This is a genomic window from Sphingobium sp. BHU LFT2 (assembly GCF_018604485.1).
Classification (GTDB): Bacteria; Pseudomonadota; Alphaproteobacteria; order Sphingomonadales; family Sphingomonadaceae; genus Sphingobium; species Sphingobium yanoikuyae_A.
Genome location: NZ_JAFCGW010000005.1, coordinates 167,129 through 277,197 on the forward strand (window position 1 = coordinate 167,129; position 110,069 = coordinate 277,197).

111 protein-coding genes and 1 pseudogene (2 of these 112 running past the window's edge) are annotated in these 110,069 nt (G+C 65.6%); 69 read left to right on the top strand and 43 right to left on the bottom strand.

Annotated elements, in window-relative coordinates; genetic code table 11:
- The 5 genes and pseudogenes from JQK15_RS12400 to JQK15_RS12420 all read left to right on the top strand — a co-directional run.
- Window positions 1-453, top strand: the end of a protein-coding gene (locus JQK15_RS12400) for a PepSY-associated TM helix domain-containing protein (protein ID WP_214865819.1). Its footprint begins 1,143 nt before the window's first position; 453 of the gene's 1,596 nt are visible here — the last part of the coding sequence; the start codon falls outside the window, past its left edge; the stop codon is at window positions 451-453.
- A complete protein-coding gene (locus JQK15_RS12405) occupies window positions 450-854 on the top strand; it encodes a hypothetical protein (RefSeq protein ID WP_214865821.1) in 405 nt (134 codons plus the stop codon). The genes JQK15_RS12400 and JQK15_RS12405 overlap by 4 nt, the downstream gene beginning before the upstream one ends.
- The gene (locus JQK15_RS12410; RefSeq protein WP_214865823.1) at window positions 851-1,711 is read left to right on the top strand and encodes a siderophore-interacting protein; all 861 of its coding nucleotides are present in this window, start codon (window positions 851-853) and stop codon (window positions 1,709-1,711) included. The genes JQK15_RS12405 and JQK15_RS12410 overlap by 4 nt, the downstream gene beginning before the upstream one ends.
- Window positions 1,712-2,736: 1,025 nt before the next feature.
- A complete protein-coding gene (locus tag JQK15_RS12415; protein ID WP_125988541.1) occupies window positions 2,737-3,054 on the top strand; it encodes a reverse transcriptase-like protein in 318 nt (105 codons plus the stop codon).
- A 109-nt stretch (window positions 3,055-3,163) separates the two neighbouring features.
- Window positions 3,164-3,517 (top strand): annotated as a pseudogene (locus tag JQK15_RS12420) (tyrosine-type recombinase/integrase); the annotation flags it as partial.
- 620 nt (window positions 3,518-4,137) lie between these two features.
- Here the strand turns inward: JQK15_RS12420 and JQK15_RS12425 are convergent.
- Entirely contained in the window at window positions 4,138-4,812 is a 675-nt protein-coding gene (locus JQK15_RS12425; protein WP_214865824.1) for a DUF2490 domain-containing protein, read from the bottom strand.
- 273 nt (window positions 4,813-5,085) lie between these two features.
- On the opposite strand from JQK15_RS12425, the gene JQK15_RS12430 reads away from it, so the two are divergent.
- Complete coding sequence (locus JQK15_RS12430) at window positions 5,086-7,200, top strand: TonB-dependent siderophore receptor (RefSeq protein ID WP_214865827.1); 2,115 nt, start codon at window positions 5,086-5,088, stop codon at window positions 7,198-7,200.
- 19 nt (window positions 7,201-7,219) lie between these two features.
- On the opposite strand, the gene JQK15_RS12435 is transcribed toward JQK15_RS12430, so the two are convergent.
- The 8 genes from JQK15_RS12435 to mnmA form a co-directional block, all read right to left on the bottom strand.
- Entirely contained in the window at window positions 7,220-9,211 is a 1,992-nt protein-coding gene (locus JQK15_RS12435) for an alpha/beta hydrolase family protein (protein ID WP_214865829.1), read from the bottom strand.
- Window positions 9,212-9,265: 54 nt separating this feature from the next.
- Window positions 9,266-11,389, bottom strand: coding sequence for a sodium-translocating pyrophosphatase (locus tag JQK15_RS12440; protein ID WP_214865831.1), 2,124 nt, complete (start codon window positions 11,387-11,389; stop codon window positions 9,266-9,268).
- Window positions 11,390-11,616: 227 nt separating this feature from the next.
- Window positions 11,617-12,534 (bottom strand): thiamine-phosphate kinase, encoded by a 918-nt coding sequence (thiL, locus tag JQK15_RS12445; RefSeq protein ID WP_214865833.1) that lies wholly within the window; start codon window positions 12,532-12,534, stop codon window positions 11,617-11,619.
- Between the two features lie 155 nt (window positions 12,535-12,689).
- Window positions 12,690-13,136 (bottom strand): transcription antitermination factor NusB, encoded by a 447-nt coding sequence (gene nusB, locus JQK15_RS12450; RefSeq protein ID WP_004208836.1) that lies wholly within the window; start codon window positions 13,134-13,136, stop codon window positions 12,690-12,692.
- Between the two features lie 84 nt (window positions 13,137-13,220).
- Window positions 13,221-14,507: a histidinol dehydrogenase gene (gene hisD / locus JQK15_RS12455; protein ID WP_214865836.1), complete on the bottom strand. Its 1,287-nt coding sequence runs from the start codon at window positions 14,505-14,507 to the stop codon at window positions 13,221-13,223.
- A complete protein-coding gene (gene hisG, locus JQK15_RS12460; protein ID WP_004208839.1) occupies window positions 14,497-15,159 on the bottom strand; it encodes an ATP phosphoribosyltransferase in 663 nt (220 codons plus the stop codon). Before hisG ends, hisD begins: the two co-directional genes overlap by 11 nt.
- A gap of 66 nt (window positions 15,160-15,225) precedes the next feature.
- Complete coding sequence (locus JQK15_RS12465; RefSeq protein ID WP_214865838.1) at window positions 15,226-16,689, bottom strand: CYTH and CHAD domain-containing protein; 1,464 nt, start codon at window positions 16,687-16,689, stop codon at window positions 15,226-15,228.
- A gap of 101 nt (window positions 16,690-16,790) precedes the next feature.
- Window positions 16,791-17,897: a tRNA 2-thiouridine(34) synthase MnmA gene (gene mnmA / locus JQK15_RS12470; protein ID WP_010336936.1), complete on the bottom strand. Its 1,107-nt coding sequence runs from the start codon at window positions 17,895-17,897 to the stop codon at window positions 16,791-16,793.
- Window positions 17,898-18,191: 294 nt separating this feature from the next.
- Here mnmA and JQK15_RS27280 point away from each other — a divergent pair, with 294 nt between their 5' ends.
- From JQK15_RS27280 to JQK15_RS12485, 3 genes are all read left to right on the top strand, one after another.
- Complete coding sequence (locus JQK15_RS27280) at window positions 18,192-18,320, top strand: hypothetical protein (RefSeq protein ID WP_268801522.1); 129 nt, start codon at window positions 18,192-18,194, stop codon at window positions 18,318-18,320.
- A 107-nt stretch (window positions 18,321-18,427) separates the two neighbouring features.
- Window positions 18,428-18,727 (top strand): CtrA inhibitor SciP, encoded by a 300-nt coding sequence (gene sciP, locus JQK15_RS12480; RefSeq protein ID WP_004208844.1) that lies wholly within the window; start codon window positions 18,428-18,430, stop codon window positions 18,725-18,727.
- Between the two features lie 195 nt (window positions 18,728-18,922).
- A complete protein-coding gene (locus tag JQK15_RS12485) occupies window positions 18,923-19,180 on the top strand; it encodes a GlsB/YeaQ/YmgE family stress response membrane protein (RefSeq protein WP_004208845.1) in 258 nt (85 codons plus the stop codon).
- 60 nt (window positions 19,181-19,240) lie between these two features.
- Here the strand turns inward: JQK15_RS12485 and JQK15_RS12490 are convergent, their stop codons facing one another.
- A complete protein-coding gene (locus JQK15_RS12490; protein ID WP_069336366.1) occupies window positions 19,241-19,489 on the bottom strand; it encodes a GlsB/YeaQ/YmgE family stress response membrane protein in 249 nt (82 codons plus the stop codon).
- Between the two features lie 232 nt (window positions 19,490-19,721).
- Here JQK15_RS12490 and JQK15_RS12495 point away from each other — a divergent pair, with 232 nt between their 5' ends.
- From JQK15_RS12495 to JQK15_RS12505, 3 genes are all read left to right on the top strand, one after another.
- On the top strand, window positions 19,722-20,894 hold the full coding sequence (locus JQK15_RS12495; protein WP_214865840.1) for an efflux RND transporter periplasmic adaptor subunit: 1,173 nt from the start codon (window positions 19,722-19,724) through the stop codon (window positions 20,892-20,894).
- A 92-nt stretch (window positions 20,895-20,986) separates the two neighbouring features.
- Window positions 20,987-24,151, top strand: a complete 3,165-nt coding sequence (locus JQK15_RS12500; protein ID WP_214865842.1) for an efflux RND transporter permease subunit — start codon at window positions 20,987-20,989, stop codon at window positions 24,149-24,151.
- Window positions 24,152-24,231: 80 nt separating this feature from the next.
- Window positions 24,232-25,497, top strand: coding sequence for a DUF445 domain-containing protein (locus tag JQK15_RS12505; RefSeq protein ID WP_214865844.1), 1,266 nt, complete (start codon window positions 24,232-24,234; stop codon window positions 25,495-25,497).
- 90 nt (window positions 25,498-25,587) lie between these two features.
- Here the strand turns inward: JQK15_RS12505 and JQK15_RS12510 are convergent, their stop codons facing one another.
- Window positions 25,588-26,196: a hypothetical protein gene (locus tag JQK15_RS12510; RefSeq protein ID WP_214865846.1), complete on the bottom strand. Its 609-nt coding sequence runs from the start codon at window positions 26,194-26,196 to the stop codon at window positions 25,588-25,590.
- Window positions 26,197-26,383: 187 nt separating this feature from the next.
- Here JQK15_RS12510 and JQK15_RS12515 point away from each other — a divergent pair, with 187 nt between their 5' ends.
- The 6 genes from JQK15_RS12515 to ribH all read left to right on the top strand — a co-directional run bounded on the left by JQK15_RS12515 (window position 26,384) and on the right by ribH (window position 31,046).
- Window positions 26,384-27,073: an energy transducer TonB gene (locus JQK15_RS12515; protein WP_214865848.1), complete on the top strand. Its 690-nt coding sequence runs from the start codon at window positions 26,384-26,386 to the stop codon at window positions 27,071-27,073.
- A gap of 50 nt (window positions 27,074-27,123) precedes the next feature.
- Window positions 27,124-27,624 (top strand): hypothetical protein, encoded by a 501-nt coding sequence (locus tag JQK15_RS12520; protein WP_037510071.1) that lies wholly within the window; start codon window positions 27,124-27,126, stop codon window positions 27,622-27,624.
- Between the two features lie 35 nt (window positions 27,625-27,659).
- Window positions 27,660-28,613 carry a bifunctional diaminohydroxyphosphoribosylaminopyrimidine deaminase/5-amino-6-(5-phosphoribosylamino)uracil reductase RibD gene (gene ribD, locus JQK15_RS12525; RefSeq protein ID WP_214865999.1) on the top strand — a complete coding sequence of 318 codons (954 nt, stop codon included), beginning with the start codon at window positions 27,660-27,662 and terminating at the stop codon, window positions 28,611-28,613.
- Window positions 28,614-28,649: 36 nt separating this feature from the next.
- Window positions 28,650-29,258, top strand: coding sequence for a riboflavin synthase (locus tag JQK15_RS12530; protein WP_069336372.1), 609 nt, complete (start codon window positions 28,650-28,652; stop codon window positions 29,256-29,258).
- A gap of 73 nt (window positions 29,259-29,331) precedes the next feature.
- A complete protein-coding gene (gene ribB, locus JQK15_RS12535) occupies window positions 29,332-30,612 on the top strand; it encodes a 3,4-dihydroxy-2-butanone-4-phosphate synthase (protein WP_069336373.1) in 1,281 nt (426 codons plus the stop codon).
- An 11-nt stretch (window positions 30,613-30,623) separates the two neighbouring features.
- Window positions 30,624-31,046 carry a 6,7-dimethyl-8-ribityllumazine synthase gene (ribH, locus tag JQK15_RS12540; RefSeq protein WP_017501105.1) on the top strand — a complete coding sequence of 141 codons (423 nt, stop codon included), beginning with the start codon at window positions 30,624-30,626 and terminating at the stop codon, window positions 31,044-31,046.
- A 75-nt stretch (window positions 31,047-31,121) separates the two neighbouring features.
- On the opposite strand, the gene JQK15_RS12545 is transcribed toward ribH, so the two are convergent.
- Window positions 31,122-32,213, bottom strand: a complete 1,092-nt coding sequence (locus JQK15_RS12545; RefSeq protein WP_214865850.1) for an alkene reductase — start codon at window positions 32,211-32,213, stop codon at window positions 31,122-31,124.
- A gap of 68 nt (window positions 32,214-32,281) precedes the next feature.
- On the opposite strand from JQK15_RS12545, the gene JQK15_RS12550 reads away from it, so the two are divergent.
- The 7 genes from JQK15_RS12550 (at window position 32,282) to JQK15_RS27285 (ending at window position 38,017) form a co-directional block, all read left to right on the top strand.
- Entirely contained in the window at window positions 32,282-33,163 is an 882-nt protein-coding gene (locus JQK15_RS12550; RefSeq protein WP_214865852.1) for a DMT family transporter, read from the top strand.
- A gap of 9 nt (window positions 33,164-33,172) precedes the next feature.
- Entirely contained in the window at window positions 33,173-33,838 is a 666-nt protein-coding gene (locus JQK15_RS12555; RefSeq protein ID WP_214865854.1) for a COQ9 family protein, read from the top strand.
- A gap of 75 nt (window positions 33,839-33,913) precedes the next feature.
- The gene (locus tag JQK15_RS12560; RefSeq protein WP_037521316.1) at window positions 33,914-34,171 is read left to right on the top strand and encodes a FeoA family protein; all 258 of its coding nucleotides are present in this window, start codon (window positions 33,914-33,916) and stop codon (window positions 34,169-34,171) included.
- Window positions 34,168-36,024, top strand: a complete 1,857-nt coding sequence (gene feoB / locus JQK15_RS12565; RefSeq protein ID WP_214865856.1) for a ferrous iron transporter B — start codon at window positions 34,168-34,170, stop codon at window positions 36,022-36,024. The genes JQK15_RS12560 and feoB overlap by 4 nt, the downstream gene beginning before the upstream one ends.
- Window positions 36,025-36,113: 89 nt before the next feature.
- Entirely contained in the window at window positions 36,114-36,740 is a 627-nt protein-coding gene (gene ssb, locus JQK15_RS12570; protein WP_069336378.1) for a single-stranded DNA-binding protein, read from the top strand.
- Window positions 36,741-36,769: 29 nt separating this feature from the next.
- Complete coding sequence (locus JQK15_RS12575; RefSeq protein WP_214865859.1) at window positions 36,770-37,723, top strand: NAD-dependent epimerase/dehydratase family protein; 954 nt, start codon at window positions 36,770-36,772, stop codon at window positions 37,721-37,723.
- A gap of 162 nt (window positions 37,724-37,885) precedes the next feature.
- Window positions 37,886-38,017 (top strand): hypothetical protein, encoded by a 132-nt coding sequence (locus JQK15_RS27285; RefSeq protein WP_257010957.1) that lies wholly within the window; start codon window positions 37,886-37,888, stop codon window positions 38,015-38,017.
- Window positions 38,018-38,060: 43 nt separating this feature from the next.
- Here JQK15_RS27285 and JQK15_RS12580 read toward each other — a convergent pair whose 3' ends face one another.
- From JQK15_RS12580 to JQK15_RS12590, 3 genes are all read right to left on the bottom strand, one after another.
- Complete coding sequence (locus JQK15_RS12580) at window positions 38,061-38,939, bottom strand: UTP--glucose-1-phosphate uridylyltransferase (RefSeq protein WP_010338699.1); 879 nt, start codon at window positions 38,937-38,939, stop codon at window positions 38,061-38,063.
- Window positions 38,940-39,029: 90 nt separating this feature from the next.
- Window positions 39,030-39,509, bottom strand: a complete 480-nt coding sequence (locus JQK15_RS12585; RefSeq protein WP_069336381.1) for a hypothetical protein — start codon at window positions 39,507-39,509, stop codon at window positions 39,030-39,032.
- 158 nt (window positions 39,510-39,667) lie between these two features.
- Window positions 39,668-39,841 (bottom strand): DUF1674 domain-containing protein, encoded by a 174-nt coding sequence (locus tag JQK15_RS12590; protein ID WP_010338697.1) that lies wholly within the window; start codon window positions 39,839-39,841, stop codon window positions 39,668-39,670.
- Window positions 39,842-39,949: 108 nt separating this feature from the next.
- On the opposite strand from JQK15_RS12590, the gene htpX reads away from it, so the two are divergent.
- From htpX to JQK15_RS12625, 7 genes are all read left to right on the top strand, one after another.
- Window positions 39,950-40,888, top strand: a complete 939-nt coding sequence (gene htpX, locus JQK15_RS12595) for a zinc metalloprotease HtpX (protein ID WP_251007732.1) — start codon at window positions 39,950-39,952, stop codon at window positions 40,886-40,888.
- Complete coding sequence (locus tag JQK15_RS12600; RefSeq protein WP_214865863.1) at window positions 40,888-41,205, top strand: hypothetical protein; 318 nt, start codon at window positions 40,888-40,890, stop codon at window positions 41,203-41,205. The genes htpX and JQK15_RS12600 overlap by 1 nt, the downstream gene beginning before the upstream one ends.
- Window positions 41,206-41,242: 37 nt before the next feature.
- Window positions 41,243-42,553, top strand: a complete 1,311-nt coding sequence (locus tag JQK15_RS12605; RefSeq protein ID WP_214865865.1) for an RsmB/NOP family class I SAM-dependent RNA methyltransferase — start codon at window positions 41,243-41,245, stop codon at window positions 42,551-42,553.
- Between the two features lie 51 nt (window positions 42,554-42,604).
- Entirely contained in the window at window positions 42,605-43,090 is a 486-nt protein-coding gene (locus JQK15_RS12610; protein ID WP_214865867.1) for a diguanylate cyclase, read from the top strand.
- 72 nt (window positions 43,091-43,162) lie between these two features.
- The gene (gene rpe, locus JQK15_RS12615; RefSeq protein WP_017501091.1) at window positions 43,163-43,825 is read left to right on the top strand and encodes a ribulose-phosphate 3-epimerase; all 663 of its coding nucleotides are present in this window, start codon (window positions 43,163-43,165) and stop codon (window positions 43,823-43,825) included.
- Window positions 43,822-45,588 carry a heparinase II/III family protein gene (locus JQK15_RS12620; protein WP_214865869.1) on the top strand — a complete coding sequence of 589 codons (1,767 nt, stop codon included), beginning with the start codon at window positions 43,822-43,824 and terminating at the stop codon, window positions 45,586-45,588. Before rpe ends, JQK15_RS12620 begins: the two co-directional genes overlap by 4 nt.
- 232 nt (window positions 45,589-45,820) lie before the next feature.
- Complete coding sequence (locus JQK15_RS12625) at window positions 45,821-47,008, top strand: glycosyltransferase family 87 protein (RefSeq protein WP_214865871.1); 1,188 nt, start codon at window positions 45,821-45,823, stop codon at window positions 47,006-47,008.
- Here the strand turns inward: JQK15_RS12625 and JQK15_RS12630 are convergent.
- Window positions 46,981-48,927, bottom strand: coding sequence for a S9 family peptidase (locus JQK15_RS12630; RefSeq protein WP_214865873.1), 1,947 nt, complete (start codon window positions 48,925-48,927; stop codon window positions 46,981-46,983). The genes JQK15_RS12625 and JQK15_RS12630 overlap by 28 nt on opposite strands.
- A 159-nt stretch (window positions 48,928-49,086) precedes the next feature.
- On the opposite strand from JQK15_RS12630, the gene purH reads away from it, so the two are divergent.
- The 5 genes from purH to JQK15_RS12655 all read left to right on the top strand — a co-directional run bounded on the left by purH (window position 49,087) and on the right by JQK15_RS12655 (window position 55,119).
- A complete protein-coding gene (gene purH / locus JQK15_RS12635; protein WP_214865875.1) occupies window positions 49,087-50,679 on the top strand; it encodes a bifunctional phosphoribosylaminoimidazolecarboxamide formyltransferase/IMP cyclohydrolase in 1,593 nt (530 codons plus the stop codon).
- 228 nt (window positions 50,680-50,907) lie between these two features.
- A complete protein-coding gene (locus tag JQK15_RS12640; protein ID WP_037522099.1) occupies window positions 50,908-51,240 on the top strand; it encodes a UrcA family protein in 333 nt (110 codons plus the stop codon).
- A 181-nt stretch (window positions 51,241-51,421) separates the two neighbouring features.
- Complete coding sequence (locus tag JQK15_RS12645; RefSeq protein ID WP_214865877.1) at window positions 51,422-52,948, top strand: NAD(P)/FAD-dependent oxidoreductase; 1,527 nt, start codon at window positions 51,422-51,424, stop codon at window positions 52,946-52,948.
- 4 nt (window positions 52,949-52,952) lie between these two features.
- Window positions 52,953-53,372 carry a GtrA family protein gene (locus JQK15_RS12650; RefSeq protein ID WP_214865879.1) on the top strand — a complete coding sequence of 140 codons (420 nt, stop codon included), beginning with the start codon at window positions 52,953-52,955 and terminating at the stop codon, window positions 53,370-53,372.
- On the top strand, window positions 53,350-55,119 hold the full coding sequence (locus tag JQK15_RS12655) for a hypothetical protein (RefSeq protein WP_214865881.1): 1,770 nt from the start codon (window positions 53,350-53,352) through the stop codon (window positions 55,117-55,119). Before JQK15_RS12650 ends, JQK15_RS12655 begins: the two co-directional genes overlap by 23 nt.
- Here JQK15_RS12655 and msrB read toward each other — a convergent pair.
- The 3 genes from msrB to JQK15_RS12670 are packed head-to-tail and all read right to left on the bottom strand — an operon-like array spanning window position 55,106 to window position 57,753.
- Entirely contained in the window at window positions 55,106-55,582 is a 477-nt protein-coding gene (gene msrB, locus JQK15_RS12660) for a peptide-methionine (R)-S-oxide reductase MsrB (RefSeq protein WP_214865883.1), read from the bottom strand. The two genes, JQK15_RS12655 and msrB, sit on opposite strands and share 14 nt — an antisense overlap.
- A gap of 18 nt (window positions 55,583-55,600) precedes the next feature.
- Window positions 55,601-56,791 (bottom strand): ABC transporter permease, encoded by a 1,191-nt coding sequence (locus JQK15_RS12665; RefSeq protein WP_214865885.1) that lies wholly within the window; start codon window positions 56,789-56,791, stop codon window positions 55,601-55,603.
- A complete protein-coding gene (locus JQK15_RS12670; protein ID WP_214865887.1) occupies window positions 56,788-57,753 on the bottom strand; it encodes an ABC transporter ATP-binding protein in 966 nt (321 codons plus the stop codon). The genes JQK15_RS12665 and JQK15_RS12670 overlap by 4 nt, the downstream gene beginning before the upstream one ends.
- A 22-nt stretch (window positions 57,754-57,775) precedes the next feature.
- Here JQK15_RS12670 and queG point away from each other — a divergent pair, with 22 nt between their 5' ends.
- Window positions 57,776-58,834, top strand: coding sequence for a tRNA epoxyqueuosine(34) reductase QueG (gene queG, locus JQK15_RS12675; RefSeq protein WP_214865889.1), 1,059 nt, complete (start codon window positions 57,776-57,778; stop codon window positions 58,832-58,834).
- On the opposite strand, the gene JQK15_RS12680 is transcribed toward queG, so the two are convergent.
- Both JQK15_RS12680 and JQK15_RS12685 read right to left on the bottom strand, forming a co-directional pair.
- Window positions 58,815-59,183, bottom strand: coding sequence for a hypothetical protein (locus JQK15_RS12680; RefSeq protein WP_004208885.1), 369 nt, complete (start codon window positions 59,181-59,183; stop codon window positions 58,815-58,817). The two genes, queG and JQK15_RS12680, sit on opposite strands and share 20 nt — an antisense overlap.
- Window positions 59,183-59,857 carry an EI24 domain-containing protein gene (locus JQK15_RS12685; RefSeq protein WP_214865891.1) on the bottom strand — a complete coding sequence of 225 codons (675 nt, stop codon included), beginning with the start codon at window positions 59,855-59,857 and terminating at the stop codon, window positions 59,183-59,185. Before JQK15_RS12685 ends, JQK15_RS12680 begins: the two co-directional genes overlap by 1 nt.
- A 119-nt stretch (window positions 59,858-59,976) precedes the next feature.
- On the opposite strand from JQK15_RS12685, the gene JQK15_RS12690 reads away from it, so the two are divergent.
- The gene (locus JQK15_RS12690) at window positions 59,977-60,975 is read left to right on the top strand and encodes an adenosine kinase (protein WP_214865894.1); all 999 of its coding nucleotides are present in this window, start codon (window positions 59,977-59,979) and stop codon (window positions 60,973-60,975) included.
- 66 nt (window positions 60,976-61,041) lie between these two features.
- On the opposite strand, the gene JQK15_RS12695 is transcribed toward JQK15_RS12690, so the two are convergent.
- From JQK15_RS12695 to tsaD, 3 genes are read right to left on the bottom strand one after another with little or no spacing between them, the layout of a single operon-like run.
- A complete protein-coding gene (locus JQK15_RS12695; protein ID WP_010338681.1) occupies window positions 61,042-62,574 on the bottom strand; it encodes a lipopolysaccharide biosynthesis protein in 1,533 nt (510 codons plus the stop codon).
- Window positions 62,575-62,607: 33 nt separating this feature from the next.
- The gene (locus JQK15_RS12700; RefSeq protein ID WP_214865896.1) at window positions 62,608-63,579 is read right to left on the bottom strand and encodes an NAD(P)H-dependent glycerol-3-phosphate dehydrogenase; all 972 of its coding nucleotides are present in this window, start codon (window positions 63,577-63,579) and stop codon (window positions 62,608-62,610) included.
- Complete coding sequence (gene tsaD, locus JQK15_RS12705; RefSeq protein WP_214865898.1) at window positions 63,576-64,610, bottom strand: tRNA (adenosine(37)-N6)-threonylcarbamoyltransferase complex transferase subunit TsaD; 1,035 nt, start codon at window positions 64,608-64,610, stop codon at window positions 63,576-63,578. Before tsaD ends, JQK15_RS12700 begins: the two co-directional genes overlap by 4 nt.
- A 44-nt stretch (window positions 64,611-64,654) precedes the next feature.
- Between tsaD and hemC the strand changes: the two genes are divergently transcribed.
- The 4 genes from hemC to JQK15_RS12725 all read left to right on the top strand — a co-directional run bounded on the left by hemC (window position 64,655) and on the right by JQK15_RS12725 (window position 67,999).
- Entirely contained in the window at window positions 64,655-65,581 is a 927-nt protein-coding gene (gene hemC / locus JQK15_RS12710; protein WP_125988614.1) for a hydroxymethylbilane synthase, read from the top strand.
- On the top strand, window positions 65,578-66,237 hold the full coding sequence (locus tag JQK15_RS12715) for a uroporphyrinogen-III synthase (RefSeq protein ID WP_214865900.1): 660 nt from the start codon (window positions 65,578-65,580) through the stop codon (window positions 66,235-66,237). The genes hemC and JQK15_RS12715 overlap by 4 nt, the downstream gene beginning before the upstream one ends.
- Window positions 66,238-66,265: 28 nt before the next feature.
- Entirely contained in the window at window positions 66,266-67,138 is an 873-nt protein-coding gene (locus JQK15_RS12720; protein ID WP_037510104.1) for a hypothetical protein, read from the top strand.
- Window positions 67,139-67,249: 111 nt separating this feature from the next.
- Window positions 67,250-67,999, top strand: a complete 750-nt coding sequence (locus JQK15_RS12725; RefSeq protein ID WP_214865902.1) for an esterase/lipase family protein — start codon at window positions 67,250-67,252, stop codon at window positions 67,997-67,999.
- Between the two features lie 4 nt (window positions 68,000-68,003).
- Here the strand turns inward: JQK15_RS12725 and JQK15_RS12730 are convergent, their stop codons facing one another.
- From JQK15_RS12730 to JQK15_RS12740, 3 genes are all read right to left on the bottom strand, one after another.
- On the bottom strand, window positions 68,004-68,534 hold the full coding sequence (locus JQK15_RS12730) for a YcxB family protein (protein WP_214865905.1): 531 nt from the start codon (window positions 68,532-68,534) through the stop codon (window positions 68,004-68,006).
- Window positions 68,535-68,549: 15 nt separating this feature from the next.
- Window positions 68,550-69,872 carry a glutamate--tRNA ligase gene (gene gltX / locus JQK15_RS12735; protein ID WP_214865906.1) on the bottom strand — a complete coding sequence of 441 codons (1,323 nt, stop codon included), beginning with the start codon at window positions 69,870-69,872 and terminating at the stop codon, window positions 68,550-68,552.
- A 95-nt stretch (window positions 69,873-69,967) separates the two neighbouring features.
- Window positions 69,968-71,629, bottom strand: coding sequence for an NAD+ synthase (locus JQK15_RS12740; protein WP_214865908.1), 1,662 nt, complete (start codon window positions 71,627-71,629; stop codon window positions 69,968-69,970).
- Between the two features lie 222 nt (window positions 71,630-71,851).
- Between JQK15_RS12740 and JQK15_RS12745 the strand changes: the two genes are divergently transcribed.
- Genes JQK15_RS12745 through JQK15_RS12755 form a run of 3 tightly spaced genes read left to right on the top strand, consistent with a single transcriptional unit; the run spans window position 71,852 to window position 74,560 of the window.
- Complete coding sequence (locus JQK15_RS12745) at window positions 71,852-72,787, top strand: ribose-phosphate pyrophosphokinase (RefSeq protein WP_010338670.1); 936 nt, start codon at window positions 71,852-71,854, stop codon at window positions 72,785-72,787.
- A gap of 7 nt (window positions 72,788-72,794) precedes the next feature.
- A complete protein-coding gene (locus JQK15_RS12750; RefSeq protein WP_048938147.1) occupies window positions 72,795-74,087 on the top strand; it encodes an SDR family oxidoreductase in 1,293 nt (430 codons plus the stop codon).
- Window positions 74,084-74,560 (top strand): DUF2269 family protein, encoded by a 477-nt coding sequence (locus JQK15_RS12755; protein WP_048938148.1) that lies wholly within the window; start codon window positions 74,084-74,086, stop codon window positions 74,558-74,560. The genes JQK15_RS12750 and JQK15_RS12755 overlap by 4 nt, the downstream gene beginning before the upstream one ends.
- Here JQK15_RS12755 and JQK15_RS12760 read toward each other — a convergent pair.
- Together JQK15_RS12760 and JQK15_RS12765 are read right to left on the bottom strand one after the other, a co-directional pair.
- Window positions 74,557-74,793, bottom strand: coding sequence for a hypothetical protein (locus tag JQK15_RS12760; protein ID WP_037509997.1), 237 nt, complete (start codon window positions 74,791-74,793; stop codon window positions 74,557-74,559). The genes JQK15_RS12755 and JQK15_RS12760 overlap by 4 nt on opposite strands.
- Window positions 74,794-74,842: 49 nt before the next feature.
- On the bottom strand, window positions 74,843-75,283 hold the full coding sequence (locus JQK15_RS12765; protein WP_214865910.1) for a VOC family protein: 441 nt from the start codon (window positions 75,281-75,283) through the stop codon (window positions 74,843-74,845).
- Window positions 75,284-75,357: 74 nt separating this feature from the next.
- Here JQK15_RS12765 and JQK15_RS12770 point away from each other — a divergent pair, with 74 nt between their 5' ends.
- Window positions 75,358-76,185 (top strand): inositol monophosphatase family protein, encoded by an 828-nt coding sequence (locus JQK15_RS12770; RefSeq protein WP_037522084.1) that lies wholly within the window; start codon window positions 75,358-75,360, stop codon window positions 76,183-76,185.
- Between the two features lie 607 nt (window positions 76,186-76,792).
- On the opposite strand, the gene JQK15_RS12775 is transcribed toward JQK15_RS12770, so the two are convergent.
- From JQK15_RS12775 to JQK15_RS12785, 3 genes are all read right to left on the bottom strand, one after another.
- On the bottom strand, window positions 76,793-77,329 hold the full coding sequence (locus JQK15_RS12775; protein ID WP_214865912.1) for an O-acetyl-ADP-ribose deacetylase: 537 nt from the start codon (window positions 77,327-77,329) through the stop codon (window positions 76,793-76,795).
- 4 nt (window positions 77,330-77,333) lie between these two features.
- Entirely contained in the window at window positions 77,334-77,747 is a 414-nt protein-coding gene (locus JQK15_RS12780) for a VOC family protein (protein ID WP_214865914.1), read from the bottom strand.
- Between the two features lie 68 nt (window positions 77,748-77,815).
- Window positions 77,816-79,978, bottom strand: a complete 2,163-nt coding sequence (locus JQK15_RS12785) for an AsmA family protein (RefSeq protein ID WP_214865916.1) — start codon at window positions 79,976-79,978, stop codon at window positions 77,816-77,818.
- Between the two features lie 159 nt (window positions 79,979-80,137).
- On the opposite strand from JQK15_RS12785, the gene rpmI reads away from it, so the two are divergent.
- The 7 genes from rpmI to JQK15_RS12820 all read left to right on the top strand — a co-directional run bounded on the left by rpmI (window position 80,138) and on the right by JQK15_RS12820 (window position 86,191).
- Window positions 80,138-80,341, top strand: a complete 204-nt coding sequence (gene rpmI / locus JQK15_RS12790) for a 50S ribosomal protein L35 (protein ID WP_004208916.1) — start codon at window positions 80,138-80,140, stop codon at window positions 80,339-80,341.
- A 13-nt stretch (window positions 80,342-80,354) separates the two neighbouring features.
- Window positions 80,355-80,717, top strand: a complete 363-nt coding sequence (gene rplT, locus JQK15_RS12795) for a 50S ribosomal protein L20 (RefSeq protein ID WP_004208917.1) — start codon at window positions 80,355-80,357, stop codon at window positions 80,715-80,717.
- Between the two features lie 188 nt (window positions 80,718-80,905).
- On the top strand, window positions 80,906-81,526 hold the full coding sequence (locus JQK15_RS12800) for a LysE family translocator (protein WP_048938155.1): 621 nt from the start codon (window positions 80,906-80,908) through the stop codon (window positions 81,524-81,526).
- Window positions 81,527-81,574: 48 nt separating this feature from the next.
- Window positions 81,575-81,901 carry a GIY-YIG nuclease family protein gene (locus JQK15_RS12805; protein WP_097384759.1) on the top strand — a complete coding sequence of 109 codons (327 nt, stop codon included), beginning with the start codon at window positions 81,575-81,577 and terminating at the stop codon, window positions 81,899-81,901.
- Window positions 81,902-81,963: 62 nt separating this feature from the next.
- Complete coding sequence (gene pheS / locus JQK15_RS12810; RefSeq protein WP_214865918.1) at window positions 81,964-83,055, top strand: phenylalanine--tRNA ligase subunit alpha; 1,092 nt, start codon at window positions 81,964-81,966, stop codon at window positions 83,053-83,055.
- Window positions 83,052-85,469 (top strand): phenylalanine--tRNA ligase subunit beta, encoded by a 2,418-nt coding sequence (gene pheT / locus JQK15_RS12815; protein ID WP_214865920.1) that lies wholly within the window; start codon window positions 83,052-83,054, stop codon window positions 85,467-85,469. The genes pheS and pheT overlap by 4 nt, the downstream gene beginning before the upstream one ends.
- A gap of 17 nt (window positions 85,470-85,486) precedes the next feature.
- The gene (locus JQK15_RS12820; protein WP_214865923.1) at window positions 85,487-86,191 is read left to right on the top strand and encodes a DUF4386 domain-containing protein; all 705 of its coding nucleotides are present in this window, start codon (window positions 85,487-85,489) and stop codon (window positions 86,189-86,191) included.
- On the opposite strand, the gene JQK15_RS12825 is transcribed toward JQK15_RS12820, so the two are convergent.
- Window positions 86,181-86,675, bottom strand: coding sequence for a hypothetical protein (locus JQK15_RS12825; protein WP_004208924.1), 495 nt, complete (start codon window positions 86,673-86,675; stop codon window positions 86,181-86,183). The two genes, JQK15_RS12820 and JQK15_RS12825, sit on opposite strands and share 11 nt — an antisense overlap.
- A gap of 197 nt (window positions 86,676-86,872) precedes the next feature.
- On the opposite strand from JQK15_RS12825, the gene JQK15_RS12830 reads away from it, so the two are divergent.
- Window positions 86,873-87,754 carry an aldose 1-epimerase family protein gene (locus JQK15_RS12830; protein WP_214865925.1) on the top strand — a complete coding sequence of 294 codons (882 nt, stop codon included), beginning with the start codon at window positions 86,873-86,875 and terminating at the stop codon, window positions 87,752-87,754.
- A 145-nt stretch (window positions 87,755-87,899) separates the two neighbouring features.
- Window positions 87,900-89,477, top strand: a complete 1,578-nt coding sequence (locus JQK15_RS12835) for a peptide chain release factor 3 (protein ID WP_017502740.1) — start codon at window positions 87,900-87,902, stop codon at window positions 89,475-89,477.
- A 44-nt stretch (window positions 89,478-89,521) separates the two neighbouring features.
- Here the strand turns inward: JQK15_RS12835 and JQK15_RS12840 are convergent, their stop codons facing one another.
- Window positions 89,522-90,772, bottom strand: coding sequence for a spinster family MFS transporter (locus JQK15_RS12840; RefSeq protein ID WP_214865927.1), 1,251 nt, complete (start codon window positions 90,770-90,772; stop codon window positions 89,522-89,524).
- Between the two features lie 102 nt (window positions 90,773-90,874).
- Window positions 90,875-93,232 carry a TonB-dependent receptor gene (locus JQK15_RS12845; protein ID WP_214865930.1) on the bottom strand — a complete coding sequence of 786 codons (2,358 nt, stop codon included), beginning with the start codon at window positions 93,230-93,232 and terminating at the stop codon, window positions 90,875-90,877.
- Window positions 93,233-93,406: 174 nt separating this feature from the next.
- On the opposite strand from JQK15_RS12845, the gene JQK15_RS12850 reads away from it, so the two are divergent.
- The 4 genes from JQK15_RS12850 to JQK15_RS12865 all read left to right on the top strand — a co-directional run bounded on the left by JQK15_RS12850 (window position 93,407) and on the right by JQK15_RS12865 (window position 96,993).
- A complete protein-coding gene (locus tag JQK15_RS12850; RefSeq protein WP_125988648.1) occupies window positions 93,407-94,033 on the top strand; it encodes a TetR/AcrR family transcriptional regulator in 627 nt (208 codons plus the stop codon).
- 102 nt (window positions 94,034-94,135) lie between these two features.
- Window positions 94,136-94,927, top strand: a complete 792-nt coding sequence (locus JQK15_RS12855; RefSeq protein WP_048938559.1) for an acid phosphatase — start codon at window positions 94,136-94,138, stop codon at window positions 94,925-94,927.
- 46 nt (window positions 94,928-94,973) lie between these two features.
- Window positions 94,974-96,083: a histidinol-phosphate transaminase gene (gene hisC, locus JQK15_RS12860; RefSeq protein WP_214865932.1), complete on the top strand. Its 1,110-nt coding sequence runs from the start codon at window positions 94,974-94,976 to the stop codon at window positions 96,081-96,083.
- A gap of 4 nt (window positions 96,084-96,087) precedes the next feature.
- A complete protein-coding gene (locus tag JQK15_RS12865) occupies window positions 96,088-96,993 on the top strand; it encodes a prephenate/arogenate dehydrogenase family protein (RefSeq protein ID WP_214865934.1) in 906 nt (301 codons plus the stop codon).
- Window positions 96,994-97,087: 94 nt separating this feature from the next.
- Here JQK15_RS12865 and JQK15_RS12870 read toward each other — a convergent pair whose 3' ends face one another.
- From JQK15_RS12870 to ftsE, 4 genes are read right to left on the bottom strand one after another with little or no spacing between them, the layout of a single operon-like run.
- Window positions 97,088-97,780: a lysophospholipid acyltransferase family protein gene (locus JQK15_RS12870; protein WP_251007723.1), complete on the bottom strand. Its 693-nt coding sequence runs from the start codon at window positions 97,778-97,780 to the stop codon at window positions 97,088-97,090.
- A 3-nt stretch (window positions 97,781-97,783) separates the two neighbouring features.
- On the bottom strand, window positions 97,784-98,314 hold the full coding sequence (locus JQK15_RS12875; protein WP_004208935.1) for a YdcF family protein: 531 nt from the start codon (window positions 98,312-98,314) through the stop codon (window positions 97,784-97,786).
- The gene (locus JQK15_RS12880; protein ID WP_214865936.1) at window positions 98,311-99,213 is read right to left on the bottom strand and encodes a cell division protein FtsX; all 903 of its coding nucleotides are present in this window, start codon (window positions 99,211-99,213) and stop codon (window positions 98,311-98,313) included. The genes JQK15_RS12875 and JQK15_RS12880 overlap by 4 nt, the downstream gene beginning before the upstream one ends.
- Complete coding sequence (ftsE, locus tag JQK15_RS12885; protein ID WP_004208937.1) at window positions 99,213-99,923, bottom strand: cell division ATP-binding protein FtsE; 711 nt, start codon at window positions 99,921-99,923, stop codon at window positions 99,213-99,215. Before ftsE ends, JQK15_RS12880 begins: the two co-directional genes overlap by 1 nt.
- A 180-nt stretch (window positions 99,924-100,103) precedes the next feature.
- Between ftsE and JQK15_RS12890 the strand changes: the two genes are divergently transcribed.
- Entirely contained in the window at window positions 100,104-100,955 is an 852-nt protein-coding gene (locus tag JQK15_RS12890; protein ID WP_214865938.1) for an MJ0042-type zinc finger domain-containing protein, read from the top strand.
- 24 nt (window positions 100,956-100,979) lie between these two features.
- Here the strand turns inward: JQK15_RS12890 and JQK15_RS12895 are convergent, their stop codons facing one another.
- Entirely contained in the window at window positions 100,980-101,885 is a 906-nt protein-coding gene (locus JQK15_RS12895) for a pirin family protein (RefSeq protein ID WP_214865940.1), read from the bottom strand.
- Between the two features lie 22 nt (window positions 101,886-101,907).
- A complete protein-coding gene (locus tag JQK15_RS12900) occupies window positions 101,908-102,195 on the bottom strand; it encodes a BolA family protein (RefSeq protein WP_214865942.1) in 288 nt (95 codons plus the stop codon).
- A gap of 45 nt (window positions 102,196-102,240) precedes the next feature.
- Here JQK15_RS12900 and JQK15_RS12905 point away from each other — a divergent pair, with 45 nt between their 5' ends.
- The 8 genes from JQK15_RS12905 to JQK15_RS12940 all read left to right on the top strand — a co-directional run bounded on the left by JQK15_RS12905 (window position 102,241) and on the right by JQK15_RS12940 (window position 108,845).
- Window positions 102,241-102,858: a J domain-containing protein gene (locus JQK15_RS12905; RefSeq protein ID WP_010338638.1), complete on the top strand. Its 618-nt coding sequence runs from the start codon at window positions 102,241-102,243 to the stop codon at window positions 102,856-102,858.
- Between the two features lie 121 nt (window positions 102,859-102,979).
- The gene (locus JQK15_RS12910; RefSeq protein WP_214865944.1) at window positions 102,980-104,272 is read left to right on the top strand and encodes an Hsp70 family protein; all 1,293 of its coding nucleotides are present in this window, start codon (window positions 102,980-102,982) and stop codon (window positions 104,270-104,272) included.
- 86 nt (window positions 104,273-104,358) lie between these two features.
- A complete protein-coding gene (gene cobS, locus JQK15_RS12915; RefSeq protein WP_004208944.1) occupies window positions 104,359-105,366 on the top strand; it encodes a cobaltochelatase subunit CobS in 1,008 nt (335 codons plus the stop codon).
- Between the two features lie 37 nt (window positions 105,367-105,403).
- Window positions 105,404-105,826 carry an OsmC family protein gene (locus tag JQK15_RS12920; RefSeq protein ID WP_214865946.1) on the top strand — a complete coding sequence of 141 codons (423 nt, stop codon included), beginning with the start codon at window positions 105,404-105,406 and terminating at the stop codon, window positions 105,824-105,826.
- Window positions 105,827-105,865: 39 nt separating this feature from the next.
- Complete coding sequence (locus JQK15_RS12925; protein WP_004208946.1) at window positions 105,866-106,162, top strand: nucleotidyltransferase family protein; 297 nt, start codon at window positions 105,866-105,868, stop codon at window positions 106,160-106,162.
- The gene (locus JQK15_RS12930) at window positions 106,152-106,499 is read left to right on the top strand and encodes a HepT-like ribonuclease domain-containing protein (protein WP_026109340.1); all 348 of its coding nucleotides are present in this window, start codon (window positions 106,152-106,154) and stop codon (window positions 106,497-106,499) included. Before JQK15_RS12925 ends, JQK15_RS12930 begins: the two co-directional genes overlap by 11 nt.
- The gene (gene cobT, locus JQK15_RS12935; protein WP_214865948.1) at window positions 106,496-108,322 is read left to right on the top strand and encodes a cobaltochelatase subunit CobT; all 1,827 of its coding nucleotides are present in this window, start codon (window positions 106,496-106,498) and stop codon (window positions 108,320-108,322) included. Before JQK15_RS12930 ends, cobT begins: the two co-directional genes overlap by 4 nt.
- A 52-nt stretch (window positions 108,323-108,374) precedes the next feature.
- Complete coding sequence (locus JQK15_RS12940; protein WP_037522165.1) at window positions 108,375-108,845, top strand: GreA/GreB family elongation factor; 471 nt, start codon at window positions 108,375-108,377, stop codon at window positions 108,843-108,845.
- A 96-nt stretch (window positions 108,846-108,941) separates the two neighbouring features.
- Here the strand turns inward: JQK15_RS12940 and JQK15_RS12945 are convergent, their stop codons facing one another.
- Complete coding sequence (locus JQK15_RS12945; protein WP_004208950.1) at window positions 108,942-109,433, bottom strand: Dps family protein; 492 nt, start codon at window positions 109,431-109,433, stop codon at window positions 108,942-108,944.
- Between the two features lie 122 nt (window positions 109,434-109,555).
- Window positions 109,556-110,069, bottom strand: the 3' portion of a protein-coding gene (locus JQK15_RS12950) for a TMEM165/GDT1 family protein (protein ID WP_214865950.1). The gene runs 53 nt beyond the window's last position; only the last 514 of its 567 coding nucleotides appear in the window; its start codon lies beyond the right edge, outside the window; the stop codon is at window positions 109,556-109,558.

A 110,069-nucleotide genomic window follows, 5' to 3' on the forward strand; every position in this document is an offset into this window, starting at 1 on the left:
AGGTCCGGTGCCGTTCAGCAGACACGCGCCACACGGTTTCTCGGCGCACTGACCGCAGGTGTGCCGCTCGGCTGTGTGGCGGGGATTGCAGTGACACTGGCTGCAGCGAAATTGCTTGGTCCCGTTGCCACATATGGTCTGCACAGCGCGGTCTATTATAGCGTCTTCGCGGTCTTCACCATCTGGGCATTGGTACGCGGTGCGGCCAGGGCAGGTCAGGAACTTTGCGCCCTTGGGGCCCTGGCCATGCTCAGCGTTCCGGCGGCCAGCATCTGGGGCGGCAAAGGTCTCTACGATCATCCTGAATTGGTGCTGGTCGACATGGTGGCAACGTTGATGGCATTTGCGCTCCTCCTAATGGCGTCTGCGGCACGATCGCGTGCGTTGGCAGGCGCGTCAGACAGCGTCTGGTCGGCATTGCCCTCCCAACCCGTGCCCGAACTTGCGCGATGATGAACACCCGTTCCCTCAGTCGTCGTCCACATGTTGAACGGCAGGTGCTTGCCATTCTTCGAGGGCGGGAAGGCGCGGCGGGAAACAGCCGGATTGCCGGCGACTTTGCCCGCCTTCGCGACCTGGCGCAGGCGGGAGGCCATCCGGTGCTGCCGGTAGGTACATTGTACCTTGGCAACAGCGAACTGCTGCTTCTGTCCTGGCTCGCCGTTGCTCAACGCATCATCGCGCCCAAATGCGAAGGACCATCCCAAACCGACCTTGCATCGGCGATCGCGGCATGTGCCGATACGCTGATTTCCATGGGTTTGCGGCTTTATCCGATCAGCTTCTATGCGCACCGGCTGCGCCAATCCCGTAAAGCTTCGATTGCCCCGGTTCACAGGGACTCTGAAAAATGACTTCCATATCCAGATCTGCGACTGCGAACGTAAATCTTCCATCGCGTCCTTCCAGCGCGCTTCGCGGTGAGGATCATGACAAGGGGCTGCACGATGTGCGTGCTGTAGTGGAGACCATCGCGCATCCTGGCATCTCCATTCAGCGCATCGGGGCGCGGCTGCTGGCCACTGCGCAGGATCCGAACTGGGCTGTGCCCAACGTGGCCTTCCGGCTGCACCTGCGGCACGGCGGAGAGGATATCTCGCGGATATACACAGTCCGCGATAGCGATGGCGCAGGGCGGTTTTGCTTTGACGTCGTTCTGCATGAGGGAGCGAGTCCGATGATGCAGTGGGTCCAGGACGTGAAGGTTGGGGACAGCTTTGGCCTGACCGGACCGCGTCCGCATATGGGCCTGCCAGAGGCGAAGGGCCGCAAGTTGGCCCTGTTTCTCGATGAAACCGCGATCCCGGCGCTATATTCCTTGCTGCGGTGCTGGCCCGGCGACGTGAGCGGCGCAGGCTGGGTCGTGACGCGTGACCCGGAAGCGTTTGGCGAACTGCCGCACATCGAAGGGTTGCACCTGGAACATCTCTACCCGGTAGAGGGCGAGGAAAGTCTTCTGCGCTGCGCACGGGCATTGCCCAATGGCGCGGATTGGATGGTGTGGGCAGCGGGTGAGCGCCGCGAAATGCGAGCAATCCGCCAATATTTCTCTGCGCTGGGTGTTCCTGGAAAGGATCTTGCGATCACCGGATATTGGGGTCGGGGCCTTAGCAATACTCAGATCGATGAGCGGCGGAAGGCGGATTATGAAGCCGTGCTGGCCCGTGGCGGTACGCTTTCCGACTACGACGATCTCGCTGTAGGAATCTGACTATGCTGGAATGCTCATATTGCGTCAGCATGCGAACTATTTCTAGCTCCAGAGGTGCTAAGCCTGGATCGCTGGAGCGCCGTAGATAATGCGCCTAACTCTGCCTGTCGGTTGAAAGCGACCAGTCCGGCCAAGGGCGGATTTTGGTCTCTAAAATCAGGAACCGGTCGGTCTGCACTGGGGAAACAATATCTGGCGGCTGAACGGCAAGAATGGGTCGACTGACGCCCAAAAAGGACGCTAACACCAAGCAAATGGGAACCTAACCCGCGTAAAAAACCCGAGGATTTCTCAATGTTTGGACACAGATGGCTAAAAGTGGACAACCCTTGCAAATTTCTTCAATAATGTCATAAGCTTAGTGATGCGATAGGCTCATCATTTGAAGTTCGTGGTATATTTTGCGGTATCTCGCTGCGCCTGACGAACAATCAACAATTTGAAATCAAATCTTTATTTCACCTCTTGGATTCCGTCCCCGGCACCATTTGTTCCCCTCAGATGACCGGACCCACTAAGTCGCGCCGCTGACCCGCTAAGTGGCTTCCTGCGACCCATATAAACGCTTCAAGCTCTGTATTTGAGCAGAATCCGGAATTGCGCCCACTGGACGGCTCAAGTCGCCTCTGGCGCCAGCCGCGGCAAATTACGTCGGCGGCCAGATCATAGCGGCGACATATTCTAGATCATGACACTGCGAGCAAAGGGATCAGGTCCAAAGGACGAACCGGGGAATCTGGTACCGAAGCGTAAATCCCTCTCTGAAACTGAAGCTGGCCTCCGAACCGAATCGGAGGTTTCGCTCATTTCGACAGGTGGTGACCCCGCCTATATTATGGATTTTCGAGGTGGAAGCGCATCTTAACTATTTGTTAGGATGTTGCGTTGCATGCGTAGACGCATCAGGATGGCATACCTGTGCAAACTATTCATAGTTAATTTTCAATTAGTGCTGAATATCTATTCACGTAGCTGAATTTTCGTGTGCATTCCAATCCTGCTCAACCGAGAATGAAAGGATTTGCATGAAAATTACTCCGCATGGCACCCTACATCGCCTGTCCAACGGACAAAATCTGATGACGGCTTTCGTCGATGGCGTGGCTTTTGATCAAGTCATTTGCTCGAACGGATCATCGACCGAAGCTGCCTATATCGCTACCGAATGCGCGTTGCGATTTGCTCGGGCGATTGGCGCGCGCAGCGTGACAATCTTCACGTCCAGCCGTCATGTCGTTCATCAGATGAATGGCTACTGGCGAGCGCGAAAGCGAGCGACCCGTCGGATGCGCGATAGGTGCCGCAGCTTGTGTGATGGAATGAAAGTCACTTTCCAATTCTGATATAAAAAAGGAGGCCAGGGCCTCCTTTTTTATATGCTTAGTCGATGTCGTACTTTGCCAATGGCACAGCTCTCGGCTCAAACCTTAGCGCGAGATCCAGAACGCCCTTCACAAGGTTCCGCTCTCCCGTCAGGTTCTTGGCCTGCTGGAAAAGCTGGAGGGCATGACCGGGAGCGGTCAGCTCCTGTTTCCCAGCCCCCGATCCGACAAACGCGCCATATCCGATAACACGCTCAATGCAGCGCTTCGCCGGATGGGCTTCAAGCAGGACGAGATGACTGCGCATGGCTTCCGGGCCATGGCGGCGACCTTGCTCAACGAATGCGGCAAATGGCATCCGGATGCCATTGAACAACAGCTGGGCCACATCGAAGGCAATGATGTCCGGCGCGCCTATGTGCGCGGCGAGCATTGGAGCGAACGCGTGCAGATGATGCAATATTGGTCGGATCGGCCCCGATGATGTCGTAGGCGCAGCGGACTCGAAGCTGACAGGGATATGCCCAATTCTTTGCACCTGCGCCGGCAACGAGGGAAAAACCGCCCTCGCGACCCTGGATGACGAGTGATTTGGGCCGTGGCTCGATCGCAGGGCGCGGTCGGACCGACTTTCGCCTGCGTTTTGCCTTTGGTTCAGCATTCTCATCGATGAGCGAGAAGAAGTCCACCAGGGCATCGGGATCCTTCTGCTCGATCCTGCCGCCGATCATCTGCTGAAGCTGCCGGGGCGCGTGAGGGCTCGGCCGCTTGCTCGCGCATCTAGTTCAGGCAAAGTCGAGCTAGCCAATGGAATGTCATACGAATTGTTAGAATTCCCCGGATTTCCTTAGATAATTTATAGATTATTTAAGAAAATAATTGACCGTGAGATCTAACCTAAATTATAATTTTCGGTTACTGGTAGTATAACTGGTATGAAATTGTTGCTTTTGTGAAATTTGATCGTAAGATCGGAAAGATTTGTCATGGCAAATGCTCCGTACACGGCACCATTTCCCAAATCATCGCAATTTCTTTCCTGCCAAGGGGCGGCGTTGATTATTTCAGCAGTCGCCGCGGGATTCCCTCGACCCAGTCCAGCGATCAGAAACTGAAGCTGAGCGAGAGCGAGGCGACATTGTCGTTGCTGTCGTCGGCGTCGGGGCGGAAGCCATGCTGGTGGAGATAGCCGATCTCCGCATTCATATTCTTCGCCAGCGGCGTGGTGATCGCGATCATGTTGCGCATCCGCTCCTCGCCCTGGACACGCTGGAAATTGGTCTTGTTGAGATCGATGAAGCTTTCATGGCTGAGGATCAGCGCGGTCTTGCCGCCTTCCTTGAAGGGCATGGTCAGCTTCACATAGGGCCGCAGGCGCCAGGCCGTGCCGTCAATCCCTTCGCGCCAGCGCTGTTCCATGCGCATCCGAGCGCTGACCGACACCGGGCCGAGCTTGAGGATATTGTCGACCGTCACCTGCTCGCGGACGCGATGCTCCATCACGGTGAAATCACCGCCATCATATTGCGGGTCATGGGTGTAGCCCGCCCAGACCGTCACCTGCTTGTTGAGCTTGTAGCCGACCAGCGTATTGCTCTCGATCTCGTACAGGCCGTCGCTATCATTGCTGAAGCGGGCAACAATCTCCTGCTGGAGGCGCCAATGATCGGACAGCTTCACCGTCGCGCTGGTGGTAGTCCAGAGTTGCTCATCCTCGCTGGCATGGGCGGTCGCGGGCAGCGCCATCAGGGCAAAAAGGCAGAGGGACAGGCGGCGCATCGGGCATTACTCTCCAACAGGGTTTGCGCGCCTCTATGACGATTCGATTACATGACAGCGTCAGTTTGATTGCCATTTTGTGACAATGTCAGTCTGGAATATTGCTGATGCGCAAACCCTCCGGCCGGCGCGAGCAGGTTGGAACATATCGCGCCAAATCAACCTGTTACATATTGCAATATAGTCGCAATATCATTAGCCGGACGACGTTGGGGAGAGGCCAGAGGGAGCGAACGGGCTCCATTCTTCGTCCATTTCAACGGGATCGCCGCCTTGCCCAGCCTCCGCCTCGCGCGTCTTTGCGCCCTGCCCTTCCTGTTCGCACCGCTGCCCGTGCTGGCGCAGGCCCCGCTTGATGCGGCCGCCGGCGACAGCGACATCCTGGTCACCGCCCGCGCGCAAAAACTCTATCGCGTCGAGGATAGCGAGATCGGCAAGATCCCCGCCGACCCGATGGACATTCCCCAGTCGGTGCAGGTCATCACCAGCGAACTGATCCGCGACCAGGGCGCGCGCGACATCACCGATCTCTATCGCAATGTCGCCGGCGTCAGCGCCAACCAATATGCCACCGTCACCTATCGCGGCTTCCGGCAGGAGGCGATGTTCTATGACGGCCTGCGCGGCGACCCGTTCCAGGGCTTTGCCGTGCCCAACCTGTTCAGCATCGACCGGGTCGAGTTTCTGAAGGGGCCGGTCGGCATGCTTTATGGCGCCAGTTCGCCGGGCGGCATGGTCAATTATGTGACGAAGAAGCCGCAGGACGAGTTCGCCGCATCGGTGCGCGCGGTGGTCGGCAATTATGACCGTTATGGCGCGTCGGACGAAGTGACCGGGCCGATCGACCCCAATGGCGTGGTCGCGGGGCGCGCTGGCCTGTTCTACGAAAGCTTCGACACGGTGCAGCGCTTTTCCGGAAGTCGCAGCCTGGTCGCGGACGGCGGACTGAAGTTCAACCTGGCACCCGACACCAGCCTGACGGTGCAGGCGACCCGTTATGACCAGGATCTGCCCGGCAACCGACTGCGTGGCGTGGCGATCGATGCGGACGGGAATTTCCTGGCCGACCGGAGCTGGACCCATAATGAAAAGAACGACAAGCTGGACCTGAAGGGCACCGTGCTGCAGGCGCGGCTCGACAGCCGGCTGTCGGATGCGGTCAGCATCAATGCATCGGGCCGCTGGTTCCGCTACACCGAATATCAGCGCTATCATGAACCGCTGGGACCGATCGACACCGACGACGATGGCGTGGTCGATACCCACCCACGCGAATTTCGATCGCAGCATCGCACGATCGAGGGCGCGAGCCTGGCGAGCAACATGATCGCCAGGCTGGAGACCGGCGGGATCAAGCATACATTGCTGGTCGGCGCCGACTGGTATCGCGAGACCCAGGATTTCAGCGGCGTGACGATCAAGGGCGTGCCGGGCCTGTCGCTGAGCAATCCCGTCTATGGCCTGAGCAACCCGACCGAGGCGGACCTGGCCGGCCTGACGCCGGAAGTGAATGCATCACGCGCCCATCGCTACGGCGTCTATGCCCAGGAACAGGCCGATATCGGCGAGCATGTCATCCTGGTCGGCGGCGTGCGCCATGACTGGTTCGACGACAAGGACGAGATCGGTGGCGCCTATGCCGATGGCGGTCGCTGGAGCTGGCGCGTCGGCGGTATCTACAAGCCGGTCCAGTCCGTCTCCCTCTATGGCAGCTATGCCCAGAGTTTCGAGCCGCAAAGCCCCGGCAACCAGAATCCGGCCGTCGGCGGCCCCTTCGCCCCGATTGCCAGCCGCCAGTTCGAGGTCGGGGCCAAGGGCGAGCTGATGCAAGGCAAGCTGCAACCGACGATCGCGCTCTATCATATCGTGCGCAACGGCATCGTGCAGGTCGATCCCGATCTGGCACCGGTCAATGGCCTGGACCAGCTGTCGCCCGTCGGTGAAGTCACCAGCAAGGGGATCGAGCTGACGCTGGCGGCCGATATCAGCAAGAACTGGGTGCTGACCGCCAATTACGCCTATAATGACGCGCGCATCACCGACAGTGCGGACGGCGCGACGATCGACAATGCGGTCGGCGGCCGCTTCCCCAACGCCCCGCATCATCAGGCCGGGCTATGGTCCCGCTATCAGATCCCGGCCTGGGGCACGGCGCTGGCGCTGGGCGGCCAATATGTGTCGGGGCAGATCGACCGGCGCGGCGCGCATATTCCCGGCTTTACCGTGTTCGACGGCAGTATCACCCAGGATCTGGGTTTTGCCGAAGCGATGATCCGGGTCGAGAATATCTTCGACAAGAGCTATGCCGTCGCTACCTTCGACGCGCGCAAGGGCGCCTTTGTCGGCCGGCCGCGCACCGTCTTCCTGGAATTGCGGCGCGACTTCTGACGGTCGCGCCGCGCCCCGATCAGGCGGGGTTATGCGCTTTCAGAAAGGCTTCGAGCTGCTGGAGAAATTCCAGCCGGTCGGCCTGGCGCGAGAAGAAATGGTCGGCCAGCGGCTGTTCGACATAGATATAGTCGCGGCCATCCACCTTGCCGGCAGCCTTGAGCTTTTCCGCCATTTCGCGGGACTGGCCGACCGGTACGCGCCGGTCCTTCTTGCCATGCATCAGCAGGATCGGCGCCGAGAAGCCGGCAGCATAATTGATCGGCGAGACGACAGCAAAATCGGGCGCCTGTTCCTTCAGCCAGTCACCGCTGGCGCCGGAATTCAGGAAGCGCCGGTCATAGCGCATCATCGCGCCCAGATCCGACACGCCGGCATAGGAGACGGCGCAGCGATATTTGCCGCCATCGCGCTGGGCCGCGCGCATCGCGGCATAGCCACCATAGGAGGCGCCGACGACGCATACCCGCTTGGCGTCCGCAATGCCCTGCTTCACTGCCCAATCGACCGCGTCATTGAGGTCATCCTGCATGGCACGGCCCCATTGGCCCTCGCCCTTGGCCGCGAACTCCGTGCCATAGCCCGACGAGCCACGATAATTGGGCTGGATCACCGCATAGCCGCGATTGGCCAGGAACTGCACCCACCAGTCCCAGGTCTCCGCGTCGCGGGCGAAGGGGCCGCCATGGGGCATCAGAATTAAAGGAAGATCCTTCGCCGCCTTGCCATAAGGCAGGGTCAGCACCGCCGCGATCTCCAGACCGTCACGCGCCTTGTAACGGATCGTCTTGACCGGGGAGAGTTGGGGCCGGACACCCAGCGTCTCGCTGACCTTCGACAGCAGCGACATGGCGCCATAGTCGGTGTCGTAATAATAATAGGCGCCCGGCTGACTGGCGGCGCCGACATGGACGATCAGCTTCTTCAAATCCTGGCTGGTCGAGATGATGCGCGCGCGGCGATCGCCCACGGCCTTGTCGATATCCGCCTGAATCTTCGCCAAAGTCGGGTCGAACCAGTGAACGGCTGGCGCATCGGCCGTGTAGCGCACGCCCGCCATGCCGGTGCCAGCGGCATCAACCTCCAGCCCGCCAAGATCGAAGCCGGGCGCTTCATAGAGCTTTTTGCCCAATTCAAGCGTGCTTAGGTCCAGTTCATAGAAGGCATCGGTGCCGTCGCGATCGTCGCTGGCGATCGCCTTGCCCGGATCGGCCGTGAACAGCATCGGCACGATCAGCGATTCATGGCGGCGCCGATTAGCCTTGTCGACCACGCGGAAGCTGCCGCGACCATCGGGGCGGTAGAGCAGTTTCGAGGAACGGGTCGTGTCATTATAGCCCACCCCCATGCGCACCGCGCCAGTCGCATCGGCATACCAGCTGCGCACATATTGGCGCGACGCAACGACGGTGCGCATCTTGCCGGTGCTGACGTCCACCTCGCTGACCTGCGGCCAGAAACCAAGATCATCATAATAGATGGAGGTCTGGTAGGAGAGCAGGATGCGCGGGCTGCCATCACGGGCGACCCAGATGACATCGTCGCCATTTTGCGCGGCGACAGCCTTGGCAAGGATGCTGGCCTTGGTGCCGTCCGCCTTGATGCTGGCGACGCGGCTGATCGACCAGGGCATGCCCTGCACATTGGTTTCCGCGCCGATGCCGACGATCAGCCAGTCATTATTGACCCAGCGCCACCAGTTGAGGTCATTTTCGCCCAGGCCCATGGTGCGAACATTGCCGCCTTTCACTTCGGCGATCACCAATTGCTGCACGCCCTTGATCGCAATCCGCGCGGCGACGCGCGCGCCATCAGGCGAGAGTTCGGGTGAATCCATTGCCGGCAGTTCGGCGAAGGCCTCGCTCGGCCAGGTCTTGGCGACGGTCGCCGGCACCTTGGCAGCGTCGGCCTTGGTCGCATCGGTTTGCGCAGAGACAGCAGGTGCAAAAGTCGCGAGCGCGCAGGCTGCGGCGGATAGAATCGGTTTCAAACATACCCCCCAGTCAAACATGACCCCGCCCGTTGCCGGGCGGGGTCATCGTCAGTCCGGCGATTTAAAACCGGGTTAAGCGCCGTGTGCAAGCGCCGCGAGCAACAAGAGCGCCACGATATTGGTGATCTTGATCATCGGGTTGACCGCCGGGCCGGCGGTGTCCTTGTAGGGATCCCCCACCGTGTCGCCGGTCACCGCGGCCTTGTGCGCCTCGCTGCCCTTGCCGCCATGATGGCCATCCTCGATATATTTCTTGGCATTGTCCCAGGCGCCCCCGCCCGACGTCATCGACAGGGCCACGAACAAGCCCGAGACGATGACGCCCAGCAGCAACGCACCCAACGCGGCAAAGCCGTTGGGCACGCCTGCTACCGCCGCGATGATGAAATAGACCGCGATCGGCGCCAGCACCGGCAGCAGCGAGGGGATGATCATTTCCTTGATCGCGGCGCGGGTGACGAGGTCGACGGTGCGGGCATAATTGGGGCGCGACGTCCCTTCCATGATGCCCTTGTTGGTGGCGAACTGGTCACGCACATCCTTGACCACGTCGCCGGCCGCGCGGCCGACCGCCGTCATACCCATCGCGCCGAACAGATAGGGCAGCAGCGCGCCCAGCAGCAGGCCGACGATGACATAGGGGTTGGACAGGCTGAAATCGACCGGCTCGGTGAGGCCGAGCGCCGAGTTGTAGAATTTCAGATCCTCCGTATAGGCGCCGAACAGCACCAGAGCCGCCAGGCCGGCCGAGCCGATGGCATAGCCCTTCGTCACCGCCTTGGTGGTGTTGCCGACCGCGTCGAGCGCATCGGTCTTCACCCGGACGCTGTCATCGAGATGGGCCATTTCGGCGATGCCGCCGGCATTGTCGGTGACCGGCCCATAGGCGTCCAATGCGACGACCATGCCGGCCAGCGCCAGCATGGCGGTGGCGGCAAAGGCGATGCCGATCAGGCCCGCCAACTGATAGGCGACGATGATGCCGATCACGATCACGATCGTCGGCAGCGCGGTCGATTCCAGGCTGATGGCGAGGCCCTGAATGACATTGGTGCCATGGCCGGTTTCCGATGCCTTGGCGATCGAGCGGACCGGGCGGTAATTGGTGCCGGTATAATATTCGGTGATGACGACCAGCAGGCCGGTGACGGCAAGCCCCACCATCATCGACCAGAACAGCGCCATGCCGGTATAGCCGCCAACGCCATCCAGATCGGTGCCGAACGGGGTATTGAGATCACCCAGCGTATAATGGGTGACGAACCAGAGCGCCGGGATCGACAGGATCGCGGTGGTCCAGAAGCCCTTGTAGAGCGCGCCCATGATCGACTGGCTGGCGCCGAGGCGGACCATATAGGTGCCGATGATCGAGGTAATGATGCACACCCCGCCGACGATCAGCGGCAAGGCCATCAAGCGCATCAGGAAGGCGTTGTCGACGCCGGTTACCAGCAATGCGGTCAGCACCATGGTGGCGCCGACGGTGACGACATAGGTTTCGAACAGGTCGGCCGCCATGCCGGCGCAGTCGCCGACATTGTCGCCGACATTGTCCGCGATCACTGCCGGGTTGCGCGGGTCATCCTCCGGGATGCCGGCCTCCACCTTGCCGACCAGATCGGCACCGACATCGGCCGCCTTGGTGAAGATGCCGCCGCCCAGCCGGGCGAAGATAGAAATGAGACTGGCGCCGAAGGCCAGCGCGACCAGGCTGTCGATCACCAGACGGTCATCGGGGGCATGGCCGGCCGGGCCGGTCAGATACCAGAAGAAGACGCTGATCGCGAGCAAGGCGAGGCCCGCCACCAGCATGCCGGTGATCGCGCCGGCGCGGAAGGCGACGGTGAGGCCGCTCTGCAGCGTGCCGCGCGAGGCCTCTGCCGTGCGCACATTGGCGCGCACCGAGATGTTCATGCCGATGAAGCCGGCCGCGCCCGACAGGACCGCGCCGATCAGGAAACCGACGGCAGAAGTTATCCCCAGGAAAAGGAAGACAAGGACGGCGACGACGATGCCGACCACCGCAATGGTGGTATATTGGCGGCCGAGATAGGCCTTTGCCCCCTCCTGGATCGCCCCCGCGATCGCCTGCATGGTTTCATTGCCCGCCGGTGCGGCGAGCACCTGCCGGCTGGTGAAAAGCCCGTAGAGCACGGCCAGCAGGCCGCACCCTATGGCGATATGGACTATCTGCATGCTTGTTCCTCTCCCCCTATTGTTGCTGTCATCGATCGCTCCGCAGGGAATGACGGGCGGGCGAAGGGCGCAACAGCGGGCGGCCGGACGGGGGAACGCCGGCATCGGGCACCGCGTCAATCAGCGACAGGACGATGCGCATCGGGCGCTCCAACCGGCTGAGAATAGGGTGATAGGAAGCTACAGGTCAGGCCGCGCGCGTCAAGCCGGTAGCGCAATGATCGAGATCAGCCATGTTCCCAGCCGAGCCGGTCGGGCAGTGGCATGACCGCGCCGTCGATCAGCAGGGTCAGGCCCGCCCCTTCTGCGAAACGACCGATCGGGATCGCGCGCACCGGCGGCGACACACCGGGCGGCAGGGCGAAGAGCAATTCATAATCGTCGCCGGCACGGGCGGCGGCGAGCTGGATCGCGGTGCTGGCGCCGCGCACGCTTTCGAGCGCCGGGGATAGCGGGATATGGTCGATGGTGACGGCGAGGTTGCTGGCCGCGCCCATGCGCGCGGCATCGATCAACAGGCCGTCGGACAGGTCCATCATCGCGGTCGCGAGGCGGGCGAGCAATGTTCCTTCGGCGAGGCGCGGGCGCGGTCGGCGATGGGCGGCGACCAGCGGGCCGGACGCGGCAGGATCGGCGCGGGCCAGGTCGAGACCGATCCCGGCATCGCCGACCGGCCCGGTGACATAGAGGCGATCGCCCGCCCGCGCGCCGGCGCGGCTGGGGACCGGCGTGCTGGTCGCCTCACCGATCGCGGTCAGACTGTAGCTGCGCGGTGCGCCGGCCGGCATGCTGACCGTGTCGCCGCCAAGCAAAGGCATGGCATGGCGCTCCAGCGCCTCGCCCAGACCTTCGAGGAAAGCTGCGTCCCAGCCATCGTCGCCCGACAGGCTGTAGTTGAGCAGGCAGCCCACCGGTTTCGCGCCCTTGGCGGCAAGGTCGGACAGATTCACCGCCGCCAGTTTCCAGCCGATATCGGCCGGCGGATCGGTGGGAAGATAATGGACGCCCTCCACCATCGTGTCGCTGGTAAGGATGAGACGCGTGTCGCCGACCGGCAGCACCGCGACATCGTCCTGCAATCCCTGCGCGGCAGGATCATGGGCGAGCAGGCGCAGCAGGGTGAGGAAGCGGGATTCGGCGGACATGATGTAATCTCTATCCCAGCACCCGCTTCTACAGAAATCATCCGTCATCCCCGCGGACGCGGGGATCCATTGCGCGCTATGTTGGCGAGGAAGCGCTGAATGGATCCCGGATCAAGTCCGGGATGACGTCCATTACAGAACGCGTCCGTGCAACCTTATTTCCGCACGTCCTTCGACACGCCGTCGAGCAGGCCGTTGACGAAGCCGGCTTCGCGCTTGTCGTAGAAGGCGTGGGCGACGTCGACATATTCGCTGATGACGGTGCCGGTCGCGACATCCTGACGAGCGAGCAGTTCATAGGTGCCCGCGCGCAGGATCTGGCGCATCGGCTTGTCGAGGCGGTCGAGGGTCCAGCCGCTCGACAGCCGCGCGCTGATCAGTCCGTCAATTTCGGCGCGGCGGCGATCGACGCCCGACACGACGTCATCGAAGAAATTCTGCTCGGCTTCGGCATAGGTCACATCCTCGATCGTCGCGCCCAGGCGATGTTCGTGGAATTCGTGCAGCAGCAGATGGAGCGGCGTGCCCTCCATTTCGAGCTGGTAGAGCGCCTGGACCGCGGCGAGGCGCGCGGCGGAGCGGGATTTGGAGCGGTCGTTCATGCGGCTTTCTAATCCGTGAATATCATGCCTGTCGAGAAGCCCGCATAACCGGTTCTCGACAGGCTCGAACCGAACGGGAAGAAATCAGAGCCGCAGCGCGACCGATGCGGCGTGTGCGGGCAGCCCTTCCGCCTCCGCAAGCGCGACGGCCGCGGGGCCGATCGCCTGGATCGCGTCGGGGGTAAGGCCAAGAAAACTGGTGCGCTTCATGAAGTCGAGCACCGAAAGGCCCGAGGAGAAGCGCGCGCGGCGACCGGTCGGCAGCACATGGTTGGGGCCAGCGACATAATCGCCCACCGCCTCGGGCGTCATCCGGCCGAGGAAGACCGAGCCGGCATGGCGGACCTGCGCGAAATAGCGGTCGGGATCGTCCACCGCCAGTTCCAGATGTTCGGGCGCGAGTCGATCGACCAGCGGCATCGCCTCATCGAGGTCACGCACCAGGATGATCGCGCCATTGGCTGCCCAGCTGGTGGTAGCGACGGCCTGTGTCGACAGCAGCGGCAGCCGGCGTTCGACCGCCTGTTCGACGGCATCGGCGAAGGCGGCATCGTCGGTGAAGAGGATCGACTGGCTGGTCGGGTCATGTTCCGACTGGCTCAGGAGATCGGCGGCGATCCAGTCGGCGTCATTCTGGCCATCGGCGACGACGACGATTTCCGACGGGCCGGCAACCATGTCGATGCCGACGACACCATAAAGCTGGCGCTTGGCTTCGGCGACCCATGCATTGCCGGGACCGGTGATGACGTCGACCGGCTTGATCCGTTCGGTGCCATAGGCCAGCGCGGCGACGGCCTGCGCGCCACCAACGCGCCAGATTTCCTCGATCCCCGCGATCTGCGCGGCGGCCAGGACCAGCGGGTTGATTTCCCCTTTCGGCGTTGGCGTGACCATGGCGATGCGCTGTACGCCCGCGACCTTGGCGGGGATGACGTTCATCAGCAGCGAGCTGGGATAGGCGGCGCGGCCACCCGGCACATAGAGGCCGGCCGCATCCACCGCGGTCCAGCGCGCGCCGAGGCGCACACCGGCGGCGTCGATACCGTCGCTGTCCACCGGCTTCTGCTTTTCATGATAGGCGGTGATGCGGGCAGCGGCGAGTTCGAGCGCGTCGCGCAGAGGCGTCGACAGGCCATCCAGCGCGGCGCGGCAATCGGTGGGGCTGACCGCCCAGCCGCTGACGTCCAGATCATGATGGTCGAAACGGCTGGTATAATCGGCGAGCGCCGTGTCGCCATGGGCGCGCACTGCCTTCAGGATGGCGCTGACGTCGCGCGACACATCCTCATCCGCTTCGCGCCGGGCATCGACCAGGGCAGTGAAATCGGCCGCGAAACCGGCGGCCTTGCTGTCGAGCCTAAGCGGCATCGCGCACCTCCACAGCCTTGCGGAACGCCTCGACCAGCGTGGTGAGATCGGCCGAGCGCATCTTGTAGGCGGCGCGGTTGACGATCAGCCGCGCCGAGACCGGCATGATGATCGCGGTTTCAACCAGGCCATTGGCCTTGAGCGTAGCGCCCGAGGACACAAGGTCGACGATCCGACGCGACAGGCCGAGCGAGGGGGCCAGTTCCATCGCACCATTGAGCTTCACGCATTCGGCCTGAAGCCCGCGCGCCTCATAATATTTGCGGGTGAGATGGGGATATTTGGTGGCGACGCGGACATGGCTCATCGCCGCCTGATCCTCGTCGCCCGCATCCGCCGGCTCGGCGACCGACAGGCGACAATGGCCGATATTCAGGTCAACCGGCGCGTAAAGTTCGGAATAATCGAACTCATCGACCACGTCGGAACCGACGATGCCGATCTGGGCTGCGCCATGGGCGACGAAGGTCGCCACGTCGAAGGCGCGCACGCGGATGATCGACACATCGGGCCGGTTGGTGGCGAAGCGCAGCGCCCGGCTCTTCTTGTCATGGAATTCCGCCTCCGGTTCGATACCGGCTTTGGCGAGCAGGGGCAGCGCCTCTTCGAGGATGCGGCCCTTGGGGATGGCAAAGGTGATCGGGCGAGTCATGACCGGCGGGCCTTAGCCATCGACACGCCAAAGCACAAGATTTTCGGGCCACGATGGCTGGAAGGCTCAGCCCCAGAAGCGCCTGGTGTCGAGCAGTGTCGCATAGGCCTTTTCGGCGCGGCGCAGAAGGCGGCGCTGCGCCTTGTCGTCCGGCGCGGGCAAATCGAAGCCGATGCCGGCCGCCGCGAGGGTGGCGGGCGCGGTCGCCAGATCGTTGAGCGCCCCCAGATCATCCTGCAGCTTTTCCAGCATGGCGGAGAAGGCGCCATAACGTCGCTGCTGCTTGTCCTGCGGGAAAAACGGCGCAAAGAATTCGCTGGCGTAGCGGAGTTTCTTGGCGGCGATGCGGGCCTGATGGCGCCGCCCGTCGCTGCGCCTGGCAAGATTCTTCCCTTTGCGCTTCAGCTGCTTGCGCCAATCCGACAGGATTTCGGCAGCAAAGCGCCTGGCAGGCGCATGCAGCAAAGAGGCATCAGCCGGTCGACTACACCAGTCCCCCAGCGCCAGCCATTCGGCGAGATTCAGCATCAGGATGCGGGTCTCACGGGCCTGCAGGCGAAGCTCGGCATCTGCCAGCGCTTCCGCCCGGACAAGCGCGAGACGGGCGGCGGCATCGTCAGGCAGGTTGGGCAGCAGCACGTCGATATTGCGGACCCGGCCAAGCGTGGCGGCCAATGCGCGCAGACCATCCTTGAGCGACGCAAGTGCCGGATCGCCCGCCAGCACCGGCGCAAAGATCGACAGCGCTGAGCGCAGCCGACGCAGCCCCACTCGCGCCTGATGCAGCGCGCCGGGCGCGCCGGTGGTGAACAGCAGATCCTCGTTCAGGCGGAATTGGCGGATGCAGCCCTGGGCGATGGCACGAAAGGCCTGTTCGACGGTTGCGTCTGGTGCGATCGCAATGGGTTCGGCCTTAGCCGGCTTGCGCCGTTCCTTCGCGAGCAGGGCATAGCCGCGATCCGACTTGGAGCGCATGCCCAGGCGCAGCGGCACCAGGTCGTTAAGCTGGCGGGCCATCGAAAAAAGCAGAGCCGGTTCACCCGACAATAATTCCAGTTCCACCTCTGCCAGCGGGGTGGCACGACGGCCGACCCGAACCCGGCCGATGTCGATCGCGCATTCGACCCCCTGCCCGTCCCGATCGAGCCGATGTACGGTGCGTTCGATATCGGTGACAAAAATCTTGTCGGCGGTCGCGACAATGGCGGCGCCGACGGCCCGATCGAGCGGATCGGGAATCGCATCGAACAGCGGGACATTGCCGTCGACCGGCTTTTCCCATTCCGAGCGGGCAAAGAGGCCAGCCGCCCTGCCGCCATCGGCCTTGATCGTCTGAACATGGGCGCGCCCCTTGCGCCGGACGCGCAAGGAAAAGCCGGCACGGTGCAGATCGAGCGCGGGCGTATCGAAATAGGTCGCAACCAGATGGGCCGCCTGCCCCTTCTGCCCCGCGAACAGCGGTGCATCGGCCAGCAAGGCGCGATCGGCCGGATCAAATTCCAGCTTCAGCTCGACTTCGCGGTTGTCCATCCGTGCGCCCCTTGTTGCGAGCGGTGCCGCCAAGGCGGGGACGCTAGATCGAATCGGGCACGAAAGGAAATATAAATGTCACAATTGGCCGCGCCGCCGGCTCAGGCCGCCTCCGCCAGCGCAGCCTCGGTCGCGGCGATCCAGCCGCCGCCCAGCACCTGATCGCCGGCATAGAGGACTGCGGCCTGCCCCGGCGCGACGCCATATTCGGGCGCGTCGAAGATCAGCCGATCGCCTTCCAGACGCGCGGGAACAGGCTTAGCCATGGAGCGGACCTTGGCCGTCAGAGGCCCGGTAAAATCGCGACCGAGCCAGTTGATGTCGCTGAGGCGCGCGCCCGACACGGCCAGCGCAACCTTTGGCCCGACAATCACCCGCCGCCCTTCGGCATCGAGCCGCACGACATAGAGCGGCTCTGCCTGGCCGCCGATTTCCAGTCCCTTGCGCTGGCCGACCGTATAATGGATCAGCCCCTTGTGCCGCCCCAGCACCCGGCCATCGACATGGACGATATCGCCGCCCTCGTCCGCATCGGGGCGCAGCTTGCGCACGATCTTGGCATAATCGCCATCGGGCACGAAGCAGATGTCCTGACTGTCAGGCTTCAGCGCCACCGACAGGCCGAGTTCGGCGGCAATCTCGCGTACCTGCGGCTTGGGCAGGCCACCCAAAGGGAATCGCAGATAATCGAGCTGTGCCTGAGTCGTGGCGAACAGGAAATAGCTCTGGTCGCGCGCCGGATCGGCGGCGCGGTGCAGTTCCGCGCCCTGCGGCCCTTCGACCCGGCGGACATAATGGCCGGTCGCCAGACAGTCGGCACCCAAGTCGCGCGCGATCTGGAACAGATCTGTGAACTTCACCCCCATATTGCATTTGACGCACGGGATCGGGGTGCGGCCGGCCATATATTCATCGGCAAAGTCGGCGATCACCGAATCGCGAAACTGGCTTTCATAATCAAAGACATAATGCGCAATGCCGATGCGATCAGCGACGGCGCGCGCATCGCGGATGTCCTGGCCCGCGCAACAGCTGCCGGTACGGCCGACGGCGGCGCCATGATCGTAAAGCTGGAGCGTCACACCGATCACTTCCGCGCCGGTCTTCGCGGCGAGCGCGGCGACGACGCTGCTGTCCACGCCGCCGGACATGGCAACGACAATGCGCCGCTGCGAGAGCGGCTCTGGGAGCTGAAATTCGGGCTGCATGGCCGCCCATATAGTCGCAGGCGGCGCCGCGTTCCAGCATCTTCCCCAAGAGGCGCATCGTTTCGATGACGAAAATGTGTCCGGCATTTACCGGACCTTATCGATTAGCCCGGTAGAAGCCTGGTCATGGATCTGAGTTTTCTCCGGACAGGCGGGCTGAAACCCGCTCTGACAAGGCCGACAGGCCGGGCACGCGTCCCGGCCTGGCCTTTCCTGCGAGCGGCTTCGGCTGCGGCGCAGGCGGCCAGTCCCACGGCCCTGGCGGTCGCGGGCGTCCTGCGGGGGCAGGACGGGATGGAGGACTGGATTCAGGAACTGGCCGAGATTTTCGCGCCACGTTCCGACGGCAAGATCGAAGCCGTTCGTCTCGCAGGAAGCTTTAACCCGCTGATCGCGAGCCATTTAGGGGTGGGGCAAGGATGATGAAGCCTGTGTTTACCTTGGGGCTTTAGCCGATCTTCAGGGCTGATGTGACAACGAGGTTTCGCTGCTGAATTCGGCAACGCCAATGCCGCTAATTGAGGGTAAAGATGATAGAGAACCAGAAAATCAGGCCTGCACAGGTCGTAGGACCGCTCGGCGAACCCCTGACGCTGGAAAATCTGCCGCCCGTGAACACCACTCGCTGGGTGGTGCGTCGCAAGGCAGAAGTCGTCGCTGCCGTCAATGGAGGTCTGCTGACCGTGGACGAAGCATGCGCCCGCTACAGCCTGACGCTGGAAGAATTTGCCAGCTGGCAACGGGCGGTGGACCGTTCGGGCATGCATGGCCTGCGCGTCACGCGCATCCAATATTATAAGTCGCTCTACGAGCGGCAGCAGAAATATTGAGGGATCGGGTGCCGCCGACAGGCGCGCACCGGAGAGGATGATGCAGGGGCCGCCGGACAGACCGTCCGGTGGCCCCTTTTGCATTGCGCCTTGGGGATGGTTTCCAAGGCGGAATCATTTTGTGCGGGAACGCGAAGCCATGTTTCGGGTTGAATAGCCAGCAAACCCGTTGGGGGTGTGGTCAAGGAGAGTAACATGGGCATCATCTTGTGGCTTATCGTCGGCGGCATCATTGGCTGGCTCGCCAGCATGATCATGCGCACGGACGCGCAGCAGGGTATCTTGCTGAACATCGTCGTCGGCATTGTCGGCGCCTTCATCGGCGGCCTGATCTTCAGTGGCGGCTCGATCAACAATGCCGGACTGACGCTCTACAGCTTCCTCGTTTCGCTGCTGGGCGCGGTCATCCTGCTGGCGATCGTCAACCTGGTACGGCGCGGATCGGTCCGCTAACGACCCGGAATTCCATATCAAAGGCCGTGTCCTTCCCAGGAAGGACGCGGCCTTTTTGCGTCAGCGCCGGACGCTGAACCAGCGATAGAGCGCCAGCACCGCGATCGCGCCCAGCACGGCGGCGATGAAGCTGGCACGCTGACCCGGGGCATAAAAGCCCATGATCTGCCCGACAAAGGCCGCCAGCAAGGCTCCGGCCATGCCCAACAGGATGGTGACGACGCAGCCCCCCGGATCGCGGCCCGGCATGACCAGACGCGCCAATGCTCCAGCGAGCAGGCCCGTCATGATCCATCCCAGCAATTCCATGGCACGTATCCTCTTGCACTGTCCAACCCGCCCCAAGGCGCGGCATAGCGACATAGTCCGATCCCTTTGGCAAGAGACGCACGAGGCGCAAGAGCCCGCCAAGCCCTTCGCAAGGGCACAATTGGCTTTGCGAAGGCCCGTCCAAGCGTGATATTGGGGCTTGAGGGCGGTGATATATTCATATAACACAGTTCCGAGTTTGGGCGGAACCCGCCGGAGAGATGGAAACGGCATGAATTACGAAACTACGCTGACGGGCGAATCGTCCGCGATCCTGGTCGATGACGAAGACCGGATTCGCCGTCGCCGCCGGCTGCTGATCATCGGTGGCGTTGTTGCAATTGCGCTGGTGGCGGCGGCTGCCGCGCTGTCGATGCGTGGCAAGGATGCCGCCGCCCCCGACGCCACACCGCAGGCGCCGGTCGTGACCGTGCTGACCCCCGGCCAGACGATGGTCGCGCGCACCGTGAGCAGCACCGGATCGCTGGCCGCCCGTGTCGACATGCCGGTCGGCGTGGTCGGCGAAGGCGGCATGGTGACGCGCGTGCTGGTGCAACCGGGCGACTGGGTGCGCGCTGGCCAGGTGCTGGCCACCGTCGAACGATCGGTCCAGAGCGAGCAGGTCAATTCGCTGGCTGCCCAGGTCGAAGTACAGCGTGCCAATGCCAAGCTGGCCCAGGCCCAGCTGGAACGCGCCAAGGCGCTGGTTGGCCGCGGCTTCATCAGCGCCGCCGACATCGACCAGCGCACCGCCACCCGCGACCAGGCCGTCGCCCAGGTCCGCGTGGCCGAGGCGCAACTGGCCGAACAGCGCGCCCGTACCGGCCGGCTGGACATCCGCGCACCGGCATCCGGTCTGGTGCTGACCCGCACGGTCGAACCGGGCCAGATCGTCCAGGCCGGTGGCGGCACATTGTTCCGCATGGCCAAGGATGGCGAGATGGAAATGCAGGCACAGGTAGCCGAAGCCGATCTGGCGACGCTGCGCGCGGGCAACAGTGCGACCGTGACCCCGGTCGGCAGCAACCAGCATTTCAGCGGTCGCGTCTGGCAGGTATCGCCGGTCGTCGATCCGCAGACCCGCCAGGGCATCGCCCGCATTGCGGTCGCCTATAATGATGCGATCCGCCCCGGCGGTTTCGCGTCGGCGACGATCACCAGCGGCTCGGGCAATGCCCCGCTGCTGCCGGAATCGGCGGTGCAGAGCGACGCCAAGGGCAGCTATGTCTATATCGTCAACAGCAAGAATCAGGTCGAACGGCGTGACGTGAAGGTGGGCCAGGTGTCCGACACGGGCGTCGCCATCACCAGCGGCATCACCGGCGCCGAGCGCATCGTGACGTCGGCCGGCGCCTTCCTGACCGTGGGGCAGAAGGTGAAGCCGGAAGCGCTCAAGGCGCGCTGACGCAATGGTCCCGGCCGGGTCATCGTGCCCGGACCGGCAGGACTGACAATATTGGAAGCGGGCGCGGTGGCGTCCGGTGAGGGAAGCCCGTCATGAGTTTTCGCAATATCTCCGCATGGGCGATCCGCAATCCGGTGCCGCCGCTGGTCCTGTTCGCCGCGCTGATGCTGGCCGGTGTCGTCAGCTTCCTGCGGATGGACATCAACCAGAATCCCGACATCAGCTTCCCCATGGTTAGTGTCACCGTGTCCCAGCCGGGCGCCGCACCGACCGAACTGGAAACCCAGGTGACCCAGCGGGTCGAGGCGGCCGTGCGCGGTATCAGCGGGGTCGAGGACATCACCTCCTTCGCATCCGAAGGCCAGTCGCTGACCAATGTCCAGTTCAAGATCGGCACGCCGGTCGATCGCGCGGTCAATGACGTCAAGAATGCCGTCGACCAGATTCGCAGCGATTTGCCCGACGGCATCCTGGAACCGCAGGTCCAGCGCATCGACGTGGATGGCGGCCCGATCGCCTATTTCAGCGCCGAAGCGACCGACATGACGCTGGAGGAACTGTCCTGGTATGTCGACAATACGGTCGCCAAGCGATTGCTGTCGGTCAGCGGCATGGCGGCGGTGCGGCGCGGTGGCGGCGTCAGCCGCGAAATCCGCGTCATCCTCGATCCCGCCCGTCTGCAGGCCTATGGCGTGACCGCCGCGCAGGTGAATGCGCAGCTGAGCCAGGTCAATATCAACGCGGCCGGCGGCCGCACCGAAATTGCCGGTGCCGAACAGTCGATTCGCGTGTTGGGCAATGCCCGCAACGCCCATGATCTGGGCCAGACCCAGATCGCCATTTCCGGCGGCCGCACGGTCAAGCTGGCCGATATTGCCGATGTTCGCGACATGTATGCCGAACAGCGCAGCCTGGCCCTGATGAACGGCCGGCAGGTGACCAGCTTCAGCTTGGAAAAGGCCAAGGGATCGTCCGACGTCACCGTCTATGACGATGCCATGAAGGTGCTGGACAAGCTGAAGAAGGAAAATCCCAAGGTCCAGTTCAAGCAGCTCTATTCGAGCGTCGAATATACACGCGGCCAGTATCACAGCGCCATGTCGGCGATGATCGAAGGCGCGGTGCTGGCGGTCGTCATCGTCTTCCTGTTCCTGCGCGACTGGCGCGCGACGATGATCTCCGCCCTCGCGATCCCGCTGTCGGCGATCCCGTCCTTCTGGTTCATGGACATGCTCGGCTTCACCTTGAACGGCATTTCGCTGCTGGCATTGAGCCTGGTGGCGGGCGTGCTGGTCGATGACGCGATCGTGGAGATCGAAAATATCGTGCGCCACATGCGCATGGGCAAATCGGCCTATCAGGCGTCGATCGACGCGGCCGACGAAATCGGCCTGGCCGTGCTGGCGACCACCATGGCGATCGTCGCGGTGTTCCTGCCGGTCGCGCTGATGCCGGGTATTTCGGGCCAGTTCTTCATCCAGTTCGGCATGACCGTGGTCGTGTCGGTGCTGATGAGCCTGGCCGTGGCGCGCCTGATCACGCCGATGATCGCCGCCTATTTCCTGAAGGCCCATGGCGAGGCCAGCCATGGCGAAGGCTGGCTGATGGACCGCTATATGAGCGTGCTCCACTGGTCGCTGGACCAGCGCAAGGCGAAGGCGCGGCGCGCGCGCGGCGGGTTCCGCAATCGCTTCGTCGCCTTCTTCGTCGACCATCGCGTGTGGACTCTGGGCATCGGCATGCTCGCCTTCGTGGCGACCCTGTTCGCCTTCGGCACTTTGCCCATGACCTTCCAGCCGACGATCAACACCGATTTCAGTCAGGTGAAGATCGAGACCGTGCCGGGCAGCACGCTGGAACAGACCACCGCCATCACCCGCAAGGTTGCCGACATGCTGGCCGCCGACACGGATGTGGTCGAGGCAGCCTTTGCCGATATCGAGCCGACCAGCGCCGACATCTTCCTGACGCTCAAGAAGACCCGGCCCATGTCGTCGGTGGATTGGGAACGCAAGATTGCACCCAAGTTCCAGACGATCGCCGACGCACGGGTCAATTTCCAGTCCCAGTCGGGTGGTGGCTTCGGCCGCGACATCATCATGATGTATGGTTCGGACGATCCGGAGCTGCTGGAAAAGACCGCCAACCAGTTGGTGCATGAAATGGCCGGCATCCGCGAACTGCGCGCGCCGCGCGTGCAAGGCGACATGCAGCGGCCCGAGATCATCATCAAGCCGCGCCTGGACCTGGCTGCCAGCCTGGGCGTGACGACCGCTGCGCTCAGCCAGTCGATCCGCATCGCCACGATCGGCGACATCGACCAGAATGTCGCCAAATTCTCGCTGTCCGATCGCCAGATCCCGATCCGCGTCGCCCTGGCCGAGGATAGCCGCAAGGATATCGCCACGATCGAGAATATGCCGGTGCCGACGGTGTCGGGCGGTTCCGTGCCGCTCAAGGTGGTGGCCGACATCAGCTTTGGCGCAGGCCCGACGCAGATTCGCCGCTATAACCAGATCCGCCGCGTCGTCGTCGGCGCGGATCTGGCGCCCGGCATCGTCACCAGCCAGGCCAACCAGAAGATCAACGAACTGCCGACGATGAAGGCCATCAAGGAAGGCCGCATCCAGGGCGTGCAGAAGATCGAGGCAGGCGACAGCAAGTTCCAGGCGGAAATGCTGACCAACTTCGTGATCGCCGTCTTCTCCGGCATCATGCTGGTGCTGGCGGTGCTGGTGCTGCTCTACAAGCGGATCATGCCGCCCTTCGTCAACCTGGGGTCGCTGCTGCTGGCGCCGCTGGGCGGGGCGATCGCGCTGCACATTGCCGGCCAGCCCATGTCGCTGCCGGTGTTCATCGGCCTGCTGATGCTGCTGGGCATCGTCGCCAAGAACTCGATCCTGGTGATCGACTTCGCGCTGGAGGAAATGGAAAAGGGCGTGCCCAAGCAGGAGGCGATCCTCGACGCCGGGCACAAGCGTGCGCAGCCGATCGTGATGACCACGGTCGCCATGGTCGCGGGCATGGTGCCGACGGCCCTGTCGCTGTCGGGTGACGCCGCCTGGCGCGCACCGATGGGCATCACCGTGATCGGTGGCCTGCTGCTGTCGACGGTGCTGACGCTGGTGATCGTGCCGGCCGTGTTCAGCCTGGCGCTGGGCGTCGAGCAATGGGCCGGGCCACGGCTCAGCCGCCGCTTCCTGACCCACAAGTCGCATGACGACCATTCGGGCAGCCATGCCCAGCCGGCGGAATAAGGGCCGGGATCGCGCGGGCAGCCCCATGGCAAAATATGGGGCTTGCCTGAACGAAACGGGCGCGTAACCGTTTCACCGCCATGAAGCTGCTGCGCATGCCCCGTTCGCCCCTCGACGCCGCCGCCCATCCCGCGCGGCGCATGCGGCTGGTGGCGACGGGGATGTTGCTGGCGATGGCGGCGATCTTCATCGCGGGGCGCGCCACCGTCCATCTCCATCCCGCGATCGGCTTCGTCCAGGCCTTTGCCGAAGCGGCGATGGTCGGCGGCCTGGCCGACTGGTTCGCGGTCACCGCCCTGTTCCGCCATCCGCTTGGCCTGCCGATCCCGCATACGGCGATCATTCCGCGCAACAAGGACCGGATCGGCGACACGCTGGCGATCTTCCTGCGCGACAATTTCCTGACCCCGGCCGTCGTCGCGCGGCGGATGCGCGGCATGGACGTGGCCGGTGCGGCCGGCCGTTTTCTGGCCAGTCCGTCCGCCGGCGACGGGCGACTGCGCGTCGGCGCATCCCGGTTGCTCGCCGACATGCTGGAGGCGCTGGACCAGGAACGGCTGGGCGGGATGGTGAAGGGCGCGATCGGCCAGCGGCTGCGCGCGATCAATGTCGGCCCGCTGGTGGGGCAAGCAATTGAGGCGGCGATGCGCGACGGCCGCCATGCGCCGGTGATGGATGGCATCATCCAGTGGGCGGACAGGGCGCTGGAGGCGAACGATCATCTGATCCGCCAGATGGTGCATGAGCGCGCAGGCACCGTGCTGCGCTGGACGGGCCTGGACGAGAATCTGGCCAATGCCATCGTCAACGGCCTGCGCAAGTTGCTGGCGGACATGGCCGCCGATCCCGGCCACAGCCTGCGCCTCAAGGCCGAGGAAGGCATGGCCAAGCTCGCCTTCGACCTGCAGTTCGACATCGAGATGCAGGCGAAGGCGGCCAAGATCCGCGACGAGATACTCGACAATCCCGCGATGCAGCGCTGGATCGAGGGCATGTGGGAACAGGCCCGCACCGGTCTGCTGCGTGCGGTGCGCGATCCCGGCAAGGCGATGGCCGGGCGACTGGGCGAGGCGTTGCAGCAACTGGGCGGCACATTGCAGGAGGATGCGCGGCTGAAACTGGTGATCAATCGCTTCGTGCGGCGCGGCGCGGTCGGCGCCACCGCCACCTATGGCGATTCGATCGTCAAGCTGGTGAGCGAGACGGTGCGCGGATGGGATGCCGGCACGGTCACCAGCCGGCTTGAAAATGCGGTCGGCCGCGACCTGCAATATATCCGCATCAACGGCACGCTGGTCGGCGGGCTGGTGGGGCTGGCCATCCACGCCATCGACACCTTCTTCTGAGAAATGGTCGGGGCGCATCGGGCCAAAAACGACGCGCCCCGACCGGAACCGGTCGCACAGAGGAGAAGGCCCCCGGTTCCTAGCTGAACATCAGTCTTCGGGACCGCCCTCTCCCCCCGGTGGCGGCGGCGATGGCGGCAGTTCGTCGGCGCTCAGTACGCCGTCGCCATTGCGGTCTAGATCATGGAACATGGCGAGCGATGGGGCGGAAAATTCGGCGCGATCGATCACGCCATCCTCATTGCCATCCTCGGGATAGGGCATGGCGCGGCCCGGAGGTGGGGGTGGAGCGGTCTCGCCACCCTGGCCGCCCGGTCGCGGGCCGGATGGCGGACCACCGGGCGGAGGGCCGCCGGCGCCACCGGGGCCGCCGCCAGGACCACCACGGCCATGCCGGCGTTCACCCTGACCTTCCTGCCGCGGGCCGCGCTGATGGCCCAACATCTGCTGCATGGCGTCAGCTGAAATCGCCCCATCGCCGTCCGAATCCATCGCCGAGAAACGGCGATCGAGCCAGGCCTGCATCTCGTCCCGCGTGATCCGGCCATCACCGTCGGCATCGGCAGCCCAGGGCCCATCGGGTCGTGCCCCGCCGTCATGCGGGCCTTCCGTCCGCGCAGACAGATCGGCTGGCTGCTGGGCGAACAGTGGCACCGGCAGCAACAGGGTCGACAATAGCAGCATCGTGGGAAGGCGCATCGGAGTTCCTGGATTTGCGTTGCCGCAGTGTCTCGCATCGCCGCATTGCCCCGATATGTCCCGAGGCAGCGCGAATATTTCAGGCGCACCGCCCTCCTGAAAATTGATGTTGCAACATATCATATTTTGATGTTGTATCATTCCATGGACGCCAGAGAGCTGGCGCCACGAGAGGAGGGTGCAGTCCATGTATATGACGATGCAACCGGCACAGGATGCGACCCGGTCGGGCTATGCCGCGCGGCGCAAATCACCGATCGGGATCGGCGGGGCAATCGCGGTCCATGCCGTGGTCGTCGGCGCCTTCCTGCTGATGCCCAAGGAGGTCATCGACTGGGTACGGCCGACGCCGCCGATCACCGGCTATCCCGTACCGCTGCCCCCGCCGCCTGAACCGGCACCACCGGAACCGACCACCCAGACGGTCCAGACCAACCCGCTGCCGCAAAAGCCGACCACCACCGATCCGATCATACCGATGCCCGTTCCGGCCGGCCCGACGGTCGAAACCGGCCCATCCTCGCCCTTTGACGGCTCCGGAACCGGGACGGTCATCGATCCGCCCCTGCCCCCGCCACATGTTCCGGTGCTTGTCGATGCGACGATAGCGCCAAACGCCCTGGGTTCTTTCCAGCCAGATTATCCCGGCGCGATGATCCGCCAGGGGCTGGAAGGCAACGTAACCGTCCGCGTCACCATCAGTCCGGAAGGCCGCGTCAGCGACATCGTCAAGATTTCGGCGACCGACGAGAGCTTCTGGCTCGCCACCCAGAAGCATGCGCTGCGCAAATGGCGATTCCGCCCGGCGACGCGCGACGGTGTCGCTGTGAGCAGCATCAAGACACTGACCGTGCGCTTCACCCTGACCGATCGCTGAGCAGAGGACGGGCGGCATAACCCGCCCGTTCCTTCATGAAGGGATGTTCGATGGATCATTTTGCATCCGCGCCCGCCCTGCCCTATAAGCGCGGCATGGCGATATTTCCCCGTCCCGTTTCTCCCAAGAGCGCCTTTGGTGACTTCTGGAGCTATTTCCGGCAGCAGCGCCAGCATAAATGGCCGCTGCTCGGCGTGTCCGCGGCCTTCACTTATGTGATCGTCTGGGCGTTCATCGTCGACGCGAACACCAACACGATGCCGACCCGCAACAAGATCATCTATGTCCAGAGCTGGGATGCGAACCGGTCCGACGCGGCGGTGATCCTGCAGCAGAAGATCGACTTCGCCAAGCGCGAGGCGGCCCTCGTCAAGCAGCAGAAGAAGATGCAGGGCTTTGCCGACGCCTTCGGCATCGAATGGCGCGACGAAGAGGCTCGCAACACCGCACGGCGCAAGGAAGCCGTCCGCCAGATCAATGGCTTGCTGGACCAGCGGCTGGCCAAGGCGGAGGCCGATCAGAAGGTCGACGCGGCAACCGCCAAACCCTGACCATGACCACAGACGTCGCCGCTGACCGTCGCTACATGGCGGCGGCGATTGCCCTGTCGGAACGTGGCCGGGGCCTGTCGACCCCCAACCCCAATGTCGGCTGCCTGATCGTGCGCGACGGCCATGTCGTCGGCCGCGGCTGGACTCAGAAGGGCGGCCGCCCCCATGCCGAGGCACAGGCGCTGGACGAGGCGATGGATCGGGCCGAGGGCGCCACCGCCTATGTGACGCTGGAACCCTGTTTTCACCTGAGTCCGCGTGGACCGCGCTGCGCCGACCTGATGGCGCGGGCCGGCGTCGCCCGAGTCGTGATTGCGCTGCGCGATCCCGATCCACGCACCGATGGCCAGGGCGCCGCTTGGCTGCGCGAGCGTGGCGTGGTGGTCGAGATGGGGCTGATGGCGGCCGAGGCCGCCGAGGCGATGCGCGGCTTCGTGCTGCGCCAGACTCGAGGGCGCCCGGCAGTGACGCTGAAGCTGGGACTCTCGCTCGACGGGCGGATCGCGCTGGCTGACGGGTCGAGTCGCTGGATCACCGGGCCGGATGCCCGTGCCCATGCCCATCTGGAGCGGGCGCGACATGACGCCATCCTGGTCGGCGGTGGTACGTTGCGGGCCGATGCGCCGAGCCTGGACGTGCGCCTGCCAGGGCTGGAGGAGCGATCGCCCCGCCGGCTGCTGCTGAGCCGTGGCCCGGCGCCCGAAGGCTGGAGCACCATTGCCGATCCGGCGGATATCGCAACGCTCGACCGGGTCGACCATCTGATGATCGAGGGCGGGGCCGAGACCGCCGCCGCCTTCCTGCGCGCCGATCTGGTCGACCGGCTGCTGCTCTATCGCGCGCCGATCCTGATCGGATCGGGCCTGGCCGGGATCGGCGATATCGGCCTGACCGACCTGGCCGATGCCCATGGGCGCTGGCACCAGACCGATCAGCGTCAGTTCGGCCCGGACCGGCTGGAGGTTTACGCGCGGACGCGCAGCGCCTAGATCAGCGCAAATTTCTTTCCCAAGGATCTGGGCACCATGTTCACCGGCATCATCACCGACATCGGCACCATCCGCACCCATGAGCAGCGCGGCGACCTGCGCCTGGTCATCGAAAGCGGCTATGACATGGAGACGGTGGCGATCGGCGCATCGATCGCCTGTTCGGGCGCCTGCCTGACGGTGGTGGAAAAGGGGCCGGGCTGGTTCGCGGTCGACCTGTCGGCCGAGACCGTCGCCCGCACTGCGCCGGGCCTGTGGGCGCACGGCGGCAAGCTTAACCTGGAACGCGCGTTGAAGGTCGGCGACGAACTGGGCGGCCATATCGTCACCGGCCATGTCGACGGCATCGGCCATCTGGTGTCGGCCAGCCGCGAGGGCGATTCGATCCGCCTGGTCATCAGCGCACCGGCCGAACTGGCCGCCGCACTGGCCGCCAAGGGATCGATCACATTGGACGGCATCTCGCTGACCGTGAACAGCGTCGAGGACCAGCCCGACGGCAGCGTCCATTTCGGCCTCAACATCATCCCGCACACCGCGATCGCCACCACGCTGGACAGCCTGCCCGACGGCCGGGCGTTCAACCTGGAGATCGATGTGCTGGCCCGCTATCTCGACCGGATGCAGAGCCTTCGCAGCAAATGATGTGATTTCACCCTTGAAGAAATCACATTGCAGTGTGATATAACTCTCATACCCGATCCGGGAAGGAGTGTTTATGTCGTCCTCGCTTATCGATTCCGTCCGCGCCCTCGTTACCGATGGCGGCATGTCCCGATCGGGTCTGGCGCGCGCCGCCGGCCTGCACGCCAACAGCCTGCGCAAGCTGGGCGAAGGCGACTGGAACCCGACGGCCGAGACGCTGGGCAAGCTGGAAGCCTATCTGCTGAAGCGCGAGGGCGGCACCGCACTTGCCAGCCCCGAGGAAATCATCAACGAGGCCCGCAACGGCCGCATGTTCATCCTGGTCGATGACGAGGATCGCGAAAATGAAGGCGATCTGGTCATCCCCGCCCAGATGGCGACCCCCGACGCGATCAATTTCATGGCTACCCATGGCCGCGGCCTCATCTGCCTGGCGCTGACCAAGGGCCGGGTTGAAGAACTGGGCCTGGACCTGATGAGCCGCAACAACGGCACCCGCCATGAAACCGCCTTCACCGTATCGATCGAGGCGCGCGAAGGCGTCACCACTGGCATCAGCGCCGCCGACCGCGCCCGTACCGTTTCCGTCGCGATCGATTCCGGCAAGAGCAAGCAGGACATCGTCACGCCGGGCCATATCTTCCCGCTGATCGCCAAGGACGGCGGCGTGCTGGTCCGCACCGGCCATACCGAGGCCGCCGTCGATGTCGCCCGCCTCGCCGGCCTCAACCCGTCCGGCGTCATCTGCGAGGTGATGAAGGATGACGGCACGATGGCGCGCCTCGACGACCTCATCCCCTTCGCCGCCAAGCACAAGATGAAGATCGGCACGATCCGCGACCTGATCGCCTATCGTCGCCGCCACGACCATGTCGTCGAGCGCCGCGCCGAAACCGTCTTTGAAAGCAAGTGGGGCGGCGAATGGAAGGCGATCACCTTCTTCAACAAGGCGACCAAGTCGGAACAGCTGGTGCTGCAGAAGGGCAAGGTCGACCCCGACCAGCCGACCCTGGTGCGCATGCATCAGCTGGCCCCGCTGAGCGACATTTTCGGCGGCGAAGGGCCGCGCGGCGACGTGCTGGCCCGGTCGATGGACATCATCGCCAAGGAAGGCGCCGGCGTGGTCGTGCTGCTGCGTGACGGCGAACCCGACATGCTGACCCGGATGATCCAGGCCCATGCCGGCAAGCAGCCCGGTGGCATGGACGAACTGCGCGACTATGGCGTAGGCGCGCAGATCCTGGCGGAGCTGGGCGTGCATGACATGATCCTGCTCAGCAACACCCAGCACAGCCTGATCGCCCTTGACGGCTATGACCTGGCCGTGGTTGGGCAGCGTCCGATCGAGCTCTGAAGGATATTCGCATGGCCAAGTTTCTCATCGTCGAAGCCCGCTTCTACGACCATCTCAACGACCTGCTGATCGAAGGCGCGAAGGCCGCGCTGGACGAAGCCGGCCACAAATATGAGGTGGTGACCGTTCCGGGGGCGCTGGAAATCCCCGGTGCGATCGCACTGGCAGCCGAGACCGGTCGCTATGACGGCTTCGTCGCGATCGGCGTGGTGATCCGCGGCGAAACCTATCATTTCGAAGTGGTGTCGAACGAAAGCGCGCGCGGCCTGATGGCACTGAGCATGGATGCTATCGCAATCGGCAACGGCATCCTGACCGTCGAGAATGAGGAGCAGGCCCTGGTGCGCGCCCGTCCCGACCAGAAGGACAAGGGCGGCGAAGCGGCCAAGGCGGCGATTGCCATGCTGGGCCTGCGCGAACGTTTCGCGATCTGATCCGCGGCCTTTTGACAGACACAAATAAGGGCGCGCTCCGCGAGGAACGCGCCCTTATTCATTACTACCGAAGGATCAGGCGGCCGCCTTTTCCTCGGCCAGGGTCGGATAGTCGGTATAGCCTTCCGCGCCCTGGCTGTAGAAGGTCGCCATCTGCGCCGGGGTCAGCGGCGCGCCTTCCCGCAGGCGATCGACCAGATCGGGATTGGCGAGGAAGGGACGACCAAAGCTGATCGCGTCGGCCAGGCCAGAGGCGAGATCGGCCTGCGCACGATCAAGCCCATAATCGCTGTTGAGAACCAGCGGCCCCTTGAAATGCTGGCGGATCAGCGGCGACAGGCGCGGCACGTCGGTGGCGCCGAAGGTGCCGTCCGGGCCGGGCTCGCGCAGTTCGAGGAAGGCGATGCCGATCTGATTCAGCACCTCGGCAGCGGCGGCAAACAGCGGCTCGGGATTGCTGTCATTGACGCCCTGGGTATCGCCATTGGGCGACAGGCGCACGGACACGCGATCGGCGCCGATCGCATCGACCACCGCCTGCGTCACTTCACGCAGCAGGCGGACGCGATTTTCGATGCCGCCGCCATAGATATCATCGCGGAAATTGCTGTTGTCGCGCAGGAATTGGTCGATCAGATAGCCATTCGCGGCGTGGATCTGGACCCCGTCGAAGCCGGCGGCGATCGCATTGTTGGCCGCCTTCACATAGTCGGCGATGATGCCGGGAATTTCGTCGATCGCGAGCGGACGCGCGACCTCATAAGGCTTCTTGCCCTCATAGGTATGGGCGTCGCCCGGCGTCGCGGTGGCACTGGAGGAAACCGGCTGCTCGCCGGTGACGGCCGAATGGACGGCACGGCCCATATGCCAGAGCTGGGCGACGATCAGCCCGCCCTTGTCATGCACGGCCTGGGTGACCGGCTTCCAGGCCTCGACCTGTTCGTCGGACCAGAGGCCCGGCGCATAGGGCCAGCCCAGGCCCTGGTGCGAAATGCCGGTCGCCTCGCTGATGATGAGGCCGGCCGAGGCGCGCTGCGCATAATAATCGACCATGATCGGGGTCGGGACATGATCGCGGGTGGCGCGGCCACGGGTGAGCGGCGCCATGATGGCGCGGTTGGCGGCGGTGTCGGCGCCGAGCTTTATCGGATCGAAGATTGTGGTCATGAAACCTCCCTCATGAACGTTGCAATTTGCAACGGGACTTGATGCAGAAAGCCAGCTAGGGAGCCGCCATGGCCGCTTCAACCCCCATGGCGCATATCGCGACGCCCAGACTCGCTTTTCCGGCGCTGATCCTGGCCAATATCATTCTGGCGCTGGGACCGGTGCTGGTGCGGCTGGCCGATGTCGGGCCGGTGGCTGCCGCCTTCTGGCGACTGGCGATCGCCATGCCCTTCCTGTTCATCCTGGCATTGCCGAAGCTGCGCAAGAGCCGCTTGTCGCGCGGCCAGTGGACGATCGTGATTGTCGCTGGGGTCTGCTTTGCTGCCGATCTGGCTGCCTGGCATCTGGGCATCGGCCATACCAAGGTCGCCAATGCAACGCTGTTCGGCAATATGAGCGCACTGATGCTGCCGCTGTGGGGCCTCATCGTGCTGCGCGAACATGTATCGAAGCTGCAGATCGGCGCGCTGATCCTGGCCGCGATCGGCGCGGCCATATTGATGGGCAGCAGCTATGAGCTGTCGCCTGTCAACCTGAAGGGCGACCTGTTCTGCCTGCTCGCCGGGTTGCTCTACACCACCTATCTTCTGCTGATCCAGGGCGCGCGCAAGCGGCTGGACAGCTGGTCGGTGCTGGCGGTCGTCAGCGCGGCCGGAGCCTTGCCCCTGCTGCTCGCCGCCAATGCGATGGGCGAAACGGTGATGCCGCAGGACTGGACCCCGCTCATCATCCTTGCCCTGTCCAGCCAGATCGTCGGCCAGGGACTGCTCACCTATGCGCTCGGCTGTTTTTCGCCGCTGGTGCTGGGGCTCAGCCTGTTGCTGCAACCCGCCGTTGCCGCGCTGGCCGGGTGGCTGCTGTTCGGCGAGACATTGAGCGCGACCGACATTGTCGGCGGCGTGGCCGTGGCGGTCGCACTGGTGCTTGTGCGCCTGCCCCGACGGGCCTAGGTTACGACCATGAGCGACCAGACCCAAGAGCTGACCCTGGACGAAATCCGCGCATTGCTGGCGCCGATCCTGCCGCGCCACGCCGCCTTTGACGGCTGGCGGCCCGAAGCGGTGGCGATGGCGGCGGCGGAAAAGAACATCGATGCCGATGTCGCAGCACTGGCCTTCGACGGCGGCGCCATGGGCATGATCGAGGCCTGGTTCGCCAGCATCGACGCCCGGATGCTGGAGGTGCTGCCTCCCGAAAAGCTCGCCGCCATGTCGATTCGCAAGAAGATCAGCGCGCTGATCGAGACCCGCCTGGCCCTGCTGGCGCCCGACCGCGAAGCGCTGCGCCGGGCGCAGGCGATCCTGGCGATGCCGGCCAATGCCGTGCGCGCCGCCAAGCTGGGCTGGCACGCCGCCGACATCATGTGGCGCGCGGCGGGCGACACCGCCACCGACCTCAACCATTATAGCAAGCGGGCAACGCTGGGCAGCATCTATGCCGCGACACTGCTGACCTTCGTCAATGACGAGAGCGAGGATCATGCCGATAGCCGCGCCTTCCTGGCCCGGCGGATCGAGGGGATCATGCGTTTCGAGAAGATGAAGGCCCGGTTCAAAGGCGTGGGCGATGGCGAGCATCTCAGCCTGTCGCGCTTCATCGGCCGGCTGCGCTATCCGGCGGTGTGAAGTTCGGGCTGGCCTTCACCAGACGTAATTGATAGTCAGTCGCAAATCTGATTTCTGGTTAAGAGTCCATCCTCCTTGCGCCTGACCGATCTGCCCCTGCGCCAACCCGCTTTTGTTGAAACCATCGACTGGGAGTCGCTGTCGTCCGTGGAAGGACAGCGCCTGCGCGAGTTCGGCCTGTGCGAAGGCGCCAGCGTCGAGGCGCTGCATCATGGCGGCCTGCTGGGTCGTGGACCGCTGGCGGTGAAGATCGGGCGGATGACGGTGGCTATGCGGCGCGCCCATGCCGCCGCCGTGGAAGTCAGCACCGGCCCGCAGGAGGCGCAGGCATGAGCGGCCTTCCCCTCGTCGCGCTGGTCGGCAATCCCAATGCGGGCAAGTCCGCCCTGTTCAACGCGCTGACCGGCGCGCGGCAGAAGCTGGGCAATTATCCGGGCGTCACGGTGGAGCGCAAGGCGGGCCGGCTGTCGCTGGCCGACGGCCGACCGGTCGAACTGGTCGATCTGCCCGGCACTTACAGCCTGTCGCCCGCCAGCCCCGACGAACAGGTGACGCGCGACTTCGTGCTGGGCAAGCAGGCTGGCGAGAAGCTGCCCGACGCGCTGGTGATCGTGGTCGACGCGTCGAACCTCGACAATCATCTGCGCTTTGCGCTGGAGCTGATCGCGCTGGGCCTGCCCACCGTCGTCGCACTCAACATGGTCGATCTGGCCACCCGCGACGGGCTGGAACTGGACGCCAATGTGCTGGCGCGCGAACTGGGCGTGCCGGTGGTGTCCACCGTGGCGGTGCGCAAGCGCGGCCTGGATCATCTCAAGACCGAGCTGGAAACGCTGCTCGGCGCCCAGACGGGCATGCTGCGCGCCTCCGCCGGTGAACCGGATTTCGACGCCGTGCGCCGCGAGGCGCGGCGCATCGCCCGCGCCGCGATCGTGCGCGAGACGCCATCGCGCCGGCTGACGGCGGCGGTCGACCGGGTCGCGCTGCACCCGGTGTTGGGCCTCGCCCTGTTGCTCAGCCTGTTGTTCGTGATGTTCCAGGCGGTCTTCTCCTGGGCATCGGTGCCCGCCGACATGCTGGAGGGTTGGGTCACGGCGCTGGGCGAGGCGGTAACCAACACTTTGCCGCCGGGCATCATCCACGATTTCCTGTTGCAGGGCGTGGTCGGCGGCGTCGGCGCGGTGATCGTGTTCCTGCCGCAGATCCTGATCCTCTTCTTCTTCATCCTGATGCTGGAGGCGACCGGCTATATGGCCCGTGCCGCCTTCCTGATGGATGGCATCATGGCGAAGGTCGGCCTGTCGGGTCGGGCCTTCATCCCGCTGCTCTCCTCCTTCGCCTGCGCGGTGCCGGGGATCATGGCGACGCGCACGATCAGCGATCCCAAGGACCGGCTGACCACGATCCTGATCGCGCCGCTGATGACCTGTTCGGCGCGACTGCCGGTCTATGGCCTGATCATCGCCGCCTTCATCCCGGCGCGCAGCGTGGGACCGGGCATCGGCCTGCAGGGGCTGGTGCTGTTCCTGCTCTATGTCGCCGGCATCGTCGGTGCCATGCTGGCCGCCTGGGCGCTGCGCCTGACCGTGGCCAAGGGCCGCAGCGGCGGATTCCTGATGGAAATGCCGAAATATCAGTGGCCCCGACCGCAGGACATCCTGATCGGCCTGTGGCAGCGCGGCGTCATCTTCCTCAAGCGCGCCGGCACCATCATCCTGGCCACCAATATCGTGCTGTGGGTGCTGGCCAGCTTCCCCCATGCGCCCGAGGGCGTGAAGCAGAGCGAATATTCGATCGCCGGACGGATCGCGGGCGGCATCAATGTGCTGGTCGAGCCGATCGGCTTCAACCGCGACATTTCGCTCGCCCTGCTGCCCAGCATGGCGGCGCGCGAAGTCGCCGTGTCGGCTATCGCCACCGTCTATGCAATCGATGCCGAGGATGATGCCGAGGCGCTGGAACAGGGACTGGGCGACCGGCTGGCCGGCCGCTGGAGCCTGGCCACCGCCCTCGCCTTCCTGGCCTGGTTCGTGTTCGCGCCGCAGTGCATTTCGACCATTGCCGTTACCCGGCGCGAGACCAATGGCTGGAAATGGCCATTGTTCATGATCGGTTATCTGTTCGTGCTGGCCTATGCCGCGGCGGGCGTGACATATTGGGCGGCGGTGGCGATGGGACTCGGCTGATCCCAAGCCCCGGACATTTGGCCTAGCTTTGTTCTTTACCGCCAAGGCGAGGCTTCTATAACGGCGCCTTTAGTGCTTTCGGAGGAATCATGGCAGGCTCGGTCAACAAGGTCATTCTCATCGGGAATCTGGGGGCCGACCCGGAAGTGAAGAGCTTCCAGAATGGCGGCAAGATCTGCAACCTGCGGATCGCGACCTCGGAAAGCTGGAAGGATCGCATGTCGGGGGAGCGCAAGGAGCGCACCGAATGGCATAGCGTCGTCATCAATTCCGAAGGCCTGGTCGGCGTCGCCGAACGCTTCCTGCGCAAGGGATCGAAGATCTACATCGAGGGCCAGCTGCGTACCCGCAAGTGGCAGGACAATAATGGCAATGACCGCTACACCACCGAGGTCGCCCTGTCGGGCCCCGGCGCGGTGCTAACCATGCTGGACGGTGCGCCGGGTGGCGGTGGCGGCCAGGGCGGTGGCTATGGCGGTGGGCGCTCCTCGGGCGGCGGCAACCAGGGCGTCAGCGATTGGGGCGCGAGCAGCGGCGGCTTTGGCGGCGGCGATTATGACGATTTCGGCGGCGGCAACAGTGGCGGCGGCTTTGGTGGCGGGCGCTCGTCGGGCGGCAGCAACCAGGGTGGCGGCTTCGGCGGCGGACGCGCCTCGGGCGGCGGTCAGGGCGGCCCGAACTTCGACAACGACCTGGACGACGAAGTCCCGTTCTGATCGGTCCTTTCCACAGGGATTGACCTGACATGCATGTCCTGCTGACCGGATCGTCGGGCTGGCTGGGCCGTTTCCTGGCGCCGATGCTGCGCGCGGCGGGACATGCAGTGACCGGCCTGGACGTCGCGTCAGGCCGGGGCACCGACATCATCGGATCGGTCGCCGACCGGGCGCTGATCGAGCGCGTCTTTGCCGAACGCGGGATCGAGGCGGTGATCCATGGCGGCGCGTTGCACAAGCCGGACATCGTCCGCTACCCCGCCCACTCCTTCATCGACGTCAATGTCACCGGCACGCGCAACCTGCTGGAAGCAGCGACCGCGGCTGGGCATGACCGCTTCGTCATGACATCCACCACGTCGCTGATGATCAGCCAGGCGGTGCGCGACGAAGCTGGCGATGCGGCGGTATGGCTCGACGAGCAGAGCGGGCCGCTGGAGCCCCGCAACATCTATGGCGTGACCAAGCTGGCGGCCGAGGGGCTGTGCCGGGTGCAGCAACTGGAGTGCGGCATCGGCTGCACCATCTTGCGCACCGCCCGCTTCTTCCCCGAGGATGACGACAGCGACGCCAGCCTGTCAGGGCAGAATCTGAAGGCCAATGAATTTCTCCATCGCCGGCTGACGGTAGAGGATGCCGCGCGGGCACATCTGGTCGCGCTGGAACGGACGCCGCCGGCGCGCTGCGAAACCTATCTGGTTTCCGCGCCGACGCCTTTCGCCCGCGAGGAAGCGACGGAGCTGAAACGCGATGCGGCAGCGGTGATCGCGCGGCATTTTCCCGAAGCTGCGGAGCTATATGCCCGGCGCGGCTGGCAACTGCCGGCGTCGATCGGCCGGGTCTATGATGCGGGATTGGCGCGGCGCCAGATGGGGCTTCACTGCGAGACGGACTTTGCCGCGATCCTGACGGCGCTGGCGAACGATGCGGCGATGCCGTTCATCCACGACGCCGATTATGTGTCACCGGCGGTGCAAAGTTGACAGCGAAGCTGACAGTTTGAGCCCATTGTTGCGTTACTGATTTGAAAGCGGCCATTCCGATCATTCGTTACTTATAATCACGAATGATGATCGATCCGCTGCATCAGTGTGAGTGGAGAGATGGATGTGACTCTCCGCTCGCATTATGCGATAATGATTTGCATGAGCAAGATTGAAGCTGCCATCGGTGTGCCAATCCGGCAGATAGTCCGCCCGCTGCAGCTGGCAATCGGGGGCACCATCACCCTGTCGGGCATCGGGATTTTGCTGGCACAGGCCGTCCGCCTGCTCTGACGATCAGCAGGGGCGACCAGCGGCCACCCCTGCGGATCGAAGCTTAGTTGGCCAGTTCGGCCTTCGCGAAGTCGCGGATATGGGCGCCGATATCCTCGCGCTCCAGCGCCAGGGCAAGGTTCGCCTCGATATAGCCGGCCTTGGAGCCGCAGTCGAAACGGCGACCGTCGAAGGTGACACCGTGGAAGGGCTGCTTGCCGATCAGCGAGGCCATGGCATCGGTCAGCTGGATCTCGCCGCCCGCGCCCTTTTCCTGGGTTTCCAGGATCTTCATGACGTCGGGCTGCAGGATATAGCGGCCAGGCAGGATGAGGTTGGAGGGGGCGGTGCCGAGCTTGGGCTTTTCCACCAGGCCCTTCACTTCGGTCAGGGCGCCGTCGCGCGCGCCCGGATCGATCACGCCATAGCTGGGCGTCTGGTCCATCGGGATTTCGAGCGCGCAGACCAGGTTGCCGCCGACCTTTTCATAGGCCTCGACCATCTGCTTCATGCAGCCATTGCCGGGCGCGCCCTTCATGAACTCGTCGGGCAGGATGATGGCGAACGGTTCGTCACCGACGATATCGCGGGCACACCAGATCGCGTGGCCCAGGCCCAGCGGCTCCTGCTGGCGCAGGAACACCGCATCGCCGGGCGCCAGGCGCGTCCCTTCCAGCGCCGAAAGATCCTTGCCGCGCTCGCGCTGGGTGATCTCGCATTCGAAGGCGATGTCGAAATAATCCTCGATCGCGCCCTTGCCGCGTCCGGTGACGAAGATCATCTGCTCGATCCCCGCCTCGCGCGCTTCATCCACGGCATATTGGATCAGCGGACGGTCGACCACGGGCAGCAATTCCTTGGGCACCGACTTGGTGGCGGGCAGGAAACGCGTGCCAAGACCGGCGACAGGAAAGACGGCTTTGCGAATCGGTTTGTTCGACATGGGACTCCGTTCTCGATGAGTGCCGGCTCGCTGGGGGGATCGCGAACCGGGAGAAAAAGGTCAAGCGCTACGGCAACTTGTCTTTATGGGTCAGATCGTCAGAAGACGCTGTGCAACCTGTTCCAGCGCCGCAATTTCATTATCCAAATGCTCCAGGCTTACATATTGAGCATTGTTACGTAAGTCGCGGCACAGAAAGCCTTCAGGTGACGGCTGCTGAAAGCCGCCGATGATGAGGGTACGGAAACGGTCGATCCGCTGGAGATCGCGCTCGACCTCCGCAATTTCGGTCAGCCCGGCCGCGTTGCGCCGATCGCGCATGGCGACGGTCGTGCGCAATTCGGTCATCAGCTTGGTCATGGTCGGCCGCGTGCGCGCGCCCACGGTGCGGACGTCGCCCATGGTTTCCCGCAACTCGGCCAGCCGCGCCTCCAGACTCTGTTCCAGCATCGTCCAGGCGCAGACCAGCCGACCGATACCGCACAATAATGCCGCATCTTCCGGCGCATAGGCCGCAACCGGCTTCGTCACCTTGTCGTCCTGCGCCAATTCCGCGCTCACGCCCCGCATACTCCTCATGCCCCTGAATCTGCGCAGACCCAGCCGGAAAGGCCAGAGCAACGGGTCGCGCTCGCCCGCTAGCCGGGCACGGGCCAGCGGAATATGTGCTGAAACGTCGGCAAGCCGAACAAGTTGCGTTCAGCGGTGGCCGATCGGAAGGCGCCAGATCAGAAGTCGATGGCGATGCCCTTGCGCTCCCAGTCGCCATAGCGGACCGGGCTCAGCTCCTCGTCCAGCACCGGCTGCTGGTCGACCGGGTCAGGCTGGGGCACGGGCGGGCTCTTGGAGAGATGCTCGGGCGCCTTCACATGCGCCGGGCGCTTGCCGTTGAAATGTCCCATGTCGGGCCTTTCGATTGCGGAGCGCGCGCGGCAACCCCATATTCAGTGTCAGGCCCGCTATCTGGGCCGCAAAGGAGCGATGTGCAAGTGAGTGGTTTTCGCACGGTGATGCTGTTGTCGGCGCTGACGGCGCTGTTCATGGCGCTGGGCTATACGCTGGGCGGCAGCGGCGGCGCGGTGATTGCCCTGCTGGTGGCGGCGGGGATGAACCTGTTCACCTTCTGGAACGCCGACAAGATCGTGCTGTCCATGCACAATGCGCGCGAGGTGGATGCCCAGAGCGCGCCCGAATTTTACGGCCTGGTCCAGGCGCTGAGCCAGCGCGCCGGCCTGCCGATGCCGCGCGTCTATGTGATCGACCAGGATGCGCCCAACGCCTTTGCCACTGGCCGCAATCCGGAAAATGCTGCCGTGGCGGCGACCACCGGCCTGCTCAACATGCTGACCCGCGACGAGGTGGCAGGCGTGATGGCGCATGAACTGGGCCATGTGAAGAATCGCGACACCCTGATCATGACGATGGTGGCTACCATTGCCGGTGCCATTTCAATGCTGGCCAATTTCGGCCTCTTCTTCCGCGGCGGCGGCAATGAGGAAAATGGCCATAGCAACATGATCGCGACCTTGCTGGCGGTGATCGTCGCCCCCTTTGCCGCGATGATCGTGCAGATGGCGATCAGCCGCACCCGCGAATATGGCGCCGACCAGGCCGGGGCGGAGATCAGCGGCAATCCGCGCGCGCTCGCCTCCGCCCTCGCCAAGATTTCCGGCCGGGCCGAGCTGATCCCCAACCCGGTGGCCGAGCGCAATCCCGCCGCCGCGCAGCTCTATATCGTGCCGGTACATGTGAGCGAGTTGTTCTCGACCCATCCGGCGACCGAGAAGCGCATCGCCGCGCTGGAGGAGATTGCACAGGATATGGGGCAGAGCGGTAGCCCACCGCCCGTGAGCATGTCGGGGCAAGAACGAGCGACGCAGGCATCGGCCCTGTCGCCAGTGGCCGCGCCCAAGCGTCGGCGCAGCGCGCTCGATCCGCACGGGCGCTGATGCCGGTCGACGAGATTGGCGAGATCGCCTTCCGCGCCGCCGGGTTCGTGGCGCGCGAGGCGGCCGGCCTCGTCGTCGACATTGCCGTCGAATATATCTTTTCCCGTCACACGCCGCGCCTGTTCCACGCGATCGGCCGGCGGACAATCGCAATCGCCACGCTGGGCCGCAAACGCATCCCTTCTTCCTTGCGGGTCGTGCGGAAGGGGATGGCGCCGCGCCCGCGCCGGTCGGACTGGTTGGCGCTGTGGGTCGGCGTTGCCACCAGCATCGGCCTGCTTGCGGCAGCGATCTACACGGCCATCTGCTTCGTTTGAAGATGACCCCAGGGCCAAAAGCGCGTAGGGGCCGCTGATGTCCCGTCGTCCCAACGCCCGTTCCGGTGCCCCGCGCGCCGATGATGTCCCCGGCCTGCCCGCGCGCCGCGCTGCCCTGAAGCTGCTGGACGCCGTCTTGCGTCGGGGCGACCCGCTGGAAATCGCGCTGCATGGCGCGACCCAGGGGCTGGCCGACCGAGCCGACCGCGCGCTGGTCCATGCCATCGTCGCCGAGACGTTGCGCCATTTGCCCGATCTCGACGCGCTGATCGACGGCGCGACCAAGCAGCCCCTGCCCGCCGATGCCAAGGCGCGCATGGTGCTGCGCATCGCGCTCATCCAGGTGCTGGCGCTGGGCACCGCGCCCCATGCGGCGATCGCCACCGCGCTGCCGCTGGTCGATGGCGGACCGCGCAAGCTGGTCCATGGCGTGTTCGGCACCGTGACCCGCGCCGAGCCGAGCCTGCCCGTGCCGCCCACCCTGCCCGCCGAGGTCGCCGAACGCTGGACCGGGCAATGGGGCGAGGCGATGCCGCTGGCCGCCGCCCACGCCTATGCGGTGCGCCCGCCGGTCGACATCAACCTGCGCGATCCGGCCGAGACCGGCAAATGGGTCGAGGCGCTGGGCGGCACCAGCTTTGCGCCCGGCCATGTCCGCTTGCCCGAGGGGGCGGTCGTGCCCGAGCTGCCCGGCTTTGCCGAGGGCGCCTGGTGGGTGCAGGATATCGCAGCCTCCTGCCCGGCCCGACTGCTAGGCGCAGGCGAAGGCCGGACCGTGCTGGACCTGTGCGCCGCGCCGGGCGGCAAGACGATGCAGCTGGCAGCGGCCGGATGGGCCGTGACCGCGGTCGACCAGTCGAAGAAAAGGCTGGAGCGGCTGAGCGAAAATCTGGCGCGCACCGGCCTGTCGGCCGATGTCGTGCAGGCGGACCTGCGCCAATGGGCGCCCGAGGCGCCGGTCGATGCGCTGCTGCTCGATGCGCCCTGCACCGCCACCGGCATCTATCGCCGTCATCCCGACGTTTTGCACCGCATCGGCCCGCGCCAGATCGCGGAACTGGCCGACCTGCAGGGCGAACTACTGGCCCGCGTCGCCGATTGGGTGAAGCCGGGCGGGACGATCCTCTACGCCACCTGCTCGCTGGAACAGGCCGAGGGCGAGGCGCAGATGGCCCGTTTCCTGGCGGCGCGTCCCGATTTTGCGGCCCAGCCGGTGACGGCAAGCGAACTGCCCGACGGCATGGCGCCGACCGCCGACGGCTGGCTGCGCACCCTGCCCGACACGCTGGCGGAACAGGGCGGCACCGACGGCTTTTTCGTTGCAAGGATCGTGCGCATCGGGAACTAAGGCTTAACCATGAGGGGCTTAAGGTGAGGCCCTTCGCTGGAAAGGCCCGCCTTGCGTCCGACCGAACCCCTGCCCCTGCATCATAGCTGGCCACTCTACGACCTGCGCGAGCATCTCGCGCCGGTGGTGCTGGACCAGGATATTGTGGGGAATGAGGCGGCGCTGGCCGATCGGGGGCTGGGCCTGTGGCATTGCAATCTGGCCGACAACAGCATCAGCTGGACCCAGGGCGTCTATGACATATTCGGGCTGGAGCCGGGCAGCATCGTGCCCCGGCCACTGTCGGTGTCGCTCTATGCGCATGACAGCCGCGAGGCGATGGAGCGGCTGCGCGCCTATGCCATCCGCCACCAGCGCGGCTTCACCCTGGACGTCGACATTCGCCGCCCGGACGGCAGCGATTGCGCGATGCGGCTGATCGCCGCGCCGGTGCTGCTGGACGGCGAGACGGTGGCGCTGCACGGGGTCAAGCAATGGCTGCCGAAGGATGTCGGCGCGCCCGTCCGACTGGAACCCACGACCTTCTTCATCCCCTGATGCGACTCATCGCCGCACCGCGCAAATCATGCGTTGCCCTCGCCCCAAGGGAGGGCTAATGCGGGCGGTCAAATGACCCATCCCATTCTCATCTCTCCGTCCATCCTGTCCGCCGATTTCGCACGGCTGGGCGAGGAAGTCCGCGCCATCGACGAAGCCGGTTGCGACTGGATCCATATCGACGTGATGGACGGCCATTTCGTGCCCAACATCACCATCGGCCCGGCTGTGGTGAAGGCGCTGCGCCCGCACACGAAAAAGCCGTTCGACGTGCATCTGATGATCTCGCCGGTGGACCAGTATCTCGACGCCTTCGCCCAGGCCGGCGCCGACATCATCACCGTCCATCCCGAGGCCGGCCCGCACATCCACCGCACCGTGCAGCACATCAAGTCGCTGGGCGTAAAGGCCGGCGTGGTGCTGAACCCCGGCACCCCGGCCAAGATGCTGGACTATCTGATCGACGATATCGACCTGATCCTGGTGATGAGCGTCAATCCCGGTTTCGGCGGCCAGAGCTTCATCGAGAATCAGCTGCGCAAGATCGAGGCGTGCCGCAAGATGATCGAGAAGAGCGGCCGTGACATCCGCCTGCAGGTCGATGGCGGCATCGACATCAACACCGCGCCCAAGGCGATCGCGGCGGGCGCCGACGTGCTGGTCGCCGGCACCGCGACCTTCCGTGGCGGCCCGGCTGCCTATGCCGACAATATCAGGACACTGCGGGGCGGGTGACGAACCAGCGGCGCCAGTCCTCCCCTGTCGCGGTCGAGGCCGGTCATGAACCGGCCGACGACGGCATCGAACAGGGCAAGCGGCTCATCCGCGTCGCGGATGACAAGGGCCTGTCGCTGGCCGAGCGGATCGCCAATCATTTCTATCGGCTGAGCTGGAAGACGCCGCTGCACAGCCGGCGGCTGAAGGGCAAATATCCGCTCAAGCTGCTGGCGGTGCCGGACGATGTCGTGCCCGGCGACCCGCGCGCCGGCCAGGCGATCCGTGCCGGCTATTTCCTGTTCCGGGGCCAGAAGCTGGCGATCGACACGATCGATTTCGGCAAATTGGCGGTCGGCCCGGCCTTCACCGACTATCTGCACAGTTTCCGCTGGCTGCGCGACCTGTCGACCGCCGCGACGCGCGAGCAGGGCGCGCCGGTGGCCGAGGCGCTGATGCGCAAATGGCTGGCCGCCCACGCCGAAACGCCGAGCGACCCGGCCTGGCGCGCCGACAATGCGGCCTGGCGGCTGTTGTTCTGGACCGCCCATGCACCGCTGATCCTGTCGTCGAGCGACCTGGTCTATCGGTCGCTGGTGCTCAACTGCATCGCCCGCACCGCGCGCCATCTGGACCAGAGCGCGGACAAAGCCGCGCCGGGCCTGCCGCGCCTGGTCGCCTGGGGCGGGATCGTCGCGGCGTCGATGCTGATGCCCGGCGGCAATCCGCGCAAGCTGTTCGGCGAAGCGGGCCTGAAGCGCGCGATCGACAGCGCCTTCCATGGCGATGGTGGCATCATTTCCCGGTCGCCGCTGGCGCAGCTGGAAGGCGTGATGCTGCTGGCGATGGTGGTCGCGGTCTATGAGGTGCGGCGCGAACAGGTGCCCGGCTTCCTGATCGACGGGCTGAGCCGCGCGGTGCCGGCCTTGCTGGGCCTGACCCATGGCGATGGGGGGCTGGGCAACTGGCAGGGTGCGGGCGCGATCGACCCCGACATGGTCGAGGCGCTGGTGCAGGCCAGCCGTGTGCGGACCCGGCCGCTGCGCCAGGCGCGCGACTGGGGCTATCAGCGGATCAGCGCGGGCAATACGGTGGTGCAGATCGATGCGGCGCCGCCGCCGGTCGCACGCCTGGCCGCAGCCGGCTGCGCCTCCACCGGCGCGATCGAGATCAGCGACGGGCGGCTGCGGCTGGTGATCAATTGCGGCGGCGCAGCGCTGGAAGGCGCCTATATCCCGCGCGATCTGGCCCAGGCGCTGCGCTCGACCGCGGCGCACAGCACATTGGTGCTGGATGACAGCAACTCGACCGCGCTGATGCCCGACGGCACGCTGGGCAAGGGCGTGACCGAGGTCGAGCTGAACCGGCAGGAGCTGGACAATGGCAGCCGGGTGGAGCTGAGCCATGACGGCTATGTCCGCCGCATGGGCTATGTCCACCGCCGCCTGCTGATGATGAGCGGCGACGGCAAGGAAGTGCGCGGCGAGGATATGCTGACCCCGGCGACGCGCGGCAAGAAGCCGGTCAAGCGGCCGGTGCAGCTGCGCTTCCATCTGGCGCCGGGCGTGGAACCGACCCTGACCGCCGACAGCCAGGGCGCGTTGCTGCGGATCGAGCTGGGCGCGCTGTGGCAGTTCCGGACCGGCGCCGGCGTGCTGAGCGTCGAGGATAGCCTGTGGGTCGATGGCGACGGCCGCCCCCACCCCACAAGGCAGCTGGTGGTAACGAGCGAGGCACTGCCCGGCGGCTCCAGCATCGGCTGGCTGTTCAAGCGGGTCGGCTGACCCGCATCGCATCGGCCATCACGCGGGCGCTATTGTTCAGCCGGCTATCGATGTCCGTTTTTTCCTATGAACGGCCCGGACAAGGGCGCATGCAAGAGGGGCGACCCGAGGCCCGTTTGCTACCAATCAACGACCTCGCTCTCAGGCCCGGCCACTTTCAGCGGCCGGGCCGCTAGCGTCTCCCTCCCTTAAGCCTAATCCGATCTTCATTCTTTCATCCTAGGCAGTCCGCATGATGGCGGGGCTTTACGACCGGATGGGATCGATCCCGACCGCGCAGTTGCGGCGGATTGCGTATATCTGGTGCGTGGTCGCGGGCGTGCTGTTCCTGGCCTACCTCGCCCGACAGCTGCGCCAGGGCATGACCGATGGCGCCGGCCATCCTTTTGGCGAGGATTTCCTGAATTTCTGGTCCGGCGCGCATCTGGCGGTGACGGGACAGGCCGGCATCATCTATGATCTGGCCGCTTTCCATGCGTTCGAGACCGGGATCGCCGGCGCGCCCATCGACCTCTATCATTATAGCTATCCGCCGGTGATGTGGCTGATCTCCGCCCCTTTCGGCCTGCTGCCCTATCCGCTGGCCTGGGCTGCCTGGCAATTGCTGGGATGGGGCACCTTCGCGCTGGCGGTGCGGCGACTGGCGCCGGCGCAGTGGCTGCTGGTCGCGCTGGCGGTGCCGGCGGTGTTCATCAATGCGATGGGCGGCCAGAATGGCTGCTGGACGGCGGCCATAATCGGCTGGGGCCTGATCCTGCTGCGCGAACGGCCGGCGGTGGCGGGCATGATCCTGGCGCTGTTCGTGGTGAAGCCGCAACTGGGCTGGCTGATCCCGCTCGCCTTGCTCGCCGGGCGGCAATATCGGGCGCTGGCCGCGTTCATAGGCATGGCGCTGGCGCTGATCCTCATCACCCTGCCGCTGTTCGGGATCGATGCCTGGATCGCCTATGTGCAACAGGGCAGCCTGCTCAAGAGCGTGATCCTGGAACATGGCGACGGCACCTGGCACCGGATGTTGTCCATCTTCGTGCTGGTCCGGCACGGCGGCGCACCGATCCCGCTGTCCTATGCCGCGCAGGCGATCGCCAGCCTGACCGTCGCCCTGCTGGTGCTGCGGGTCTGGCACCGCGAGGGGCCGACGGCGCGGGCCAAGGCACTGCTGGTGCTCGGCGTGCTGGCAGGGTCGCTCTATGTCAGCGACTATGATTGCGTGATGGCGCTGCTCGCCGCGCTATGGCTGTGGCCACAGGCGACAGCGCAGTTGCGCGGGCGGATGGCGCTATTGCTGGCGATGCCCTTGTTCGCCGCACCGCTGGCGCTGATGAGCGGTGTCGCGTTGGGCGCTTTGGCCTTGTGGCCGGCGCTGCTGGGCGCCAGCCTGCGCCGCACGCCCTATCTGGCGGACGACGGCTTCAGATAAGTGTCGAACCAGGCGACGGTGCGGGTCAGCGAGTCGAGCTGATTCTCCTTCTTCTGGAAGCCATGGCCCTCGGCCGGGTAGAAGATCGTTTCCACCACATTGCCCTTCGCCTTGAGGATGTCATGCACCTCCTGCGCCTGGCCGCGTGGCACGCGAATGTCGTTTTCGCCCTGGATGGTCAGCAACGGCGCCTTCGCCGCGCGGATATAGGTGAGCGGCGAGGCGGCATCATAGACCTGGGGATCGCTGTCGGGCGTGCCCAGCAGGCTACGCTGATAAGCCTTCAGCTCCTCATCCTGGTCGCGATACATGGTGCGCCAGTTGATGATGCCGAACCACTGGACGGCGGCGGCGAACTCGTCGGGCGCCCGGCCGATCGCCATCAGGGTCATGAAGCCGCCATAGCTGCCGCCGAAGATGCCGACCCGCTTGGCATCGACATAGCCGCTATCGACCAGGAAATGCTTGGCCGCGACCGTGTCCTTGAGGTCGGCGCCGCCCAGATCCTTGACATTGCCGTCCTGGAACGCCTTACCATAGCCGGTCGAGCCGCGGAAATTGGGCTGGATCACGACATAGCCGCGGCTGGCGAAGGCGGTGGCGTAGCGGCTGTAACCATCCTGCGCCTGACCGGTGGGGCCGCCATGGGGCAGGACGATGGCGGAGTTGCTGCCGTCGCGCTTGAGATTGGCGGGCATGGTCACGATCGCGCTGATCAGCGTACCGTCGAAGCTCTTGTAGGTGACGACATCCGACTTGGGCAGCGCGGCGGGCTGGAGGCTGGCGATGGCAAGCTGTGTCGCGGGACGCGCAGCGCCGGCTGCAAGGTCATAGAGATAGAGGTTCGCCGGCGAATCGGCGCCCGAATGGTTGAGCATCAGCATGGTGCCGTCGGGCGAGCGCGGCTCGCTGCCGACCAGATAATTGACGCCCGGCGGGATGGCGAGCGGGGTTTCGGCGCCGCTCGCCAGGTCGATGCGATAGAGGGTGCTGCGCGCGTCGGCGTTGATGCGGAAGATGAGCGCCCTGCCATCGCGGGTGAAGCTGGCCGGCACCTGTTCCCAGGGCGTGGATTTGAGCCAGCGCCATTTGCCGGTGGCGGCTTCGAGCAGGCCGCCATGAATCTGGCCGCTGCCTTCATCGGTGGAGACGGCGATCCATTGGCCGTCCGCACTCGCATCGGTCGCGGCATAGACCGTGTCGGCCTTGCCGAGCAATTTCGCCGCCTTGCCACTGGCGACGTCGATGCGCCAGATTTCGCTGACCTTGGAATCGGTCCGCATGCGGTTGGCGATCAGCGCCTTGCCATCCGCGACCCAGGCGACCGGTGACCAGCTGAACTGCGGGTCGGCCTCGTGCGTCAGGTCGCGCACCCTGCCCGCCCCGTCCATCACCGCGACATTGGACTGGCCCTGCGTCTTGAGCTTGGTGACGAGCGCGACCAGCCCGCCGCTGGGGCCGACCAGCAGGTCGCTTTCGCGCCGGTCGGGCGTGTTGGTGAGATTCTCGACCGCGCCGCCGTTCACCGGCACGCGGTAGATGTCGCTATATTCATTGCCGCCGACATCCTGCTGGAACAGCAGGTAGCGGCCATCGGCCGAGGCGGCGAGGCCGGTCTGGGCGTCATCCGACTGGGTGAGCTGCACCGGCCAGCTGCCGGCGGTGTCGGTGCGCCAGATATTGGTGCGGCCGGTGAGGTTGGTGGCGACGAAAATCTGTTTGCCGTCGGCGCTCCACGCCGCGCTAGACAGGCTGCGCGAAGCGCCGATGTCGGCGAGCGGCACGGCGCGGGCGTCGGGATTGACGGGCGAGGTCAGGCTCTTGGGATCGGTAACTGCCCGTTCCGGCGTCGGAATTTGCGCCAGCACCGGGAAGGCGGCAAGCAAGGGCAAGGCGGTGGCGGCGAGCAGATAGCGCATGTCAGATCCCCCAACTGTTATGCAATCACAATACAGTAGCAGCAAAAGCCCGCAAGATCGGGAAATTCCCTGCGCGTGAGGACTGTATTTTTGCGCCGCGCGCGACTAGAGGGCTGCGGCAAGCCTGAAGCGGCATCCCGAACAGCAGGAAGCATCCCCATGACCACCGACGTCACCATCAAGCGCGCCCTCCTTTCCGTATCGGACAAGACCGGCCTCATCGAACTGGGCCAGGCACTGGGCCAGCATGGCGTCGAACTGGTGTCGACCGGCGGCACCGCCAAGGCACTGCGCGAGGCGGGCCTGGCCGTGAAGGATATTTCCGAGCTGACCGGCTTCCCCGAAATGATGGACGGCCGCGTCAAGACGCTGCACCCCAAGGTCCATGGCGGCCTGCTGGCGGTGCGGGGCAACCCCGAGCATGTCGCGTCGATGGACGAGCATGAAATCGGCGCGATCGATCTGGTGATCGTCAACCTCTACCCGTTCGCCGCGACCGTGGCCAAGGGCGCCGACCGCGACGAGATCATCGAGAATATCGACATCGGTGGCCCGTCGATGGTCCGTTCGGCTGCGAAGAATCATGAGAGCGTCGCGATCGTCACCGATCCGGCCGACTATGCCCGCCTGATCGCCGAAATGGCCGAGAAGGGCGGCGCCACCAGCTATGATTTCCGCCGGATGCTGGCGGCCAAGGCCTATGCCGCCACCGCCGCCTATGATTCGATGATCGCCAGCTGGTTCGCCTTTGCCGACCAGGGCGTCGCCTTCCCCGAAAGCCTGTCGCTGTCGAGCAAGCTCAGCACCACGCTGCGCTATGGCGAGAACCCGCACCAGTCGGCGGCGCTCTACCTGCCCAACGGCCCGACCGCCAACGGCATCGCCCAGGCCAAGCAGATCCAGGGCAAGGAACTGAGCTACAATAATTATAACGACGCCGATGCGGCGCTGGAGCTGGTCAGCGAATTCCGCGACGGCCCGCCGACCGTCGTCATCGTGAAGCATGCCAATCCGTGCGGCGTCGCCACCGGCGAGACGCTGATCGAAGCCTATGAAGCGGCGCTCGCCTGTGACAGCGTGTCGGCATTCGGCGGCATCATCGCCGTCAACCGTCCGCTCGACGGCCCGACCGCCGAAGCGATCAGCGGCATCTTCACCGAAGTCGTCGCCGCACCCGACGCCGATGACGAAGCCAAGGCGATCTTTGCCAAGAAGAAGAATCTGCGCCTGCTGCTGACCGGCGAACTGCCCGATCCGGCCCGCCCCGGCCTGATGGTCAAGAGCATTGCCGGCGGCCTGCTGGTCCAGAGCCGCGACAATGGCAAGGTCGACCGCGATGCCCTCAAGGTCGTGACCAAGCGCGCGCCGACCGAGCAGGAACTGAAGGACTGCCTGTTCGCCTGGACCGTGGCCAAGCATGTGAAGTCGAACGCGATCGTCTATGCCAAGGGCGGCAGCACCGCCGGCGTCGGCGCGGGTCAGATGAACCGCCTGGAATCGGCGCGCATCGCCGCCTGGAAGGCCAAGGACGCCGCCGAGAAGGCGGGCTGGAGCGAGCCGCGCACCATCGGTTCGGCGGTCGCTTCCGACGCCTTCTTCCCCTTCGCCGATGGCCTGCTGGCGGCGGTCGAAGCCGGCGCGACGGCGGTGATCCAGCCGGGCGGCTCGATCCGTGACGAGGAAGTCATTGCCGCAGCAGACGAAGCGGGCCTGGCGATGGTCTTCACCGGCATGCGTCACTTCCGCCATTAAGGCTTGTTTCCCAACGCGCTAGATGGCGCGTCGGGACAATATTTCGATCAGGTTTATGCGGGTGCGAAACGATCCTGTTCGCACCCGCAAAATCGCAGAAAACTGCCATTTTCTGGCAATTGGCCTCTTTTCAATGTCACCGGGCAATCCTATCTAGGATGACGACCCCGCACCCACGTCAGGCGTTGGGCACGACATAAGAAAAAGCATGTTCGACAGGAGAATAGGATGACCAAGAAGACGCTGGTGGCGATGGCCGCCACCCTGGCCCTTGCGCTGCCTGGCATGGCTATCGCCGGCAACAGCAACAACGAAGTCGTCGTTGACGGCACCACCGGCCTCACCACCCGCACCATCGCCGTATCGGTGGCCGACCTGAACCTGGCCAGCAACAATGGCCTGCGCCGCGCCGATTATCGCATCAGCCGCGCCGCCAAGCAGGTGTGTGGCTGGGTCAACGGATCGATCCTGCCGGCGACCCCCGACTATCGCGACTGTGTCGGCAGCGCTCTGGACGGCGCACGCAGCGACCTCAATGCGCTGGCCCAGCGCCAGGGCTGATCTTCACCCATCCCGCAAGGGAAGCCTTCCCCGTCACGGGGACTGCAGGGGGCCGTTCCGCACATGCGGAGCGGCCCTTTGTCATGTCGGCAACCACTTCATGCTTACCGGCGATTAACCACTCCTTAGAGGATTTCCTTCACTCAGCGAGACACGAAGGACCATCCAGGGGATATAGAGCATGTCGCGTGTCGACCAGAGTGTGGACGTCGCCATCATCGGGGCAGGCCCGGCCGGCCTCACCGCCGCCTATCTGCTGACGAAAAAAGGCTTTTCCGTCACCGTCATCGAGAAAGACCCGGTCTATGTCGGCGGCATCAGCCGCACGGTCGAGCTGGATGGCTATCGATTCGACATTGGCGGCCACCGCTTCTTTTCCAAGTCGAAGGAAGTGGTCGACCTGTGGAACGAGATCCTGCCGGACGATTTCATCCAGCGCCCGCGCATGAGCCGCATCTATTATGAGGGGAAATTCTACTCCTATCCCCTGCGCGCGTTCGAGGCGCTGTGGAATCTGGGCATCTGGCGTTCGACCCTGTGCATGGCGAGCTTCGCCAAGGCCAGGCTGTTCCCGAACCGCAATGTCCGTTCCTTCCAGGACTGGACCGTCAACGCGTTCGGCCACAAGCTCTTCTCGATCTTCTTCAAGACCTATACGGAAAAGGTCTGGGGCATGCCCTGCGACGAGATGTCGGCCGACTGGGCGGCGCAGCGGATCAAGGGCCTGTCGCTCTGGGGTGCGGTGGTCGATGGGCTGAAGCGGAGCCTCGGCCTCAACAAGAAGCCCAATGACGGCATGGCGACCAAGACTCTGCTGGAAACCTTCCGCTATCCGCGCCTTGGCCCCGGCATGATGTGGGAAGCCGCGCGCGATCGGGTGATCGAGGGCGGCAACCAGATATTGATGGCGCACAGCCTGAAGCAGCTGGCGCAGGATCAGGGCACGGAGCGCTGGCGCGTGGTGGCGGACGGCCCGGACGGCGATGTCATCATCAACGCCGCCCATGTGATTTCGTCCGCGCCGATGCGTGAGCTGGCCGCGCGCATCCATCCGCTGCCCGAAACCCTGCCCGAGGCAATGGAGCTCAAATATCGCGATTTCCTGACCGTGGCGCTGATGATCAAGTCGGAGGATCTGTTCCCCGACAACTGGATCTATATCCACGACAGCAAGGTGCAGGTCGGCCGCATCCAGAATTTCCGCAGCTGGTCGCCCGAAATGGTGCCCGATGAATCGGTCGCTTGCGTGGGCCTGGAATATTTCTGCTTCGAGGGCGACGGGCTGTGGGCGTCGGCCGACGCCGACCTGATCGACCTGGCCAAGAAGGAAATGGCCATATTGGGCCTGTGCAATCCCGACGATGTCGTCGGCGGCGCGGTGGTGCGGCAGGAAAAGGCCTATCCGGTCTATGACGATGCCTATGCCGACCATGTGCTGGCGATGCGCACCGAGCTGGAAGCCGTCGCCCCGACGCTCCATCTGGTCGGCCGCAACGGCATGCACCGCTATAACAACCAGGATCATGCGATGATGACGGCGATGTTGACAGTGCGCAACATCGAGGCCGGCACCCGCGTCTATGACGTCTGGGGCGTCAACGAGGATGCCGAATATCATGAATCGGGCGAGGAGGGACAGGATGTCGAAGGACAGCGCGCCGCCCTTGCCAGCGAACGACTGGTGCCTTCCCGCCTGAAGGCCGCATGAGCCGATGGGCGAACCGTTGCGCGCCCTGACCGCCCGGCTGGGCGCCATCGCCACGCGCTTCATGTTCGCCCGCTACCTGCTGGCCAGCATCTGCGCGCTGTCGAGCGACATGGCGGCCTTCCTGATGCTGAGCCGGGCCGGTACAACGCCGATGCTGGCAGCCTTTGGCGGCTATGCGATCGGCCTGGTCGTGCATTGGGTGATCAGCATCCGCTTCGTGTTCGACACGGGCGCCGGCCCCAGTCACGCCCAGCGGTTCGGCTTCGTGGCCAGTGCGCTGGTTGGCATGGGCATCACCATGGCCATGGTTGGCGGGCTGAGCGCCGTCGGCATTGCCCCGACGATCGCCAAGCTGATATCGGTGCCGGCCAGTTTCCTGAGCGTCTATGCGATCCGCAAATATGGCATTTTTGCGCGTAGTTGAGCGTCATGGCCGCTGGCTGATCCTGCTCGCCTGGCTGGCGTGCAGCGCGGTCATGCTGTGGCTGTTCCATGGCGATTTCGCCGCGCTGGGCTTTCGCGACCCCGATGATGCCATGCGGCTGGTGCAGGTGCGGGACTGGATCGGCGGACAGGGCTTCTGGGATGTCAGCCAGCATCGGGTGAATCCGCCGCTGGGCGGACCGATGCACTGGTCGCGCATCGTCGACATGCCGGTGGCAGGGATGATCCTGCTGGCGCGGCCGCTATTGGGGCCTGCGACCGCTGAGCTGGTCGCCTGCATCACCGTGCCGCTGCTGTTGCTGGGCGGGTTGACCGCCGCCGTGTATCTGGCCGCCCGGCGACTTGGCGATCCTGTTCCGGCCCTCATCACCACAGCCCTGCTGCTGACGACACCATCGATCCTGGTGCAGTTCACGCCGCTGCGGATCGACCATCATGGCTGGCAGATCTGGATGGCGACGATCGCGCTGGCCGGCGCGCTGGATAGCAGCCGGGTGCGTGGCGGCGTGACGAGCGCGCTGGCGCTGGCGGTCTGGTTGCAGATTTCGAGTGAAGCCCTGCCCTATGTCGCGCTGTTCGCCGGACTGTTTGCGCTGCGCCAATGGCTCGACGGCCGGGAAGCGTCGCGCTTCACCGCCTTTGCGGCGACGCTGGGCGGCGCGGCGCTTGCGCTGCTGGCCTTGCTGCGCGGACAGGCGGCCTTGCTGCATGACCAATGCGACGCGCTGTCGGCCGCCTATGTCTGGCCGCTCGTCGCGCTGGCCGTGCTGGTGTCGCTGGCCGGCACACTGATCGGGACCGGCAACATGACCCGGCGCTTCCTGATCGCCGCGATCGGCGGCGGGGCCGCCATCGCGATCCTGCTGGCGATCGGTGGCCCCTGTCTGTCAGGCGATCCGTTCCAGGCGCTCGGGCCGCTGGCCTATAAATATTGGTATCTGCAAGTGATGGAAGGCCGGCCGATCTGGGTGCAAAGCCTGTCACTGCGCGGCGTCATCCTGTTGCCCGCGCTGGTCGGGCTGGCAGGGACCTTGTCCGCCGCTCGCCTGGTCGCCAACAGGGATGCACGCATGCGCTGGTTGGCGCTGGGCCTGTTGCTGCTGGGGGCGATGGCAGTGTCGCTGCTGGTGATGCGCGCCGTGTCGGTGGCCCATGTCTATGCCCTGCCCGGTGTCGCCTGGTTGCTGATCGCCCTGTTCCGCAAGGTACAAACATCATCGCAGGCGCTGGTGCGCGTCCTGGGGTCGGTAGCGCTGATTCTGCTGACTCCCGCCGGGATCAGTGCATTGTGGATTGCCCTGATCCCCGAAGCCCCGTCGGCCAAGACGAGCGCCGTCAATTGCCGGGCCGCCGCCACGCTCGCGCCACTGCACGCCCTGCCCCCATCCACCCTGTTCGCACCGCTGGACCTTGGCCCCGACATATTGGTGCAGACGCCGCACCGCGTGATCGGCACCGCCCATCATCGCAATGCTGCCGGCATTACCGCCGTGATCGAGGGCTATATGGCGACGCCGGACAAGGCGCGCGCGGTGATCCGGTCGGTCAATGGAGGGCGGGGCGCCGACTATGTCGTGACCTGCACGGGCCTGACCGAATATGCGCTCTATGCCAAGGAGCGTCCTCAGAGCCTGTCGGCGCAACTGACGCGAGGCAATGTGCCCGACTGGCTGCAGCCGCTGCCCACCAAGGGGCCGCTGCGCATCTACAAGGTCAAACGGGACTGAAGGCCAGCGCCACGCCGTTCATGCAGTAGCGCAGGCCCGTGGGCTTGGGCCCGTCATCGAACACATGGCCCAGATGCCCGCCGCAGCGGGCGCAATGGACTTCGGTCCGGGACACGCCCAGGCTGAAGTCGCGCGACGTGCCAATGGCGCGGGGTAAGGGCGCATAGAAGCTGGGCCAGCCGGTGCCGCTGTCGAACTTGGTCTTCGAACTGAACAGATTTTGCGCGCAGCCGGCGCAGGTGAAGGTGCCGGCGCGATGTTCGCGGTTGAGCGGGCTGCTGTCGGGAAATTCGGTCGCGCCCTGGCGCAGCACCTTATAGGCCCAGGGGCTGAGCTTGTTGCGCCATTGCGCGTCGGTCAGGCGATAGGGATAGGCGGCCTCCGCCGCGTCGGGGCGGAATTGCCACAGGGCCAGTGCAGAGGCGCCGGTTGCGACGCCATAGAGAAAATGCCGCCGGTTCATTATCCCTCCCTAGCCTGTTCAGCCTGTCGAGCTCCTGAACAACTGCTTCCACCAGCGGCCGCCGGATTTGAGCACATGGCGGCGGAACAGCAGTACGCCGATGCGGATGATGAGGGCGACCCAGACGCCCTGCCACAGGATCGCCACCAGATGCGGCCAGAGCGCCGCATCCTGCGCCGCCCGCGCGATCATCGCGAAGGGCGAGGAGAAGGGAAAGACCACCGACGCCACTTCCAGCGGCGATCCCATATGGTCGACCGTGTAGGAGACAAAGAAGAAGATCATCATCTGGCCCATGGTGATCGGCATGTTGAGCGTCTGCACCTCGCGCACGGTCGCCGCCTGTGCGCCGATGCCCAGGAACAGCGAGCCGAGCAGCGTATAGGCCATAGCGAAATAGATGATGCCGAGCGCGATGAAGGCGGGCCAGCCCACCGCCGGATCGGGCAGGACCGTGCCGGGCGCCTTCAACGCCATGAAGATGGTGAAGGCGGTGGCGCCCCAGAAGGCGATGCCGACGAAGCTCATCCCCAGCATGGCGATAAGCTTGCCGAGGAAGATCGCGTCGACCGGCACGGCGGCGGCCAATATCTCGATGATCTTGTTCGTCTTTTCCTCGACCAGATTGGACAGGATCATGCCCGCCAGCAAGATGGTGAGGAAGAAGATGACGATCTGGCCGGTGCGGCCGATCAGCAGACGGGCCTGCGACTGGGCGCCGAGGCTTGTCGCCACTTCCTGCCGTTCGACCTTGACCATGTGCAGCACCTTTTCGGCCTGCGCCGCGCTGGCGATCAGGCTGAGATCGCCCTGCAACTTGTCCAGATCCTCCGGCTTGCCGGTCAGGGTCGGGCGCGACACCGTGCCCGAGAGAATGGCGACGACGTCCGATTCCGGTCGGGCCAGCAAGATACGCGGCGGGGTATCAGGCGAGACGGCGTGAAGCCGCGGCAGCTCCTGCGGCCCCATGCGTTCGGTCAGGCGCTTGTGGGCCCGTTCGAGCGCGCCAACATCGGCCGGCGCCATGGCAATGCCAACGACCGGGCGCAGGTCGGTGCTGGAAATCTTCTGGGTGAAACCGGCGAAGACCATGCCGATGACGATCGGCACCAGCGGCCCGATCAAGAACAGGATGAAGGTGCGCGACAGGACGACGGCGGTGAAATCCCGCCGGGCGATGACACTGGCGGCGCGCAGCAATTCCTTCATGCCTCGACCTCCTGCGTGGCGTCATCGCGCATCTGGCGCGCAGCAGCCTCCCCCGCGATCGCGACGAAGGCGTCATGCAGGCCCGGCCGTTCGATCGACAGGCTTTCAATGCCGGCCTGTCCATCGAGCAGGGCGCGCAGCAGCGGTTCGATGCCGTCATCGGGCAGCGCGAAATGCCAGGCGCCATCCTGTGCCAGCGTATCGGTCGGCAAGGCACGGCGCCAGGCGCCGTCGCTCAGCCGCGTGCGCAATGTCACCTGGGGCGGCAGACGGTCGCGCGCGTCGCTGACCGATCCTTCAAACCGGATGCGGCCGCCAGCGACGATGGCGATGCGTTCGCACAATCGTTCGGCATGGGCGATGACATGGGTGGAAAAGAGGATGGTTACGCCCTTGCGCGCCTGATCGCGGATCAGCGCCTCCAGCTTTTCCTGATTCATCGCGTCGAGGCCGGAGAAGGGCTCGTCGAGGACGATGAGACGCGGTTCATGGACGATGGTGCCGAACAATTGCACCGTCTGAGCCATGCCCTTGGAGAGCTGGCGGATCGGCTTTTCGACCGAGGCGCCCATGCCATAGTCCTGCAGCATGGCGCGCGCCCGTTCACGCCCGACATGGAGCGGCAGGCCGCGCAACGCGCCCATGAAGGCGATCGCCTCATAGGCCTTCATCGACGGGTAGAGGCCGCGTTCCTCGGGCAGATAACCGACCTGCTTGGCCATGCGCAGCGGCGCGCCATCGCCCAGCAGGGTGCGGTGGCCCTCGTCAGGGTCGATGATGCCGAGCAGGGTGCGCAGCAAGGTCGTCTTGCCCGCGCCGTTCGGCCCCAAAATGCCATAGATGGTGCCGGCGGGCACGGCGATGTCGACGCCATCCACCGCGCGAAAATCGCCGAACGCCTTGACAAGAGCATGGCCTTCGACGGCATAGGGGGCGGCAGGAGCCGGAGTGTCACCGATCATCCGCCCCTGATAATCCCGGACCATGCCAGTGCAAAACGAAACATTGGAGCAGCGCCTGAAAGCGCAGGCCGCGCAGCTGGGCTTTGCCGCCTGTGCGATCGCGCGCGCCGACGCCGCGCCGCGCACGGCCGAGCGGCTGCGCCAATGGCTGGAGGCCGGCCATCATGGCGACATGTTGTGGATGGAGGAGCGGGCCGAGCAGCGCGGATCGCCCACAGGCCTGTGGCCGCAGGCGCGCAGCGTCATCATGCTAGGGATGAGCTATGCCCCCGGCCGTGATCCGCTCGCGTTGGCCGAGGTCGGCGATCGGGGCCGCATTTCCGTCTATGCGCAGGGTCGCGACTATCATGATGTGGTCAAGAAGGCACTGAAGGCGCTGGCCCGCTGGCTGGTCGATCAGCAGCCGACCGCGCTCAAGGTATTCGTCGATACCGCACCCGTGATGGAAAAGCCGCTGGCGCAGGGCGCGGGGCTGGGCTGGCAGGGCAAGCACAGCAATCTGGTGAGCCGCCAGCATGGCAGCTGGCTGTTCCTGGGCGCCATCTATACCGAGATCGCGCTGGAGCCCGATCCACCGGAGGTGGACCATTGCGGCAGTTGCACGGCCTGCCTGTCATCCTGCCCGACCGATGCCTTTCCCGCGCCCTATATCGTCGATGCGCGGCGCTGCATCTCGTACCTGACGATCGAGCATAAGGGGCCGATCCCGGAGGAGTTCCGGGCAAGGATGGGCAACCGCATCTATGGCTGCGACGATTGCCTGGCGGCCTGCCCCTGGAACAAGTTTGCGCAGGGGGCGGCGGCCAACCGCGCCTTCATCGGCCGGGCGGAGCTGGCGGCGCCGGCGCTGGGCGACCTGCTGGACCTGGACGATGCGGGCTTTCGCGAAATTTTTTCCGGGTCGCCGATCAAGCGGATCGGGCGCGACCGGATGGTGCGCAATGCGGCGATCGCGGCGGGCAATAGCGGCGACCTGCGGCTGGTCGACCGGCTGCGGCCGCTGACCTCCGATCCCGATCCGGTGGTGGCGGAAGCGGCCGAATGGGCGCTAGGCCAATTACTCAGCGCTGCTGGAGCGTAGCCGCGCAGGAAGCGTGGTCGACATCGGTGCCGGCGGGCGTGCGGGCATCGACATGGGTCACCACCGGCTCCTTCCCCTTGCCGGGCGAATAGAGATAGGCGTCGAGCACGCAACGACCATTGGCGAATTGCAGCTTGCGCACGGTCGTTTCGCGAATGTCGAGGCGCGGCGTGCCGAACATCTGGGTCAGGCGTTTGGCGTCCATGCCCATCAGCGGACCGGTCTTGGTGAAGGCGCTGGCCGGCGGACCGGCGGGCGGCGGGGTATAGCTGGTGGCGGGCGGGACGACGCCGCCACAGGCCGCAAGCGGCAGCGACAGGAGCGCGGCGAGCGCGAAACGGGGCGACATCAGACCGGCTTCCTCTTGGACCCTAGCAACATGTGGACCGCCATAGCTGCGCTCCAGATCGGCGCAAGCAGGTTGACCAGGGGAATGAGGAAGAGAAGCGCCGAAACGAGGCCCATGAGCCACCGGTTGCCACGGCCGATAGGCGGCAGGCCGGGGTGGCGCGGCTCGACCATGTCGGCAAGGTCGCGGCCGAGCAGATAGGCGTTCACCGCCAGGAACAGCCCGATCGTGCCGATCCCCGTCACCAGCAGCAGCACATAGCCGGGGAGCGCCAGCAGGTTCCAGCCGAGCGTGCGGCCGACCGATCGCAGCGCATAATGGAGGCTGCGGGTGAAGCCGACCGGCCGGCCCACAGCCTGTGGATAAGTATCGCGCTCCACCGCCTCGATCACATCGTCGGCGAACAGGCCCATGACCAGCATGGCGATGGTGCGGAACAGCAGCCAACTGGCCGCGATCATGGCAAGGCCGGTAGCAGCCGCCTCCGCCATGCCGCCCCAACCGTCGCCCTCGCCCCAGCCGAAATGCAGGCGCGTGGCGTGAAAGGCCGCCCATAGGCCGACGCCCAGCAGGGCGAAGAGCAACAGGGTCAGCGCCAGCGTCTTGACCAGCAGCCGGCGGGCGGCGGCGTGGAAGATCAGGGGGAAGGCGCGCAGCGCCGCGGTGATGATCATGGCCCGATATCCTGCGCCCCGGCGGCTCCGTCAATCAGCAGCGTTGCGCCAGCGCCCCCGGACCGGTAGAGACGGCCCAATTTACCGCTATTTTCCCATCATCTTTCACAGGAGCCCGCGTGACTTCTTCCCCCACGCTTGACGTTGTCGCGATCGGCAATGCCATTGTCGACGTTCTGGCCCGCAGCGACGACGCATTTCTAGCGCAGCATGCGCTGACCAAGGGCGGCATGCAGCTGATCGACGCCGAAATGGCCGAGACCCTTTATGCCGACATGCCCCAGGCCAAGGAAATCAGCGGCGGTTCGGCCGCCAACACGCTGGCCGGCCTCGCCGCGCTGGGCACCAAGTGCGGCTTCATCGGCCAGGTCAATGACGACCAGCTGGGCGCGGTGTTCGCCCATGACGTGCGCGCGCTGGGCATCAAGTTCGACACGCCGGTGATGCAGGGCGACATCCCGACCGCCCGCTGCCTGATCCTGGTGACGCCGGACGCGCAGCGCACCATGAACACCTTCCTGGGCGCCTCGCAGTTCCTGCCCGAAGCGGCGCTGGACCTTGAGCTGATCCAGTCGGCCCGCATCCTGTATCTGGAAGGCTATCTGTGGGATCCCGAGCAGCCGCGCGCCGCGATGCGCGCCGCGATCGACGCCGCCCGCAATGCCGGCCGCAAGGTCGCCTTCACCCTGTCCGACAATTTCGTGATCGACCGCCATCGCGCCGACTTCATCGACCTGATCGAACAGGGGCTGATCGACATCCTCTTCTCGAACGAGGGCGAAATCCAGTCGCTGGCGCAGGTCGATGATTTCGATGCAGCGCTGGCCCGCTTCGCCGACAAGGTGCCGGTGCTGGTGTCGACCCGCAGCGAAAAGGGCGCGGTCGCCATCGTCGATGGCGTGCGTCACGAAGCCCCGGCTGCGCCCGTCAGCCAGATCATCGACACCACCGGTGCAGGCGACCTGTTCGCCGCCGGCTATCTGGCCGCGCATCTGGAAGAGCGTAGCGTCGAGGATTGCCTGGCGCTGGGTGCGGCGGCCGCCGCCGAAGTCATTTCGCACTGGGGCGCGCGTCCCGAGGAAGATCTGAACCTGATCCGCGCCAAGCTGTTCGCCTGATCGCGACAGACACTGACAAAAAAGCCCGCCTCTCCGGTCGAGAGGCGGGCTTTTTTATGGGGCGGATCAGGCCGGGTTCTTTTGCTTGCGGAACAGGGCGCGGTCGTCCGGGCCGAAGCCCCAGCGCCAGATGACGAAGCCATAGGCGCCCAGGATCGCCCAGACGCCGACCGCCAGCTCGACCCATTCGAAGCGCGCCGGCAGGGCGACGAAGGCCGCGCCAACGATGCAGGCGACGCCCGAGGCGCTGAGCAGCGGCCAGCGCCAGGCATTGACGCGGGCGTGGAGCAGGCTGGAGAGCAGCCGCGCCTTGACGAAGGCGCCGGCGCCGAGCGCGATGCAGAGGCCCAGAGCGGGCGCGGCGGCCAGTTCCTGCGGCGTGAGGCCGAACCGCTTGCCGAGCAGGATCAAACCGAAGCTGAGCGCCGCCTGCAACGCGATCATGCTGAGCGAGATCATCAGGTTGCGGTGGCGGGCGATATAGACCAGCGCGGATTCGCTGACGACGGCGGTCGCGGCGACCACTTCGGCGAGCAACAGGAAGGCCAACGCACCGGTGCCGCCGACGAAATGCGGACCGACCAGGCCCATGACGGCCTCGCCCGGAATGCCAAGCGCAAGGGCGATGCCGGCCTGCGCCGCGATGATCCAGAAGCCGACCTGGCTGACCTGGCGCGCGATCGCCGCCAGATTGCCCTCCGCCAAGTTGCGGGTGATGACCGGGCCCAGGATCGGGTCGAAGCTGGTCTTCAATTTCTGTGGCAGCGAGGCGACCTGCTGCGCGACATAATAGATGCCGACGATCGCCGGGCTGACGAACAGGCCCAGGATCGCCATGTCGAGCCGACGCGAGCCCCATTCGACACCGTCCGCCGCGGCGAGCGGCAGGTTGCGACGGGCGAGGCGCCAGAGCCGCCCGGCATCGGGACGCCAGCCATGCGGCCGGCCATAATGACGCCACATCGGGATGATCGAGGCGATCATCGCCGCGACCATCGACACGACATAGGAGAGGATCAGGCCGTCGCGCAGCGAATAATAAGCGAAACCGAAGGCGCCGATGCTGATCGCCCAGGGTTCAATGATCGAGCGCGCGCGGACCGTGGCGCCGATGTCGAAGCGATAGGCGCAGGCGGCAAGCGCAACGTCGGAGGTCGCAACGGCGATGACGATCAGCGCCAGCAACCGGTCGAGCCCGTTGATGCCGCTATTGGGGAACATCGCCTGGGGGAAGGCGATCAACAGGCCGGCCCCCAGCAGCGATGCGATCAGCGTCACCACCATCGCGTCGGTCACGACATGGCTGTGCGGCCGTTCGGTCTGGGCGAGCGCACCGGCAAGGCCCCGCTTCAACCCGAGCGTCGCGATCTGGGCGACGAACTCCACCACCAGCACGGCATAGGCGAAGCGCCCCAGCGCGTCAGCGCCATACCAGCGGCCGGCGATGAACAGGAAAGGCAGGCGCGCAGCCAGGCGCAGCAGGAAGCCGAAGACGTTGGTCCGTCCGCCCTTGGCCAGGGCGGCGATGTCATCCTTCTGTTCGGCAGGGGTCGCCTGCGCGGTCACAGGACCCTGGTCCCCCTCGATTGTCATGCTCATGTCTATAGGCGATCTATTGTGTCGCGGCGATGCTTATTCAGGCCGCAGCGGGCGCGCCAGCAGCGCGTCGATGACCTGTGCCAATGGTGCGGCGTCGGCAAGCAGGGCGCAGACAGCTTCCACCACCGGCATTTCGACGCCGGCCGCGCGGGCTGCATCGCGCAGCACCGGCGCGGTATGCGCGCCTTCGGCCACGGTGCGACGGTTGGAGAGGAGGTCGGCGGCGCTCTGCCCCTCGCCCAGCCCCTTGCCGAGCGAGAAGTTGCGCGAATTGGTGGAGGAACAGGTGAGGACGAGATCGCCCAGCCCCGACAGGCCGCCCAGCGTTTCGACACGGGCGCCACGCGCCAGGCCGAAGCGGGTCATTTCGGCAAAACCCCGGCTGATGAGCGATGCGCGCGCATTGAGGCCAAGGCCGGCACCTTCCGACACGCCGCAGGCGATGGCGAGCACATTCTTGACCGCGCCGCCGATTTCCGCGCCGACGACATCGTCCGACAGATAGGGGCGGAAGGTCGGCCGGGCGATGCGCGCCGCCAGCTTTTCGGCCAGCGCCTGGTCGGCGCAGGCGAAGGTGACGGCGGTCGGCAGGCCCTTTGCCACTTCATGGGCGAAGGTCGGGCCGGAGAGGACAGCGATCGGCGAGCTTGGCTGCGCCTGCGCCGCGACTTCCGACATCAACAGGCCGGTGCCCGCCTCTATCCCCTTGGAACAGAGGACCAACGGCACGCCGGCCGGCGCCTGCGCCACGACGCTGCGCAGATGCTGGGCCGGGCTGACCACCAGAATCAGGTCGCGATCAGCCAGGTCCGACAGGACACCGGTCGCTCGGATCGAGGGCGAGAGCGGCAGGCCGGGCAGATAGAGCGGATTTTCATGGGCGCCGTTGATCGCATCGACCACATCGGCTTCCAGCGCCCAGAGGCTCACATCCTGCCCGTCGGCCGCCAGCAATTGCGCCAGCGCGGTGCCCCAGGCGCCTGCTCCGATGACTCCCGCCTTCATGCCTTCACTCCTGCTCCACGCGCCTTTTCCGCCGTTGGATCGAGCGGCCAGCGCGGCCGGGCGGGGATGGTCAGATCGTCGGTCATGCCCGCAGCATAGCGCTCCGCGCCGGCCCAGGCGATCATCGCCGCATTGTCGGTGCAGAGCCACAAGGGCGGCGCGACGAAGGGCAGGCCATGGTCCCCGGCCAGCGCAGTGAGCGCGCCGCGCACCGACTGGTTGGCGGCGACGCCGCCGGCGACGACCAGCGCGGTCACGCCTTCACTCGCGGCGAGCGCGCGGCGGGTGCGATCGAGCAGGCAGTCGATCACCGCCTGCTGGAAACTGGCAGCGATATCCTCGACGGTATATTGGCCCGACTGGGCGGCGCGCATCACCGCGCTCTTGAGGCCCGCAAAGGAGAAATGGGGTTCTTCGGTGCCGACCAGCGGGCGCGGCAGCGGCACGGCGCGGGGGTTGCCCTTGGCCGCCGCCTTTTCCACCGCCGGGCCGCCGGGGAAGCCGAGGCCGAGCAGCTTGGCGGTCTTGTCGAAGGCTTCGCCGGCAGCATCGTCGATCGTGGTGGCGAGGCGGCGATATTGGCCGACGCCCTCCACCCTGAGCAGCTGGCAATGGCCACCCGATACCAGCAGGAGCAGATAAGGGAATTGAAGATTCTGGTCGGCGAGGCGCGGCGAGAGCGCATGCCCCTCCAGATGATTGACCGCGACCAGCGGCTTGCCGCTGGCATGGGCGAGCGCCTTGCCAGTGACAAGGCCGACCATCACGCCGCCGATCAGGCCGGGGCCGGCGGTGGCAGCGATGACATCGACATCGGCCAGCGTCATCTTTGCGTCGGCCAGTGCCGCCTCGACCAGCGGGGCCAAAGCCTCGACATGGGCGCGGGCCGCGATTTCGGGCACGACGCCGCCATAGGGGCGGTGCGCGTCTTCCTGCGTGGCGAGGCGATGGGCCAATATCTGCCCGTCAGCCGTCACCAGCGCCGCCGCGGTTTCGTCGCAGCTTGATTCCAGGCCGAGGATGATGGTCATTGCCGCTTCCATCTAGTGCCCGTGGCCATTAGAGCAAGCCGCTTATGAAAAGACCCGAACGACCGTTGCGCCTTGGCACCAGGGGATCGCCGCTTGCGCTGGCTCAGGCCCATATGACCGCGCAGGCGCTGCGCGACGCCCATGGCTGGGATCAGGACGCCATCACCACCGTCATCGTCCAGACCAGCGGCGACCGGATCCAAGACCGGGCGCTGGCGGAAATCGGCGGAAAAGCGCTGTGGACCAAGGAGCTGGACCGGGCGCTGGCAGAGGGCGAGATCGATTGCGCCGTCCACAGCATGAAGGATGTCGAGACGATCCGACCCGATGCGATCCGCATTGCCGCGATGCTGCCGCGCGCCGATGTGCGCGACCGGCTGGTCGGCGCGGAAAATTTTGCCGCGCTGCCGCCGCAGCCGATCGTCGGCACCAGTTCGCCGCGCCGCGCCGCGCAGGTGAAGCGACTGCGCCCCGATGCGCAGATCATCCTGTTCCGCGGCAATGTTGCCACCCGGCTGGCCAAGCTGGAAGCCGGCGAGGCCCATGCGACTTTGCTCGCCGCCGCCGGGCTCGACCGGCTGGGCCAGGCGGACATTGGCGCCACGGTCGAGGTCGACACCATGTTGCCGGCGCCGTCGCAGGGGGCGGTCGGCATCGAGACGCTGGCCGACAATGACGCCATGCGGGGCTGGCTGGCGGCGATCAACCATCGCGACACATTCGATTGCGTGATGGCTGAACGCGCGGTGCTGCGGGGCCTGGGCGGCACATGCCATTCGCCGATCGCCGCCCTCGCGCTGCTGGAGGGCGGACAGATCCACCTGCGCGCCGAGATCATCAGCCCGGAAGGGGACGAGACGGTGCGGGACGAGGCACGGCTGGCGCGCGGCGATTTCGACGCGGCCGAGGCGATCGGCCGGGGCCTGCTGGAACGAGCGAGCCCGGCGCTGCGCAGCCTGTTCGAGGGGTGAGACCGCTCATCATCCTGCGGCCCGCGCCCGGCGCCGGCAGGACGGCGGACAAGGCGATGGCCATGGGGCTGGCGGTGCGGCTGTGTCCGCTGTTCGCGGCCGAGGCGCTGGCCTGGACGCCGCCACCCGCCGGGGATTTCGACGCACTGCTGGTGACGAGCGCGCAGACGGTGCGATTCGGCGGCTTCGCGCTGCAGGCCTATCGCTCCTTGCCGACCTATGCTGTGGGCGCGGCGACGGCCGAGGCGCTGCGGGCGGCGGGTTTTGCTGAGCCGGTCGCCGGGGATGGCGATGCCAGCGCGATCGCTGTGCGGATCGCGGCCGACGGGCACCGCACGCTGCTGCACCTGTCGGGAGAGGCGGTGGCGCCGATGGACGCGGGGCCGCTGCGGGTGACGCGCATTCCGGTCTATCGGATGATGCCCCTGCCCTGCGATCCGCTGGACCTGCGCGGCGGCGTGCTGCTGGTCCATTCTGCGGCGGCCGGCGCCCGGCTGGCGGAGATATTCCCCGAAAATCAGCGCGCAGCGTGCGACGTCGTGGCGATAAGTCCGGCGGCGCTTGCCGCCTGCGGCAGCGGATGGGGCAGCGCGCAGGCCGCCGACGCACCCAATGATGCGGCGGTACTGGCCCTCGCCCGTCGATTGTGCGAATGAAACCGCGGTCGCAAACGAGAGAGACTTGATGAACGAGCAGGAGAGTGTGGAAATTCAGCAGGAAACGCCGCCGCCCGCGCGCCGACGCACATCCTGGCTGACGCCCGTGCTGCTGCTGTTCGCGTTTCTGATCGGCATCGGCGTCACCATCTGGGCGATGCCGCAGATCGAACGGCGCTGGGGCCAGGACGAGACGGCGACGCCCGCCCTGCCCGCGCCGCTGCTGGGCAGCAACGCCATCCCGTCGGGCCGGCCGCTGACGGCGGATGCCGCGCAGATGCTCGACGCCCGCGTGATCCAGCTGGAGGAGCGGCTCAACCGCATCACCGTCGAGGCGCAGGCCGCGTCGGGCAATGCCGCGCGCGCCGAAGGGCTGCTGGTCGCCTTTGCCGCCCGCCGCGCGCTCGATACCGGCGCCCCGCTCGGCTATGTCGAGGGGCAGTTGCGGCTGCGCTTCGGCCAGGCCCAGCCCCGCGCCGTCGCCACCATCATCAATGCCGCGCGCGAGCCGGTGACGCTGGCCGACCTGCGCGCCGGCCTGGTCGATGTCGCCGATCGCGTCACGTCCCCGCCGGCCGATGCCAGCTGGTGGGACAGCTTCGAGCATGAGGCCCGCGAGCTGATCATCATCCGCAAATCCTCCACCCCCTCGCCGCGGCCGCAAATGGCGATGCAGCGGGCGCTGCGCTATATCGACGCCAGCCGCGTCGGCGCGGCGCTGGCCGAGGTAGAGCGCATGCCCGATCGCGCTGCGGCCGATCGCTGGATGCAATATGCCCGCCGCTATCTGGAGGCGCGCCGGGCGCTCGACCTGATCGAGACAGCGGCGATATTGGAGCCGCGCCAGTTGCGCACGACCGAGGGCGCCAGCGTCGCGCAGACATCGCCCCTCGCTCCCTGAGCTTCATTTCCTGAGACATACCGTTCATCGCTTGCGATGAAACCCATGGACGCACCCTGCGTTTGTCACGAGAATGTCACCTTTTCCGCCCGGTTCAGGACAGAGTCTCTCGTGCCACCCTATGCCGATGCCATTGCCAGCTTCTGGAAGGGCCGCCTCGCCAGCGGTCCGCGCGCGTCCGCGCGCCCGTCGCTGTCGCATCTGCTGGGCAATGCGTCGGTGCCGTTCGACATCAACCGGACCAAGGCCCAGGCCGAACAACTGAGCCGCGCGATTCGCGGCGACGGGCGGCATATATTGCTGGTGCCCGGCCTGATGGCGTCGGAACATCGGATGGAGCCGCTGCGCGCGATCCTGAACGCGGCGGGCTATCAGGCGCATGGCTGGGACATGGGCCGCAATTTCGGGCCGCGCGCCGATACGCTGGAGAAGATCGACGCCCGCGTCGATGCGATCCGCCGGACAAGCGGCAAGCCGGTGACGCTGGTCGGCTGGAGCCTGGGCGGCCTTTATGCTCGCGAATATGCCAAGTTCGCTCAGTCCAAGGTCGGCGGCGTGGTGACGATGGGCACGCCCTTTTCCGGCGATCCGCGCGCCAACCATGCCTGGCGCCTCTATCAGCTGGTGTCGGGCTTCCCGGTCGACACGCCACCCTTCCCCTGCACCCGCGAGGAAAAGCCGCCGGTGCCGACCGTGGCGCTCTGGTCGCAGCGCGACGGCGTGATCCTGCCCGAATGCGCCCGAGGCCGCGCCGGCGAGCGTGACCGCGCGATCGAGGTCGATTGCACGCATATGGGCTTCGCCGCCGCGCCGGAGGGGATCTTGGCCGTCGGCAAGGCGCTGGAGATGATGGCCGCCTGAGCGGTCAGTAACGCCGCAGGCCACTCTTCATCAGCGTATCGTGCAGATCGGCATCCTGTTCGGCGTTGAGCAGATGACGGGGGACGAACTGGTAAAGCTGGTCGTTCAGGTAGAAGAGATAACAGCCCCGCGCGACGAACCAGCGATGATAGTCGGTCCACGCATAATGTTGCTCGCCGCCAGTCCTGTGCCAGACGCAGCCGTCATCCGACCAATCGGACCGTATTTCACCATGCTGCGATTTGCTCTGGTGAAAGAGCCGACGCACCCGGCGGGGAAGAAGCAGAAATGTCAGCCCGAGAAATAGCAGGATTCCGGCCACAACGATGAGGGCCATATAGAGACCATCGAACAGTGAATCCCACCATCCTTCACCCAAAAACAGAAACAGGCCAGTCATCAACAATACTGCAACGACAGATATGAACATCAGGCGCCCAAGGAAGCGGCGCGAACGCAACTGGCGGAGATAATTGGCACGGGACGCGGTGACGAAATCCGTCGCAGTCGCATGTAAACTAATCTGCCCGGCCATTGCCTGCCTTTCCTGCTATAACCGCTTCAACGCCTCTTCCTGGCCGATCAGGGGCAGGAGCTGGCCCATGTCGGGGCCGTGGTCCATGCCCGTCAGCGCCCGGCGCAGGGGTTGGAATAGGGTCTTGCCCTTGCGGCCGGTTTCTTCCTTGAGCGCGCCGGTCAGCGTGCGCCAGATGTCGGCGTCGAAGCCGGCCTCGGACAGGATGCGATGGGCGGCGGCGAGGAAATCGCGGTCTTCATCGGCTACCTCCGGCCCGTCGATCGGGCCGGTGACGATCTGCCACCAGTCGGCGGCGCCCGCGACCGTCTCCAGATTGGGGCGGATCGCGGCCCAGGCGGCGGCGTCCATGCCCGCGGGCAGGCGGTCGGCAACCGCTTCATAAGGAAGCGCGTGAACGATCTTCTGGTTGAGGCTGGCCAGTTCGGCTTCATCGAAGCGGGCGGGGGCGCGGCCGAAATGGGCGAAGTCGAACGTCTCGATCAGCGGCGCACGGTCGGCGAAGGGCTCGATCGGCTGCGAGCTGCCGAGGCGGGCGAGCAGCGACGCGATCGCGGCCGGCTCCAGACCGATCTCGCGGAAATGGGCGACGCCGAGCGAGCCGAGACGCTTCGACAGCTTGCCCTCGCTGCCGGTCAGCAGCGCCTCATGCGCGAACTGCGGCAGCGGGGCGCCGAGCGCGCTGAACATCTGGATCTGGGTCGCGGTGTTGGAGACATGATCCTCGCCGCGCAGCACATGGGTGACGCCCATGTCGACATCGTCGATCACCGAGGGGAGCATGTAGAGCCATGAGCCGTCGGCGCGGCGGATCACCGGGTCGGACAGCAATTTGGGGTCGAAGCGCTGCTCGCCACGGATGAGGTCGGTCCAGACGATCGGCTGGTCATGGTCGAGCTTGAAGCGCCAGTGCGGCGTGCGCCCTTCGGCTTCATAAGCGGCGATCTGGTCCGGGGTCAGCGCCAGGGCGGCGCGATCATAGACCGGCGGCAGGCCGCGGCCGAGCAGGATCTTGCGGCGTAGCTCCAGTTCTTGGCTGGTTTCATAGGCGGGGTAGACATGGCCCGAGGCCTTCAGTGCCTCGAATTTTTCCTCATAGAGGGCGAAGCGTTCCGACTGTTTTTCCTCGCTGTCCCAGTCGAGGCCGAGCCAGCGCAGGTCAGCCTTGATCGAGTCCGCATATTCGGGGCGCGAGCGCTCCAGATCGGTGTCGTCGAGGCGCAGCAGGAACTGGCCGCCGGATTTGCGCGCCCACAGCCAGTTGTGGAGCGCGGCGCGGATATTGCCGACATGGAGATGGCCGGTCGGCGACGGGGCGAAGCGGGTGATGACGGTCATATCTTTATTTCCAAACCCGTTCGCCCCGAGCGGACGAAGTGGCTTCGCCATGCTCAACCTGCCCTTCGACTTCGCTCAGGGCGAACGGATGTTACTTATACGCTGCGGAAGGCGTTGGTGATCGGGTAGCGGCGGTCGCGGCCGAAATTGCGGATGCCCAGCTTCACGCCGGGCGGCGACTGGCGGCGCTTATATTCGGCGATGTAGAGCAGGTGCTCGATCCGGGTGACGACCGCCTTGTCGAAGCCGCGCTCGACCAGCTGGGCCACCGACAATTCCTCCTCGACCAGGCCATAGAGGATCGGGTCCAGCACCTCATAGGGGGGCAGGCTGTCCTCATCCTTCTGATTGTCGCGCAGTTCGGCGCTGGGCGGCTTGGTGATGACGCGTTCGGGCATCACCGGGCCGGCCGGGCCAAAGCCTTCGCCGAGCGAGGGCATATTGTCGTTGCGCCAGCGGCAGAGGTCGAACACCGTCGTCTTGTACGCGTCCTTCAGCACCGAATAGCCGCCGGCCATGTCGCCATAGATGGTGGCATAGCCCACCGACATCTCGCTCTTGTTACCGGTGGTCAGCAGCATATGGCCGAACTTGTTGGAGAGCGCCATCAGGGTGAGGCCGCGAATGCGCGACTGGATATTTTCCTCGGTGAGGTCGCGCGCTTTGCCCTCGAACACCGGGGCCAGCATCGTGTCGAAGGCGGCAACCGCCGGCTCGATCGGGATGGTGTCGTAGCGGACGCCGAGCAGGCGGGCGCATTCGACCGCATCGTCCAGGCTTTCCTGGCTGGTGAAGCGCGAGGGCATCATCACGCACCAGACCCGGTCGGCGCCCAGCGCATCGACCGCGACGGCAGCGGACAAAGCGGAATCGATGCCGCCCGACAGGCCGAGGACGACGCCGGGGAAGCGGTTGCGGTTCACATAGTCGCGCAGGCCCAACACCATCGCATTATAGATGTCGGCCGGGCGCGGATCGAGTTCATGACGCTCGCCGGGCAGGCAGACCCACTGGCCGTCCCATTTCTCCCACTGGGTCAGCACCAGCTTTTCCTCCCAGTCGGGCAGTTGCTGCGCGATGGAGAGGTCGCCGTTCATGACGAAGGAGGCGCCGTCGAACACCAGTTCGTCCTGGCCGCCGACGCGGTTGAGATAGACGAGCGGCAGGCCGGTTTCGCGCACGCGGGTGCCGGCGACGACGTTCAGGCGGCGATCATCCTTGTCGACCTCGAACGGGCTGCCATTGGGGCTGATGAGGATTTCCGCGCCCTCGGCCCGCAAATGGGCAGTGACGAAGGGGAACCAGATATCCTCGCAGATAGGCACGCCGATCTTCACGCCGCGAAAATCGATCGGCGCGGGCAGCGGGCCGGGGGCGAACAGGCGCTTTTCGTCGAAGGTGCCGTAATTGGGCAGTTCGCGCTTCTGGCGGATCGCAGTGACGGCGCCATTTTCGATCAGGGCGACGACATTGAACAGCACGCCCTGCGAGGCGACGACGGTGCCGACCAGCATCGCCGGGCCGCCATCGGCGCTTTCCTGCGCCAGCCGGTCGAGATGATAATTGGCTTGGTCGAGCAGCGCGGGCTTGAGCACCAGATCCTCGGGCGGATAGCCGATCAGTTGCAGTTCGGGATAGACGATCAGGTCCGCGCCCTTGGCGCGGGCGCGCCATTCCAGCATGGCGTCGGCATTGGCCCTGGGGTCGCCCATCGTCTGGGTCATCTGGGCGAGCGCGATCACGAGTTTGTCGGTCATACACCGCGCCCTAGAGCATTTTGCCTATTTGCGAAAATGCTCTGTTTTCCGATGCCGCATTTTCGAACCGAACACCCGCTTCGCGCGTGTTCTGAAAATGCGGGGGCCATTTTGTCGCAGGGCGCAAAAGCGCCTTTCCACATGGGACATGCGCCGCTAAAGGGGCCGCGTTTCGCGCATCGTCATCAATTCGTCACGCCAATTAGCCTGGGGATTTTCGCCATGAAACTCATGACCGGCAATTCGAACAAGCCGCTCGCGGCCGCCATCGCCGACTATATCGAAATCCCCCTGACCGAGGCCAGCGTCCGCCGCTTTGCCGACGAAGAAGTTTTCGTGGAAATTCATGAGAATGTCCGCGGCGAAGACGTGTTCGTGATCCAGTCGACGGCCTATCCGACCAACGACAATCTGATGGAATTGCTGATCATGATCGATGCGCTCAAGCGCGCATCGGCCAAGCGAATCACCGCCGTCGTCCCCTATTTCGGCTATGCCCGCCAGGACCGTAAGCCCGGCCCGCGCACGCCGATCAGCGCCAAGCTGGTCGCCAACCTGATCACCACCGCCGGCGCCGACCGCGTCCTGTCGGTCGATCTCCACGCCGGCCAGATCCAGGGCTTCTTCGACATCCCGACAGACAATCTGTTCGGTGCGCCGGTGATGTCGGCCGATATCCAGGCCCGTTTTGGCGACAAGAATATCATGGTCGTATCGCCCGACGTCGGCGGCGTGGTGCGCGCCCGTGCGCTCGCCAAGCGCCTCGACAACGCGCCGCTGGCGATCGTCGACAAGCGCCGCGAGCGCGCCGGCGAGTCGGAAGTGATGAACATCATCGGCGACGTGAAGGGGCGTTTCTGCATCCTGATCGACGATATCGTCGATTCGGCCGGCACTTTGTGCAACGCCGCCGCCGCGCTGAAGGCACAGGGCGCCGAGGAAGTCGTCGCCTATGTCAGCCATGGCGTGCTGTCGGGCGGTGCGGTCGCCCGTGTCGAGGCGTCGGAACTGCTGGAACTGGTCATCACCGACTCGATCCAGGGCACCGATGCGGTGAACGATGCCAAGCGCATCCGCCACCTGCCGATCGCCCCGCTGCTGGGCGAAGCGATCAAGCGCATCGCGGACGAAAGCTCCGTTTCCAGCCTGTTCGACTAAGACGCGCATGCGCGTCCTGCTGGTTGGGGCCTATGGCTTCATCGGCAGCGGGATTGCGCGCGCGCTGATCGCGGCGGGGCATGAGGTCATCGGCCTGGGCCGGTCCGAACGGACCGCCCGCCGCCTCTTCCCCGCCCTGTCCTGGCATTTCGCCGACCTCAACCACATGACCCAGCCGGCCGACTGGGCCACGGCGCTGCACGGCGTCGACGCCGTGGTCAATGCCAGCGGCGCGTTGCAGAGCGGCGGCGGCGAACGGCTGGAGGCGATCCAGGGCGCCAGCATCGCCGCGCTGATCGACGCCTGCGCCGCGCAGGGCATTGCCCGCTTCATCCAAATTTCCGCGCCCGGCGCCACGGCAAAGGACGCCAGCCCCTTCCTGTCGACCAAGGCGGTGGCCGACGATCATCTGCGCGCGTCCGCGCTGCACTGGGCGATCCTGCGCCCCGGTCTGGTGATCGGCCGCAATGCCTATGGCGGCACGTTGCTGATCCGGGCGCTGGCGGCGATGCCGCTGCGGCTGTTCAGCGTCCATGGCGACAGCCGCATCCAGAGCGTCGCGCTGGACGATGTGGCGCAGGCGGTGGTCTGCTGCCTGGCGCCCGACGCGCCGCGCGCAATCGACATCGACCTGGTCGAGCGTGAGGCATCGACGCTGGACGCCATTATCGTCGCCCATCGCCGCTGGCTGGGGATTGCGCCCGTTCCGGTTATCGCCCTGCCCGGCCGGATCGCCACGCCGGTCAGCGCGGTCGCCGACCTGCTTGGCCATCTGGGCTGGCGATCGCCGCTGCGCAGCACCGCCATGGCCATGATCGCGCGCGACGTGACCGGCGCGCCGGAAGGCGGCGAGGCGCTGCTGGGCCGGCCGCTGCTGACGCTGGACCAGATATTGGCGCGCCACCCATCGGGGCTGCAGGATCGCTCGCAGGCGCGGCTGATGCTGCTGATGCCGTGCCTAGTGGCGGCGCTGTCGCTGCTGTTCCTGCTGTCGGGGCTGGTCGGCCTCGCCCGGCTGGACACGGTGGCCGGCGAATTGCAGGGGACGCCGGTCGCAGGAGTCGCCATGGCGCTGAGTATCGCCGGCAGCGTCGCCGACCTACTGCTGGGCGCGGCAATCCTGGTGCGGCGTTGGGCGCAGCGCGCGGTGCTGGGCATGGCGGGACTGACTGCCGCCTATCTGGTCATGGGCAGCTGGGTGCGGCCGGACATGTGGGTCGATCCGCTGGCGCCGCTGGCCAAGGCACTGGTGGTGATGATCGCCGCGCTGATCACCCATATACTGCTGGAGGAACGATGAGCGATGTCCTGATCCTGGCGCTGCGCTGGGCCCATGTGCTGGGCGCCTGCGTACTGATCGGCACCGGGGCGGGCATCGCCTTCTTCATGCTGATGGCACACCGCACCGGCGACGCGCGGGTGATCGCGGCGGTCGCACGGATCGTGGTGATCGCCGACATGCTCTTCACCGCCAGCGCAGTGGTGGTGCAGCCGATTACCGGGCTGGCGCTGGCCCACGGGCTCGGCTGGCCGCTCGACACGCCCTGGCTGCTGCTGTCGGTTGCGCTCTATCTGCTGATCGGCGCCTTCTGGCTGCCGGTGCTGTGGATGCAGGCGCGGATGCGCGACCTGGCGGCAGCCGCCGTCGCCGGCGGTGATTCGCTACCATCCGCCTATCATCGACTTTTCCGCTGGTGGTTCGCCTTCGGCTTTCCCGCCTTTGGCGCGATTCTGGCGATCGTCTGGCTGATGCTGGCGCGCCCGGCGCTTTAATGCGTCGGGAACAGGATGATCGGCAGGGCGAAGACCAGCGCCAGGCCGGACACGATGCGCTGGCCGCGCGATACGCCCAGCGGAAGTTCGCGCCACACCATCGGGCAGGCGAGCAGGGCGAAGACGACGAGGATGTTGGAGATCGCCACCGATCCGCCGATCGGCATGTCCTGCCGCAGCGCGAGGCCCGCGAACAGGCAGATGAAGCTCAAGATCCAGCCAACCAGCGCCATGACGGCCCCCTTTCCCCTGGGAGGCTAGAACGGCACGGTTTCCAAAAGCTTAATCACCGTCTTCGGGGATCGGCTCCCAGGGGTCATAGCTGCCGAAGCTCCAGACATTTCCTTCAGGGTCGAGCGCGGTGTAGCCGCGCCCCGGATAGCCCGGATTGTCATGCGGTTCGTCCACCACCACCGCGCCTTCGTTGCGGGCATGGAGGCAATGGGCATCGACATCGGGCACGACCATATAGATGCAGGCGGTGATGCCGCCGAGGTCGCGGACCGTCGACCAGGTGTAGAGCGATTCGCCCTCCATATCCTTGACGCTGCCCAGCATCACCATGCCCTCGCCCAATATCAGTTGGGCATGATGGATGATGCTGTTGTCGAGATCGTCGGGATAGACGGCATGCCGCTCGAAGCCGAAGGCGGCGCACAGGAAATCGATGGCGGCGGGTGCATCGGCATAGCGCAGGCACGGGATGACGGGAGAACCGGACATCTTTCCTCTCCTCTTCGGTGAATCAGGATGGCTCAGTCTAGCCTAGCGCGCGCCGACCGGCTAGGCGAAGGGGCATGACGACCCGCGATGACCTGGCCCTTGCCAACCGCCTTGCCGACGCCGCCGGCGCCGCCATCCGTCCCTTTTTCCGCGCGCGCTACGATCTGGAGATCAAGGCCGACAAGTCGCCGGTGACGGAGGCCGACCGCGCCGCCGAAGCCGCGATCCGCGCGATCCTGGAAAAGGAACGGCCGAACGACGGCATCATCGGCGAGGAATATGGATCGGTCCGCACCGATGCCGAGCGGGTGTGGATATTGGATCCGATCGACGGCACGCGCAGCTTCATCGCCGGGCGGCCGATCTTCGGCACGTTGATCGCGCTGACGCAGGCCGGCTGGCCGACGATCGGCATCATCGACCAGCCGATCGCGCAGGAACGCTGGGCCGGGATGAGTGGTCAGCCCACCACCTTCAACGGCAAGCCGGTGCGCACCCGCGCCTGCAAGGCGCTGGAAGGCGCCGGCATCGCCACCACTAGCCCGCATCTGTTCGCCGAGGGTGACGTGCCCCATTATATGGCGCTGGTCGGCGCGGTGTCGGGCGGATCGCCGCGCCAGGGGCCGGTCTATGGCGGCGATTGCTATAATTACGGCCTGCTGGCGTCGGGCTTCCTCGACATCGTCATCGAATCCGGGCTGCAAAGCTATGACTTCGCCGCTTTGGTGCCGGTGGTCGAGGGCGCGGGCGGGCTGATGTGCGACTGGAATGGCGAACCGTTGACCGCCGACAGCGAAGGCCATGTGCTGGCGCTGGGCGATCCGGCACGGCTGGAGGATGTGCTGGAAGCGATCCATGGCGCGGGCGATGGGCATGACCATGGGCATCATCACGATCATTGAGGGTGGTGTTGGGTAGTCTGCTAGCAACCAAAATCAGACGGTCCATCATTGTTGAACTGTCAAGAATAGCTGACGTTACAGGTATTGCTCAGCCCCACATTTGGGGCAGCGATCCAGAACGCTGTATCTTTGCCGACTTTTGATCTTTTTGAAGTCGGATAGCGCGATGGCCTCCTCCCGATACAACAAGCTCTTGCAATTAACGCATCGCAATTGAGCAATGTAAGCACCCATGCAAGCCCATGCGATAACCATCAAGGTTGTCGCGATAATCAGGTAATCGGATTCGACACCCCAAATGTAAAGAAATATGATCAAGACGATCGGAGCGAAACTATGCCGTGCAAGCACGAGCGCGCATTCGACGAGAGGGCGATTGTTTTTCAGAACAACGTCTCTTGGACAAGAAAATGACCCACCGCTCTTCTGACGAACAATGCCTAAAAACAAGGCTTTTCGTTCAAAACCAAACCGCCCCCTAATCACCCCTTTTCGTCATTCCCGCGAAAGCGGGAACCCATCTCCAACGGCCTCACCCAAATGGAAGGTGCGGGAGATGGATCCCCGCCTTCGTGGGGATGACGGCGAACGAGACATTCGTCCGCCCCTAATCCCCCGACAACGCATCCCTGACGGCCGCGTCGTAGAGGGCGCGATTGTCTTCGTCGAAGCAGACGAAGAGGATTTGGTCGAAGGCATCGGGGTCGCGGCGCAGCGCTTCCGCCACGGCGCGGGCGGCGACCTTGGCGGCTTGCGCCTTGGGATAGCCATAGACGCCAGTCGAGATCGCCGGGAAGGCGACCCTGCGTAGGCCATGATGGCGGGCGAGCGACAGGCTGTGGCTATAGCAGCTGGCGAGCAGGTCGCGCTCGCCCTGATTGCCGCCCTGCCAGACCGGGCCGACGGTGTGGATGACGTAGCGGGCCGGCAACCGGTAGCCGCGCGTGATCCGCGCCTCCCCGGTCGGGCAGCAGCCAATGCCCCGGCATTCCTCCAGCAAGTCTGGCCCGGCGGCGCGGTGGATCGCGCCATCGACCCCGCCGCCGCCGAGCAGGCTGTTATTGGCGGCGTTGACGATCGCGTCGACCGCGCAACGGGTGATGTCGCCCGTCACCACGTCCCAGCGCGTCGTCCCGACCATCATCGCATCAGTCCCTGATCGGCCCGCCGATCGACCAGACATGGCCGAAGGGATCGGTGAGCTGGCCATAGCGGGCGCCCCAGAACTGGTTGTCGATCGGGAAGCGGATTGCCGCGCCGGCGGCCAGCGCGCGATCCCACCAGCGATCGGCATCGTCCACTTCCAGATGCAGCGTGACCGAGGCCGGCTTTTCCGCCGGGGCGCCGCCGCACATTTCGGGAAAATGATCGTTCAGCATCAGCCCGCCATCATTGACCGTCAGATGGGCGTGCATGATCCGCGTGCCATCCTCTTCCAGATGGCGGCTCTGTTCGGTCGCTCCGAAAGCCGCGCTGTAGAAGGCGATGGCGTCGGCGGCCTTGCCGTCGGCGATGGTCAGATGGGGCGTGACCCCCGGCAGGACGAACGGCGTGTCGCTCATGATCCTCTCCTTCGGTCCGACCCCTGATCGAGTCGGCAGGGCCGCAGGATAGGCCCGACGCATGACCTTCAGAAGATGCCGAGGAACTTCTTGTCCTGCGCCTTCTTCTCGGCCTTGCTGCCCTTGCCGGCCTCATCCTTCGCGGTGGTGCCGCGGCCGACATCGTCGCGCGGCTTGCCGCCACGGGTGCGCTGGGCTGCGGCATCGGCGCCGGCCAGCACCGGGCCGCAGGCCGCTGCCTTGGCATCGCCGACATCGACAAAGGCCAGTGTCGCGGCGATCGGCGTGGCGACGATGCCCAGCGCCGCCGCAGCGCCGCCGCGCGCGATCAGGTCGGGGCTGATGACATTGATCGACGGCCGGGCGAAATAGCCGCCAATGCCGACCGGCGACTGGCCGGAGAAGAGGCTGATCTTCTTGCCGTCGGCGCGGAAGGCGAGGTCGAGACTCTCATTCCTGAACGAGAAGCCGCCCCGGCCGATCATCACATTCTTGCGCGTGTCGATCAGGATCGGGTCGGCCGCCGCCACGCCGTCGCGCACGGTGAAGGCAATGAGGCCGCAATTGATCTGCACCGGATCCTTCAGCTTCTTCTCGAACATCTTGGTGATGAAGGTGCCGACATCGATTTCCGACAGCTGGACATTGCGCGCCCACATGCTGCCCGCCGGCAGGATGACGGCGATGCGGCCATTGGCGGTGGCGAGCGAATCATGGACGGTATCGCCCAGGCCCGTCATCTGCATCCGCGCCTTGACCATGCCGGTGGTGCCCGATTGCTCGACGCCCCAGCGGGCGAGCAGCGTGCCCATCGGCGTCGGCGCCAGGCGGACGTCGTAGGTCGTGCGCACCGGCTGGTTGCGGGCGTTGATCTCTATGTCCGACGCGACATGGCCGCCCGCCATGTCGAAGGTCAGCGGCGAGAGCGTCAGCAGGCTATGGTCGAGCTTCACCGTCATAGCTGCGTTGGCGATCGGCACGTTGGGCGCGCGGATCGTCTTCACGCTGTAGCGGACATTGGCGTCGAAATTGCGGATCGCCTCGATCCGCAGCGGCGCGTCAGGCAGCAGGCGCGGCGTGCCCTGCACGGTGGTTATCGCGCCCGCCCCGCCCTGCACATCCAGCCTTTGCGGATCATAGCCGATGAAGGGGCCGACATCGATGATGTCGAGCCGCTGGGTCGCCAGATCGGCGTCGATCAGCAGGCGATTATTGGGCAGCGACACGGTGAAGCGCCCGGCCAGGTCGGAAGCGCCGAACCGACCCTTCAAATGGGTGAAGCGCCACTCCTCGCCCGCCTTGGTCAGGGCCGAGGTGAAGCGATAATGGCGCGTGCCGGGAATGGCGACGCCCAGGAAATCGAACAAATGGCTGAGATTGGGCCCTTGCGCCACGACGCGCAGGTCGCTGCCCTCCAGCTCGGTCGCGCCGGGCAGCGTGCCGGTCACCTCCAGCACGGTCGCGCCCGCCTGTGCCCGCAGCGCCAGGCTGTTCTTGCCGCCGGTGACGGTGGCGTTGGGCGACAGCAGGCCGCCCTTGAGGGTAAAGGGCTTGCCGCGCATCGTGCCGGTGCCGGACAGGCGCACGTCGCTGGCAAAGCGGGTGTCCTGCGCCTTCACCGTCTCGAAGCCGATATCGGTCGACAGCATCAGCACCGGATCGCGATAGCGCATGGTCGTGCCGGCGAGCAGCGCGCGGCGGACGAGCGGCAGGGTCATCGGCTCGCCCTTGCGATCGGGGTCGCCCAGCGTCCATGTATTATGCTGCCGGTCGCGCGACCATTCGAGGTCGACCGCGGCATTGCGCAGTTCCAGCCAGGGGATGCGATATCTGCTGCCGAAGATCAGGCTCAAGGGCGCGATCCTTGCGTCGATCAGGTCGGCGCGCAGCAGGTCGGGCCGGCTGGCCCAGGGCAGGTTGGCGACGCGCATCCCCTCCGCCCGGAACTTGATCGCGATCGGCGCGAAATAGAGCTGGAAGTCGCCGCCGACCTGCACCTGCCGCGCCAGCCGGGCGGACAGGATGCGCTCGAACGGCCCTTTCAGGAACCGCCCCTTGGTGACGAAGAGTATCAGCCACAGGGCAAGGATGATGCCGACGATCCATAGCAGGATGCGGGCCGGCAGCGGCAGACGGCGCCAGCGATCGCGCGCACGGCGCAGATGGACAGCCGCGCCGCCCGGTTGGGCGGTTAAGGGCGCGTCATGCGGCACAGGTTCGACATCGGCCATGGCGGGGTCAACGCGGGCATGCCGCCTTTGGGTCCGAATCGCTTGCTTTTGCGGGCGCGGCCGACTATGGGCCGCCCTTCGCGATATTCAGTGAGACCGCCCGGCTAACTAGGGCTGCCGTGGCTGTCTGTAATCGTCGCGCCAAACAAGGAGACGAAAATGCCCAAGCTCAAGACCAAGAGCGGTGTGAAGAAGCGCTTCAAGTTCACCGCTTCCGGCAAGGTCAAGCACGGCGTCGCTGGCAAGCGTCACCGCCTGATCTCGCACAACGCCAAGTATATTCGCCAGAACCGTGGCACTTCCGTGCTGTCCGATGCCGACGTGGCTCACGTCCGCCTCTGGGCACCCTACGGCCTGAAGTAAGGAGTAGAGGACAATGGCACGCGTAAAACGTGGTGTAACCACCAAGGCGAAGCATAAGAGGATTTTGGTTCAGGCGAAGGGCTATTATGGCCGTCGCAAGAACACGATCCGCGTCGCTCGCCAGGCTGTCGAAAAGGCCGGCCAGTACGCTTATCGCGACCGCAAGGTCAAGAAGCGCACCTTCCGTGGCCTGTGGATTCAGCGCATCAACGCGGGTGTCCGCGCTGAAGGCCTGACCTATTCGCAGTTCATGCACGGTCTGAAGCTGGCCGGCGTCGAGCTGGACCGCAAGGTCCTGGCCGACATCGCGATGCACGAAGGCGAGGCGTTCAGCGCCATCATCGCCCAGGCCAAGGCTGCGCTGCCCGCAGCCTGAAGCTGATCGATCGTAAAGATCGTCAAAGGGGCGCCGGGGCAGATGCCTTCGGCGCCCTTTTTGTTTTTTTCCATCCCCTTCCGTTCGCTTCGAGCGAAGTCGAGAAGTCGATAGGATGGCGCTGCCGTTTCTCGACATGCTCGAAACGAACGGCGGTGGTGCGCGAGGAAACAGGAGGAAGTGATCCCATGTCGCTGCATCTCTGGTGGTTGTACGTCACGGCAGTCTTCCTGATCTCGGCCACGCCCGGCCCCAACATGCTGCATGTGATGACGCAGAGCATCGCCCATGGGCCGCGCAAGGCGCTGGTGACGATGGCGGGGCTGATGAGCGCCGTGCTGCTGTGCCTGATCGCGTCGGCGCTGGGCCTTGGCGCGCTACTGAAAGCCTCGCCGCGCCTGTTCGACATATTGCGCTATGCCGGCGTCGCCTATCTCATCTGGCTGGGGATCAAGGCCTGGCGCGCGCCGGTCGGCAATGCGGACGGCGGCGATGCCGGCCCGGTCCGCTCCGCCCGCGCGCTGTATGCGACCGGCCTGCTGACCGGCCTGTCGAACCCCAAGCTCATCATCTTCGCGGCCGCGCTCTTCCCCCAGTTCATCGACCTGGCCCGCCCCTTCTGGCTGCAGCTCGCGATCCTGATCGTCAGCTTCGTGGTGATCGAAAGCTTCTGGTATTCGGTCTATGCGCTGGGCGGCCTGCGCCTCGCCCGCTGGCTGGCGCCCGCCAACCGGCAGAAGCTGTTCAACCGCGGCACCGGCCTGATGTTCATCGGCTTCGGCGGCGCGCTGCTGGGGGCTAGAGCTTAAAGCTAAGTCATTCCCGCGAAAGCGGGAATCCATCTCCAGGCGGGGCCGATGCAACGCGAGCTCGATCCGACAGTCTACATATTGGCGAGCCATAAAAATGGCACACTCTACGTCGGTGTCACATCAAACCTCGTGCAACGCCTGTATCAGCACCGTTCTGGCTTGATCGAAGGCTTCACCAGCGACTACGGGGTCAAGCGACTGGTCTGGTTCGAATGCGGCGCATCCATGGAGGAAGCAATCCGGCGCGAGAAGCAGATCAAGAAGTGGAACAGGCAATGGAAGATCGACCTGATCGAACGGAGCAATCCCGATTGGCGCGATCTGGCTATCGATTTGGGCTTTGAGCCATTGGACAGTCGGCGCATCGATTGAGCGTCAGGATGATTGGTTAGCGCGGGAGATGGATTCCCGCCTTCGCGGGAATGACGAATGATATGACCGAAATTAGCGCACTGAAAGCCGGCCTGATCGCCGACATCGAGGCTGCCGACACGCTGGACGCGCTGGAAGGGCTGCGCGTGGGCGCGCTGGGCAAGAATGGGGTCGTCACCGGCCTGCTCAAGACGCTGGGCGGCATGTCGCCCGAGGAGCGTCTGGAGGAAGGCCCGCCGATCCAGGATCTGCGCGAAAGCGTGACCGTCGCGATCGCCGACCGGAAAGCCGCGCTGGAGCAGGCCGCGCTCGACGCCCGCCTCGCCTCGGAAAAGGTCGACATGACCCTGCCCGCCGATCTGGGGCCGCAGGGCAGCGTCCATGCCGTCAGCCAGGTGATGGACGAACTGGCGGAAATCTTCGCCGATCTCGGCTTCTCGGTCGCGACCGGTCCGGAGATCGAGGACGATTGGCATAATTTCACCGCGCTCAACATCCCCGAGACGCACCCGGCACGCGCGATGCACGACACCTTCTACTTCCCGGACGAGGAAGGACAGAAGAAGATGCTGCTGCGCACCCATACCTCGCCGGTGCAGATCCGCACCATGATGACGCAGGAACCGCCGATCCGCATCATCGCGCCCGGCCGCGTCTATCGCAGCGACTCAGATGCGACCCACACGCCGATGTTCCACCAGATCGAGGGTCTGGTTATCGACAAGGGCATCACCTTGGGCCACCTCAAATGGACGCTGGAAACCTTCCTCAAGGCCTTTTTCGAGCGCGAGGATATCGTCCTGCGCCTGCGCCCGAGCTATTTCCCCTTCACCGAACCCTCGGTGGAGGTCGATGTCGGCTACACGCTGACCAATGGCCAGCGCGTGATCGGCGGCGACGGCGATGCGCCGGGCGGCGGCTGGCTGGAAGTGCTGGGCAGCGGCATGGTCAACCGCCGCGTGATCGAGGCCTGCGGGCTTGATCCCGACGAATGGCAGGGCTTTGCCTTCGGCACCGGCGTCGATCGTCTCGCCATGCTGAAATATGGCATGAACGACCTGCGCGCCTTCTTCGATGGCGATCTGCGCTGGCTGAAACATTATGGATTCTCGGCACTCGACGTGCCCACGCTGTCGGGAGGAGTCGGCGCATGAAGTTCACCCTGAGCTGGCTCAAGACGCACCTCAAGACCGATGCCGATCTGGCCACCATTCTCAAGACGCTGAACGCCATCGGGCTGGAAGTCGAGGATGTGGAAAACCCGGCGGAGAAGCTGGGCGCGTTCAAGATCGCCAAGATCCTGACCGCCGAACGTCACCCGCAGGCCGACAAGCTGCAGGTGCTGAGCGTCGACCATGGCGACGGCAACCCGCTGCAGGTCGTGTGCGGCGCGCCCAATGCCCGCGCCGGCCTGATCGGCGTGTTCGGGGTCGAGGGCGCAGTGGTGCCGGTCAACGGCATGGTGCTCAAGAAGACCGCCATTCGCGGCGTCGAATCCAACGGCATGATGTGCTCCACCCGCGAACTGGAGCTGGGCGACGATCATGACGGCATCATCGAACTGGCCGCCGACGCGCCGGTCGGTGAGGTCTATGCCAATTGGGCCGGCCTCAACGATCCGGTCATCGACGTGTCGATCACGCCGAACCGTCAGGACTGCATGGGCGTGCGCGGCATCGCCCGCGATCTGGCGGCGGCGGGCCTGGGTACGCTGAACGCCATCATCGTGCCGGAGATTGCCGGCGTGGGTCCGGGACCGGACGTGCGCACCGACGATGTCGACGGCTGCCCCGCCTTCTTCGCCCGCTCGGTCAAGGGCGTGACCAACGGCGCCTCGCCCGAATGGATGGCGCGTCGGCTCAAGGCGATCGGCCAGAAGCCGATCAGCGCGCTGGTGGACATCACCAACTACATCATGATCGACCTCGGCCGGCCGCTGCATGTCTATGACATGGCGACGCTCAAGGGCGGTCTGGTTGCGCGCAAGGGCAAGGCCGGCGAGGAAGTGCTGGCCCTGAACGGCAAGACCTATGCGATTGACGAGACGATGACCGTCATCGCCGACGACGCGGCCGTGCACGATATTGGCGGCATCATGGGCGGCGAGCATTCGGGGGCGCAGGACGGCACCACCGATGTGCTGATCGAATGCGCCTATTTCACGCCCGAGCGGATCGCGGTGACCGGCCAGAAGCTGGCGCTGACCTCAGATGCGCGCGGCCGGTTCGAGCGTGGCGTCGATCCCGCCTTCCTGGACGATGGCCTGTCGATCGCCACCAGCCTGGTCATGACCCTGTGCGGCGGCACCGCGTCGGAAGCGACCCGCGCCGGCACTCCGCCCGCCACGCCCAAGACGGTCGCCTATGCGCCCGCCCAGTGCCTGGCGCTGGCCGGCGTCGATGTGCCGCATGACGTGCAGAAGCGCATTCTGGAGAGCTTGGGCTTCAGCGTCAGCGGCGACGCCGGCGGCATCGAATATCAGGATGGCGTGCCGGTCAGCGTGCCGGGCCACTGGACGATCAGCGTGCCGACCTGGCGCCGCGACGTCGATGGCTGGCCCGACATTGTCGAGGAAGTGGTGCGCATCGTTGGTCTGGACCATGTGCCGTCCACCCCATTGCCGCGCGTGCCGGGCGTCGCCCGCCCGACCGCCACGGCCGAGCAGCTGGTCGAGCGCCGCGTGCGCCGCACCGCCGCCGCCCGCGGCCTCGCTGAAGCGATCAACTGGTCCTTCATTTCCGAGAAGGAAGCCGCGAGCGTTGGCGGTGGCGACTGGACGCTGGCCAATCCGATCTCCGAAGACCTGAAGGTCATGCGGCCCTCGCTGTTGCCCGGCCTGCTGTCGGCGACCAAGCGCAATGTCGATCGCAGCGCGACGTCGATCCGGCTGTTCGAACTCGGCCGGCGCTATTTCAAGCAGGGCGAGCGCGCCACGGTCGGCTTCGTGCTGGCTGGCGAGAAGACCGCGCGCAGTTGGCAGAGCGGCAAGGCCCAGCCCTTCGACGCGTTCGATGCCAAGGGTGAAGTGATCGCGCTGCTGGCGGCCGCCGGTGCGCCGGTCGGCAATCTGCAGAGCATGGGTGAGGCATCGGCGGCCTATCATCCCGGCCAGTCGGGCACGCTGCGCCTTGGCCCCAAGGTGGTGCTGGCCGAATATGGCGTGCTGCACCCGAGCCTGGCCAAGCAGTTCGGCCTGTCGGGCACGGTGGTCGCAGGCGAGATCTTCCTCGATGCGATTCCGGCCAAGCGCAAGAGCGGCTTCATGCGCGCGCCTTACGCGCCGCCGGCCTTGCAGGCGGTGAAGCGCGACTTCGCTTTCCTTGTGCCCGAAGCGGTCGAGGCCGATGCGCTGGTGCGCGCGGTCAAGGGCGCGGACAAGAAGGCGATCGTCGACGCGCGCCTGTTCGACGTCTTCACCGGCCCCGGCGTGGATGAAGGCCACAAGTCGCTGGCGGTGGAGATCACGCTGCAGCCGGGCGAAAAGAGCTTCGCCCAGGAAGAGCTGGACGCGATCAGCGCCGCCGTGGTCAAGGCCGCCCAGAAGCTGGGCGCGAGCCTGCGCGGCTAAGACAGGGAAGGCCGGCGATGGACGGGAAGGCTGAACGATTTCAGGCCCGCCTCGCCGGCCTCTTCTACATCGGCACCATTGGCTGCGGCATGTTTGCCGAAGCGGTGGTGCGCGCGGCCCTGATCGTGCCGGGCAACGGGCGCGAGACGACGCGCAACATCGCCGACTATCCCTGGCTCTATCGCGCCGGCGGGGCGAGCGATGTCGCTATGCTCTGCTGCTATCTGGCGGTGACCGCCCTGCTCTATGGCCTGTTCGCGCCGACCGGGCGGGTGCTGGCGCGCACCGCCGCCCTGTTCAGCCTGACCGGCATTGCCGTGCTGGCGGGCAACAGTCTGCTGCATCTGCTGCCGCTTGCGCTGATCGATGGTGCGCCGCATCCCGGCATTCCGATGGCGGAGGTGCAGTCGCTGGTGCGGATCAGCCTCAGCCTCCACAACGACCTCTACGGCATCAGCCTGATCTTCTTCGGCATCTATTGCCTGTTGATAGGCTGGCTGGCGATCCGATCGCGACGATTGCCGGTGGTGGTCGGTGCGCTGCTGATGGCGGGCGGCGCGGTCCATCTGATCGCGCGCAGCCTGGCGCTGCTGTCGCCGGCGATCGGCGAGGCGATCCCCGGCCAGCTCGATTTCGTGCCTTTGCTGGGCGAAGGCGCCTTCGCCATCTGGCTGCTGCTGTTCGGCGCGCCGCGCCCGGCGGCGCCGGAGGTCAGCCCGTAATCTTGCAGCCCTTGGCCGATGCCATGCCGCGTAGATAGCCGCGCCGGGCGAGACCGGCGGCGATGGCGGCGCGCAATCGACGTTCCGCCGGGGCTGCGCCGCTGATTTCCCGCACCACGCCGCGGAAGGGGATCAGCGAATTCACCAGCGACTTGCCCACACCCTCGGCGATCTTGCTGGTGCGATCCTCATTGGCTTCGCGGCCGATGGTGAAATCGGGACCAAGCACCTTGTTGAGCGCCGCCATGTCGCCATTCAGCGCCTTGCAGGTCTTGCCCGATGGCGCGGCATAGGGATTTTCCTCGGCCGCGACGAGGATCGGCGGCACCTGCGTCTTTTCGATGCCGACATCGCGCGCCGGCTGGGACGCGATTTCGCCCGCCTTGTCGAGCGTGTCATCCCTCTTCTTGCCCTGTTCCTGAGCGAGCGCCGACGTGCCGAGCAGCAACAGGATGGTGGCGGTCGATACGGCAATTTTCATCATTGGTCCTCCCGCTGGCTCAACCCGCCAGCCCGCATGTCGGTTCCGCAACGTAACGATTGCGCGGCAGGCGAGACAGTCGGGATTTGCCGCATCGGACCTTGGAATAGAGCCTGATTCACGTCATCTGCGGAAGCCCAAGGCGCTTCCACAGATGACGATCCGGCTCTATGCCGCTGGGCAAACAGGAGTGTTTCGCCATGAACGACCGCATCGCCATCGCCTCCGACAATCTGTCCGCCAGCATATCGCCGCTGGGCGCCGAACTCTGGTCGCTGACCGATGCGCAGGGCCGCGAACTGATGACCGATGCCGACCCGCAATGGTGGACCGGCCATGCCCCCCTGCTGTTCCCGTTCGTCGGCCGATCGCGCGGCGACGTCTATCGGCTGAACGATGTCAACTATCCGATCGGCCAGCATGGCTTTGCCCGGACCAGCCCCTTCACCCTGGTCCATCGCAACGAGGAAGCCGCCCTGTTCCGGCTGGAGGCGGATCGGGAGACGCGCACCGTCTATCCGTTCGACTTCCGCCTCGACATGGGGTTCGTGCTGGAGGGGCCGAGCCTGCGCATGACCGCCACCGTCATGAACCGGGGCGAGACGGCAATGCCCTTCTGCTTTGGCTATCACCCCGCCTTCGCCTGGCCTTTGCCCTATGGCGGCAGTGTCGAGGACCATCGCATCCTGTTCGCGCAGGCCGAACCCGCGCCGATCCGCAAGGTCGGCAGCGAACCGGGGCTGATCGCGCTGGAAAGCGTCCCCTCGCCGGTCGAGGGGAAGGAACTGGCGCCGACCCATGCCATGTTCGCCGGTGACGCGCTGATCTGGGACGATCTCGCCAGCCGGTCGCTGACCTGGGGCGTGCCCGGCAAGCCGCACCTGAAGATCGATTTCCCCGATACGCCCTGGCTCGGCCTGTGGCAGAAGCCGGGCGCCCATTATCTGTGCGTCGAACCCTGGGCCGGCATGGCCGACCCGGTCGGCTTCACCGGCGATGTCTGGGACAAGCAGGGTGTCATGACCCTGCTGCCGGGCGACAGCCGATCCTTCCGCATGGACGTGACGCTGGTCGACGTGTAACGGGCTTTCCCAAGTTCCGTTCGGGCTGAGCGAAGTCGAAGCCCTCCACTGAGCGCAGCGAAGTGCCTCGCCTCCGCTCGGCAAGGCCCTTCGACTTCGCTCAGGGCGAACGGGTTATTTTACTCGGACCCCAGAAAACAGCATCATGAGCATCCCATCCCGCCGCACCTTCGCGATCATTTCCCACCCGGACGCCGGTAAGACCACGCTGACCGAAAAGCTGCTGCTGGAAGGCGGCGCGATTCATCTGGCCGGCGAGGTCAAGGCGCGCGGCGCGAACCGGCGCGCCCGGTCGGACTGGATGAAGATCGAGCAGCAGCGCGGCATCTCCGTCACATCCTCGGTCATGACGTTCGAACGGACGCGCGATGGCGAGACCATCACCTTCAACCTGCTCGACACGCCGGGTCACGAGGATTTCAGCGAGGATACCTATCGCACCCTGACCGCCGTGGACTCGGCGGTGATGGTGATCGACGCGGCCAAGGGCATCGAGCCGCAGACACGCAAGTTGTTCGAGGTCTGCCGCCTGCGCAACGTGCCGATCATCACCTTCGTCAACAAGGTCGATCGCGAGGGCCGCGAGCTGTTCGGCCTGCTCGACGAGGTGGCGGACCAGTTGCAGCTCGACGTCTGCCCGATGAGCTGGCCGGTCGGCATGGGCGGCGAGTTCGAGGGTATCTACGATTTCGCCACCAACCGGCTGATGCAGCCCACCGGCCCGTCCAAGGAATTTGACGGCACCCGCCACCAGTTCAGCGGCCTGGATGACCCGAAGCTCGCCGATTACCTGTCCGAGCGGGGCCTGGAAAAGCTGCGCGAGGAGGCCGAGCTGGCCCAGGGCGGCTATGCCGAGTTCGACCTGGAACGTTACCGCCATGGCGACCTGACCCCGGTCTATTTCGGGTCGGCGCTCAAGCTGTTCGGCGTGACCGAGCTGATCGACGCGCTGTCGGCCCATGCGCCGCCGCCGCGCGCCCAGCCGGCCGAGCCGGCCCCGGTCGAGCCCGAAGGCAGCGAAGTCACCGGCTTCATCTTCAAGGTGCAGGCGAACATGGACCCGATGCACCGCGACCGCATCGCCTTCATGCGGCTGGTGTCGGGCAAGTTCCGCCGCGGCATGAAGCTGACCCCGTCGGGCAGCGGCAAGGCGTTGGCCGTCCATTCGCCGATCTTGTTCTTCGCGCAGGACCGCGAACTGGCGGACGAGGCCTTCCCCGGCGACATCATCGGCATCCCCAATCATGGCGCGCTGCGCGTGGGCGACACGCTGAGCGAAAAGCCCGGCCTGCGCTTTACGGGCCTGCCCAATTTTGCGCCGGAAATCCTGCGCCGCGTGCAGCTGAAAGACCCGACCAAGACCAAGCAGCTGCGCAAGGCGCTGGACGACCTCAGCGAAGAGGGCGTGATCCAGGTCTTCTATCCCGAGATCGGCAGCAACTGGATCGTCGGCGTCGTCGGCCAGCTGCAGCTGGAAGTGCTGATCAGCCGGCTGGAGGCCGAATATAAGGTCGCGGCGGTGCTGGAACCCTCACCCTTCGACACCGCCCGCTGGATCAGCGGCGACGATCAGGCGATCAAGGATCTGGTTGCCTATAATGGCGCCAACATGGCCAAGGATCGCGACGGCAATCTGGTGTTCATGGCGCGCAGCGCCTGGGACATCGGCTATCAGCAGGAGCGCCATCCCAAGGTGAAGTTCAGCGCCACCAAGGAGCGCTAAGCCGACAGCGAAAGTGACAGGGCAACGCCCTGTCACTTCAAGCGTCAGGCCGTCACCCAATCCTTCCGCAGCGCCTTGCCGGCGAGCGCCATGAACAGGCCTGCGAGCAGGTAGAAGCCGAGCGCCGCGACGATCGCGTAGCGCAGCGCTTCATTGCCATAGGTCGGGGTCAGCGCATCGGACAGGGCGCCGACGCTCCAACTGCCAAGGCCGAGGCCGACGAGATTGTTGATGAGCAGGAAGGTCGCCGAGGCGCTGGCCCGCATATGCGGCGGCACCAGATGCTGCACGGCGGTCAGCACCGGGCCGAGCCAGACATAGACCAAGGCCTGCGGGATGAGGAACAAGGCGAAGGCGAAGCCGACGCTGGATGACAGCACGCCGACCACGAACAACGGCATGCCGATCACATAGCTGATCGCCGGCACCCAGGCGAACCAGGCCTTGTCCCGATTGCCCATCGCGTCGCCCAGGAAACCGCCGAGCAGCACGCCCGCGACCCCGCCCAAAAGCAGCAGTCCGCCCAGGAACTGGCCCGCGCCCATAAGGTCGAGGCCGAAGCTGCGCATCAACAGGCTGGGCAGCCAGAAGGCGACGCCATAGCCGCACATCGAGCTGCACGCGGCACCCAATGCCAGGAACCAGAAGCTGCGCTTGGCCGCGAGAATGCCGAACACGGCGCTGACCGGCACGGGTGTGCCCGCCTGCACCGGCCGGGCCGGTTCGCGCACCAGCAGGCGGAAGAGCGGCGCGATGAGGATGCCCATGATGCCGACCGCGATGAAGGCCGTGCGCCATTCGACGGTCTGGGCGATATAGCCGCCCAGCAGCACGCCGCCGGCCGAACCCAGCGGAATGCCGAGCGAATAGATGGAGAGGGCGCGGGCGCGCTGATGCTGTGGGAAATAGTCGGAGATGACGGCATAGGAGGGGGCGACGCCGCCCGCCTCCCCCACGCCGACGCCGATGCGGAACAGGAACATCTGCATGAAATTGCCGGCCATGCCGCAGAGCGCGGTGAAGCCGCTCCAGATGGCGAGGCTGACGGTGATGACCCAGGTGCGGCTGGTCCGGTCGGCGAGCAGCGCCAGCGGGATCGCCAGCGTCGAATAGAGCAGCGCGAAGGCGATGCCGCCCAGCGCGCCGAGCTGGGTATCGGTCAGCCCCAGCTCCGCCTTGATCGGGCCGGCGAGGATGCCCAGGATCTGCCGGTCGAGGAAGTTGAAGGTATAGACCAGCAGCAGCATCGCCAGCACGACGCCGCGATAGGCGGGGGAAGAGGTTCGGTCGGTCATGCGGGCCTGATACCAAATTTTCCGTTCGCTTCGAGCCAAGTCGAGAAGCCGGTTATGCAACGGTTCTCGACAAGCTCGAACCGAACGGATGGGAAACGCAGCTTAGAACTTGACCGACCCGGTCACGAACACCTGGCGCGGGTTGCCGTAGAAGGCGGTCAGCGTGCCTTCCGTCCCCAGCGACGGGGTGGGATAGCCGGCCGCATTGTTGATGATCGCGCCGGTCACCGGATTGGCCGCGACGAAGGTATAGCCCGAGGTCTTATATTCCTTGTCGAGCAGGTTCTTGCCATGGACGCCGATGCTCCAGCGATCGCTGGGCGCGGTATAGACCAGGCTCGCATCCCACAGCGCATAGCCCTTCTGATCGATATAGGGGTTGGGGATTTCGAACTGATAGGTCTTGGAGCGCCAGGAGACGGTGCTGCCGAAATAGAGGCTGCCATCGCCCACCGGGACATTGTAGCTGAGCGTGCCGCTGGCGGTCCATTTCGGCGTGTTCTGGACCCGGCGATAGTCGGCGACATCGGTCGGCACGCTGGCGATATTGGCGATATATTCGCGATAATCGGCGTCGATGAAGCCGATCGCGGTCTGCAGGTTCAGGCGGTCGCCGCCGCTGAAGATATCGCGGCCAAGGCGGGCATTGCTTTCGAACTCCAGCCCCTTGAAGCGCGCCTTGCCGGCGTTGGACACGACACCGCAGAAGGAGGGGGTGGGCACGCCGCCGACATTGACGGTGCAGGCGACCGAGCCGGGGATCTGCACATCCTTGTAATCGGCATAGAAGCCGGCGACCGCGACATAGAGGGCGCCGTCCATCAGATTGCCCTTGTAGCCGACTTCATAGCTGTCGACCTGTTCGGGCGCGAAGCTGAGGAAGGAGGCAATTTCGCTGTCCTGACGGATGCCATCGCCATTGAGGTCGGGCGCGTTGGTGCCGACCCCGCGCGGGTCGAAGCCGCCGCCCTTGAAGCCCTTGGAATAGCTGGCATAGATATTGTGATCGGCGGTCGGCTTGTAGCTGACCGAGAAGCGCGGCGTGAATTTCTTGAACTCGCGTTCGCCACGGAAATTGGTGCTGGGCGCACCAAAGGGAATGCCCGCCCCGTCGAACACCGGCGAGCCGCCGCCCAGATAGCTTTGCCGCAGGATATTGGCCCGGCGCGTGTCCCAGGTATAGCGGCCACCGGCCGACAGGCTGAGCTGATCGGTCAGGTCGAAGCTCATGTCGCCGAACACGGCATAGGTTTCGGTATCGACATTGGCCTGGGTGAAGGCGGTCAGCCCGGCCACGGTGGTGAAGATGCGGGTATCGAACTGGGTGTCGGCGCTGGCATCAAGATAATAGAAGCCGACCATGCCGTGCAGACGACCCTTGTCGTAGAGCAGCTGGAATTCCTGGCTGAGCTGTTCGTTCTTGTAATAGGCCGGCACATCGACATCGACGGCGGGGAGCGCGTCGAAGTCGATCGGGGAGGCGCTGTCATCCTTGCGCCAGGCGCTGATCGAGCGCAGCGTCACCGCATCATTGAGTTCGGCCGTCAGGTTCATCGACAGGCCGTAGGACTTCACATATTGCTTGGGATCGACCAGCCCGCCGCGGGTGTCGAACACATCGTCCAACACCGGCGCGCCCGAGGCCTGCCCCGGAATCAGACGGTGGCCGCCACGCGGATTGCTGTTGTCCTTGGTATAGTCGCCGGTGATGCGCATCAGCACCGGGGCGCCATAGCCGCCCATTTCGAAGGTGGCGCGGCCAGCCCAGATATCCTTGTTATAATTATCCTGCCCGGTGGTGAGATTCTTGCCGAAGCCGCCGCGCGACAGGCGGGCAAAGGCACCACCGACGCGCATCAGGTCGCCGATCGGCGCCGACACGCTGATGATGCCATCGGCCTGATCATAGCTGCCATAGCTGCCCTTGAGCTTGAGCGAGAAGTCCTGCGGCAGCATCTTCGTGACATATTTGACCGCGCCGCCGATCGTGTTGCGGCCATAGAGCGTGCCCTGCGGCCCGCGCAACACCTCGATCCGTTCGACGTCATAGATGTCGAGCAGCGCGCCCTGCGGCCGGTTGAGATAGACATCGTCGAGATAGATGCCCACGCCCTGTTCGAAGCCGGAAACCGGATCCTGCTGGCCGACGCCGCGGATGAAGGCGGTCAGCGTCGAATTGGTGCCGCGCGACGCCTCCAGCGTGGTGTTGGGGGTGACATTGGCGAGGTCGCTGATGTCGATCGCCCCGCCCCGTTCCAGATCAGCGCCAGAGAAGGCGCTGACCGCGATCGGCACCGACACCAGCGTTTCCTCACGCCGACGGGCAGTGACGATGATGCCGGCCTCTTCGGTGTCGGCGGCGGGCGCCGACGCGTCCTGCGCGAAGGCGGGACATGCCATCGCGCCGGTCCAGGCGGCGGATGCGAGGGCAAGGGCACGAATGCTGTGATGGGCCTTCATCGGCGTTTCCTCTCCTGAAGCGGCCCCCGGTCATCCGGGTAGCCAATCTGCTTGCCCTTTGAATAATGAAAGTTGAACCAGCTTTCAACTTCAAATATGAGGGACGGCGAACAAGGCCACCAGACGTCCTCAAATGATTGAAAAGGCACGTATTGGCAGGCAGATGGAGAGAGCATGACCGATCCGGCTTCCCCACGGGATGAGAGACGCGACGACAAGGCGCCGCGCACCGCGCGGGGCGAACGCACGCTTCGCGCGCTGCTGTCGGCGGCGGCCGAGGAGTTTGGCGAAAAGGGATTTCACGACGGGTCGATCAGCGGCATCACCCGCCGGGCGGGCTGCGCGCTGGGCAGTTTCTACACCTATTTCGACAGCAAGGACGACATTTTCCGCGCGCTGGTCAACGACATGTCGGGCCAGGTGCGCGACTATGTCTCGCCCCGCATCGCCGATGCGCGCAACGGGATCGAGGCAGAGCGGATCGGCCTGCTGAGCTTCCTGGAGTTCGCCCGCGCCCACAAGGAAATCTACCGCATCATCGACGAGGCCGAGTTCGTCGACCAGGCCGCCTATCGCGCCCATTATGAGAATACCGCCACTCGCATGGCCGCGCGCCTGAAGAAAGCTGCGCAGCAGGGCGACGTGCGCGCGGACGTGGAAGAGGTCCATGCCTGGGCGATCATGGGGATGAATGTGTTCCTGGGGCTGCGCTATGGCGTGTGGGACGACAGCCGGCCGGCGCAGGAGATTGCCGACATCGCCAACGCGTTGATCGAGAAGGGGATCGGCAAGCGCGCTTGAGGGTTGCACCGCTGCCGCCTATCGGGACAAGCACCGATGGTCGCGCCCTGCCCCTGCTGATAGGGCCGGGCGTCAGGCCCCAAAGCAAAAGGCGGACAGGCGATGCGCACACTCCAAAAACAGACATTCCTTCTGGCATCGATCCTGCTGGTCAGCGGCTGTGCGACCACCGCCACGCCGCCGTCGGCCAGCGCCCCGGTGCCGCCGACCACGATCGAGGCGGTCGGGCAACTGACCAAGGCCATCCCCTTTCCGCGCGGCTATCTCGACCCCGCCGCCCTGCCCAACAGCCTGACCCTGCTGCCGCCCCCGCCCGCCCCCGGCACCGCCGCCAAGGCGGCCGACGAGGAAGCCTATCGCGCCGCGCTCGCCGCGCCGGCCGATCGCCAGGCGCTGGCCGCGTCGGATGCGGACCTGGGCTGGCCGCACATGGTCCAGTCGTTCGAGCCGATCGCCGGCCTGTCGCTGTCGGACGGCACTCACCCGCACCTGACCATGTTGCTGCGCCGCGCGGCGGCCGACGCCGCCTTCTCCACCTCGCGCGCCAAGGGTCATTATCAGCGGGTGCGCCCGTTCGTGGAGCATGACGGCAATACCTGCCGCCCACAGGACGAGCCGATGCTGCGCAAGGACGGCTCCTATCCATCGGGCCATACCGCGATCGGCTGGATGCTGGCGCTGGTCCTGACCGACGTCATGCCCGACAAGCAGGATGCCCTGCTCAAGCGCGGTTATGAATTTGGCGAGAGCCGGGTCATCTGTCGCGCCCATTGGCTGAGCGACACGCTGGCCGGCCGGGTCGTGGCATCGGCCACCTATGCGCGGTTGCAGTCCGATCCGGTGTTCCGTGCCCAACGCGAACTGGCGCGGCAGGAATTGGCTGCGCCGCGCTGATCCAGCCGCTTTGCCTTTGGCGCGGAAGCCGCTAAAGCCGCGCTCCATGAGCGACGCTGCAGCAAAACCCGCCCCCAAGGACTGGATTCTCGGCATTCATGCCTATGTGCCGGGCAAGTCCGCCGCCGATGACGGCCGGCCGCTGATCAAGCTGTCCGCCAACGAGAACCCGCTCGGCACCGGTGCGGCCGCCCGCGCGGCGCTGGTGGCGGCGACGGCGGACCTGGCCACCTATCCCGATCCGGGCGCGGCCAAGCTGCGCGAGGCGATCGGTGCGGTCCATGGGCTTGATCCGGCGCGCATCATCTATGGCACCGGGTCGGACGAACTGCTGCACATCGCCGCCAGCGCCTATGCCGGGCCGGGCGACGAAGTGCTTTATGTCCGCTACGGCTTTTCGGTCTATGACATTGCCGCCCGCCGCGTCGGCGCGACGCCGATCGAGGCGCCCGACGCCGATTATGCCACCGATGTCGACGCCCTGCTGGCGGCGGTGACGGAGAAGACCAAGGTCGTCTTCCTTGCCAATCCCAACAATCCCACCGGCACCATGACCAGCCGGGAAGAGATTGCGCGGCTGCACGCCGGGCTGCGCCCCGATATCCTGTTCGTGCTCGACCAGGCCTATGCCGAATATCTGGACGCGGATGAGGATGATGCGGGGCTGGAACTGGCGAAGACCGCCAGCAACGTGTTCGTCACCCGCACCTTCTCGAAAATCTATGGCCTGGCGGCCGAACGGATCGGCTGGGGCTATGCCAGCCAGGACGTCATCGACATCCTCCACCGTATCCGCGCGCCGTTCAACGTGACCACCGCCGGCCAGGCCGCTGCGGTCGCTGCGATCCACGACCATGAATGGGTCGAGGCGAGCCGCGCCCATAATGCGCTATGGCGCGAATGGCTGGCGGGCGAGATCGCGTCCCTCTCCAACCATGGCCTGCGCGCGGTGCCGAGCCGCACCAATTTCCTGCTGATCCTGTTCGACGGCAAGCTGACCGCCGAGGCAGCGATGAAGGGGCTGTGGGACGAGGGCTATGCCACCCGCTGGCTGCCGGGTCAGGGTCTGCCCAACGGCCTGCGCATCACCATCGGCACCGAGGAACAAACCCGCGCCGTCGCCGCCAAGCTGCGCGCCATGGCGGAGGCGGCCTGACGCGATGCTGCCCTTTTCCCGTGTCACCATCATCGGCCTTGGCCTGATCGGATCCTCGCTGGCGCGGGCGATCCGCGAATATATGCCCACCGTCCGCGTCACCGGCCATGATGCCGACCCCGCCGTGCGCGAAACCGCGCGGCGCATCGACCTGTGCGACGACATCACCGATACGGCCGGCGCTTCGGTGACCGACGCCGAACTGGTGATATTGTGCGTGCCGGTGCGCGCCATGGGCGCGGCAGCGGCGGAGATTGCCGACGAGTTGCCGGCCGACGCGATCATCAGCGACGTGGGTTCGTGCAAGGCGGACGTGCTGGCGCAGCTCAACGCCGCCCTGCCCGGCCGCATCATCATTCCGGCGCATCCGGTGGCCGGCACCGAAAATAGCGGGCCGGAAGCGGGCTTTGCCACCCTGTTCAAGGGCCGCTGGTCGATCATCACCCCGCCCGCCGATGCCGATCCGGCGGCGGTCGAGCGGGTGTCGGAACTGTGGCGCCGGGTCGGCGCCGATGTCGAGACGATGGACCCGGCGCATCATGACCTGGTGCTGGCGGTGACCAGCCATTTGCCGCACCTGATCGCCTATACGATCGTCGGCACGGCCAGCGACCTGGAGAATGTCACCCAGAGCGAGGTGATCAAATATTCGGCCGGTGGCTTCCGCGACTTCACCCGCATCGCCGCGTCAGACCCGACCATGTGGCGCGACGTGTTCCTGGCGAACAAGGAGGCGGTGCTGGAAATGCTGCAGCGTTTCTCGGAGGATCTGTCGACCCTACAGCGGGCGATCCGCTGGAATGACGGCGACACCCTGTTCAACCTGTTCACCCGCACCCGCGCGATCCGCCGGTCGATCATCGAACAGGGCCAGGACGACGCCAAGCCCGACTTCGGCCGGTCGCATTGATAGCAAGCTGCCATGATGCTTACGCATCAGCAGCTTGAAACGCTCAGGCGCCGCGCGGGCTTAGCAAAGCGCCAAGGGCGCTTTGCGAATCTGTTCAATTGAGCGCGTTGATCGCGGCGTGGACACGAATCTCGGCCTCCTTGCGATCGAGGCCGGTGGGGACGATCTCACCCACCTTGTAGGTGATGGTGCCGGGGCGCTTGAGGAACTTGCCGCGCGGCGAGACGACGCCGCTGTCGATCGCGATCGGCACCACCGGCAGGCCGAGCAGGCTGTAGAGACCGGCAAAGCCCGACTTGAGCGGCGGCGCTTCACCATGGGGGACGCGCGTGCCTTCGGGGAAGAGGCAGACCGCCCGCCCCTGCGCCACGGCGTCCTTGGCTGAAGCGCGCAAGGTTCGCAGCGCGCTGGCGCCGGCGGTCCGCTCGATCGGGATCAGGCCGTAGCGCCGGGCGATGCCGCCCCAGAAGGGAATGTCGAGCAATTCGCGCTTCGCGCCGATCACCGGCCGGTCGAACAGGCAGAGCAGGTCGATCGTCTCGAACATCGATTCATGCTTGATGATGTAGAGATAGGGACCGATCGGCAGGTCGCCATCGACCACGATCCGCTGCCCCAAAATCCAGCGCACACAGAGGCGATGAAATCGGCTCCAGCCGGTCGCCGCCGACTGGACATGCGCGGGCTTGAACATCCCGCCGATGACGGCCGCCAGCACGAAGAAGGCCGTGCCGACATAGAAGGCCAGCATGAAGATGAGCGAGCGAAGGGCAGTGAACAGGGTCATGGATCAGATACCAAAGAGCGCGGCGACGCGGCGCGCGAGATATTTATTATATTCCCGCACCAATATGGTGAGGCTGGGACGGCTGGGCACCGCGTCATAGACAAGGTTGATGCGGCCCGGAAGCGCCTGACGCAGTTCGAGCGCGGAACGACGCATATGCCAGTCGGTGGTGATGAGGCGGACGCTCTTATAATCGCGCCGCTCCAGCCAGCGCGCCGTCTCGATCGCGTTGGAGCGGGTATCGATCGCCTCGCGCCCCAAGGTGATGCAGCAGGTGAAGAGCGACAGCCGGGTCTTATATTCAGCCGCCAGTTCGACCGGGCGGACCGAGCGGTCGACGCCCGAAATCAGCATGCGCTTGGCCGCGCCTTCCTGCAGCAGGGCCAGCCCCCGGTCGATCCGGCCGGCGCCGCCGGTCAGCACGACGATCGCGTCGGTCTGTCGCCCGTCGAGTGGCTGGGGCAGGAACATCGCGAACCAGGCAAAGCCCAGCATCCAGCCGAGCAGCGTAACGGCGATCAGGCGGACGATCATAGCGAGCGCCCGAGCGCGCGCAGCACGGTCCAGCGGCCGGTGAGCGTCGACAGGAGAATGCCGGCAATCGGCAGCGCCGCGAGCAGCGCCCAACTGCTCCAGGGCAAGGCGACGGCGCCCATCAGCTGCGATCCGGTGGCCGACAGGCGTGCGCCGATCAGCAGGATCACCAGCACGGCGAAGGAAAAGCCCAATGCGCCGCCCATGGTGGCGTCGAGCGCGATCCGGCGCTGGAACAGCCGGGCGATCTGCACATCGGTCGCGCCCATCAGGTGCAGCACCTCGATCGTGGTGCGATGGCTGTCATGCGCGCCGCGCGCCGCCAGCACGACGACGGCCCCGGTGGCGAGCCCCATCAGCAGAACCAGCCCGCCCGACAGCCAGCCCAGCGCCGTGAGCAGTCCGGCGAGCGGCGCGAGGAAGGCGGCATGGGGTTCGACCCGCAGGCTGGGCGACAGGGTGGCGAGCGACCGGCGCAACCGGTCGACCTTGGCCGCCGCATTGCCCGGCGTCAGGCTGACGTCGATCAGCGCCGGGATCGGCAGGTCGCCGCTGGTCACGTCTGCGCCGAGCCAGGGACGCAGTTGCTGCGCCAGCGTCGCGGCCGGGACCGGTGCGACCTGGCGCACATCGCGATTGCCGCGCAGCGCCTGTTGCACACGGGCGGAGAGACGGTCGCGCTGCTGCGCATCGGACTCCACCACCTGAACCGTGGCGCGGCCGGCAAGATCGGCGCTCATCGCGCGGACGGCGGTGCCAAGGCCCAGGCCCGCAGCAGCGGCCAGCACGGTCAGGAACATCATGATCGCGATGATCCAGGGCATCGGCCCCGCCACCCGACCGGCGGGCAGCAGGCGATGGCGCGCGGCGGCCGCGCTGCGACGATTGCCTCCGGCCATCAGGCGCCGCCCTGCGGGCGGGGCGGATAGCGCAGCGCACCGGTCGGATCGGCCAGCCGCCCCTTGTCCAGCCGCATCATCTGCGCGCTCGCCACCTGGGCCATCAGCGGCAGGTCATGGGTGGCGACGACGATGGTGGTGCCCAGGCGGTTGAGCGCTTCGAACAGGGTCATCAGGCGGCGGGCCATGTCCGCGTCGACGTTACCGGTCGGTTCGTCGGCGACCAGAATCTCCGGCCGGCCGATCACCGCGCGGGCGATGGCGACGCGCTGCTGCTCCCCGCCCGACAGGGTGGCGGGCCGCGCCTGACCGCGATCGCCCAGCCCGACCCAGTTCAGCATTTCGCTGACCGGCGCGTCGATCTCGCTTTCCTCCATGCCCGCGACCCGCAGCGGCAGGGCGATATTGTCATAGGCGGACAGATGCGGGACCAGCCGGAAATCCTGGAACACGACGCCGATGCGGCGGCGAAAGCCGGGCAGGCGCTTGCGGGGGAGCGTCACCACATCCTCGCCGAACAGGCGGATCACGCCGCGACTGGGCCGCTGGGCGAGATAAAGGAGCTTGAGCAGGGATGTCTTGCCCGCGCCCGAGCTGCCGGTGAGGAAATAAAAATCGCCGCTGTTGAGCGAGAAGCTGACGTCGGACAGGGTCTCGCTGTCCAGACCATAGCGCAGGCCGACATTTTCGAACTGGACGATGGCCGACATAAGTGACGTGTGGCGCCGATGCGCTCCCTGCTTCCCCGAAGCCCTGCCATGGCACAGGCGGCGGGGACGCGTAAAGGGCAGGCCGACAAACTATCCCGCGCAATGCCGCGAGTCGCGCCCATGAGCGGGTCTGTGTTTCAGACTCTTGCCCTAGAGTCCCTGCCATGCCTATGAAGCAGAATGATCCTGGTGTGCCCCAATTGCGCGACGCGCTACATCGTGCCCGACACCGCCGTCGGCCCGGACGGACGCCAGGTGCGGTGCGCCGCCTGCAAGCATAGCTGGTTCCAGGAAGGCCCCGCCCCCGCGCCGCGCGAAGAGGCGCCCGAACCGGCCACTCCCGCGCCGGTTGCGCCGCCGCCCGCTCCTCCGCCACCGCCGCCCCCAGTGGAAGCGGCGCCTGCCGAAGCGCCGATGCGATTCACGCCGGCGCCCGAGCCGGAACCGGTCGCACCCGCGCAGCCGGAGGCCGCTGCACCGCCGCCGATCGAACCTGCGGCCGAGCCGACGCCGGCGATCGCGCCCGATTACCGGTTCGACGACATTTATGCCGGCGTATCGCAGCCGGCCGAAGAGGTGCCACCGCCGCCGTCACTGCCGGCCAAGCGTCGGCGCAATGGCGCCAAGCTGCTGACCTGGGCTGCCGTCCTCTTCTTCCTGCTGGTCGCGGCCGCCGGCGCTGCGCTCCATTATTTCGGGCCGCCGGCCTGGGCCGTGAATATGGGCCTGGTCGCCGAAGAGGGCGATCCGGACCTGCTCTTCTATCTTTCCAAGCCTGCCGAGCGGCGCAAGCTGCCGACCGGCGAGGAATATTTCGCCTTTGGCGCGCGGATCGTGAACAGCGGCAAGCAGGCGCTGCCGGTGCCGCCGGTGCTGGTGCAGCTGCGCGACCGCCAGAACCGGCTGGTGTTCAGCTGGACCACCAAGGCGGACAAGGCCCGGCTGAAGCCCGGCGAGGAAGCGTCGATCAACGAAAGCCGGATCGACATTCCCAAGAATGCCGAGAATCTCTCGCTGACCTTCGTGGAGTAAGAAGATCCGGGGCGACCCGAACCGTCAGGGGTAGCTGACGGTCTTGGGCCGGCCCTGCGGGATCGGGATAAATTCCTGATCGTCGCCCGGAATGAGCGGGAAGCGCATCGCCTCCCAATCCTCGCGCGCCTGCATCAGCCGGTCCTTGGTTGAGGACACGAAATTCCACCAGACATGGCGCGGGGTCACGAATGCCTCGCCACCGCACAGGACCAGATTGGCGCCATGGTCGCTGTGAAGCGTCGCGGGCACGCCGGGGCGCAGCACATAGAGGGTCTGGGGCAGCAGATCGACGCCGTCGAGCGTCGCCGATCCCTGCCAGAGATAGAGCGCCCTCTCTTCCGCGATGGCATCGACCGGGATGGAACCGCCGGGACGCAGCTGGATATCGGCATAGATGGTGTCGGCATAGGTCGAGACCTGTGCCGTCTCGCCCCAGAGCGTGCCCATGATGACCCGCGCCCAGGAGGCATGATCCTCCAGCACCGGCAGGCCGCCACCCTCGACATGCTCGAAGGCCGGGTCGCATTCCTCGTCGCGCTCCGGCAAGGCGAGCCAGGTCTGGATCGCCAGCAATCTCTTGTCATGGCCGCGATCGGCGGGCGGGGTGCGTTCCGAATGGACGATGCCCTTGCCCGCGGTCATCAGATTGACCGCACCGGGGCCGATCAACTGCTGCGTGCCGAGCGAATCGCGGTGGAGGAACGTCCCTTCCAGCATGTAGGTGACGGTGGCGAGGTTGATGTGGGGATGGGGGCGGACGTCCACCCCCTCCCCCGTCGGCAATAGCGCCGGCCCCGCCTGATCGAAGAAGATGAAGGGGCCGACCATGGTCCGCTCCTTCGCCGGGAGCGCGCGATGCACCTTGAAATCGCCCAGATCATGGGTTGTTGGCGTAATCGTCTGCAGCAGCACATTGTCGCTCGACATGGGACGGCTCCTGTCGTTGTGGTCAGACTTCTCCGGGCGCGCGGGCCTTGATCGCGAGGGCATGGACCTTGTCGCGCAGCAGGTCGGCGAGGGCGGCATTGACCAGGCGCTGCCGGGCGACGCGGCTCTGGCCGACGAACCGTTCGGCGACGATTTCCACGGTGAAATGGCTTTCGCCCGAGCCGTCATGGCCGGCATGGCCGCGATGCTTTTCGCTGTCGTCGATGACGGCGAGATGGGCAGGCGTCAGGGCGGCGCGCAGCCGCGCCTCGATTTCGGTGGCGACAGGGCCTTTGAGGTCGGTGGTCATGCGCCCTATATAGGCTGCTTTGCCAGCCATTCCATCAGGACAATCTTGAGCAGCGATCCCTTCTCGACCCGTCGTTTCAACCGTTTCCATGGCCGCGTGGAAAGCGACCGCCCCTGCGCCGTGCCCGGTTGCCCGGAACCGGGCGAATTTCGCGCGCCATTGCAGGAAGGCCACCGATCGCATCACGAGGGGCCGCAATGGCGCTGGCTGTGCCTGGACCATGTCCGCGCCTTCAACCAGGGCTATAATTTCTTCACCGGCATGAGCCCGGAAGAGATTGCCGCGGCCCAGCGCCCCTATGCCGGCTGGGAGCGGGAGACCCGCGCCTTTTCCAGCAATGCCGCCAGCCCGCCGCCCAAATGGTCGGACTTCCAGGATCCGCTCGATGCGATCGGCGCCAAGTTCAAGGAGCGGGTCGCCAAGGCGCGGGCCGATGCGCAGGTGCGGCAGGACGGCCAGTTCCTGTCATCCGAGGATCGCAAGGCGCTGTCGGTGATGGGCCTGCCGATCGACGCCGACCGCAAGGCGCTGCGCACCCGTTACACCGAATTGCTTCGCCGCTATCATCCCGACCATAATGGCGGCGACCGCACCAAGGAGGGGCAGCTGCAGAATGTGATCGAGGCCTATGGCCATCTGCGCAAGGCGCCGGTGTTCGCCTGACTTGGGATATTTGCGTTCCATTCCGGTCTGGCATCCCGCCCAGATGTAGGACAGGATGGCCTTGCCGCGCCGGAATGACGCTGTCATAGCGCCCGGCCCTCGATTTTCCCGGAGAGACCCCATGCAGGATCAGCCGCGCGCGCTGGGCCTTGATTTCGGCACGACCAACAGCGTCGCCGCCATCGCCGATGCCGGCCAGTCGGAGCTGGTCGAATTTGCCGGTGCGCAGGCGACCGGCGCGGTGTTCCGGTCTGCCCTGTGTTTCTGGCATGACAGCCATGTGAAGGGCGGCATGGCGCATGAGGCCGGCCCGTGGGCGATCAGTGAATATCTGGAATTTCCCGAGGACAGCCGGTTCCTGCAATCCTTCAAGTCGGTGGCGGCCAGCCCGATTTTCGAGAGCGCCAGCATCTTCGAGAAACGCTATCGCTTCGAGGAACTGGGGCAGATGTTTCTAGGGAAGATGATCGGCCATGCCGGCGGCACGCTGGACAAAAGGCCGGAGCGGATCGTCGTCGGCCGGCCGGTCGAATATGCCGGCGCCCGGCCCGACGAGGCGCTGGCGCGGCAACGCTATGACGCGATGTTCGCCGGCTTCGGCAGCGAGATCCATTATGTCTATGAGCCGCTGGGCGCGGCGTTCAGCTATGCCAGCCGGCTCGACAGCGCGGCGACCATCCTGGTCGCGGATTTCGGCGGCGGCACCAGCGACTTTTCGCTGGTGCGGGTCGAGGCGCCGGGCGCGGCGCGGCGCTGCGTGCCGCTGGGATCGGCGGGTATCGGCCTCGCCGGCGACCGGTTCGATTATCGCATCATGGACCAGTTGGTGCTGCCGATGCTGGGCAAGGGCGGCGCCTACACCTCCTTCGGCAAGGAGCTGGAGATACCGCGCAGCTATTTCGCCGATTTCGCCGACTGGTCGCGCCTGGCGCTGATGCGCAACCGGCGGACGATGGACGAGCTGGCCAAATTGCAGAAGGCGGCGCGCGATCCCGCCGCGATCGGCCGGATGATCACGGTGATCGAGAAGGAACTGGGCTATCCGCTCTATGACGCGGTCGGCGCACTGAAGCGGGCCTTATCGGACGCGGACAGCGCCACCTTCCGCTTCGAAGGCGGCGGCATCAGAATCGAGACCGAGGTCGCGCGCGGCGATTTCGAGCGCTGGATCGCGGCCGACATCGCCGCGATCGAGGCGACCGTCGACAAGGCGCTGGCCAAGGCCAATGTCGCCCCGGAAAGCATCGACCGGGTGTTCCTGACCGGCGGATCGTCGCTGATCCCGGCGATCCGCGACATCTTCTTCCGCCGCTTCGGCCATGACCGGATCGCCACCGGCGGCGAGCTGACATCGATCGCCCATGGGCTGGCACTGGTCGGACAGGAGGCCAATCTGACCGAATGGGCCGCTTGATCGCCGGCCGCCTAGCCCCCACTGTCTCGACACACCCTTGCCCGATCGTTTAGGGCGAGAGTGACTCGCAGGAAGATGATGACGACATGACCGACATTTCCAACATCCAGCCCGATGCCCGTTCCGAGACGCTGATGGAGGCGCCCGACCGCGAAGTCGATGTGCGCGAGATGTTCGGCATCGACATCGACATGAAGGTCCCGGCCTTTTCCCAGGCCGATGAGCGCGTGCCCGACCTCGACCCCGCCTATGTGTTCGATCCGGACACCACGTTGGCGATCCTGGCCGGTTTCGCCTTCAACCGCCGTGTCATGGTCCAGGGCTATCATGGCACCGGCAAGTCGAGCCATATCGAGCAGATCGCTGCGCGCCTGAAATGGCCCTGCATCCGCATCAACCTGGACGCGCATATCAGCCGCATCGACCTGGTCGGGCGCGACGCGATCGTGCTGAAGGACGGCCAGCAGGTCACCGAATTCAAGGAAGGCCTGCTGCCCTGGTCGCTGCAGCGCCCGGTCGCCCTGGTGTTCGACGAATATGATGCCGGCCGCCCGGACGTGATGTTCGTGATCCAGCGCGTGCTGGAAACCGACGGCAAGATGACGCTGCTCGACCAGAATCGCGTGATCCGGCCGAACCCGCATTTCCGCCTGTTCGCGACCGCCAACACGGTGGGCCTGGGCGACACGACCGGCCTCTATCATGGCACGCAGCAGATCAACCAGGGCCAGATGGACCGCTGGAACCTGGTGGTGGCATTGAATTACCTGCCCGCCGCGACCGAGGCCCAGGTGGTGCTGGCGAAGTCGGGCGAATACGACCATGAGGGCGGCCGCAAGGAGGTCGAGAGCATGATCAAGGTGGCGGAACTGACCCGCCAGGGCTTCATCAACGGCGATATCTCGACCGTGATGTCGCCCCGCACCGTGATCAGCTGGGCGCAGAATGCGCTGATCTTCAAGGATGTCGGCTTCGCCTTCCGCCTGAGCTTCCTCAACAAGTGTGATGAGGCGGAACGGCCGCTGGTGGCGGAATATTATCAGCGCGTCTTTGGCAAGGATCTGCCCGAGAGCGTGGCGAGCCGCGCGAACTGAACCTTCGCACGGCCCCTTGAACGAAAGGGCTGAACCCATGATCGTCGTCGAACGGATCGACCCCACAGGCGGCAGTGCGCACCGGATCAGCATCCGCGGGCATGAGATCGTCGCCGACATGTCGGCGCCCGACGGCCATGACGCCGGGCCGGACCCGCATGACCTGTATGATTCGGCACTGGGCGCCTGCAAGGCGATGACCATGCTCTGGTATGCCCAGCGCAACGGCATTCCGGTCGAGAATATCCATGTCGGCGTGGTGCGCGATGCGAGCCAGGAGCGGGCCGGCATCTACAAGCTGACCACCCGCATCGCCGTGACCGGCCCGATGAGCGACGAGCAGCATGACAGGCTGATCGCGGTCGCGGCCAAATGCCCGGTCCACAAGCTGATGAGCGAGGTCGAGACGCAGATCGAGACCGTCGCCGTGCCGCGCGTGAACGATCCGGAGGGCCGGTGAACGCTGGCCCGCGCCCGCGCTTGGCATTATGATGGATATATGGACAGGAACACCGCCATCGATCGCCTGAAAGCCCATGAAGCCCAATTGCGGGCCATGGGGGTGGTGAGCCTGTCCTTGTTCGGATCGACCGCGCGGGGCGAACAGCGGCCGGATTCCGATGTCGATGTCGCGGCCAAGCTGGTCGATGATGGCCGGATCGGCCTGTTCGAGGTGGCCGCGATCGGCGAAGCGGTGCGCGAGGCGCTGGGCGTCGCCGTCGACATGGTGACCGAACCGGCCCGCAAGGCACGACTGCAACACGAGATCGATCGGGATCGCGTCTGTGTCTTCTAGCCGCGAAGCCCAGAGGTTGCAGGATATTGTCGAGAATATCGACGCGGCCCGTTCCTATGTCGGCGACATGGCGATCGAGGCCTTCATCGCCGATCGCAAGACGGTGGATGCCTGCGAACGCTGCCTGCAACGGATAACCGAAGCGGTGATCAAGATCGGCGAGGACCGGATGGAGGAGATTGCGCCTGCAATCCCCGCCAGGGCCATTCGCGGCCTGGGCAATGTCCTGCGGCATGAATATGACTCGATCGACCTCCGTTACATTCTCATCACGATCCAGCGTGACCTGCCGCCGCTGCGTGCGGCCTGCATCGCCGCGCTGAAGGACTTGCCATGACCGAACGTTCCCCCCTCGACGCCTTCAAGGATGTGCTGGCCGGTACTGCGCGGGCGATGACGCGCGACATGGAGGTGGAGGTGAGCTTCACCGCCGACACGCCGCACATGGTGGGCAAGGCGATCAAGGTGCCGACGCCCAGCCGCGCCTTGCCCGCCGATCAGGTGGCACTGGCGCGCGGCTTTGCCGACGCCAATGCGCTGAAGCTGCGCCACCATAATGCCAGGCTGCACAATGCGATGGCGCCGGGCGAGGCGGTAGCGCGCGCGGTGTTCGACGCGGTCGAGCAGGCGCGGGTCGAGGCGATCGGATCGCGGGCGCTGGAGGGCGTGCGCGCGAACCTCAATGAGGCGCTGGCGATGCGCCTGAAGTCCGATCCGATCCGCCGGGCGCGGGCGGCGGACGAGGTGCCGCTGTCGACCGCGCTGGCGCTCAAGGTGCGCGAGCGGCTGACCGGCCAGGTGGTGCCCGAGGAATTGCAGCCGGCGATGAAGCTGGTCGACCAGTGGATCGAGGACAAGGCCGGCACCGACTTGGATGCGCTGGGCCTGGCGATCGACGACCAGCGTGCCTTCCAGAAGCTGACCCAGGCGATGCTGGAGCATCTGCAGCTGGTCGATGCCGACGTGCCGCCCGAAACCGACGACCCCGAGCCCGAGGATGAGGGTGAGGACAAGGAGGAAGAGCAGGAAGAAGGCGATTCCGGCCAGGAGGAATCGGGCGACAGCGACATGAACGCCGAAGCCCGCTCCGAGGATCAGGGCGGCGAGACCGAAGAGGGCGACACCGACTATAGCGAGGAGTTCGACGCCGACGCGGAAGACGGCGCCGACGATATGGGCGAGGAAGGCATGATGCCGGTGCGGCCCAATCGGCCGACGTCCGACCTGCCCCCCGGTTTCGACTATAAATCCTATACTCAGAAGCATGACGAGGTCGTCACCGCCGACGACCTGTGCGACGAGGATGAGCTGAACCGTCTGCGCGGCTTCCTGGACCAGCAGCTTGTGTCCTTGCAGGGCGCGGTCACCAAGCTCGCCAACCGGTTGCAGCGCCGGTTGATGGCGCAGCAGCTGCGATCGTGGGATTTCGACCAGGAGGAAGGGATTCTCGACGCGGCGCGGCTGGCGCGGATCGTGATCGACCCGACCCGGTCGCTGACCTACAAGATCGAGCGCGACACCGAGTTCCGCGACACCGTCGTCACCCTGTTGATCGACAATTCAGGATCGATGCGCGGCCGGCCGATCAGCATCGCCGCGATCAGCGCCGACATCATGGCCCGCACGCTGGAACGCTGCGGCGTGAAGACCGAAATCCTTGGCTTCACTACGCGCGCCTGGAAGGGCGGACAGAGTCGCGAGGACTGGCTGGCGGCGGGGCGTCCGCCCATGCCGGGGCGGCTCAACGACCTGCGCCACATCATCTACAAGAAGGCCGACGAACCCTGGCGCCGGGCGCGCAGGAATCTGGGCCTGATGATGCGCGAAGGGCTGCTGAAGGAAAATATCGACGGCGAAGCGCTGCTATGGGCGCATGCGCGCTTGATCGCGCGGCCCGAGGAGCGGCGCATATTGATGGTGATTTCCGACGGGGCGCCGGTCGACGACAGCACCCTGTCGGTCAATAGCGGCACCTATCTGGAACGGCATCTGCGCCAGGTGATCGACTGGATCGAGAATAGGTCGCCGGTGCAGTTGGTGGCGATCGGCATCGGCCATGACGTCACCCGTTACTATCGTCGCGCCGTGACCATCATGGACGCCGAACAATTGGGCGGCACGATGGTTGAACAGCTTGCGGGCCTGTTCGACGAGGATTGACCCACCGGTTCGGTCCCGTCGTCCCGCATTACTGAAATTCTGGAGAGGCAAGATGAGTGTCGCCTTTCGTCGCGAAAGCGACGATGAGCATATGGAGCCCAAGTTCGAGCTGCCGATCCCGCCCGGCCCCAATTGGGTCACGGCGCGCGGATTGCGGCTGACGCAGGAGCAGGTGGCAGCGCTGGAAGCGATCGACACCGCGGCGATGGACGAGGAGGCCGCCAAGAAGCACAAGCGGGTGTTGCGCTATTGGCGCACGCGGCTGGCGACGGCGGAATTGCGCCCGGCGGCGGATGGCGAAGCGGTCGCGTTCGGGACGCGGGTGACCTATCGGCTGAACCGCCAGGAAAAGACCGTGGCGATCGTCGGTGATGACGAGGCCGATCCGCATGAGGGTCGGATCAGCTTTTCCGCACCGCTCGCCCGCGCGATGATGGATGCCGAGATCGGCGAGGCGGTCGATTTTGCCGGCAAGGACGGCGCGATCGAGATCGTGGCGATCGGGGTGGTGGACGAGGCGTAGCGCTTTACGCTTTTCGACAGGCTCGAAGCGAACGGCTTTTAGGCAATCGCATATAGAAGGGCCTCCCGGTGGCTTGCCGGGAGGCCCTTTTCAGTTTCAGGCGCCGCGGGCGGCTTCGAACAGGAACCAGGCGCGCTGTTCGGCCTGGTCGGTCCAGTCGTCGACAATGCCTTCGGTCGCATTGTCGCCCGCTTCGGTGGCGGCGGCCTTCACCGCGCGGAAGGTTTCGACCAGCGCCAAGTTGTCGTCGCGCAGTTCCTTGAGCATGTCGGCCGGGCTGACGAAATCGGCATCATTGTCCTTCACGCTCTGGTGACGGGCGACGTCGCCGATCGAGCGCAGCGTGGTGTTGCCGGTCTTGCGCACGCGCTCGGCGATCAGGTCGGTCACGCCCAGAATCTCGGTCGCCTGCTCGTCGAACATCAGATGATAGTCGCGGAAATGCGGGCCGGAGACGTGCCAGTGGAAATTCTTGGTCTTGAGATAAAGGGCAAAGCTGTCGGCCAGGGCGCCGTTCAGGGCCTCTGCGACCGACTTGGTGGCGTTGCTCTTGAGGTCGGTGGGCGTCTTGAGATCGGGGGCGGTCATGCACTGTCCTCCTGTTGGGGCGGAATTGATTTCGGACATATAATGATTGTCCGTCAATAAGGTGCCCCCGCAAGTCGGAAATCTTTGGGCAATTTATCGGTCAGGCTGATGAAGGGAATCGATCAGAGCCGGCCGATCGCGCTCATCGCCATGCCTGCGCCCGCCAATATGGCGATGCCGCCGCCGACCAGGCGAATCGCGCGCACCGGCAGCACGGAGAGGAACCGGTCGCGCATCAGGATCACCGGCACGCTGGCGGCGATCACGCCGATCGCGCCGCCGATCGCGGCCAGCGCCGGGTCGGCCGTGCGGGTGGCGATGCCCAGGATCAGGAATTGCGGGCCGTCGCCAAAGCCCAGGATGAAGACGCCGAGCGCCGTGGTGAGGAACGGCCCGATGCGCCAGTCATCGAGCGTGTCGGGCATCTTCACCGGCCAGAGCAGGCCGACGCCCAGGAACAGGACCGACAGCGCCATGAACAACAGCCGTGCGTCATGGCCGAGCATCGGCCCGATCCAGGCGCCCGCTGCCGCGGAAATGGCAGCATTGGCGATGGCGGCAACGGCGACGCCGGCGATGATCGCCCCATCGCGTTGATAGCGATGGGCGAGCGCGAGCACGAGCAACTGCCCCTTG

What these genes read in the sequence shown, in the direction of transcription:
- hisG (WP_004208839.1), bottom strand. Translation starts at nt 15,159, where the DNA reads ATGACTCGCCCGATCACCTTTGCCATCCCCAAGGGCCGCATCCTCGAA.
- JQK15_RS12515 (WP_214865848.1), top strand. Translation starts at nt 26,384, where the DNA reads ATGTATATGACGATGCAACCGGCACAGGATGCGACCCGGTCGGGCTAT.
- JQK15_RS12700 (WP_214865896.1), bottom strand. Translation starts at nt 63,579, where the DNA reads ATGAAGGCGGGAGTCATCGGAGCAGGCGCCTGGGGCACCGCGCTGGCG.
- ribB (WP_069336373.1), top strand. Translation starts at nt 29,332, where the DNA reads ATGTCGTCCTCGCTTATCGATTCCGTCCGCGCCCTCGTTACCGATGGC.
- JQK15_RS12745 (WP_010338670.1), top strand. Translation starts at nt 71,852, where the DNA reads ATGAAACTCATGACCGGCAATTCGAACAAGCCGCTCGCGGCCGCCATC.
- JQK15_RS12440 (WP_214865831.1), bottom strand. Translation starts at nt 11,389, where the DNA reads ATGCAGATAGTCCATATCGCCATAGGGTGCGGCCTGCTGGCCGTGCTC.
- cobS (WP_004208944.1), top strand. Translation starts at nt 104,359, where the DNA reads ATGACCGACATTTCCAACATCCAGCCCGATGCCCGTTCCGAGACGCTG.
- JQK15_RS12755 (WP_048938148.1), top strand. Translation starts at nt 74,084, where the DNA reads ATGAGCGATGTCCTGATCCTGGCGCTGCGCTGGGCCCATGTGCTGGGC.
- mnmA (WP_010336936.1), bottom strand. Translation starts at nt 17,897, where the DNA reads ATGCAGCCCGAATTTCAGCTCCCAGAGCCGCTCTCGCAGCGGCGCATT.
- JQK15_RS12640 (WP_037522099.1), top strand. Translation starts at nt 50,908, where the DNA reads ATGACCAAGAAGACGCTGGTGGCGATGGCCGCCACCCTGGCCCTTGCG.
- gltX (WP_214865906.1), bottom strand. Translation starts at nt 69,872, where the DNA reads ATGACCGTCATCACCCGCTTCGCCCCGTCGCCGACCGGCCATCTCCAT.
- JQK15_RS12765 (WP_214865910.1), bottom strand. Translation starts at nt 75,283, where the DNA reads ATGTCCGGTTCTCCCGTCATCCCGTGCCTGCGCTATGCCGATGCACCC.
- JQK15_RS12910 (WP_214865944.1), top strand. Translation starts at nt 102,980, where the DNA reads ATGCAGGATCAGCCGCGCGCGCTGGGCCTTGATTTCGGCACGACCAAC.
- JQK15_RS12555 (WP_214865854.1), top strand. Translation starts at nt 33,173, where the DNA reads ATGAGCGACCAGACCCAAGAGCTGACCCTGGACGAAATCCGCGCATTG.
- JQK15_RS12665 (WP_214865885.1), bottom strand. Translation starts at nt 56,791, where the DNA reads ATGAAGGAATTGCTGCGCGCCGCCAGTGTCATCGCCCGGCGGGATTTC.
- tsaD (WP_214865898.1), bottom strand. Translation starts at nt 64,610, where the DNA reads ATGACCATCATCCTCGGCCTGGAATCAAGCTGCGACGAAACCGCGGCG.
- JQK15_RS12850 (WP_125988648.1), top strand. Translation starts at nt 93,407, where the DNA reads ATGACCGATCCGGCTTCCCCACGGGATGAGAGACGCGACGACAAGGCG.
- JQK15_RS12500 (WP_214865842.1), top strand. Translation starts at nt 20,987, where the DNA reads ATGAGTTTTCGCAATATCTCCGCATGGGCGATCCGCAATCCGGTGCCG.
- JQK15_RS12545 (WP_214865850.1), bottom strand. Translation starts at nt 32,213, where the DNA reads ATGACCACAATCTTCGATCCGATAAAGCTCGGCGCCGACACCGCCGCC.
- JQK15_RS12530 (WP_069336372.1), top strand. Translation starts at nt 28,650, where the DNA reads ATGTTCACCGGCATCATCACCGACATCGGCACCATCCGCACCCATGAG.
- JQK15_RS12575 (WP_214865859.1), top strand. Translation starts at nt 36,770, where the DNA reads ATGCATGTCCTGCTGACCGGATCGTCGGGCTGGCTGGGCCGTTTCCTG.
- JQK15_RS12585 (WP_069336381.1), bottom strand. Translation starts at nt 39,509, where the DNA reads ATGCGGGGCGTGAGCGCGGAATTGGCGCAGGACGACAAGGTGACGAAG.
- JQK15_RS12900 (WP_214865942.1), bottom strand. Translation starts at nt 102,195, where the DNA reads ATGACCACCGACCTCAAAGGCCCTGTCGCCACCGAAATCGAGGCGCGG.
- JQK15_RS12680 (WP_004208885.1), bottom strand. Translation starts at nt 59,183, where the DNA reads ATGTCGCCCCGTTTCGCGCTCGCCGCGCTCCTGTCGCTGCCGCTTGCG.
- JQK15_RS12600 (WP_214865863.1), top strand. Translation starts at nt 40,888, where the DNA reads ATGCCGGTCGACGAGATTGGCGAGATCGCCTTCCGCGCCGCCGGGTTC.
- ribD (WP_214865999.1), top strand. Translation starts at nt 27,660, where the DNA reads ATGGCGGCGGCGATTGCCCTGTCGGAACGTGGCCGGGGCCTGTCGACC.
- JQK15_RS12830 (WP_214865925.1), top strand. Translation starts at nt 86,873, where the DNA reads ATGAACGACCGCATCGCCATCGCCTCCGACAATCTGTCCGCCAGCATA.
- JQK15_RS12485 (WP_004208845.1), top strand. Translation starts at nt 18,923, where the DNA reads ATGGGCATCATCTTGTGGCTTATCGTCGGCGGCATCATTGGCTGGCTC.
- JQK15_RS12645 (WP_214865877.1), top strand. Translation starts at nt 51,422, where the DNA reads ATGTCGCGTGTCGACCAGAGTGTGGACGTCGCCATCATCGGGGCAGGC.
- purH (WP_214865875.1), top strand. Translation starts at nt 49,087, where the DNA reads ATGACCACCGACGTCACCATCAAGCGCGCCCTCCTTTCCGTATCGGAC.
- JQK15_RS12770 (WP_037522084.1), top strand. Translation starts at nt 75,358, where the DNA reads ATGACGACCCGCGATGACCTGGCCCTTGCCAACCGCCTTGCCGACGCC.
- rpe (WP_017501091.1), top strand. Translation starts at nt 43,163, where the DNA reads ATGACCCATCCCATTCTCATCTCTCCGTCCATCCTGTCCGCCGATTTC.
- JQK15_RS12800 (WP_048938155.1), top strand. Translation starts at nt 80,906, where the DNA reads ATGTCGCTGCATCTCTGGTGGTTGTACGTCACGGCAGTCTTCCTGATC.
- JQK15_RS12720 (WP_037510104.1), top strand. Translation starts at nt 66,266, where the DNA reads ATGAACGAGCAGGAGAGTGTGGAAATTCAGCAGGAAACGCCGCCGCCC.
- JQK15_RS27280 (WP_268801522.1), top strand. Translation starts at nt 18,192, where the DNA reads ATGGAGGACTGGATTCAGGAACTGGCCGAGATTTTCGCGCCACGTTCC.
- JQK15_RS12825 (WP_004208924.1), bottom strand. Translation starts at nt 86,675, where the DNA reads ATGATGAAAATTGCCGTATCGACCGCCACCATCCTGTTGCTGCTCGGC.
- pheT (WP_214865920.1), top strand. Translation starts at nt 83,052, where the DNA reads ATGAAGTTCACCCTGAGCTGGCTCAAGACGCACCTCAAGACCGATGCC.
- JQK15_RS12590 (WP_010338697.1), bottom strand. Translation starts at nt 39,841, where the DNA reads ATGGGACATTTCAACGGCAAGCGCCCGGCGCATGTGAAGGCGCCCGAG.
- JQK15_RS12890 (WP_214865938.1), top strand. Translation starts at nt 100,104, where the DNA reads ATGATCCTGGTGTGCCCCAATTGCGCGACGCGCTACATCGTGCCCGAC.
- JQK15_RS12650 (WP_214865879.1), top strand. Translation starts at nt 52,953, where the DNA reads ATGGGCGAACCGTTGCGCGCCCTGACCGCCCGGCTGGGCGCCATCGCC.
- htpX (WP_251007732.1), top strand. Translation starts at nt 39,950, where the DNA reads ATGCTGTTGTCGGCGCTGACGGCGCTGTTCATGGCGCTGGGCTATACG.
- JQK15_RS12835 (WP_017502740.1), top strand. Translation starts at nt 87,900, where the DNA reads ATGAGCATCCCATCCCGCCGCACCTTCGCGATCATTTCCCACCCGGAC.
- JQK15_RS12805 (WP_097384759.1), top strand. Translation starts at nt 81,575, where the DNA reads ATGCAACGCGAGCTCGATCCGACAGTCTACATATTGGCGAGCCATAAA.
- JQK15_RS12415 (WP_125988541.1), top strand. Translation starts at nt 2,737, where the DNA reads ATGAAAATTACTCCGCATGGCACCCTACATCGCCTGTCCAACGGACAA.
- JQK15_RS12845 (WP_214865930.1), bottom strand. Translation starts at nt 93,232, where the DNA reads ATGAAGGCCCATCACAGCATTCGTGCCCTTGCCCTCGCATCCGCCGCC.
- hemC (WP_125988614.1), top strand. Translation starts at nt 64,655, where the DNA reads ATGAAAAGACCCGAACGACCGTTGCGCCTTGGCACCAGGGGATCGCCG.
- JQK15_RS12945 (WP_004208950.1), bottom strand. Translation starts at nt 109,433, where the DNA reads ATGACCGCCCCCGATCTCAAGACGCCCACCGACCTCAAGAGCAACGCC.
- ssb (WP_069336378.1), top strand. Translation starts at nt 36,114, where the DNA reads ATGGCAGGCTCGGTCAACAAGGTCATTCTCATCGGGAATCTGGGGGCC.
- JQK15_RS27285 (WP_257010957.1), top strand. Translation starts at nt 37,886, where the DNA reads ATGAGCAAGATTGAAGCTGCCATCGGTGTGCCAATCCGGCAGATAGTC.
- JQK15_RS12920 (WP_214865946.1), top strand. Translation starts at nt 105,404, where the DNA reads ATGATCGTCGTCGAACGGATCGACCCCACAGGCGGCAGTGCGCACCGG.
- JQK15_RS12880 (WP_214865936.1), bottom strand. Translation starts at nt 99,213, where the DNA reads ATGGCCGGAGGCAATCGTCGCAGCGCGGCCGCCGCGCGCCATCGCCTG.
- JQK15_RS12655 (WP_214865881.1), top strand. Translation starts at nt 53,350, where the DNA reads ATGGCATTTTTGCGCGTAGTTGAGCGTCATGGCCGCTGGCTGATCCTG.
- JQK15_RS12510 (WP_214865846.1), bottom strand. Translation starts at nt 26,196, where the DNA reads ATGCGCCTTCCCACGATGCTGCTATTGTCGACCCTGTTGCTGCCGGTG.
- cobT (WP_214865948.1), top strand. Translation starts at nt 106,496, where the DNA reads ATGACCGAACGTTCCCCCCTCGACGCCTTCAAGGATGTGCTGGCCGGT.
- JQK15_RS12550 (WP_214865852.1), top strand. Translation starts at nt 32,282, where the DNA reads ATGGCCGCTTCAACCCCCATGGCGCATATCGCGACGCCCAGACTCGCT.
- JQK15_RS12505 (WP_214865844.1), top strand. Translation starts at nt 24,232, where the DNA reads ATGAAGCTGCTGCGCATGCCCCGTTCGCCCCTCGACGCCGCCGCCCAT.
- JQK15_RS12875 (WP_004208935.1), bottom strand. Translation starts at nt 98,314, where the DNA reads ATGATCGTCCGCCTGATCGCCGTTACGCTGCTCGGCTGGATGCTGGGC.
- thiL (WP_214865833.1), bottom strand. Translation starts at nt 12,534, where the DNA reads ATGTCCGCCGAATCCCGCTTCCTCACCCTGCTGCGCCTGCTCGCCCAT.
- feoB (WP_214865856.1), top strand. Translation starts at nt 34,168, where the DNA reads ATGAGCGGCCTTCCCCTCGTCGCGCTGGTCGGCAATCCCAATGCGGGC.
- sciP (WP_004208844.1), top strand. Translation starts at nt 18,428, where the DNA reads ATGATAGAGAACCAGAAAATCAGGCCTGCACAGGTCGTAGGACCGCTC.
- rplT (WP_004208917.1), top strand. Translation starts at nt 80,355, where the DNA reads ATGGCACGCGTAAAACGTGGTGTAACCACCAAGGCGAAGCATAAGAGG.
- JQK15_RS12625 (WP_214865871.1), top strand. Translation starts at nt 45,821, where the DNA reads ATGATGGCGGGGCTTTACGACCGGATGGGATCGATCCCGACCGCGCAG.
- rpmI (WP_004208916.1), top strand. Translation starts at nt 80,138, where the DNA reads ATGCCCAAGCTCAAGACCAAGAGCGGTGTGAAGAAGCGCTTCAAGTTC.
- hisD (WP_214865836.1), bottom strand. Translation starts at nt 14,507, where the DNA reads ATGCCGCTTAGGCTCGACAGCAAGGCCGCCGGTTTCGCGGCCGATTTC.
- JQK15_RS12685 (WP_214865891.1), bottom strand. Translation starts at nt 59,857, where the DNA reads ATGATCATCACCGCGGCGCTGCGCGCCTTCCCCCTGATCTTCCACGCC.
- JQK15_RS12780 (WP_214865914.1), bottom strand. Translation starts at nt 77,747, where the DNA reads ATGAGCGACACGCCGTTCGTCCTGCCGGGGGTCACGCCCCATCTGACC.
- ftsE (WP_004208937.1), bottom strand. Translation starts at nt 99,923, where the DNA reads ATGTCGGCCATCGTCCAGTTCGAAAATGTCGGCCTGCGCTATGGTCTG.
- JQK15_RS12785 (WP_214865916.1), bottom strand. Translation starts at nt 79,978, where the DNA reads ATGGCCGATGTCGAACCTGTGCCGCATGACGCGCCCTTAACCGCCCAA.
- JQK15_RS12425 (WP_214865824.1), bottom strand. Translation starts at nt 4,812, where the DNA reads ATGCGCCGCCTGTCCCTCTGCCTTTTTGCCCTGATGGCGCTGCCCGCG.
- JQK15_RS12695 (WP_010338681.1), bottom strand. Translation starts at nt 62,574, where the DNA reads ATGAGCATGACAATCGAGGGGGACCAGGGTCCTGTGACCGCGCAGGCG.
- JQK15_RS12840 (WP_214865927.1), bottom strand. Translation starts at nt 90,772, where the DNA reads ATGACCGACCGAACCTCTTCCCCCGCCTATCGCGGCGTCGTGCTGGCG.
- JQK15_RS12580 (WP_010338699.1), bottom strand. Translation starts at nt 38,939, where the DNA reads ATGTCGAACAAACCGATTCGCAAAGCCGTCTTTCCTGTCGCCGGTCTT.
- JQK15_RS12670 (WP_214865887.1), bottom strand. Translation starts at nt 57,753, where the DNA reads ATGATCGGTGACACTCCGGCTCCTGCCGCCCCCTATGCCGTCGAAGGC.
- JQK15_RS12605 (WP_214865865.1), top strand. Translation starts at nt 41,243, where the DNA reads ATGTCCCGTCGTCCCAACGCCCGTTCCGGTGCCCCGCGCGCCGATGAT.
- nusB (WP_004208836.1), bottom strand. Translation starts at nt 13,136, where the DNA reads ATGAACGACCGCTCCAAATCCCGCTCCGCCGCGCGCCTCGCCGCGGTC.
- JQK15_RS12895 (WP_214865940.1), bottom strand. Translation starts at nt 101,885, where the DNA reads ATGTCGAGCGACAATGTGCTGCTGCAGACGATTACGCCAACAACCCAT.
- JQK15_RS12865 (WP_214865934.1), top strand. Translation starts at nt 96,088, where the DNA reads ATGCTGCCCTTTTCCCGTGTCACCATCATCGGCCTTGGCCTGATCGGA.
- JQK15_RS12750 (WP_048938147.1), top strand. Translation starts at nt 72,795, where the DNA reads ATGCGCGTCCTGCTGGTTGGGGCCTATGGCTTCATCGGCAGCGGGATT.
- JQK15_RS12405 (WP_214865821.1), top strand. Translation starts at nt 450, where the DNA reads ATGATGAACACCCGTTCCCTCAGTCGTCGTCCACATGTTGAACGGCAG.
- JQK15_RS12940 (WP_037522165.1), top strand. Translation starts at nt 108,375, where the DNA reads ATGAGTGTCGCCTTTCGTCGCGAAAGCGACGATGAGCATATGGAGCCC.
- queG (WP_214865889.1), top strand. Translation starts at nt 57,776, where the DNA reads ATGCCAGTGCAAAACGAAACATTGGAGCAGCGCCTGAAAGCGCAGGCC.
- JQK15_RS12730 (WP_214865905.1), bottom strand. Translation starts at nt 68,534, where the DNA reads ATGGCCGGGCAGATTAGTTTACATGCGACTGCGACGGATTTCGTCACC.
- JQK15_RS12520 (WP_037510071.1), top strand. Translation starts at nt 27,124, where the DNA reads ATGGATCATTTTGCATCCGCGCCCGCCCTGCCCTATAAGCGCGGCATG.
- msrB (WP_214865883.1), bottom strand. Translation starts at nt 55,582, where the DNA reads ATGAACCGGCGGCATTTTCTCTATGGCGTCGCAACCGGCGCCTCTGCA.
- hisC (WP_214865932.1), top strand. Translation starts at nt 94,974, where the DNA reads ATGAGCGACGCTGCAGCAAAACCCGCCCCCAAGGACTGGATTCTCGGC.
- JQK15_RS12925 (WP_004208946.1), top strand. Translation starts at nt 105,866, where the DNA reads ATGGACAGGAACACCGCCATCGATCGCCTGAAAGCCCATGAAGCCCAA.
- JQK15_RS12410 (WP_214865823.1), top strand. Translation starts at nt 851, where the DNA reads ATGACTTCCATATCCAGATCTGCGACTGCGAACGTAAATCTTCCATCG.
- JQK15_RS12630 (WP_214865873.1), bottom strand. Translation starts at nt 48,927, where the DNA reads ATGCGCTATCTGCTCGCCGCCACCGCCTTGCCCTTGCTTGCCGCCTTC.
- JQK15_RS12490 (WP_069336366.1), bottom strand. Translation starts at nt 19,489, where the DNA reads ATGGAATTGCTGGGATGGATCATGACGGGCCTGCTCGCTGGAGCATTG.
- JQK15_RS12855 (WP_048938559.1), top strand. Translation starts at nt 94,136, where the DNA reads ATGCGCACACTCCAAAAACAGACATTCCTTCTGGCATCGATCCTGCTG.
- pheS (WP_214865918.1), top strand. Translation starts at nt 81,964, where the DNA reads ATGACCGAAATTAGCGCACTGAAAGCCGGCCTGATCGCCGACATCGAG.
- JQK15_RS12435 (WP_214865829.1), bottom strand. Translation starts at nt 9,211, where the DNA reads ATGTTTGACTGGGGGGTATGTTTGAAACCGATTCTATCCGCCGCAGCC.
- JQK15_RS12760 (WP_037509997.1), bottom strand. Translation starts at nt 74,793, where the DNA reads ATGGCGCTGGTTGGCTGGATCTTGAGCTTCATCTGCCTGTTCGCGGGC.
- JQK15_RS12465 (WP_214865838.1), bottom strand. Translation starts at nt 16,689, where the DNA reads ATGGACAACCGCGAAGTCGAGCTGAAGCTGGAATTTGATCCGGCCGAT.
- JQK15_RS12495 (WP_214865840.1), top strand. Translation starts at nt 19,722, where the DNA reads ATGAATTACGAAACTACGCTGACGGGCGAATCGTCCGCGATCCTGGTC.
- JQK15_RS12870 (WP_251007723.1), bottom strand. Translation starts at nt 97,780, where the DNA reads ATGACCCTGTTCACTGCCCTTCGCTCGCTCATCTTCATGCTGGCCTTC.
- JQK15_RS12820 (WP_214865923.1), top strand. Translation starts at nt 85,487, where the DNA reads ATGGACGGGAAGGCTGAACGATTTCAGGCCCGCCTCGCCGGCCTCTTC.
- JQK15_RS12740 (WP_214865908.1), bottom strand. Translation starts at nt 71,629, where the DNA reads ATGACCGACAAACTCGTGATCGCGCTCGCCCAGATGACCCAGACGATG.
- ribH (WP_017501105.1), top strand. Translation starts at nt 30,624, where the DNA reads ATGGCCAAGTTTCTCATCGTCGAAGCCCGCTTCTACGACCATCTCAAC.
- JQK15_RS12775 (WP_214865912.1), bottom strand. Translation starts at nt 77,329, where the DNA reads ATGATGGTCGGGACGACGCGCTGGGACGTGGTGACGGGCGACATCACC.